Source organism: Streptomyces sp. bgisy100 (assembly GCF_057709105.1).
Window position 1 is genome coordinate 1 of record NZ_JBYITE010000010.1, and the last position, 113,819, is coordinate 113,819.

97 protein-coding genes and 1 riboswitch (1 of these 98 running past the window's edge) are annotated in these 113,819 nt (G+C 72.8%); of the genes, 41 read left to right on the plus strand and 56 right to left on the minus strand.

Annotation, left to right across the window (positions count from 1 at the left end):
- Positions 1-128: 128 nt before the first annotated feature.
- From amaP to AC3EQ1_RS09250, 5 genes are all read right to left on the minus strand, one after another.
- The gene (gene amaP, locus AC3EQ1_RS09230) at positions 129-728 is read right to left on the minus strand and encodes an alkaline shock response membrane anchor protein AmaP (protein ID WP_432093819.1); all 600 of its coding nucleotides are present in this window, start codon (positions 726-728) and stop codon (positions 129-131) included.
- A gap of 8 nt (positions 729-736) precedes the next feature.
- Positions 737-1,510 (minus strand): DUF6286 domain-containing protein, encoded by a 774-nt coding sequence (locus AC3EQ1_RS09235; RefSeq protein ID WP_432093820.1) that lies wholly within the window; start codon positions 1,508-1,510, stop codon positions 737-739.
- Positions 1,507-1,887, minus strand: a complete 381-nt coding sequence (locus tag AC3EQ1_RS09240) for an Asp23/Gls24 family envelope stress response protein (protein WP_432093821.1) — start codon at positions 1,885-1,887, stop codon at positions 1,507-1,509. Before AC3EQ1_RS09240 ends, AC3EQ1_RS09235 begins: the two co-directional genes overlap by 4 nt.
- Positions 1,888-2,337: 450 nt before the next feature.
- On the minus strand, positions 2,338-2,529 hold the full coding sequence (locus tag AC3EQ1_RS09245; RefSeq protein WP_432093822.1) for a hypothetical protein: 192 nt from the start codon (positions 2,527-2,529) through the stop codon (positions 2,338-2,340).
- A gap of 92 nt (positions 2,530-2,621) precedes the next feature.
- Positions 2,622-3,107, minus strand: coding sequence for an Asp23/Gls24 family envelope stress response protein (locus AC3EQ1_RS09250; protein WP_432093823.1), 486 nt, complete (start codon positions 3,105-3,107; stop codon positions 2,622-2,624).
- A gap of 191 nt (positions 3,108-3,298) precedes the next feature.
- Between AC3EQ1_RS09250 and AC3EQ1_RS09255 the strand changes: the two genes are divergently transcribed.
- Positions 3,299-4,213 carry a nucleopolyhedrovirus P10 family protein gene (locus AC3EQ1_RS09255; protein WP_432093824.1) on the plus strand — a complete coding sequence of 305 codons (915 nt, stop codon included), beginning with the start codon at positions 3,299-3,301 and terminating at the stop codon, positions 4,211-4,213.
- A 125-nt stretch (positions 4,214-4,338) separates the two neighbouring features.
- On the opposite strand, the gene AC3EQ1_RS09260 is transcribed toward AC3EQ1_RS09255, so the two are convergent.
- The 4 genes from AC3EQ1_RS09260 to AC3EQ1_RS09275 form a co-directional block, all read right to left on the minus strand.
- Positions 4,339-5,124, minus strand: a complete 786-nt coding sequence (locus AC3EQ1_RS09260) for an enoyl-CoA hydratase/isomerase family protein (RefSeq protein ID WP_432093825.1) — start codon at positions 5,122-5,124, stop codon at positions 4,339-4,341.
- A 145-nt stretch (positions 5,125-5,269) separates the two neighbouring features.
- A complete protein-coding gene (locus tag AC3EQ1_RS09265) occupies positions 5,270-5,491 on the minus strand; it encodes a helix-turn-helix domain-containing protein (RefSeq protein WP_019709629.1) in 222 nt (73 codons plus the stop codon).
- A 401-nt stretch (positions 5,492-5,892) separates the two neighbouring features.
- Positions 5,893-7,491, minus strand: coding sequence for an ABC-F family ATP-binding cassette domain-containing protein (locus AC3EQ1_RS09270; RefSeq protein WP_351515060.1), 1,599 nt, complete (start codon positions 7,489-7,491; stop codon positions 5,893-5,895).
- A gap of 206 nt (positions 7,492-7,697) precedes the next feature.
- Positions 7,698-8,417, minus strand: coding sequence for a hypothetical protein (locus tag AC3EQ1_RS09275; RefSeq protein WP_432093826.1), 720 nt, complete (start codon positions 8,415-8,417; stop codon positions 7,698-7,700).
- A 359-nt stretch (positions 8,418-8,776) separates the two neighbouring features.
- Between AC3EQ1_RS09275 and AC3EQ1_RS09280 the strand changes: the two genes are divergently transcribed.
- Complete coding sequence (locus tag AC3EQ1_RS09280) at positions 8,777-9,184, plus strand: VOC family protein (protein WP_432093827.1); 408 nt, start codon at positions 8,777-8,779, stop codon at positions 9,182-9,184.
- A 195-nt stretch (positions 9,185-9,379) separates the two neighbouring features.
- Here AC3EQ1_RS09280 and AC3EQ1_RS09285 read toward each other — a convergent pair whose 3' ends face one another.
- The 3 genes from AC3EQ1_RS09285 to AC3EQ1_RS09295 form a co-directional block, all read right to left on the minus strand.
- Positions 9,380-10,849: a hypothetical protein gene (locus AC3EQ1_RS09285; protein ID WP_432093828.1), complete on the minus strand. Its 1,470-nt coding sequence runs from the start codon at positions 10,847-10,849 to the stop codon at positions 9,380-9,382.
- 245 nt (positions 10,850-11,094) lie between these two features.
- Positions 11,095-12,222: an alpha/beta hydrolase family protein gene (locus tag AC3EQ1_RS09290; protein ID WP_432093829.1), complete on the minus strand. Its 1,128-nt coding sequence runs from the start codon at positions 12,220-12,222 to the stop codon at positions 11,095-11,097.
- Positions 12,223-12,297: 75 nt separating this feature from the next.
- Complete coding sequence (locus AC3EQ1_RS09295; RefSeq protein WP_432093830.1) at positions 12,298-12,963, minus strand: class II aldolase/adducin family protein; 666 nt, start codon at positions 12,961-12,963, stop codon at positions 12,298-12,300.
- 526 nt (positions 12,964-13,489) lie between these two features.
- Here AC3EQ1_RS09295 and AC3EQ1_RS09300 point away from each other — a divergent pair.
- The 10 genes from AC3EQ1_RS09300 to cobC all read left to right on the plus strand — a co-directional run bounded on the left by AC3EQ1_RS09300 (position 13,490) and on the right by cobC (position 25,710).
- Entirely contained in the window at positions 13,490-14,779 is a 1,290-nt protein-coding gene (locus AC3EQ1_RS09300) for an inorganic phosphate transporter (protein ID WP_432093831.1), read from the plus strand.
- Between the two features lie 17 nt (positions 14,780-14,796).
- Positions 14,797-15,033, plus strand: a complete 237-nt coding sequence (locus AC3EQ1_RS09305; protein ID WP_432093832.1) for a hypothetical protein — start codon at positions 14,797-14,799, stop codon at positions 15,031-15,033.
- 210 nt (positions 15,034-15,243) lie between these two features.
- A riboswitch (cobalamin riboswitch) is annotated at positions 15,244-15,372 on the plus strand.
- A 164-nt stretch (positions 15,373-15,536) separates the two neighbouring features.
- A complete protein-coding gene (locus AC3EQ1_RS09310; RefSeq protein ID WP_432093833.1) occupies positions 15,537-16,520 on the plus strand; it encodes a cobalamin biosynthesis protein in 984 nt (327 codons plus the stop codon).
- Positions 16,517-18,100, plus strand: a complete 1,584-nt coding sequence (locus tag AC3EQ1_RS09315; protein ID WP_432093834.1) for a cobyric acid synthase — start codon at positions 16,517-16,519, stop codon at positions 18,098-18,100. The genes AC3EQ1_RS09310 and AC3EQ1_RS09315 overlap by 4 nt, the downstream gene beginning before the upstream one ends.
- A gap of 304 nt (positions 18,101-18,404) precedes the next feature.
- Complete coding sequence (locus tag AC3EQ1_RS09320) at positions 18,405-20,573, plus strand: putative cobaltochelatase (RefSeq protein ID WP_432093949.1); 2,169 nt, start codon at positions 18,405-18,407, stop codon at positions 20,571-20,573.
- The gene (cobO, locus tag AC3EQ1_RS09325) at positions 20,573-21,169 is read left to right on the plus strand and encodes a cob(I)yrinic acid a,c-diamide adenosyltransferase (protein WP_432093835.1); all 597 of its coding nucleotides are present in this window, start codon (positions 20,573-20,575) and stop codon (positions 21,167-21,169) included. The genes AC3EQ1_RS09320 and cobO overlap by 1 nt, the downstream gene beginning before the upstream one ends.
- Positions 21,169-22,734 carry a cobyrinic acid a,c-diamide synthase CobB gene (locus tag AC3EQ1_RS09330; protein ID WP_432093950.1) on the plus strand — a complete coding sequence of 522 codons (1,566 nt, stop codon included), beginning with the start codon at positions 21,169-21,171 and terminating at the stop codon, positions 22,732-22,734. The genes cobO and AC3EQ1_RS09330 overlap by 1 nt, the downstream gene beginning before the upstream one ends.
- A gap of 122 nt (positions 22,735-22,856) precedes the next feature.
- Entirely contained in the window at positions 22,857-23,582 is a 726-nt protein-coding gene (locus AC3EQ1_RS09335) for a cobalamin biosynthesis protein (RefSeq protein ID WP_432093836.1), read from the plus strand.
- A complete protein-coding gene (locus AC3EQ1_RS09340; protein ID WP_432093837.1) occupies positions 23,579-24,640 on the plus strand; it encodes a sirohydrochlorin chelatase in 1,062 nt (353 codons plus the stop codon). Before AC3EQ1_RS09335 ends, AC3EQ1_RS09340 begins: the two co-directional genes overlap by 4 nt.
- A gap of 2 nt (positions 24,641-24,642) precedes the next feature.
- Positions 24,643-25,710 carry an Rv2231c family histidinol phosphate aminotransferase CobC gene (gene cobC / locus AC3EQ1_RS09345; protein ID WP_432093838.1) on the plus strand — a complete coding sequence of 356 codons (1,068 nt, stop codon included), beginning with the start codon at positions 24,643-24,645 and terminating at the stop codon, positions 25,708-25,710.
- Between the two features lie 116 nt (positions 25,711-25,826).
- Here the strand turns inward: cobC and AC3EQ1_RS09350 are convergent, their stop codons facing one another.
- Together AC3EQ1_RS09350 and AC3EQ1_RS09355 are read right to left on the minus strand one after the other, a co-directional pair.
- Positions 25,827-26,918 (minus strand): SCO1860 family LAETG-anchored protein, encoded by a 1,092-nt coding sequence (locus AC3EQ1_RS09350; RefSeq protein WP_432093951.1) that lies wholly within the window; start codon positions 26,916-26,918, stop codon positions 25,827-25,829.
- Positions 26,919-27,283: 365 nt separating this feature from the next.
- Positions 27,284-28,375 (minus strand): amidohydrolase family protein, encoded by a 1,092-nt coding sequence (locus tag AC3EQ1_RS09355; RefSeq protein ID WP_432093839.1) that lies wholly within the window; start codon positions 28,373-28,375, stop codon positions 27,284-27,286.
- Positions 28,376-28,778: 403 nt separating this feature from the next.
- Here AC3EQ1_RS09355 and ectA point away from each other — a divergent pair, with 403 nt between their 5' ends.
- The 4 genes from ectA (at position 28,779) to thpD (ending at position 32,126) form a co-directional block, all read left to right on the plus strand.
- The gene (ectA, locus tag AC3EQ1_RS09360) at positions 28,779-29,342 is read left to right on the plus strand and encodes a diaminobutyrate acetyltransferase (RefSeq protein ID WP_432093840.1); all 564 of its coding nucleotides are present in this window, start codon (positions 28,779-28,781) and stop codon (positions 29,340-29,342) included.
- Between the two features lie 55 nt (positions 29,343-29,397).
- Positions 29,398-30,666 carry a diaminobutyrate--2-oxoglutarate transaminase gene (gene ectB, locus AC3EQ1_RS09365; RefSeq protein WP_432093841.1) on the plus strand — a complete coding sequence of 423 codons (1,269 nt, stop codon included), beginning with the start codon at positions 29,398-29,400 and terminating at the stop codon, positions 30,664-30,666.
- Positions 30,667-30,763: 97 nt separating this feature from the next.
- Positions 30,764-31,168 (plus strand): ectoine synthase, encoded by a 405-nt coding sequence (locus tag AC3EQ1_RS09370; RefSeq protein ID WP_351507333.1) that lies wholly within the window; start codon positions 30,764-30,766, stop codon positions 31,166-31,168.
- A gap of 58 nt (positions 31,169-31,226) precedes the next feature.
- Complete coding sequence (gene thpD / locus AC3EQ1_RS09375; RefSeq protein ID WP_432093842.1) at positions 31,227-32,126, plus strand: ectoine hydroxylase; 900 nt, start codon at positions 31,227-31,229, stop codon at positions 32,124-32,126.
- Positions 32,127-32,280: 154 nt separating this feature from the next.
- Here thpD and AC3EQ1_RS09380 read toward each other — a convergent pair whose 3' ends face one another.
- The 4 genes from AC3EQ1_RS09380 to AC3EQ1_RS09395 all read right to left on the minus strand — a co-directional run bounded on the left by AC3EQ1_RS09380 (position 32,281) and on the right by AC3EQ1_RS09395 (position 36,480).
- Positions 32,281-33,345 carry an aminotransferase class V-fold PLP-dependent enzyme gene (locus AC3EQ1_RS09380; protein ID WP_432093843.1) on the minus strand — a complete coding sequence of 355 codons (1,065 nt, stop codon included), beginning with the start codon at positions 33,343-33,345 and terminating at the stop codon, positions 32,281-32,283.
- A 216-nt stretch (positions 33,346-33,561) separates the two neighbouring features.
- The gene (locus tag AC3EQ1_RS09385) at positions 33,562-34,245 is read right to left on the minus strand and encodes a GntR family transcriptional regulator (RefSeq protein ID WP_432093844.1); all 684 of its coding nucleotides are present in this window, start codon (positions 34,243-34,245) and stop codon (positions 33,562-33,564) included.
- On the minus strand, positions 34,245-34,772 hold the full coding sequence (locus AC3EQ1_RS09390) for a GNAT family N-acetyltransferase (protein ID WP_432093845.1): 528 nt from the start codon (positions 34,770-34,772) through the stop codon (positions 34,245-34,247). The genes AC3EQ1_RS09385 and AC3EQ1_RS09390 overlap by 1 nt, the downstream gene beginning before the upstream one ends.
- Before the next feature lie 175 nt (positions 34,773-34,947).
- Positions 34,948-36,480 (minus strand): aldehyde dehydrogenase (NADP(+)), encoded by a 1,533-nt coding sequence (locus AC3EQ1_RS09395; protein WP_432093846.1) that lies wholly within the window; start codon positions 36,478-36,480, stop codon positions 34,948-34,950.
- Between the two features lie 107 nt (positions 36,481-36,587).
- Between AC3EQ1_RS09395 and AC3EQ1_RS09400 the strand changes: the two genes are divergently transcribed.
- The 3 genes from AC3EQ1_RS09400 to AC3EQ1_RS09410 all read left to right on the plus strand — a co-directional run bounded on the left by AC3EQ1_RS09400 (position 36,588) and on the right by AC3EQ1_RS09410 (position 39,580).
- The gene (locus tag AC3EQ1_RS09400; RefSeq protein WP_432093847.1) at positions 36,588-37,358 is read left to right on the plus strand and encodes an IclR family transcriptional regulator; all 771 of its coding nucleotides are present in this window, start codon (positions 36,588-36,590) and stop codon (positions 37,356-37,358) included.
- A gap of 294 nt (positions 37,359-37,652) precedes the next feature.
- On the plus strand, positions 37,653-38,921 hold the full coding sequence (locus AC3EQ1_RS09405) for a sensor histidine kinase (protein WP_432093848.1): 1,269 nt from the start codon (positions 37,653-37,655) through the stop codon (positions 38,919-38,921).
- Complete coding sequence (locus tag AC3EQ1_RS09410) at positions 38,918-39,580, plus strand: response regulator transcription factor (RefSeq protein WP_432093849.1); 663 nt, start codon at positions 38,918-38,920, stop codon at positions 39,578-39,580. The genes AC3EQ1_RS09405 and AC3EQ1_RS09410 overlap by 4 nt, the downstream gene beginning before the upstream one ends.
- 133 nt (positions 39,581-39,713) lie before the next feature.
- On the opposite strand, the gene AC3EQ1_RS09415 is transcribed toward AC3EQ1_RS09410, so the two are convergent.
- Positions 39,714-40,502 carry an RlpA-like double-psi beta-barrel domain-containing protein gene (locus tag AC3EQ1_RS09415; protein WP_432093850.1) on the minus strand — a complete coding sequence of 263 codons (789 nt, stop codon included), beginning with the start codon at positions 40,500-40,502 and terminating at the stop codon, positions 39,714-39,716.
- Positions 40,503-41,141: 639 nt separating this feature from the next.
- Here AC3EQ1_RS09415 and AC3EQ1_RS09420 point away from each other — a divergent pair.
- Together AC3EQ1_RS09420 and AC3EQ1_RS09425 are read left to right on the plus strand one after the other, a co-directional pair.
- Positions 41,142-42,329 (plus strand): TerD family protein, encoded by a 1,188-nt coding sequence (locus AC3EQ1_RS09420; RefSeq protein ID WP_432093952.1) that lies wholly within the window; start codon positions 41,142-41,144, stop codon positions 42,327-42,329.
- 296 nt (positions 42,330-42,625) lie between these two features.
- Positions 42,626-43,447 carry a class I SAM-dependent methyltransferase gene (locus AC3EQ1_RS09425; RefSeq protein WP_432093851.1) on the plus strand — a complete coding sequence of 274 codons (822 nt, stop codon included), beginning with the start codon at positions 42,626-42,628 and terminating at the stop codon, positions 43,445-43,447.
- Here the strand turns inward: AC3EQ1_RS09425 and AC3EQ1_RS09430 are convergent.
- Together AC3EQ1_RS09430 and AC3EQ1_RS09435 are read right to left on the minus strand one after the other, a co-directional pair.
- Positions 43,419-44,858, minus strand: coding sequence for an alkaline phosphatase PhoX (locus AC3EQ1_RS09430; protein WP_432093852.1), 1,440 nt, complete (start codon positions 44,856-44,858; stop codon positions 43,419-43,421). The two genes, AC3EQ1_RS09425 and AC3EQ1_RS09430, sit on opposite strands and share 29 nt — an antisense overlap.
- 392 nt (positions 44,859-45,250) lie before the next feature.
- Positions 45,251-46,741, minus strand: coding sequence for a hypothetical protein (locus AC3EQ1_RS09435; protein ID WP_432093853.1), 1,491 nt, complete (start codon positions 46,739-46,741; stop codon positions 45,251-45,253).
- 191 nt (positions 46,742-46,932) lie between these two features.
- On the opposite strand from AC3EQ1_RS09435, the gene AC3EQ1_RS09440 reads away from it, so the two are divergent.
- The gene (locus AC3EQ1_RS09440; protein ID WP_432093854.1) at positions 46,933-48,765 is read left to right on the plus strand and encodes an endonuclease/exonuclease/phosphatase family protein; all 1,833 of its coding nucleotides are present in this window, start codon (positions 46,933-46,935) and stop codon (positions 48,763-48,765) included.
- A 118-nt stretch (positions 48,766-48,883) separates the two neighbouring features.
- Positions 48,884-49,822 carry a 4-hydroxy-tetrahydrodipicolinate synthase gene (gene dapA / locus AC3EQ1_RS09445; RefSeq protein ID WP_432093855.1) on the plus strand — a complete coding sequence of 313 codons (939 nt, stop codon included), beginning with the start codon at positions 48,884-48,886 and terminating at the stop codon, positions 49,820-49,822.
- A 41-nt stretch (positions 49,823-49,863) separates the two neighbouring features.
- Here dapA and dapD read toward each other — a convergent pair whose 3' ends face one another.
- From dapD to AC3EQ1_RS09495, 10 genes are all read right to left on the minus strand, one after another.
- A complete protein-coding gene (gene dapD, locus AC3EQ1_RS09450; RefSeq protein ID WP_432093856.1) occupies positions 49,864-50,856 on the minus strand; it encodes a 2,3,4,5-tetrahydropyridine-2,6-dicarboxylate N-succinyltransferase in 993 nt (330 codons plus the stop codon).
- 207 nt (positions 50,857-51,063) lie between these two features.
- The gene (locus tag AC3EQ1_RS09455; RefSeq protein ID WP_351507304.1) at positions 51,064-51,429 is read right to left on the minus strand and encodes a VOC family protein; all 366 of its coding nucleotides are present in this window, start codon (positions 51,427-51,429) and stop codon (positions 51,064-51,066) included.
- 84 nt (positions 51,430-51,513) lie between these two features.
- Entirely contained in the window at positions 51,514-51,909 is a 396-nt protein-coding gene (locus AC3EQ1_RS09460) for a metal-sulfur cluster assembly factor (RefSeq protein ID WP_432093857.1), read from the minus strand.
- On the minus strand, positions 51,906-52,370 hold the full coding sequence (gene sufU / locus AC3EQ1_RS09465) for a Fe-S cluster assembly sulfur transfer protein SufU (RefSeq protein WP_388855737.1): 465 nt from the start codon (positions 52,368-52,370) through the stop codon (positions 51,906-51,908). The genes AC3EQ1_RS09460 and sufU overlap by 4 nt, the downstream gene beginning before the upstream one ends.
- A 47-nt stretch (positions 52,371-52,417) precedes the next feature.
- Positions 52,418-53,674, minus strand: coding sequence for a cysteine desulfurase (locus tag AC3EQ1_RS09470; protein WP_351507299.1), 1,257 nt, complete (start codon positions 53,672-53,674; stop codon positions 52,418-52,420).
- A 102-nt stretch (positions 53,675-53,776) separates the two neighbouring features.
- Positions 53,777-54,544, minus strand: a complete 768-nt coding sequence (sufC, locus tag AC3EQ1_RS09475; RefSeq protein ID WP_432093858.1) for a Fe-S cluster assembly ATPase SufC — start codon at positions 54,542-54,544, stop codon at positions 53,777-53,779.
- Positions 54,545-54,551: 7 nt separating this feature from the next.
- Positions 54,552-54,875, minus strand: coding sequence for a bifunctional 3-phenylpropionate/cinnamic acid dioxygenase ferredoxin subunit (locus AC3EQ1_RS09480; RefSeq protein ID WP_432093859.1), 324 nt, complete (start codon positions 54,873-54,875; stop codon positions 54,552-54,554).
- Positions 54,872-56,056: a Fe-S cluster assembly protein SufD gene (gene sufD / locus AC3EQ1_RS09485; RefSeq protein ID WP_432093860.1), complete on the minus strand. Its 1,185-nt coding sequence runs from the start codon at positions 56,054-56,056 to the stop codon at positions 54,872-54,874. Before sufD ends, AC3EQ1_RS09480 begins: the two co-directional genes overlap by 4 nt.
- Before the next feature lie 189 nt (positions 56,057-56,245).
- Positions 56,246-57,667 carry a Fe-S cluster assembly protein SufB gene (sufB, locus tag AC3EQ1_RS09490; protein ID WP_432093861.1) on the minus strand — a complete coding sequence of 474 codons (1,422 nt, stop codon included), beginning with the start codon at positions 57,665-57,667 and terminating at the stop codon, positions 56,246-56,248.
- Positions 57,664-58,464 (minus strand): helix-turn-helix transcriptional regulator, encoded by an 801-nt coding sequence (locus AC3EQ1_RS09495; protein ID WP_432093862.1) that lies wholly within the window; start codon positions 58,462-58,464, stop codon positions 57,664-57,666. The genes sufB and AC3EQ1_RS09495 overlap by 4 nt, the downstream gene beginning before the upstream one ends.
- A 194-nt stretch (positions 58,465-58,658) precedes the next feature.
- On the opposite strand from AC3EQ1_RS09495, the gene AC3EQ1_RS09500 reads away from it, so the two are divergent.
- The 3 genes from AC3EQ1_RS09500 (at position 58,659) to AC3EQ1_RS09510 (ending at position 61,735) form a co-directional block, all read left to right on the plus strand.
- Positions 58,659-59,639, plus strand: a complete 981-nt coding sequence (locus tag AC3EQ1_RS09500) for an ABC transporter ATP-binding protein (protein WP_432093863.1) — start codon at positions 58,659-58,661, stop codon at positions 59,637-59,639.
- 88 nt (positions 59,640-59,727) lie between these two features.
- A complete protein-coding gene (locus AC3EQ1_RS09505; RefSeq protein ID WP_432093864.1) occupies positions 59,728-60,498 on the plus strand; it encodes an ABC transporter permease in 771 nt (256 codons plus the stop codon).
- 253 nt (positions 60,499-60,751) lie between these two features.
- Positions 60,752-61,735: a COX15/CtaA family protein gene (locus AC3EQ1_RS09510; protein ID WP_432093865.1), complete on the plus strand. Its 984-nt coding sequence runs from the start codon at positions 60,752-60,754 to the stop codon at positions 61,733-61,735.
- Positions 61,736-62,129: 394 nt separating this feature from the next.
- On the opposite strand, the gene AC3EQ1_RS09515 is transcribed toward AC3EQ1_RS09510, so the two are convergent.
- The gene (locus AC3EQ1_RS09515) at positions 62,130-62,480 is read right to left on the minus strand and encodes a hypothetical protein (RefSeq protein WP_432093866.1); all 351 of its coding nucleotides are present in this window, start codon (positions 62,478-62,480) and stop codon (positions 62,130-62,132) included.
- A gap of 180 nt (positions 62,481-62,660) precedes the next feature.
- The gene (locus AC3EQ1_RS09520; protein WP_432093867.1) at positions 62,661-63,623 is read right to left on the minus strand and encodes a heme o synthase; all 963 of its coding nucleotides are present in this window, start codon (positions 63,621-63,623) and stop codon (positions 62,661-62,663) included.
- Between the two features lie 435 nt (positions 63,624-64,058).
- Here AC3EQ1_RS09520 and tkt point away from each other — a divergent pair, with 435 nt between their 5' ends.
- The 8 genes from tkt (at position 64,059) to AC3EQ1_RS09560 (ending at position 73,303) form a co-directional block, all read left to right on the plus strand.
- Positions 64,059-66,137 (plus strand): transketolase, encoded by a 2,079-nt coding sequence (gene tkt / locus AC3EQ1_RS09525; RefSeq protein WP_432093868.1) that lies wholly within the window; start codon positions 64,059-64,061, stop codon positions 66,135-66,137.
- Positions 66,138-66,171: 34 nt separating this feature from the next.
- Positions 66,172-67,290 (plus strand): transaldolase, encoded by a 1,119-nt coding sequence (tal, locus tag AC3EQ1_RS09530; RefSeq protein WP_351507276.1) that lies wholly within the window; start codon positions 66,172-66,174, stop codon positions 67,288-67,290.
- Between the two features lies 1 nt (position 67,291).
- On the plus strand, positions 67,292-68,830 hold the full coding sequence (gene zwf, locus AC3EQ1_RS09535) for a glucose-6-phosphate dehydrogenase (RefSeq protein WP_432093869.1): 1,539 nt from the start codon (positions 67,292-67,294) through the stop codon (positions 68,828-68,830).
- The gene (gene opcA / locus AC3EQ1_RS09540) at positions 68,827-69,885 is read left to right on the plus strand and encodes a glucose-6-phosphate dehydrogenase assembly protein OpcA (protein ID WP_432093870.1); all 1,059 of its coding nucleotides are present in this window, start codon (positions 68,827-68,829) and stop codon (positions 69,883-69,885) included. Before zwf ends, opcA begins: the two co-directional genes overlap by 4 nt.
- On the plus strand, positions 69,882-70,664 hold the full coding sequence (gene pgl, locus AC3EQ1_RS09545; protein ID WP_432093871.1) for a 6-phosphogluconolactonase: 783 nt from the start codon (positions 69,882-69,884) through the stop codon (positions 70,662-70,664). Before opcA ends, pgl begins: the two co-directional genes overlap by 4 nt.
- A gap of 227 nt (positions 70,665-70,891) precedes the next feature.
- Positions 70,892-71,722: an ABC transporter substrate-binding protein gene (locus tag AC3EQ1_RS09550; RefSeq protein ID WP_432093872.1), complete on the plus strand. Its 831-nt coding sequence runs from the start codon at positions 70,892-70,894 to the stop codon at positions 71,720-71,722.
- The gene (locus AC3EQ1_RS09555; RefSeq protein ID WP_432093873.1) at positions 71,719-72,519 is read left to right on the plus strand and encodes an amino acid ABC transporter permease; all 801 of its coding nucleotides are present in this window, start codon (positions 71,719-71,721) and stop codon (positions 72,517-72,519) included. The genes AC3EQ1_RS09550 and AC3EQ1_RS09555 overlap by 4 nt, the downstream gene beginning before the upstream one ends.
- Before the next feature lie 7 nt (positions 72,520-72,526).
- The gene (locus tag AC3EQ1_RS09560; protein WP_432093874.1) at positions 72,527-73,303 is read left to right on the plus strand and encodes an amino acid ABC transporter ATP-binding protein; all 777 of its coding nucleotides are present in this window, start codon (positions 72,527-72,529) and stop codon (positions 73,301-73,303) included.
- On the opposite strand, the gene pgi is transcribed toward AC3EQ1_RS09560, so the two are convergent.
- From pgi to uvrA, 16 genes are all read right to left on the minus strand, one after another.
- On the minus strand, positions 73,279-74,931 hold the full coding sequence (gene pgi / locus AC3EQ1_RS09565) for a glucose-6-phosphate isomerase (protein ID WP_432093875.1): 1,653 nt from the start codon (positions 74,929-74,931) through the stop codon (positions 73,279-73,281). The two genes, AC3EQ1_RS09560 and pgi, sit on opposite strands and share 25 nt — an antisense overlap.
- Positions 74,932-74,986: 55 nt before the next feature.
- On the minus strand, positions 74,987-76,255 hold the full coding sequence (locus AC3EQ1_RS09570) for an MFS transporter (RefSeq protein WP_432093953.1): 1,269 nt from the start codon (positions 76,253-76,255) through the stop codon (positions 74,987-74,989).
- A 526-nt stretch (positions 76,256-76,781) separates the two neighbouring features.
- Positions 76,782-77,117, minus strand: coding sequence for an RNA polymerase-binding protein RbpA (locus tag AC3EQ1_RS09575; protein WP_351507258.1), 336 nt, complete (start codon positions 77,115-77,117; stop codon positions 76,782-76,784).
- A 163-nt stretch (positions 77,118-77,280) separates the two neighbouring features.
- Positions 77,281-77,511: a preprotein translocase subunit SecG gene (gene secG, locus AC3EQ1_RS09580; protein WP_351507256.1), complete on the minus strand. Its 231-nt coding sequence runs from the start codon at positions 77,509-77,511 to the stop codon at positions 77,281-77,283.
- A 149-nt stretch (positions 77,512-77,660) separates the two neighbouring features.
- A complete protein-coding gene (tpiA, locus tag AC3EQ1_RS09585; RefSeq protein ID WP_432093876.1) occupies positions 77,661-78,437 on the minus strand; it encodes a triose-phosphate isomerase in 777 nt (258 codons plus the stop codon).
- Between the two features lie 98 nt (positions 78,438-78,535).
- A complete protein-coding gene (locus tag AC3EQ1_RS09590; RefSeq protein ID WP_432093877.1) occupies positions 78,536-79,747 on the minus strand; it encodes a phosphoglycerate kinase in 1,212 nt (403 codons plus the stop codon).
- Between the two features lie 107 nt (positions 79,748-79,854).
- On the minus strand, positions 79,855-80,859 hold the full coding sequence (gene gap, locus AC3EQ1_RS09595; RefSeq protein WP_432093878.1) for a type I glyceraldehyde-3-phosphate dehydrogenase: 1,005 nt from the start codon (positions 80,857-80,859) through the stop codon (positions 79,855-79,857).
- Between the two features lie 128 nt (positions 80,860-80,987).
- Positions 80,988-83,936, minus strand: a complete 2,949-nt coding sequence (locus tag AC3EQ1_RS09600) for a M14 family metallopeptidase (protein WP_432093879.1) — start codon at positions 83,934-83,936, stop codon at positions 80,988-80,990.
- 297 nt (positions 83,937-84,233) lie between these two features.
- The gene (gene whiA, locus AC3EQ1_RS09605; protein ID WP_351507247.1) at positions 84,234-85,223 is read right to left on the minus strand and encodes a DNA-binding protein WhiA; all 990 of its coding nucleotides are present in this window, start codon (positions 85,221-85,223) and stop codon (positions 84,234-84,236) included.
- On the minus strand, positions 85,214-86,230 hold the full coding sequence (locus tag AC3EQ1_RS09610; RefSeq protein WP_432093954.1) for a gluconeogenesis factor YvcK family protein: 1,017 nt from the start codon (positions 86,228-86,230) through the stop codon (positions 85,214-85,216). The genes whiA and AC3EQ1_RS09610 overlap by 10 nt, the downstream gene beginning before the upstream one ends.
- 266 nt (positions 86,231-86,496) lie before the next feature.
- A complete protein-coding gene (rapZ, locus tag AC3EQ1_RS09615) occupies positions 86,497-87,426 on the minus strand; it encodes an RNase adapter RapZ (RefSeq protein ID WP_432093880.1) in 930 nt (309 codons plus the stop codon).
- Positions 87,423-89,609, minus strand: a complete 2,187-nt coding sequence (gene uvrC / locus AC3EQ1_RS09620; protein WP_432093881.1) for an excinuclease ABC subunit UvrC — start codon at positions 89,607-89,609, stop codon at positions 87,423-87,425. Before uvrC ends, rapZ begins: the two co-directional genes overlap by 4 nt.
- A 680-nt stretch (positions 89,610-90,289) precedes the next feature.
- Positions 90,290-90,757: a hypothetical protein gene (locus AC3EQ1_RS09625; RefSeq protein ID WP_432093882.1), complete on the minus strand. Its 468-nt coding sequence runs from the start codon at positions 90,755-90,757 to the stop codon at positions 90,290-90,292.
- On the minus strand, positions 90,754-90,927 hold the full coding sequence (locus AC3EQ1_RS09630) for a hypothetical protein (protein ID WP_432093883.1): 174 nt from the start codon (positions 90,925-90,927) through the stop codon (positions 90,754-90,756). Before AC3EQ1_RS09630 ends, AC3EQ1_RS09625 begins: the two co-directional genes overlap by 4 nt.
- A gap of 334 nt (positions 90,928-91,261) precedes the next feature.
- On the minus strand, positions 91,262-92,164 hold the full coding sequence (locus tag AC3EQ1_RS09635) for a GNAT family N-acetyltransferase (RefSeq protein WP_432093884.1): 903 nt from the start codon (positions 92,162-92,164) through the stop codon (positions 91,262-91,264).
- A 460-nt stretch (positions 92,165-92,624) separates the two neighbouring features.
- Positions 92,625-95,798 carry an excinuclease ABC subunit UvrA gene (gene uvrA / locus AC3EQ1_RS09640; protein WP_432093885.1) on the minus strand — a complete coding sequence of 1,058 codons (3,174 nt, stop codon included), beginning with the start codon at positions 95,796-95,798 and terminating at the stop codon, positions 92,625-92,627.
- Positions 95,799-95,977: 179 nt separating this feature from the next.
- On the opposite strand from uvrA, the gene AC3EQ1_RS09645 reads away from it, so the two are divergent.
- The 3 genes from AC3EQ1_RS09645 to AC3EQ1_RS09655 all read left to right on the plus strand — a co-directional run bounded on the left by AC3EQ1_RS09645 (position 95,978) and on the right by AC3EQ1_RS09655 (position 97,973).
- Positions 95,978-96,694 (plus strand): maleylpyruvate isomerase family mycothiol-dependent enzyme, encoded by a 717-nt coding sequence (locus tag AC3EQ1_RS09645; RefSeq protein ID WP_432093886.1) that lies wholly within the window; start codon positions 95,978-95,980, stop codon positions 96,692-96,694.
- A gap of 4 nt (positions 96,695-96,698) precedes the next feature.
- Positions 96,699-97,355: an MBL fold metallo-hydrolase gene (locus tag AC3EQ1_RS09650; RefSeq protein WP_432093887.1), complete on the plus strand. Its 657-nt coding sequence runs from the start codon at positions 96,699-96,701 to the stop codon at positions 97,353-97,355.
- A gap of 363 nt (positions 97,356-97,718) precedes the next feature.
- The gene (locus tag AC3EQ1_RS09655; protein ID WP_432093888.1) at positions 97,719-97,973 is read left to right on the plus strand and encodes a hypothetical protein; all 255 of its coding nucleotides are present in this window, start codon (positions 97,719-97,721) and stop codon (positions 97,971-97,973) included.
- A gap of 246 nt (positions 97,974-98,219) precedes the next feature.
- Here AC3EQ1_RS09655 and AC3EQ1_RS09660 read toward each other — a convergent pair whose 3' ends face one another.
- The gene (locus AC3EQ1_RS09660) at positions 98,220-98,432 is read right to left on the minus strand and encodes a hypothetical protein (protein WP_432093889.1); all 213 of its coding nucleotides are present in this window, start codon (positions 98,430-98,432) and stop codon (positions 98,220-98,222) included.
- Between the two features lie 605 nt (positions 98,433-99,037).
- Between AC3EQ1_RS09660 and AC3EQ1_RS09665 the strand changes: the two genes are divergently transcribed.
- The gene (locus AC3EQ1_RS09665; RefSeq protein WP_432093955.1) at positions 99,038-100,324 is read left to right on the plus strand and encodes an MFS transporter; all 1,287 of its coding nucleotides are present in this window, start codon (positions 99,038-99,040) and stop codon (positions 100,322-100,324) included.
- A gap of 195 nt (positions 100,325-100,519) precedes the next feature.
- Here AC3EQ1_RS09665 and AC3EQ1_RS09670 read toward each other — a convergent pair whose 3' ends face one another.
- From AC3EQ1_RS09670 to uvrB, 4 genes are all read right to left on the minus strand, one after another.
- Positions 100,520-101,503: a TerC family protein gene (locus AC3EQ1_RS09670; protein ID WP_432093890.1), complete on the minus strand. Its 984-nt coding sequence runs from the start codon at positions 101,501-101,503 to the stop codon at positions 100,520-100,522.
- Between the two features lie 220 nt (positions 101,504-101,723).
- Positions 101,724-103,844 (minus strand): TerD family protein, encoded by a 2,121-nt coding sequence (locus tag AC3EQ1_RS09675; RefSeq protein ID WP_432093891.1) that lies wholly within the window; start codon positions 103,842-103,844, stop codon positions 101,724-101,726.
- 888 nt (positions 103,845-104,732) lie between these two features.
- Positions 104,733-105,311 (minus strand): TerD family protein, encoded by a 579-nt coding sequence (locus AC3EQ1_RS09680; RefSeq protein WP_432093892.1) that lies wholly within the window; start codon positions 105,309-105,311, stop codon positions 104,733-104,735.
- A 462-nt stretch (positions 105,312-105,773) separates the two neighbouring features.
- Positions 105,774-107,927, minus strand: coding sequence for an excinuclease ABC subunit UvrB (uvrB, locus tag AC3EQ1_RS09685; protein WP_432093893.1), 2,154 nt, complete (start codon positions 107,925-107,927; stop codon positions 105,774-105,776).
- A gap of 615 nt (positions 107,928-108,542) precedes the next feature.
- Between uvrB and AC3EQ1_RS09690 the strand changes: the two genes are divergently transcribed.
- From AC3EQ1_RS09690 to AC3EQ1_RS09700, 3 genes are all read left to right on the plus strand, one after another.
- Complete coding sequence (locus AC3EQ1_RS09690) at positions 108,543-109,460, plus strand: glycerophosphodiester phosphodiesterase (RefSeq protein WP_432093894.1); 918 nt, start codon at positions 108,543-108,545, stop codon at positions 109,458-109,460.
- 389 nt (positions 109,461-109,849) lie between these two features.
- Positions 109,850-110,383 carry a methylated-DNA--[protein]-cysteine S-methyltransferase gene (locus tag AC3EQ1_RS09695; RefSeq protein WP_432093895.1) on the plus strand — a complete coding sequence of 178 codons (534 nt, stop codon included), beginning with the start codon at positions 109,850-109,852 and terminating at the stop codon, positions 110,381-110,383.
- A 402-nt stretch (positions 110,384-110,785) separates the two neighbouring features.
- Positions 110,786-112,036 (plus strand): MFS transporter, encoded by a 1,251-nt coding sequence (locus tag AC3EQ1_RS09700; RefSeq protein ID WP_432093896.1) that lies wholly within the window; start codon positions 110,786-110,788, stop codon positions 112,034-112,036.
- Between the two features lie 56 nt (positions 112,037-112,092).
- Here AC3EQ1_RS09700 and AC3EQ1_RS09705 read toward each other — a convergent pair whose 3' ends face one another.
- Complete coding sequence (locus AC3EQ1_RS09705) at positions 112,093-112,455, minus strand: cupin domain-containing protein (protein ID WP_432093897.1); 363 nt, start codon at positions 112,453-112,455, stop codon at positions 112,093-112,095.
- 189 nt (positions 112,456-112,644) lie between these two features.
- Positions 112,645-113,819, minus strand: the 3' portion of a protein-coding gene (locus tag AC3EQ1_RS09710) for a glycoside hydrolase domain-containing protein (protein WP_432093898.1). Its footprint extends 157 nt past the window's final position; only the last 1,175 of its 1,332 coding nucleotides appear in the window; its start codon lies beyond the right edge, outside the window; the stop codon is at positions 112,645-112,647.

A 113,819-nucleotide genomic window follows, 5' to 3' on the forward strand; every position in this document is an offset into this window, starting at 1 on the left:
CCCCCCCCCCCCCCCCCCCCCCCCCCCCCCCCCCCCCCCCCCCCCCCCCCCCCCACCCCCGAAACCCACCACACACCCGCACCCAGCCAACCGGCACCCGCACAAACGCCCCCCAGCAGCGCGCAGCGCTAAAGCACCCGCTCCGCCCCATGCCGCACGGCCGTCACCCGCACCTCCGCCGGCAGCACCGCCAACCCCGCCGACTCCCGCGCATGCCCCAACGCATCGCCCGTCAGCCGCCCCACCGCCTCCGCCGGCCCCGCATGGGGCTCCAGCACCATGCCCACCTGCGCCTCCGGCGCGGTGCGATGGCGTCCCGTCAGCCGGACGTCCACCCGGGACACGCCGTCCATGGCCTCCGCCTCGGCCGAAACGGCGGCTTCCAGCGCCCGCCCCCGCAGCAGCGCCCCCTGCCCGTCCCCGCTGTCCACGAGCGTCTCGCCGAGCCGGCGCTTCCGCAGCTGCGCCAGCAGCCACCACAGCGTCAGCACGAGCAGCACACCCAGGACCGCGAAGACGGCCGGCCACCACCAGCCGTCGTCCTTGTAGCGGGTCCGCCCCGCCGCGCTGAGCACCACGTCGTCGGGCCCTCGGAAGGGCCACCAGCCGGGCAGGGTGAAGCCCCAGTGCCGGGGCAGGTCCAGCGCGCCGACGAGCACCGCACCGCCCAGGGCGAACAGCGCGAGTCCGGCGAGCCCCAGCAGCACCCGGTTGACCGTCCTGAGCATGCGTCACATCACCTCTTCGCCGCGCGCCGTACGTGCACGGACAGGGCGGGCCGGCGGGCCAGGCCCAGCTCCCGCAGGCCGTCCGCCGTCGCCGCGTCCACGTCCTTGCGTACCTCGTCCAGCTCCCGGAAGTGCGCGCGGGCCCGGATCGTGATCCGGCGGCGGCCGACGGCGGCCCGCACCGACTGCACTCCGGGCACCTCCGTGACGCGGTCGCGCAGCACGAGCGCGGCGGCGTTCCGGTAGAGCCCGGCCCGGACGTGTTCCGCTCCGGGGACGCCGGCCGGGCGCCTCATCGGCAGCAGGGCGCGCAGCCCGGGGGTGAGCGCCAGCACGAGCAGCCAGAGCCCCACGACCATCGCGACGGCCGCGCCGCCGATCATCCAGGGGTTGTCCAGCGGCCGTTCGGCGAGCTGGTCGGCGAGTTCACGGCGCCAGGCCATCGCGGACCGGCCCGCCCGGACGGCGGCCACGTCGTACAGGGTCAGCGCCACCCCGACGACCGCGAGGAGCGCGACGACACCGGCCGGCACCCGCCGCGCGGACCAGAAGCGGTTCCGCCCCGCGTCGCCGCCACCCTCGTCCGTCGCGGCGGATCCGGACTGCTCGGGGCCCGAATCCCCGGGACCCCGACGCCCGGGACCCGAACGCCCGGGGCCCGAATCCCCGGGACCCGAATCCCCGGGGGCGGCGGCGTGTTCACCGGCCCCCGGGGAGGCCTCGGATCCAACGGTCGGCAGCCGCCGGGTGGTCCGCTCGTCGCGTGCGTCGCCCTCGGTCATTGCACCCGCTCCCCGTCCGCCCGGGCGGTGTGGGCGGAGTGGAGCCGTTCGACGGTCACGGAGACCTCGGGAACGTGCATGCCGGCCAGGGCCCGTACGCGTTGGGCGACCGAGCGGCGCACCGCGCGGCACTGTGCGCCGATGTCGCAGGGGTAGCCGAGTTCCACGGCGAGCCGTACCCGCGCTTCGCCCAGCGGACCGCGTACGTCCTCGTGCTGGGTGGCGGCGCGCACCGAGACGGTGGCATGGGCTCCGCGGCCGGTCGGCACCCGGTTGGCCTCGGGCGCCGTGCGCAGCACCTCCCGCGCGGCCTGCGAGGCGATCTTGGCCACGACCCGGTCGGCGACCCGGGTCGCGCCACGCGCGCCGGGCGGCACCGGCGGCTCGCCCGTGCCCGCAGCCCCCGCACCCGCACCCGCACCCGACCCGGCACCGACATCGGCACCCGCACCCGCACCCGCACCCGCACCCGCAGATCCGGACCGCGCCCCTGCCTCCGCAGGCCCCGCCCCCGCAGAACCGGGCGTCCCCCCGGGACTCTGCCCCCGCCCCGGCCCGTACTTGGGCCCGCGCCCCTGCCCCGACTGTCGCTCCTGCCCAGGCTGCCGCTCCGGCCCCGACTGCGGACCCTGCCCAGGCTCCCGCTCCGGCCCCGACTGCCGCCCGGGTCCCGGCTCCCGCTCCGGCCCCGACTGCCGCCCGGATCCGGGCTCCCGCTCCCGCCCCGCTCCCCGGGCCGGACCGGACTCACCTCCCGGGCCCGCCGCCCGTTCGGTTCTGTCGCGCTCCGGCCCCGGTCCCGCGGCGGCCCCGTTCGCCACCCGCGCTCACCGCCGCCGCTGTTCGCGTTCGCGCGGCCGGAAGAAGTCCCCGGGCTCGAGGTCGCCGTCCAGGAACCGCCCGGCCACGAACCCGACCGCTCCCAGCGCGGCCACCAGCAGGAAGGCACCGAAGCCGCCGAAGTACCCGGCGAAGCCCAGCGCCATCCCGGCGATCAAGCCGACTGCGGCCATGTTCATCGTCCGCTCCTTGCGCTTGCGGTCCGCTCGCGGCCCGCTGCTGTACGGGTGGCCGCCGCTCGGCGGCCACCTCTCACTGAATGCGCGGCCCTTCACTGGATGCGCGGCTGCTCCTCGTCCTCGTCCTCCTCGTCGGGCAGCTTCACATCGCTCACCGCGATGTTCACCTCCACCACGTCCAGGCCGGTCATGCGCTCGACCGCGGAGATCACGTTCTCCCGTACGGCACGGGCCACGTCCGTGATGGAGACGCCGTAGTCGACGACGATCTCCAGGTCCAGCGCCGTCTGCACCTCGCCGACCTCGGCTTTGACGCCGCGGGTGACCGACTTCCCGGCTCCCGGTACGCGTTCCCGGACGGCACCGAAGGTGCGGGAGATGCCGCTGCCCATCGCGTGCACCCCGACGACGTCCCGGGCGGCGAGGCCCGCGATCTTCTCGACCACCCCGTCGGCGATGGTGGTCCTGCCGCGCGACGCCGGGTCTCCCCCGCCGCGCCGGGCCCCCGGGGCACGCCGGGGCTCGACGGTCTCGGTCGTGGTCGTCTCGGGCCGGTTCCGCTGAGGGGCATCGGACATCGCCGGTCACCTTCCGAGGGGGAGGAAGAAGCGGCATCCCGCTCCGCCGCCCACACTATGCATGTTTGTCCAGTTTCGCCCCAGGGTTGTGGCAGGCGTGGGACAGCGACTTTCCGACGAATGGCGCACCCGGCCGTCCCGTCGCGCGTGCGGCAGGCTGTATCGCAGCAGAGGGATGGAGGTGAGCGACGATGACGGCGGACGGCTGGATCCACGCGGTCCGGCAACAGCTCGGCCTGGGCCGACTGCTCCCGCTCGGCGGACCACGGGACGGCGCGTGGATCACGGAGCGCGCCGCGGCGGAGGTGCTGCGGAAGGCGGTCGACCCGGTGGAGGGTGTCCGGCTCGGCCGGCTGCGCATCTCCCTGGTGGACCCGGGGTCGGCGGAAGCCCCGCTGGCCCCTCCCCCGCCCAGCGCACTGCCCCCCGGACCGCTGCGCATCGAGGCGGACTTCGCGGCCGCGATGCGGCTGCCGCTCCACGAGGCGGCGACGCGAGCCCGCGAGGCCCTGCTCACCGCGGCGGAGGACCGGCTGGGGCTGACCGTGGCGGAGGCGGATCTGCGCGCCACCGATCTACTGGACGAACCGTCCACCACCCCCGGCGGCCCTCGGACCGGCCCCGGCACGACGGAAGCGGAACCCTCGGCCCGGCAGCAGGGCGCGAGCACCCCGGACGCCCTGGCACGTCATGAACCGGAATCGACGGAGACGGCGGGAGCACCGAGGCCGACGGACGCTCCGCAGCCGGCCGGACCGCCGGAGGCCACCGAATCCGGGGCGCCGGCCCCCTCGGCGACGACGCCCCGGTCGCCGGAGCGGTGGGGTGACGTCACCGCGGCCGCCTGCGCCGTGCCCGGGGTGATCCGGCTCGCCGCGGCCCTGGCCGGCCCCGCGGTGCGGGTCGAGGACCGGACCAATCCCGAACAGCGCCATGTCCAGGTGCAGTTGGCGGTCTCCGCCGACCACCGGACGCTGGACGTCGCCCGTGCGGTGCGTACGGCGGTGACGATCGCGGCGGCACTGGAGTCGCCGGGGCCGGTCAGGGTGGCGGTCGTCATCACGGCCGTCGAACCGGGACCGGGCCGCCGGCCGCCGCACTTCTGACGGCGGTCCCCCACGCAGGCTGCCGCCGGCCGCTCCCCACGCACGCTCCCGCGCCGTCGGTCGGGCACGGGCGCGCCACGGCGACGCCCCAGCCCTCAGGCCCGGTGACGCCGCCCGCGCCGGGCCTACTCGGCGATGCCCGCCAGGTCGCGGAGCCGCCGCGCCTGCGCCGCCCGCTCGGCTCGGCGCTGCTCCTCGTACGTCCGCTCGCCCGCGCCCCGCAGGAGCGCCTTGGTCTCGATCACCGCGTCGCGCGGCGCTGCCAGCAGCGCGGCCGCCAGGTCCGCGACGGCGCCGTCGAGCTCGCCGGCCGGAACGACCAGGTTGGCCAGGCCCGTCCGTTCGGCCTCGGCGGCCTGGACGAACCGGCCGGTGGCGCAGATCTCCAGCGCGCGGGCGTAGCCGACGAGGGAGACGAGCGGGTGCGTGCCGGTGAGGTCCGGGACGAGCCCGAGGCCGGTCTCGCGCATGGCGAACTGCACGTCCTCCGCGCAGACCCGGAGGTCACAGGCGAGGGCGAGCTGGAAGCCCGCACCGATGGCGTGCCCCTGCACCGCGGCGACGGTGACGACGTCGTTCCGCCGCCACCAGGTGAACGCCTCCTGGTACTCGGCGATGGTGTCGTCGAGCTCCGTGTCGGAGCCGCGCGCCAGGTCGATGAACGAGGGCTCGCCGTCGAAGCCCTCGGGGGTGAACGCCTGGCGGTCGAGCCCGGCCGAGAAGGACTTGCCCTCTCCGCGCAGCACGACCACCCGGACGGTGCCCGGCAGCAGACGCCCGGCCTCGGCGAGGGCCCGCCAGAGAGCGGGCGACTGGGCGTTGCGCTTGTCGGGACGGGCGAGGGTGACCGTGGCGACCTGTGCCGCGTCGTCCACGGTGAGCCGTACGCCGTCCTTGTCCAGCAGGGTCATGAGGTGCCTCCGGGTGGGCGCAGTCAACCAGCCCTCCCGGGTCGATACCGCCCCCGGGAAGCTGCGATTACTGCACAGTAACCACCCGGGCGACCGCGCGATCGACCGGGTGGTCACCGCCACCACTCCTGCCGGGGGTGCCTCGTCAGGCCGAAGTGGCCTTCTTACCTCGTGTGGCTCCGCCGCGACCACGGAGGGTCACGCCGGACTCGCTGAGCATCCGGTGAACGAACCCGTAGGAACGGCCCGTCTCCTCGGCCAGCGCCCGGATGCTCGCACCGGAGTCGTACTTCTTCTTCAGGTCAGCCGCGAGCTTCTCGCGCGCGGAACCGGTCACCCGGCTGCCCTTCTTCAGAGTCTCGGCCACCCGTGCCTCCTCATGGGAAGTGCGCTCTGTGACTCTCATGATCACCCCTTGCGGGCTTCCTGGCCACCCATTCGGCAAGGTCTGTGCCACATCGTTTCCTGCCCGAGCCCGCATCGAGGCGTCCGGAATGCAGGGTTCCGAACGATCGAACGGCCGTCACTGTCCGCAGTCATCGACGAAGGAGCAGGTCAGCGGTGTTATGTATGCCACAGTTCGTGGCGCGCGGCGGTCGGCTGTTGTAGGGACCACGAATTTCCGGCCCCGCGAGGAAGGCGCGCCGGAGTACGAACCGGGCTCACCCAGATGATGGATCACCCGTCGGCCGAATGATCCAGAAGCGCGACGGGCGGGCCGGCAGCCGCCCCGGAAGGCCGGATGGCCGGCCCGGCCGGAGCCGCCGGTCAGGCCAGGGCGACGAGGTCCGCGTAGTCCGGGCCCCACAGGTCCTCGACGCCGTCGGGCAGCAGAATGATGCGCTCCGGCTGGAGGGCGTCGACCGCGCCCTCGTCGTGGGTCACCAGCACCACCGCGCCGGTGAAGGTGCGCAGCGCGCCGAGGATCTCCTCGCGGCTGGCGGGGTCGAGGTTGTTGGTCGGCTCGTCGAGCAGCAGCACATTGGCGGACGAGACCACCAGCGTCGCCAGGGCGAGCCGGGTCTTCTCACCGCCGGAGAGCACTCCCGCCGGCTTGTCGACGTCGTCGCCGGAGAACAGGAAGGACCCGAGGGTCTTGCGGATCTCGACCAGGTCGAGGTCGGGCGCGGACGAGCGCATGTTCTCCAGAACGGTGCGGTCCGGGTCGAGGGTCTCGTGCTCCTGCGCGTAATAGCCGAGCTTGAGGCCGTGGCCCGGGGTGACGGCGCCGGTGTCCGGGGTCTCGACCCCGCCGAGCAGCCGCAGCAGGGTGGTCTTGCCGGCGCCGTTGAGGCCCAGGATGACCACGCGGGAGCCCTTGTCGATGGCGAGGTCGACGTCGGTGAAGATCTCCAGGGAGCCGTAGGACTTCGACAGGCCCTCGGCGGTGAGCGGCGTCTTGCCGCACGGCGCCGGGTCGGGGAAGCGCAGCTTGGCGACCTTGTCGGACTGCCGCACCTCGTCCAGCCCGGCGAGCAGCTTCTCGGCGCGGCGCGCCATGTTCTGCGCGGCCACGGTCTTGGTCGCCTTGGCCCGCATCTTGTCGGCCTGGGTGTTGAGCGCGGCGGCCTTCTTCTCGGCGTTGGCGCGCTCGCGCTTGCGGCGCTTCTCGTCGTCCTCGCGCTGCTGGAGGTACTTCTTCCAGCCCATGTTGTAGACGTCGATCTGCGAGCGGTTGGCGTCCAGATAGAACACCTTGTTCACGACGGTCTCGACCAGGTTGATGTCGTGGGAGATCACCACGAAGCCGCCGCGGTAGGTCTTGAGGAAGTCGCGGAGCCAGAGGATCGAGTCGGCGTCGAGGTGGTTGGTCGGCTCGTCGAGCAGCAGGGTGTCGGCGTCGGAGAAGAGGATCCGGGCGAGCTCGACACGGCGCCGCTGGCCGCCGGAGAGGGTGTGCAGGGGCTGGCCCAGCACCCGGTCGGGCAGGTTGAGGCTGGCGGCGATGGTGGCGGCCTCGGCCTCGGCCGCGTACCCGCCCTTGGTGAGGAACTCGGTCTCCAGCCGCTCGTACTTCTTCATCGCCTTTTCGCGGGTGGCGCCCTGTCCGGTGGACATCCGCTGCTCGTTCTCGCGCATCCTGCGCAGCACGGTGTCCAGGCCGCGGGCGGAGAGGATGCGGTCGCGGGCGAGGACGTCGAGGTCGCCGGTGCGCGGGTCCTGCGGGAGATAGCCGACCTCACCCGAGCGCGAGATGGTGCCGCCGGCCGGGATGCCCTCGCCGGCCAGGCACTTGGTGAGGGTGGTCTTGCCCGCTCCGTTGCGGCCGACGAGGCCGATGCGGTCGCCCTGGGCGATGCGGAAGGAAGCGGACTCGATGAGGATTCGGGCGCCTGCGCGCAGCTCGAGGCCGGAAGCGGTGATCACGGAAAAGACTCCAGGGCAGTTTCGGGCGTCGGGACGGACGGGCGAAGTCGGGCGACGCCGTCTAATGCACAAGGAGAATTGCCATGCGGGCCAGTCTAGCGGGGCGGCGCAATGTCATTTCCGCGGAGCCCCGGTCCCCCTGCTCCGGTCCCCCGCCACGGACGCCGGCCCCGCAGCTCGGACGCCGGCCCCGCTGCTCGCCGCGCTCATGGCGCAAGGCCCCCTCGGGCCCGGGGCGGGCCGCCGGGGAGCGTCGGGGCCGTGTCGGTGCCGTCGACCGCGACCAGCTCGGCCGTCCACGGCGGGTCGGCGCCCCCGCGGGGCCGGGTGCAGGGCTGGGCGATCAGCAGCGCGGCGCCGCGGCGGGCCGTCCGGCGTGGCGCGAAGGAGCAGCCGGGGCGGGCGGGCAGCACCCAGCGGAGATCGCCGTCCGCGCTGCGATAGGCGGTGACGCGCCGCGGGGTCAGCACGGCGAGCAGGCGCCACCCGGGCCCGAGGGGGCGCAGCACGGCCCCGGCGCGCCGGACGACCCGGTCGGTGAGCGGGTTGGTGGCGCCCGGGACGCTCCGGTGCCAGCGGACCGCGGTGGGCCCCGTGTCGGTGACCATGCCGTCGTTCCAGAGGGTGAAGGAGTGGCCGGGCACGGTCCCCACGGTGACCGGGCGACGGCCGGACCGGGCGTACGTCCACCGGCGCGCCCCGCTCACCGGGTCACGGGCCTCCACGGACCTTTCCGTCATGCGCAGCACCGGCTGCGGGGCCGGGCCGGGCTCGGCGGCCGCGGCGGGGTGGAGGGTGAGGCGGTCGCCGTAGGGGGCGGGACGCTCCCACAGCGTGGCGGCAGCGAGCGCCAGCACCAGCAGAACCGCGGCTACGGGGAGGGCCAGGTACTCGGTGCGGGTGCAGTGCGTGGCCCCGGCCGACATGGCGCAGAGCGTAGACCCGCGGTGCGGGGCGGGCCGGGCGGCCGGGGCGACACGGCGGGCGGAGCCTGGCGCATCCGCCCGTTCGGCCGCTGCCCGGAGCCACCGGCGGGCGCCCCGGGCCCGTCCGCGACCGAGCCGCCGGGCCTGTCGGGGGGCGCGCCCCGGAGCCGCCGCACACGGTGAATGTGAGGCACTTCACTCATACTCGGGGGTGGGTGGCCGCCCCCGGCGGGTGGCGGGCGGTGGGCCGGCGTCGGCGTCCGCCGCGCACGGCTGCGGCCGTGCGCGGTGCCCGGCACCTTGACGATGCCGCGCGGCGCCCGCGCGCGGCGGAGCGGGTTCGACGAGGAGTGAGCGCCATGGCAGAGAGCAACCGGCCGACCATCCACCCCACGCTGCTCTACGCGGACGCCCAGGCGGCCATCAAGCTGCTCACGGAGGCGTTCGGCTTCACGGCCGACGCGGTGTACACGGGCGAGGGCGATGTCGTCACCCACGCCGAACTGAGCTGCGGCAGCGGCGTGGTGATGCTGGGCTCCAAGGGGCGGCCTGGGGTCTTCGCCGAGGCGATGCGGGACGCCGGGCCCGCCGGGATCTATGTGGTGGTCGAGGACATCGACGCGCACTACGAGCGGGCCGCCGCGCACGGCGCGGAGATTCTGATGCCGCCGACCGACCAGGACTACGGCTCGCGCGACTACATGGCGCGGGACGCCGAGGGCAATGTGTGGAGCTTCGGCACCTACGCCCCGGCCGGAGCGGCGTAACCGCCTTCCGCGGGCGGCTTCGGAGCCTGGCCGGGGCACGAGGCCCAGGCCGGGCGGGCGTACGGCCTCGGTGTGCCCCGCCCGAACACGATGTCGCGCCAAGGGTGCTGCGAGATCCGTACCGAACGGGCAGGGCGGGCGGTCTCCCGTGCGCGCCCGGGAGACCGAAGGCGAGCTGTGCGCGGCCCGCCTCGCTCAGACCCCGCCGGTGTGCACCTGGAAGGCGGCGCGGCGGACGGCCTTGGCGAGCGCCGGGTCCGGGTGGGCCGCGGCGAGGGCGACGAGCACCTGCACCGTGCGCGGGTGGCCGACGGCCCGTACCTCTTCCAGCAGGGCCGGGACCGTGCCCTGCACCGCGGCGTCGAGATGGCGGACCAGCAGCGGGCTCTCGCCGTGGTCGGCGACGGCCGCCGCGGTGTCGACCCACAGCCAGGTGGCCTCCTCGCGGGTGAGCACCGCGAGGGTGTCCTCCGGGTCGCCGCCTTCCTGTTCGGCCAGCCAGAGCAGGGCGTAGGGGCGGAGGTACGGCTCGTCCACGGCGTCCCGCACGGCGGGCTCGGCCGGGGCGCCGACGACGCGCAGCGCCTCGAAGGCGAGTCCGCGGAGCAGGGCGTCGTGGCCCCGGGCCGCCGCGAGAAGTTCGCTCACGGCGCTGCCCACCGGGCGGGCCGCGAGCCAGGCGCGGTACTCGGCGCGGGCGGGCCCGGGGGTGAGCCGGGCGCAGCCGCGCAGCATGTCCTCGGCGGACTGCTCGATGTTGCCCGCCGGGCTCTGGGCGGCCACACAGATCTGTTCGAGCTTGACCCAGACGGCCCAGTTGCCCAGCGGGGTGAGCGTGGCCTGGTCGCCGTCGAGGGTGAGTGCGCCGACGGAGGCCAGGGCTTCGAGGACCCAGTCCAGCAGGGCGGCGGGCGGCGGGCCGTCCACGGCGGGCGGTTCGGCCTCGGTGACGCGCCGTCCGGTTCCGGTTCCGCCGGCGCCGGCGTCGGTGCCGCCCGCTTCGGTGGCACCGGCCGGGGCGGCGTCGGCGGCGGTGTAGGCGGGGACCTCGCAGCGCTCGGTGCGCAGTTCGGCGACGCGCTGTTCGAGCAGGTCCATCAGCGCGGACAGCAGCACGGGCCCGGCCGAGAGCTGCAGCAGGGAGAGGAGCTGCGGAACGGCCTCCACCACTTCGCCGACGACGGTGGGGGCGAAGGCGGCGGGCACCGGGTGGGCGAGCGACCAGGCGTCGAAGAGCGCGACCCAGCCGCGCAGCACGGCGCTGTCGTCGCCGTCCCACGCCTGGAGCCGCCAGCCGGGGCGGGCGGTGTCGCCGCAGAGTTCGACGAGGCCGGCGAGGCGTGCCCGGTCCCAGTCGGCCCGTGCCTGCGCCGGAGTCAACTGCAGGGCCGCGGCGGCCCGTTCGGCCGCGTCGTCGCCGAGGGCGCCGGCGCCGCCGGGCCGCAGCCCGGTGCCGCCCGCGGCGTCCGCCCAGCGCGCGACCCGCACGGCACCGGCCAGGCCGGCCCGTGCCTGCCGTGCCAGCTCCGCGGGTGCCGGAGTGCCCGCGGGGGGCCGGGGCGCCGGCCGGGCCCGATGGTTCGTCACCGCCTGTCGGGCAGCGGTGGCGATCGGCCGTCGGGGGACGAGGCGGAGCCTGGAGTCGCGCGGAGTACGGGACGTCACGGGAGCAGTCTTCCCGCTGACGGCCCGAAAGCCCAATCGGAATCCGCGGGCGGAGCCTCTCGCGCGCTGAACCGCAGGTCACAGCGGCGTGTGGGGCGGGGGCACGGACCTCTCCGGGCGCCGCCGAAGCCCCGCGCGCGCCGGAATCCGCGCACGCGACGGCCCGGGCGGCGGCTCCTGGTCCAGCAGCGCCTCGTGGCGGGAATCCGCGCATGCGGGCGGGGCCGGGAAGCAGGGCGGGACGGTCACATGAGCGGGGTCAGGAAGCGCCGCAGGGCCTCCTCGTAGCCCTGCGGGCCGGCGTTCCACATCGCCGCGTGGGGGGCGTGCGGCACGGTGTGCAGGGTGACGAGGTCGGGCCGGCGCCCGGCGAGCGCCCGGGAGCTCTCCCAGGGGGCGATCGTGTCGTCCGGGCCGTGCAGCAGGAGGGCCGGTACGGACAGGCGCTCCGGATCGGCGGACCCGCCGAGCAGGTCGCCGTCGAGTCCGAGCCGGCCCTGCGCGGCGCGGACGGCCAGCGGCAGCAGCGGCCGCGGGGCTCCGGCGGCGGACGCGAGCGCGCTCACCGTCGCCCGCCAGTCCAGGACCGGGGAGTCCAGGACGAGCCCGCTCAGGAGGTGCCGCAGCGGGGAGCGCGCGGCGGCGATGAGCGCCATGGTGGCGCCGGTGGACCAGCCGTACAGCACGATGTGCTCCGCGCCGTAGCGGGCCGCGTAGCTCATGCCCGCGTCCAGGTCGCGCCACTCGGTGGCGCCGAGGTGCTGGATGCCGTCCGGGGGACGGGGGGCTCCCAGGTCGCCGCGGTGGCCGAGGTCCAGTACGGGGAAACGGTGCCGGCGGAGGAAGGGCATGACGACCATGGGGTGTTCGCGGCCGGTGCCGAGGCCGTGCACGGTGATCACCCAGGTGTCGCGGGCCCCGGGCACGAACCAGGCTGGGAGCGGCCCGCGGTCACCGGGGACGTCGACGTCGGCGTGGTCGAGGCCGAGCGCGTCGCGCGGGTTGCCGATGTGCACCTGCGGGGTGAGCCACAGCCGGGCGCCGGGGCCGGGACTGCCGTGGGTGACCCGCTCCAGTCGGCGGACGACGACGTCCGGTGCGTGCGGCACGCCCTTCAGGACCGGCCCCACGACGGCATGGGTCCCGCCGCCGGTCAGGCCGTAGGTGCCGGGCCGCAGTGCGGTGAGGCTGCGGGTCAGGGTGATCCGGCCGTCGGCGACGCCGTGGACGGTGAGCGGCGGGTCGGCGGGCAGCGGGCGCAGCCGATGGGGTTCGAGGGCGGCGCCGCTGGCGTGCCGGCCGGCCGCCACGGCGGCCGTACCGGCCCCGAGCACGGTGAGGGCGGCCGCGGCCGCCGCTGTTCGCAGGCCCATCCGCTCAGTGTGAGCGGGGGCGGGGCGGGTGGCCAGTGGGCGTCCGCGGCCGGGTGAGCGCCGGGTGCCGGGGCGTCAGTCCTGCCGCGGCTGCCCGTAGCCGCGCAGCTTCTCGCCGGCCTCGCGGAGTTGGCCGGCGGACAGCAGGCTCGGCGTGTGGCCGGGGACGGACCGGGCGGTCAGCCAGACCCGGCACATCCACTCCAACTGGGCGGTGCGGTCGTAGGCCTGGGCGAGGGTGGCGCCGTGCACGACGGTCCCGTGGTTGCGCAGCAGACAGGCGGTGCGGTCGTGGAGCGCCCGGAGCATGTTCTCGGCCAACTCGTCGCTGCCGTAGAGCGCGTAGGGGGCGACCCGGACCGGGCCGCCGAGGGCCGCGGTCATGTAGTGGACCGGCGGGAGCTCGTCGACCAGCAGGGAGACGGCGGTGGCGTGGACGGCGTGGGTGTGCACCACCGCGGCGGCGTCGGTGCTGCGGTAGACGGCCAGGTGCATCGGCACCTCGCTGGTCGGCTCCAGCTCCCCGAGCACCTGCCGGCCGTCGAGGCCGACGCCGACGGCGTCCCGCGGGGTGAGCCGGTCGTAGGGCACGCCGGTCGGGGTCACCAGGACGGTGTCGCCGACGCGTACGGACACATTGCCCGAGGTACCGACCACGAGTCCGTCGGCGACCGTCCGCCGTGCCGTGGCCACCAGGTCGGCCCATGCCTCTTCGATGCGGGCGTGCTCGGTCTCGGTCAAGGCCCTCACCTCCGCCGCCGATCCTGTCAGGTACGGGACATCGGCTCGCGCACCGGGCGCCGACCCGGCCGGAAGCCGCTCCGGGAAAGCGAACCAAAGGGGACGAACGGCACGCCAAGGTGGGCCCGAGGGAGTGTCATGCACCCTCGGGGTGATGTGCTCCATATGGCACGAGGTGTGCACCCATAGAGGGATTCGCAACCGCCGATTTCGCTCCCTCTCATCCGCCCTCGACGACCGGTCGCGCCCCCTTGGTGCCGCACGCGCCGCTTCAATTTCCGGCCGCGCGCCGGCCATGAGAGATTCCCGAGGGGCGAAGCGCGCTCCGTTCACGGCCTCGCAGCTCACACGGCTCACCCACAGCGGAATCCGACGCTCCGGAGAACTCCCGGCGGACGGAGGGGAACGGCGCCTTCAGGGCGCCCCAAAAGGGTGACACTCCAAACACCCCTTCAGTTCACCTTCCGTTCACTCGCCGTCTCTACGTTCGCCGTGCCACTGACCAACGAGCTGATTGCCTGGGTGAATGGAACACATCACGCTTCTCATCGGGATCGTGATCATCACGGCCTTGGTGTTCGACTTTACGAACGGCTTCCACGACACCGCCAACGCCATGGCCACCACCATCTCCACCGGGGCTCTCAAGCCCAGAACAGCGGTGGCGATGTCGGCGGTCCTCAACCTGATCGGCGCCTTCCTCTCCATCGAGGTCGCCCGGACGATCTCCGGCGGCATCATCGACGAGGGGTCCGGCATCCGGCCCGAAGTGATCTTCGCGGGACTGGTCGGAGCCATCATCTGGAATCTGCTGACCTGGCTGGCGGGGCTCCCCTCCAGCTCGTCGCACGCTCTGTTCGGCGGTCTGATCGGCGCGACCGTGGCGTCCGTCGGCTTCGGCGCCGTCAACGCCGACGCGGTCGTCATGAAGGTCCTGATCCCCGCCGTCGCCGCGCCGCTCGTGGCCGGCGTCGCCGCGATGGCCGCGACCCGGCTCACCTACCGGCTGGCCCGGAACCAGGACGAGCAGGAGACCGCCAAGGGCTACCGCGCCGGGCAGATCGCCTCCGCCGCGCTGGTCTCCCTGGCACACGGCACCAACGACGCGCAGAAGACCATGGGTGTCATCACCCTGGCGCTGATCACCGGCGGCGCGCTCGCCCCGCAGGCCGACCCGCCGATGTGGGTCATCGTCTCGGCCGGTGTCGCCATCGCGCTCGGCACCTACCTGGGCGGCTGGCGGATCATCCGCACCATGGGCAAGGGCCTCACCGACATCCAGCCGCCGCAGGGCTTCGCCGCCCAGACCGGCGCCGCGACCGTCATCCTGGCCTCCTCGCACCTCGGTTTCGCGCTCTCCACCACCCAGGTCTGCTCCGGCTCGGTCATGGGCTCCGGCCTCGGCCGCAAGGGCGGGGTCGTCCGCTGGTCGACCGCGGGCCGCATGGTGGCCGCGTGGGGGCTGACGCTTCCGGCCGCCGGTCTCGTCGCGGCGGCCGCGGCGCTCCTCGCCGGCCAGGGCACCTGGGGCGTCGCCGCCGTCGCCGTCCTCGCGCTCGTCGCCTGCGGCGCGATCTGGGCGCTCTCCCGCCGCAAGCCGGTGGACCACACCAACGTCAACGAGACCGGGGCCACCGAGCCGCCGGGCGTCGTCACCGCCGCCCTCCGCACGGTCTCCCCGCCGCCGGTCGGCTCCGCGGCCTCCGGTGAGGCGTCCGACGCCGCCACCGGCGCCCCGGTCGCCGGCGTCGCCGCGCAGGGCAAGGCCCCGCAGAGCGCGCCGGCCGGCCAGTCCGCCGCCAAGGTCACGGTCTAGGTAAGGAACCCACCGTCATGAACATCGACTGGGCAGCTCTCGGCCAGGTCTTCGGCGTCAGCCTCGTGGCGACCGTCGCGCTCGTGGGCCTGTTCACCCTCGGCATCGTCGGCACCTCCCGCCGGACACGGACCCAGCCGGACGGCACCGCCACGGTGACCGCCCCCGGCTCCCTGGCCCGGACCGGCGCCTACGTCTGCTACGGCCTGTGCCTGGCCGCCGTGGCGTACGGCATCCACCTGATCGTCGCCTGACGGGCCGGGGCGAACGGCCCCGCCCGCAACCGGTCCGCCGGGCCGGACAGCGCACCCCGCGCCGTCCGGCCCGGCGGACCGTCGTTTGCGCCCCGGGCGGGCGCGATCGTCCGCTGTGGGGCGCGGCACACTCTCCCGTCGCAGGTCAAGCGCAAGTTGACGGGCCTTCGCGGCCCGTGGTGGACTGCCGGGGCCCAACGGCGGCAGGAGAGGAAGCCGGTGCAAGTCCGGCGCGGTCCCGCCACTGTCACCGGGGAGCGCACCCCCACCCGAGATGTCACGGCCCGCAGCGACGGGCTGGAAGGCCGGGGGACGCGCCGATCCGGAAGCCAGGAGACTCTCACCGCCGGTACGTCGAGCCAGGGCGCGGACCCTGAGTGAGGACGATCGCGATGCCCGGCTGTTCCCGTACGCCAAGAGCCGTTCCCGGATGTTCCCGCCGAGGCGCGACGGCCGGCTGATCCGATGCGTGCCCATCACGCCCGGAGGGGACGGATCGCACGGTGAGGGGACGACACGGACTCGCCGCCGCGGGCGCGGCCGGCCTCGGCACCGCCCTGGGCTTCGCCGCCGACCTGGTGCTCGGTGACCCGCGGCGCGGTCACCCCGTCGCCGCGTTCGGCCGGACCGCCGCGGCGCTCGAGCGCCGGCTCTGGCGCGACCACCGCGGAGCCGGGGCGCTGCACACCGCCCTGCTCGCCGGAGGCGCCACCGCGGCCTCCGCCGTACTCGCGCGCACGCTGCGCCGCTCCCCCGCCGCCACGGCCGGGCTGACCGCCGCCGCCACCTGGGCGGTGCTGGGCGGGACGTCGCTGGGCCGGGAGGCGCGCGCCGTGGGCGGCGCACTGGCCGCCGGGGACCTGGACGTCGCCCGCGAGCGGCTGCCGCATCTGTGCGGCCGGGATCCGCAGGCCCTGGACGGGCAGCAGATCGCCCGCGCCGTGGTCGAGTCGGTCGCCGAGAACACCTCGGACGCGGTCGTGGGAGCCCTGGTGTGGGGAGCCGTCGCCGGAGTTCCCGGCCTCGTCGGCTTCCGCGCGGTCAACACCCTCGACGCGATGGTGGGCCACCGGTCGCCGCGCCATCTGCGGTTCGGCTGGGCCGCGGCGCGGCTGGACGACGTCGCGGGCTACCCCGGTTCGCGGCTCACCGCCGCGCTGGCGGTGCTCGCCGGGCCGGATCCGCGGGGCGCCTGGCGGGTGCTGCGCCGGGACGCCCGGCAACACCCCAGCCCCAATGCCGGACCGGTCGAGTCCGCTTTCGCGGGGGCGCTCGGCGTCCGCCTGGGCGGCACCCTGGCCTACCGCGGCCGGGTCGAACACCGGCCGGTGCTCGGCGGGGAGAACCGTCCGGTGGCGGTGCCGGACATCGAACGCGCGGTCCGGCTGTCCCGGCGCGTCAACGTCCTGGCCCTCGCGCTCTGTGTCGCGGGCGGCCTGGTGCGGAGCCGCCCGCGGCGCCCGGCCGCCGGAAGGGGGAGCCGATGAACGGGCCGGACACGCACCACAGAGACACACACCACAGAGGCGGCGGGCTGCTCGTCGCCGGCACCACCTCCGACGCCGGGAAGAGCGTGGTCACCGCGGGGATCTGCCGGTGGCTCTCCCGCAAGGGGGTGTCTGTCGCGCCCTTCAAGGCGCAGAACATGTCGCTGAATTCGTTCGTCACCCGGGAGGGCGCGGAGATCGGCCGGGCGCAGGCCATGCAGGCCGCCGCCGCCCGCGTCGAGCCGAGCGCCCTGATGAACCCGGTGCTGCTCAAGCCCGGGAGCGACCGCAGCAGTCAGGTGGTGCTGCTGGGGAAGCCGGTCGGGGAGATGAGCGCCCGGGGCTACTTCGGGGACGCCTCGGGCGCGCCGGGGCGGCAGCGGCGGTACACCGACCGCGGACAGCTCCTGGAGACCGTGGTGGAGTGCCTCGAGGAGCTGCGGGGCACGTATGACGCGGTGATCTGTGAAGGGGCGGGCAGTCCGGCGGAGATCAACCTGCGGCGCACGGACATCGTGAACATGGGTCTGGCCCGGGCGGCCCGGCTGCCCGTGGTCGTGGTCGGGGACATCGACCGCGGCGGGGTGTTCGCCTCGTTCTTCGGTACGACGGCACTGCTGGCCCGGGAGGACCAGGCGCTGGTCTCCGGCTATCTGGTCAACAAGTTCCGCGGGGACGTCTCCCTGCTGGAGCCCGGTCTGGACATGCTGCACGGGCTCACCGGGCGGCGCACGCTCGGCGTCCTGCCGTACGCGCACGGGCTGGGCATCGACGAGGAGGACGGGCTGCGGGTGTCGCTGCGCGGCACGGTCCGCGAGTCGGTCGTCGCGCCGCCGCACGGACAGGACGTCCTGCGGGTCGCGGTCGCCGCGGTGCCGCTGATGTCGAACTTCACCGATGTGGACGCGCTGGCCGCCGAACCCGGCGTGGTGGTGCGCTTCGTGGACCGGCCGGAGGAGCTGGCCGACGCGGACCTGGTGGTCCTGCCGGGCACCCGGGGCACCGTGCGGGCCCTGGCGTGGCTGCGGGAGCGCGGCCTCGCCGACGCGGTGGCGCGGCGGGCCGCGGAGGGCCGTCCGGTGCTGGGCATCTGCGGCGGCTTCCAGATGCTGGGCGAACGCATCGAGGACGAGGTCGAGTCGCGGGCGGGGACGGTGGACGGGCTGGGACTGCTGCCCGTGCGCGTCCGGTTCGCGCCGGAGAAGACACTGGCCCGGCCGGCGGGCGAGGCGCTCGGCGAATGGGTCGAGGGCTACGAGATCCACCATGGCGTGGCCGAGGTCGGGCCGGCGGACGAGGAGTTCCTGGACGGCTGCCGCACCGGATCCGTCTGGGGGACGCACTGGCACGGCTCGCTGGAGAGCGACGGGTTCCGGCGGGCGTTCCTGAGCCGGGTCGCGCGGGCGGCCGGGCGGCGCTTCGTCCCGGCGCCGGACACCTGCTTCGCGGCGCTCCGCGAGGAGCAGCTGGACCGGCTCGGCGACCTGATCGAGGAGCACGCCGACACGGACGCACTGCTGCGGCTGATCGAGTCGGGGCCCCCGCCGGGGCTTCCCTTCGTCGCTCCGGGGGCGCCGTGACGGGCCGGCAGGGGATGACGGGCCGGCGGGAGAGATGCCGGGGAACGGCCGGACGACGGATCAGTGAACGGTGGACCGGGAGCCGGTCCATCAGGGGCCGGTGGACGACGGGCCGGACGACAGCGGCGGAACCGCGGGCCCATGAGCGGCTCCGCGCGACCTGCCCGCAGCTCGAGGGTGACCTGGAGGATGACGTATGACGACCACGACGGCTTCGGCCGCGGAACCGGACGCGGCGACCGGGGGCGGCGGCGCGGCCGGCGCCCCCGCGGTGCCCAGCTATCCGTTCACGGCGATCGTCGGCATGGACGACCTGCGGCTGGGGCTGCTGCTCAACGCGGTCTCCCCGGCGGTCGGCGGGGTGCTGGTGCGCGGTGAGAAGGGCACGGCGAAGTCGACCGCCGTGCGGGCGCTCGCCGCCCTGATGCCGGCGGTGGACGTGGTGCCGGGCTGCCGGTTCTCCTGCGATCCGGCGGCTCCCGACGGGTCCTGCCCGGACGGGCCGCACGGGCCGGCGGCGGGTGTCTCCCGGCCGGCCCGGATGGTCGAACTCCCGGTGGGTGCCTCGGAGGACCGGCTCGTCGGCGCCCTGGACATCGAACGGGCCCTGTCGGAGGGCCGGAAGGCCTTCGAGCCGGGCCTGCTGGCGGACGCGCACCGCGGGGTGCTGTACGTGGACGAGGTCAACCTCCTCCACGACCATCTGGTGGACCTGCTGCTGGACGCGGCGGCGATGGGCGCCTCGTACGTGGAGCGCGAGGGCGTCTCCGTGCGGCACGCGGCCCGGTTCCTGCTGGTCGGCACCATGAACCCGGAAGAGGGCGAGCTGCGGCCGCAGTTGCTCGACCGGTTCGGGCTGACCGTGGAGGTGGCGGCCTCGCGGGAGCCGGACCAGCGGGTGGAGGTCGTCCGTCGGCGGCTGGCGTACGACGAGGACCCGGCGGGCTTCGCGGAGCGCTGGGCGGCCGAGGAACAGCAGCTGCGGGAGCGGATCGCCGCCGCGCGGGCGCTGCTGCCGTCGGTGCGGCTCGGGGACGGCGCGCTGCGCCGGATCGCGGCGGTGTGCGCGGCGTTCGAGGTCGACGGGATGCGCGCGGACATCGTGACGGCGCGGACGGCCACCGCGCTCGCGGCGTGGGCCGGGCGTACGGACGTCCGTAAGGAGGACGTCCGGCAGGCCGCGCTGCTGGCGCTGCCGCACCGGCGGCGGCGCAACCCGTTCGACGCGCCGGGGCTGGACGAGGAGAAGCTGGACCGCACCCTGGACGAGTTCGGGGACGACGATCCCGATCCGGGCCCGGACGGCGGCGGGGGCGGCGAATCGCCCTCGGACGGGCCGGAGTCGAGCGGTCCGCAGGACGCGGAGCCGTCCGGGGAGCGGCCGGAGGACGAGGCGCCCGCTCCGACCGAGGCGGACGCGCCCGCTCCGTCGGCGTCACAGCAGGAGCCGGAGGGGCACCCGGAGCCGTCGTCGGAGGCTTCGCAGGCCGAGCCCGAGACGTCCGGGGAGGAGTCCGGGCCGGACGGCGCCCCGGGCGCGGGGGCCGCGGCTGAACAGCGCGCGGTCGGGGCGGCGGAGCCGTTCCGGACGAGGATGCTGAGCGTGCCCGGGCTGGGCGAGGGCGCGGCCGGGCGGCGCTCGCGGGCGCGTACGGCGCACGGGCGCACGACGGGTGCCGTACGGCCCCGGGGCGCACTCACCAAGCTGCATCTGGCGGCGACCGTGCAGGCGGCGGCCCCGCACCAGCATGCGCGCGGCCGTCGCGGGCCGGGGCTGGTGGTCCGCCGCGACGACCTGCGGCAGTCGGTGCGCGAGGGCCGCGAGGGCAATCTCGTGCTGTTCGTGGTGGACGCCTCCGGGTCGATGGCGGCGCGGCAGCGGATGGGCGCGGTCAAGGGCGCGGTGCTGTCGCTGCTGCTCGACGCCTACCAACGGCGCGACAAGGTGGGTCTGGTGACCTTCCGGGGCAAGGACGCCGAGCTGGCGCTGCCGCCGACCTCGTCGGTGGAGGCGGGCGCGGCCCGGCTGGAGTCCCTGCCGACCGGGGGGCGTACGCCGCTGGCCGCGGGGCTGCTGCGGGCCCGTGAGGTGCTGCGGGTGGAACGGCTGCGGGACCCCTCGCGGCGGCCGCTGCTGGTCGTGGTGACGGACGGCCGGGCCACCGGTCCCGGTGCGGGGCGCCGGAGCGGGTCCGGAGTCGGCGCCGGAGTCGGCGCCGGCGGCCGGGAGGAGCCGCTGGCGCTCGCTTCCCGGGCCGCGCGGCTGCTGGCCGCGGAGGGCACGGCGTCGGTGGTGGTGGACTGCGAGTCCGGGCCGGTGCGGCTGGGACTGGCGGGCGGGCTCGCCCGCGATCTGGGCGGCACCGCCGTGACGCTGGACGAACTGCGGGCGGAGAGCGTGGCGTCGCTGGTCCGCGATGTACAGGGAACGCCGGGATCGCCCGGACTGCCGAGGACAGGGAGGGCTGCGTAATGCCGCAGGGCAAGCCGAGTGTCGTACCCCAGGACGGGCTGACGACCCGCCAGCGCCGGAACCGGCCGCTGGTGATGGTGCACACGGGCGTCGGCAAGGGGAAGTCGACCGCCGCGTTCGGGATGGCGCTGCGGGCGTGGAACCAGAACTGGCCGGTCGGTGTATTCCAGTTCGTGAAGTCCGCGAAGTGGCGGGTCGGCGAGGAGCGGGCGCTGCGGGTGCTCGGTGACTCCGGCGAAGGGGGGACGGTCGCATGGCACAAGATGGGCGAGGGCTGGTCGTGGGTCCAGCGCGACATCGAGTCGAGCGAGGAGGCCGCGAAGGAGGGCTGGGAGCAGGTCAAGCGCGATCTGGCGGCGGAGGCATACCGGCTGTACGTGCTGGACGAGTTCGCGTACCCGATGCACTGGGGCTGGGTGGATCCCGACGAGGTGGTGTCGGTGCTGCGGGACCGCCCGGGCACCCAGCACGTCGTCATCACGGGGCGTAACGCACCGCAGCGGCTGGTCGACTTCGCCGACCTGGTCACCGACATGTCGAAGGTCAAGCACCCGATGGACGCGGGGCAGAAGGGCCAGAGGGGCATCGAGTGGTGATGTCCTCGGCCGGCTCGCCCGTCCCCCGGCTGGTCATAGCGGCGCCGGCCTCCGGCAGCGGCAAGACGACGGTGGCGACGGGCCTGATGGCCGCGTTCGCCGAGCGCGGCCTGACGGTGTCGCCGCACAAGGTCGGCCCGGACTACATCGATCCGGGCTACCACGCGCTGGCGACGGGCCGGCCGGGCCGCAACCTGGACGCGTATCTGTGCGGCCCGGAGCGGATCGCGCCGCTGTTCCTGCACGGCGCGGCAGGGGCCGATCTGGCCCTGGTCGAGGGAGTGATGGGGCTCTACGACGGCGCCGCCCTGCAGGGCGAGCTGGCGTCGACGGCGCATGTGGCCAAGCTGCTGAAGGCGCCGGTGGTGCTGGTGGTGGACGCCTCGTCCCAGTCCCGTTCGGTGGCGGCGCTGGTGCACGGCTTCGCCTCCTGGGACCCGGAGGTACGGGTCGGCGGGGTGATCCTGAACAAGGTCGGCTCGGACCGGCACGAGGAGCTGCTGCGGGAGGCACTGGGCGGTTCGGGTGTGCCGGTGCTGGGCGCCCTGCGGCGTACGGACGGCGTGGGCACCCCGTCCCGGCATCTGGGCCTGGTGCCGGTCGCCGAGCGGCGGGAGGACGCCGTGGAGGCCGTCGCGGCCATGGCGGCGCACATCCGCGCGGGGTGCGACCTGGAGGCGCTGCTCGCGCTGGCCCGCACCGCTCCCGCGCTGCCGGGCGTGGCCTGGGATCCCGCGGAAGCGCTCGCGGAGGACGGGCTGTGGTCCCCCGCGTGGACCGGCGGGGGCACCTCGCCGGAGCCGGGCGCGGAGACCGGCGGGGCGGGCGGCACGGATGCGGCCCCGGACTCCCTCCGCTCCCCCGCGCCGCCGCGTGCGGTGGGCGGCCCTGGGACCGGCAGGCCGGTGGTCGCCGTCGCGGGCGGCTCCGCGTTCACCTTCTCCTATGCGGAGCACACGGAGCTGCTCACGGCGGCCGGGGCGGAGGTGGTGACCTTCGATCCCCTGCGGGACGAAGAGCTCCCGGAGAACGCCTCGGGCCTGGTGATCGGTGGCGGCTTCCCGGAGATGTACGCGCCCGAGCTCTCGGCGAACGAGCCGCTGCGCAGGGCCGTGGCCCGGCTGGCGGCGTCGGGGGCGCCGGTGGCGGCGGAGTGCGCCGGCCTGCTGTATCTGTGCCGGTCGCTGGACGGCAGCCCGATGTGCGGGGTGCTGGACGCGGAGGCACGGATGTCGCAGCGGCTGACCCTCGGCTACCGGGAGGCGGTGGCGGTCTCGGACAACGTGCTGGCTCCCGCGGGAGCCCGGCTGCGCGGGCACGAGTTCCACCGCACGGTGCTGGAGCCGGGGGCCGGGCCGACGGCCGCATGGGGGCTGGTGCACCCGCAGCGCCGGCTGGAGGGATTCGTCCACGGCGGGGTGCACGCCTCGTACGTCCATGTGCACTGGGCCGCCGCGCCGGGGGTGGCCCGGCGGTTCGTCGAGCAGTGCGCGGATGCGCGCGTCCGGAACACCTCGGACGGCCGGACGGCGCCGGCGTCCGCCCCACCGGCCGGGATCCGTTGACCTCCGAGCACACCGGGACGGAGGCGGCCGGGGGACCCGGTGGGGGACGGGACGGCGGGACCGGACGAACCGGCAGGCCCGGCAGGCCCGGCGGGACCGGCAGGCCCGGCGGGACTCGTGCGGTGGCCGGCTCCGAGACCGGCGTCCCGCGCCGGCTCCCGTCCCTCGTCGTCGGGGTCGGGGCGCGCCGGGGCGCGCCGTGCGCCGAAGCCCTCGGGCTGATCCGGGACGTCCTCGCCACCGCCGGGCTCGCGGAGAGCGAGGTCGCCGAACTCGCGACCGTCCGCGCCAAGGCGGACGAGGCCGGGCTCCTCGGTGCCGCCGAACGGCTCGGCGTGCCGCTGCGGGCCTATCCGGCCGACGCGTTGGCCGCCGTGGAGGTGCCGCACCCGTCCGAAGCGTCCCGCGCCTCCGTCGGTGCGCCCGGGGTCGCCGAGGCAGCCGCGCTGCTGGCCGCCGGGCCGGGGGCCGAACTCGTCGTGCCCAAGCGGAAGTCAGTGCCCGAAGGCCGCCCGGCGATGGTCACCGCGGCCGTGGCCCGGCGCCGGGACGGCGGACACGACGCGGCGCCGGGAGCGGCTGCGGCAGGAGAGCCACCCGGAGCGGCGGTACCAGGGGTCCGGGCAGGAGCAGCGACGGCCGGAGCAACCGGGGAAACGCCGGTCGGAACGGACAGTTCGGTGGAGAGAAGGGCTGCCCTGCGCAGACAGCGCGGCACCGGAGTCATTAACTTAGGGGAGAAGAGCGGTCCGGCCGGCGTCGCGGCGGTTCCCCACCCGCTTCTCCTTGCCGGTCCGGCCCCGTCCGGACCGGTCGGCCCCACCCGCACGTCCAAGGAGTCACAGTGACGACCCCGCCCGCGCTGCTCATCGCCGGCCCCGGCACCCGCGACGAAGCGGGAGTTGCCGCCGTCCACGCCCTCGTCCAGGAGCTGGAACGGCGCGCACCCGGACTGCCGGTGGCGGGTGGACTCGTCGAACAGGCTCCACGGCCCGGCGCTCCCCCCACCGGTCCGGAGCGGCCCGCCTCACCGCAGAGCCCTTCTCCGCAAAGCCATTCACCGTGGAACCTTTCACCACGGAACCCCTCGCCGCGGAACCCCTCGCCGCAGAACCCCTCGCCGCAGAACCCGGCGTGCCAACCCGCGTTGCCGCTGGCGGACGCCGTGGCCGGGCTCGCCGAGCGGGGAGTGACCCGGTGCGCGGCCGTGCCCCTCACGCTCGTCGGCTCCGGGCGCGCCGCCGACGGCGTGACCGACGCGCTGGCCGACGAGACGCGGCGGCACCCCGGCATCGCCTACCGGTACGGCCGCGCGCTCGGCCCGCACCCCCTGCTGTTGCGGGCGCTGGACCGCCGGCTCGACGAGGCGCTGGGCGAGGCCGCCCGGTCGCCCTCCGACCGGGCGCGCACCACCGTGCTGCTGGTGGGCGCCGGTTCCACCGACCCGGCCGGCAACGCCGAGGTGCACCTGGCGGCCCGGCTGCTCTGGGAGGGCCGGGGCTTCGCCGGCGTGGAGACGGCCTTCGTCTCGCTCGCGGCGCCCGATGTGCCGTCCGGCCTCGACCGCTGCCTCCGGCTCGGCGCGCAACGGATCGTGGTCCTGCCGTACTTCCTCTTCGCCGGCGCACTCCCGGACCGGGCGTGGCAGCAGTCCGAGGGCTGGGCCTCGGCGCACCCCGAGGTGGAGGTGATCTCCGCCGATGTCATAGGACCGGCCGAGGAGTTGGCCGATCTGGTCCTGGAGCGGTACCGGGAGGCCGTCGGCGACGGCCCGGAGCAGCTCTGCGACTCCTGCGCCCGGCCGGCGGAGCCATGGGCCGGGGCCCCGGGGACCGTTCCGCGACAGCACGACCGGGCCGGCGCGCCCGCCGGCGAGGAACCCCGCGACCACCGCACGGGACGGTGACCGTGCCGACCTCTCCCGAGCCGGCGGAGTCCGCCGTCGATCTGCGCCACCACGGGGACGCGGAGGTGCGCGGCGGCGGCGCCGGTCTGACCGATCTCGCGGTGAACGTCCGGGCGGGCACGCCCCCGGCCTGGCTCAAGGAGCGGATCGCCGCGTCCCTGGACGACCTGGCCGCGTACCCGGACGGGCGGCCGGCCCGCGCCGCCGTGGCCCGGCGTCACGGGCTGGACGAGGACCGGGTGCTGCTGACGGCGGGCGCCGCCGAGGCGTTCGTGCTGCTGGCGCGGGCCTTCCCGGCGCGCCGCCCGGTGGTGGTGCACCCCCAGTTCACCGAGCCGGAGGCCGCGCTGCGGGACGCCGGGCACGAGGTCGAGCGGGTGCTGCTGGCGGCCGGGGCGGGGTTCGGGCTGGCCGCGGAGGCGGTTCCGGACGACGCCGACCTGGTCGTGGTGGGCAACCCGACCAACCCCACCTCCGTGCTGCACCCGGCCGACGCGCTCGCCCGGCTGGCGCGCCCCGGGCGGGTGCTCGTGGTCGACGAGGCCTTCATGGACGCCGTGCCCGGCGAGGGCGAGTCGCTCGCCGGGCGCACCGACCTGCCGGGGCTGGTGGTCCTGCGCAGCCTCACCAAGACCTGGGGCCTGGCGGGGCTGCGCATCGGGTACGTGCTCGCCGCGCCGGAGCTGATCGCCGCGCTGGAGCGCGCCCAGCCGCTCTGGCCGGTCTCCGGACCGGCCCTGGCGGCGGCGGTGGCGTGCAGTGAGCCGCAGGCCCTCGCCGAGGCCGCCCACGCGGCCCACCGCATCGCCTCGGACCGCGCCCATCTGCTGGGCCGGCTGGCCGAGGTCGACGGGGTGGAGGTGGGCGCGCCGCCCGCGGGACCGTTCGTGCTGGTCCGGCTGGCCGGAGCCGCCGCCGTGCGGGACCGGTTGCGGGACCAGGGGTTCGCGGTCCGCCGCGGTGACACCTTCCCGGGCCTGGGGCCGGACTGGCTGCGGATCGCGGTGCGCGACCGGCCGACGACGGACCGCTTCACGGAGGCCCTGGCGAAGGCCCTCGCGGACGGCTGACGAGGGAGGTCACCGGGGGGGCCGGCGCCGCCGGGGCGGATCCCGGCGACGTGGCGCCGCCCCGCCCTACGGGGTCGGTCGGCCCCGGCGGCGGGGTCAGGTCCAGCGGCAGCGGGTCAGCCCCGGCGGCGGCGCCGGGCGAGGACGAGCGCTCCGCCGCCCGCCACGACCAGCAGGGCGGCGCCCCCGGCCAGATACGGGGTGGTGGAGCTGCCACCGGTCTGCGCGAGGTTCCCGCCGGCCGGCCGGTCACCCGCGTCCGCCCGTTCCGTGCCGGACCCCGTCTGCGTGCTGAGCCGCGGGCCATCGGTGCTGCCCTGCGCGGGCTTCCCTCCACCGCCCGGCTTCCCGGCTCCCGGCTCGCCCCCGCCGGGCTTCTCCGCGCCGCCCGGCTGCCCGGCGCCCGGTTCCTCCTGCCCGGGCCGCTCCGCGCCCGGCTTCTCCGCCCCCGGCTTCTCGTGGTCCGGCCGCTCCCCGGGCCTCCCCGGCCCCTGGCTGCCCCCGGCGTGCGGGCTCCGGCAAGTGGCCTCGGCCAGCGTGACCCGGCCCTGGACCTTCGCGACGTTCAGCTTGAGCGGATCGACCGAGACCCGGAGCGCGAGCGCGGTGGCCGCCGCCGTCCGCGAGGTGGTGGCGGTCCGTGACAGATCGAGCCGCACCTCCCCCACCTGCGGCACCCGCACCCGGGTCGTGCCGCCGGAGCTGAGCGTGACCTTCCTGCCGAGCACCCGCACCGTGCCCAGCACGTTCGACACGGCCTCCGGCCGGTGACCGGCCATGCACACCGCCTTCGACGTGACCTGCTCGACCTCGATCAGCGACAGCAGCGGCAGACCGGGGACGTGGACCCGGGCCCGGACGAGGTTGGCGTAGCCCTTGGCCCGGCGGGCGTCGGCCGTGGCGCGAGCGGTGGCCGCGTCGGCGCGCAGCACGCTGACCGGGCGGCCGCGGCCGACGCCGTCCAGCCGCACCGCCAGCGCGGTCCGGTCGGCGTCCGCGGGGGCCTGCACCTCGTTCAGGGCCGCGTTCAGCGGGACGTGCACGGAATCGTTGAGCAGACGGACATCGAGGCCGGTGCGGAGCACGACGGCCCCGGCCTTCCCACCGCCGCCACCGGTGGCGTGGGCGGGCGCCGCGCCCAGGACGGCCGCGGGACCGGCGGCCAGGGCGGTGGCGGTCAGCATGGCGGCGGCGCGGCGCGCGGGCATGCCGAAGGCAGAGCTGTTCACGGTGGAAACCCCCAAGGAGACATGGGGCCGTCGGCGCCGCCCAGGGGACATCGGGGGCGCCGACGACCACGACCCGGACATACTTACGTACTGAGCGTGAACAGTGGTCAACCAGCCGTGAGTTCATCCCAACGGGTGGTTTCCGCCATCACATTCGAATACGCCGCCCGGCTCGCAGTCCGCCGATCACGGCCGTGACCTCGACACCCGGCCCGGTGGTGCGCCCTCGGGTCACGTCACCCCCGCGCCCGCCGCACTCGGCTCCGGGCCCCGGCCGGCGCCCCGGCCCGGTCACCCTCGGTCGCCGCCGGTGGCCACGCGTCGCCGGCGCCCCTCCCCCGGGCTCAGCCGATCACCCGCCCCCGCAGCACCACCCGCCGCGGCGCGGTCAGCACCCGGACGTCCGCCCGGGGATCATCCTCGTAGACCACGAGGTCGGCCGGTGCGCCCTCGGTGAGCCCCGGCCTGCCCAGCCACTCCCGCGCGCCCCAGGTGGTCGCGGAGAGCGCCGCGAGGGGCGGGATGCCCGCACGGACCAGTTCGGCGACCTCCGCCCCGACCAGACCGTGCGCGAGCGAGCCGCCCGCGTCCGTGCCGACGTACACCGGGATGCCCGCGTCGTAGGCGGAGCGCACCGTGTCGTAGCGGCGGGCGTGGAGCCGCCGCATATGGTCCGACCAGCGCGGGAACTTCGCCTGGCCGCCGTCGGCGAGCTTGGGGAAGGTGGCGATGTTGACCAGGGTGGGCACGATGGCGACGCCGCGTTCGGCGAACAGCGGGATGGTCTCCTCGGTGAGCCCCGTCGCGTGCTCGATGCAGTCGATGCCCGCCTCGACCAGCGGCGCCAGCGTCTCCTCGGCGAAGCAGTGGGCGGTGACCCGGGCGCCCAGCCGGTGCGCCTCGGCGATCGCGGCCTCCACGGCGCCGCGCGGCCAGCAGACGCCCAGATCGCCGGTCTCGCGGTCGATCCAGTCCCCGACGAGCTTGACCCAGCCGTCACCGCGCCGGGCCTCCTGCGCGACGTAGGCGACCAGGTCCTCGGGCTCGATCTCATGCGCGTAGTTGCGGATGTAACGCTTGGTGCGCGCGATGTGACGCCCCGCGCGGATGATGCGCGGCAGGTCCTCGCGGTCGTCGATCCAGCGGGTGTCGGAGGGGGAGCCGGCGTCCCTGAGGAGCAGCGCCCCGGCGTCGCGGTCGGTCAGTGCCTGCTTCTCGCTGGTCGACTCGTCGACCGGGCCGTGGGCGTCCAGCCCGACATGGCAGTGGGCGTCCACCAGGCCGGGCAGCGCCCAGCCGGTTACGGTGGTCACATCGTGTGCGGCCGCCGGCCGCCGGTAGGTGACTCTGCCGTCCACCACCCACAGCTCGTCCCGGACCTCTTCCGGCCCGACCAGCACCCGTCCCCTGATGTGCAGCACAGCACTCTCGCTCATGGGACGCACTGTACGAGCCCCCCGGACACAGGGCGCACCGGTCACGCGAATACTGCCCCCGCCTTCCACTATTGCGGGGCCAGCGATTCGACATATCCTTTGCGGGCGAATTCCCAATTACTCATCCGTATAGCTTTCCATCTGCTTCTTCCCTCCATCCCGGCCTTCAAACGCCCCAGTTTCTGTCGGTCGGTGACGCAATTCAGATGGGTCTCATCGGCGTTACGCACATGTGACGGACTCCACAGCAGGTCCGCTTCGCCCCGGAATTACCGGGCAAAACGGCCCTATCCGCAGAGCGTCCGCACGCCCGCGCGTCCACGCGCGATATCACATGGACCCCCACTTCCGTAACCCCTGTCCGAGATGCGATTTCGATTTGCCCTGGGTAAATTTAATTTGCATGACCGCCGCACAAGCAGCCCTTGCAGGTGTCGACACCGAATTCCTCGAAATGCCCGAGGGCCTCGAACTCGACACCCCGCGAGTCGAGGACGGAGCCGCGATATGGCGCATTGCCCGCGACTCCAAGGTGCTCGACCTCAACTCCTCGTACAGCTACCTCCTGTGGTGCCGTGACTTCGCCGCCACCTCCGTGGTGGCGCGCGACGGGGGCGGCGAGCCGGTCGGCTTCATCACCGGCTACATCCGCCCGGAGCGCCCACAGACCCTGGTCGTCTGGCAGGTCGCCGTCGACCACGCGCAGCGCGGACGCGGCCTGGCCGCGGCGCTCCTGGACGGACTGACCCTCCGGGTCGCCGGCGGACTCGGCGTCCGCAGCGTCGAAACCACCATCACCCCCGACAACGCACCCTCGAACCGGCTGTTCAGCTCGTTCGCCGAGCGGCACGGAGCCGCGGTGGAGCGAGAGGTCCTGTTCGACGGCGGCCTGTTCCCCGACGGCGGGCACGAGCCCGAGGTGCTGTACCGGATCGGTCCCCTCGCGGCACCGGCGCCCCCACGCTGAAGCCCGCCCCCAAGACTTTCCTCCCTTCCTCACGCCACTCTCCCTGGAGCTCGCTGTGACCATCACCCCGCCCGCCCTGAGCGTCTTCGAGACCCTGGAGTCGGAGGTGCGCAGTTACTGCCGCAGCTGGCCCGCCGTGTTCGACCGGGCTCAGGGCAGCTACATGTACGACGAGGACGGCCATACGTACCTCGACTTCTTCGCCGGTGCCGGCGCCCTGAACTACGGGCACAACAACCCGGTGCTGAAACGCGCCCTGATCGACTACATCGAGCGCGACGGCGTCACCCACGGTCTCGACATGGGCACCACCGCCAAGCGGGCCTTCCTGGAGTCCTTCCAGAACACGATCCTGCGCCCGCGTGACCTGCCCTACAAGGTCATGTTCCCGGGCCCGACAGGCGCCAACGCCGTCGAGGCGGCGCTGAAGCTCGCCCGTAAGGTCAAGGGCCGCGAGTCGATCGTCAGCTTCACCAACGCCTTCCACGGCATGTCGCTGGGCGCGCTGGCCGTCACCGGCAACTCGATGAAGCGCGCCGGTGCGGGCATCCCGCTCGTCCACGGCACGCCGATGCCCTTCGACAACTACTTCGAGGGCCGGGTTCCGGACTTCCTGTGGTTCGAGCGGCTGCTCGAGGACCAGGGCTCCGGCCTGAACCAGCCCGCCGCCGTGATCGTCGAGACGATCCAGGGCGAGGGCGGCATCAACGTCGCCCGCGCCGAGTGGCTGCGTGCCCTCGCGGACCTCTGCAAGCGCCGCGACATGCTGCTGATCGTCGACGACATCCAGATGGGCTGCGGCCGTACCGGTGCCTTCTTCTCCTTCGAGGAGGCCGGCATCACCCCGGACATCGTCACCCTGTCGAAGTCCATCAGCGGCTACGGCCTGCCGATGTCGCTCACCCTCTTCAAGCCCGAGCTGGACATATGGGAGCCGGGTGAGCACAACGGCACCTTCCGTGGCAACAACCCGGCTTTCGTGACGTCTGCCGCCGCCCTGGATACCTACTGGGCGGACGGGCAGATGGAGAAGCAGACCATCGCCCGCGGCGAGCAGGTCGAGCAGGCCCTCAACGCGATCGTCGAGGAGCACCCGCGGCTGGGCGGCAGCGCCCGCGGCCGTGGCCTCGCCTGGGGCCTGGAGTTCGCCGACAAGGACCGGGCGAACAAGGTCGCCGCCCGCGCCTTCGAGCTGGGTCTGCTGATCGAGACCTCGGGTCCGCAGAGCGAGGTCGTGAAGCTGCTGCCGCCGCTCACCGTGACCCCGGAGGAGCTGGACGAGGGTCTGCGCATTCTCGCCCGGGCGGTGCGCGAGACGGCCTGACGGCTGTTTCCGGGGGCGGCCGTCGGGCCGCCCCCGGCCCCACGGGTTGACCTCATCCCCCGTACCGCCGACCGTAGAACAGAAAGGCACCATCACCGTGATCGTCCGTTCGTTCAAGGACATCGAGGGCACCGACCGCCACGTGAAGGCCGCGTCGGGCACCTGGGAGAGCAAGCGCATCGTCCTGGCCAAGGAGCGTGTGGGCTTCTCGCTGCACGAGACCACGCTCTACGCCGGCACCGAGACGTCGATGTGGTACGCCAACCACATCGAGGCCGTGCTCTGCGTCGAGGGCGAGGCCGAGCTGACCAACGACGAGACCGGTGAGACGCACTGGATCACTCCGGGAACGATGTACCTCCTGGACGGCCACGAGCGTCACACCATGCGCCCGAAGACCGACTTCCGCTGCGTCTGCGTGTTCAACCCGCCGGTCACCGGCCGGGAGGACCACGACGAGAACGGTGTGTACCCGCTGCTCACCGAGCCTGCCGAGAACTGAGCTTCCCCACGCAGGAAAGGAAAGAGCAGGGACGTACGAGAGGAGAGGGAGCACCACCATGACCACCGCACCCGAGCGAACGGCCGATCTCTACCCGACGCGCGGAGCCACCGAGGTGAGCACTCCGCGACTGGACCCGGTCGTATGGTCCGAGCCGGGGGCTCCCGGCCCGGTCCAGCCGTCCGACCTGCGCGACTTCGATCGCGACGGTTTCCTGACGGTGGACCAGCTGATCACTCCGGACGAGGTGGCGAAGTACCGTGCCGAGCTCGACCGGCTGACCACCGACCCGGGCATCCGGGCCGACGAGCGCTCCATCGTCGAGCCGAGGTCGCAGGACGTCCGGACGGTCTTCGAGGTGCACAAGATCAGCGAGGTGTTCGCGGGCCTGGTGCGTGACCCGCGCGTGGTGGAGCGCGCCCGGCAGATCCTCGGCTCGGACGTGTACGTCCACCAGAGCCGGATCAACGTCAAGCCCGGTTTCGGGGCCACGGGGTTCTACTGGCACTCGGACTTCGAGACCTGGCACGCCGAGGACGGCCTGCCGAACATGCGGACGGTGTCCGTCTCGATCGCGCTGACCGAGAACTACGACACCAACGGCGGCTTGATGATCATGCCGGGCTCGCACCGGACCTTCCTCGGCTGCGCGGGGGCAACGCCGAAGGACAACTACAAGAAGTCGCTGCAGATGCAGGACGCGGGCACCCCGTCGGACGAGGCGCTCACGAAGTTCGCCGACCAGCACGGCATCAAGCTGTTCACCGGTGCGGCCGGTTCGGCGACCTGGTTCGACTGCAACTGCATGCACGGCTCGGGCGACAACATCACGCCCTTCGCGCGCAGCAACGTCTTCATCGTCTTCAACAGCGTGGAGAACGAGGCCGTGGAGCCGTTCGCGGCCCCGGTCCGGCGCCCGGACTTCATCGGAGCGCGGGACTTCACGCCGGTGCGGTGACGTCCGCGCCGTAGCGAAATGCGCCGCTTCCACCGGACGCAGCGCTTCCGCAGGATCACGAGAGCCCCGCCCGGCTCGGTGCGTTGCCGGGCGGGGCTCTCGTATGTCCGCTCCCCGTGGGCCTCCGGGCCGGCCCGCCCCCGGGGCCGACGGGTCAGGGACTCCCGGGGAGCCCGGAGAGCACGTCCAGCACCCGGTCCACGTCGGCGGCCGTGTTGTGGAGGTGGAAGGACACCCGCAGGTTCCCCGCCCGGGCGGAGATCTGCACGCCGGCGGCGAGCAGCGCGTCCTCGGCACGGCCGAGCCCGGGGACGGAGACGATGGCCGAGCCCGGGGCCGGCACCGGCTCCCGGCCCAGCCGCGCCAGACCGGCCCGGAACCGCTCCGCGAGGGCCGTGTTGTGCGCGCCGACGGCCGCGGGACCGCCCACCTCCCGGATCACCGGGATCGAGTGCTGGGCCGCCAGGTACGGCAGCAGGCCGTAGCTCTGGTCGTAACGGCTGGCCGAGCGGGCCAGCCGCACCGGTCCGTAGATGCTGCCCCGCGGGTCCTCGGCGGCCGGCCAGGAGGCGTAGAGCGGCGGCAGGGCGTCACAGGCCGCCGGTACGACGAGGAACGACACCCCGCGCGGGCAGAGCAGCCACTTGAACGCCCCGCACACCGTGTAGTCGAAGTCGTCGGCGCGGAACGGCAGCCAGCCCACGGACTGCGTGGCGTCGACCAGGGTCCGGGCCCCGTGGGCGGCGGCGGCCTCGCGTACCGCCGTCAGGTCGGCGATCCGGCCGTCGGCGGACTGGACCGAGCTGACGGCGACCAGGGCGGTGCCGGGGCGGACCGCGTCGGCCAGGCTCTCCAGCGGCACACTCCGAAGCTTCAGGTCCGCCCGCGCGGCGAACGGGGCGACCAGCGAGCTGAAGTCGCCGTCCGCGACGAGGACTTCGGCCCCGGCGGGCAGCGACGCGGCGATCAGCCCGGTGTGCACCGAGACCGAGGCCGCCGCCGACACCCGGTCGGCGGGCACCCCGGCCAGGTCGGCGAAGGCCTCCCGGGTCCGCTCCACGGGCTCGGTCCCGAGACTCGAGGTGGGCCTGCCGGTGACGGCGTCGTCGACCGCCTGCCGCAGCACGGCGGCCGACCGCGCGGGGAGCAGACCGCTGGACGCGGTGTTGAGATAGGTCGTCTCGGGCGCGAACCGGGCGCCTCCCAGGCTGTTCTCCATGGCCTCAAGCCTCTCCCGGGGGCCGGAGGACGTCCACGTAGTGATCGAGCGGGGCACCCTTCAGCGTTCCTTCGCACCGGGGCGACGGCACCCGACGGGACGGCTCTTCCTGCTGGTCGGAGCGGTGGCGGCGGCCGTCCGGGACGGGCGACGGGGGCACGGCGGAAAGCGAGGCCGGGTGGCCGAAAGTCGCCTGGCGCACCGCGCCTGCGGCCGCTATCCGCCGAGGTCGGCGGGGCGGGGCAGTGCGAACTCCTCGACGACGCCGATGCGGTGCAGGGTCGCGGAGACATGCCGGTGCAGCAGGCCGCGGGCGTCGCCGCCGCGGCCGATCGCCATGGCCTCGGCGATGGCGGCGTGCTCGGCGGCGTCGTTCTCCGGGTTGCCCGGACCGACGGTGGAGGAGGCGGCGATGTGCCAGGTCCGGTCCCAGAGGGCGACGTGCATGTCGGCCACCACCGGGTTGCCGGCCGCGCGGACCAGCCGGGTGTGGAACGCCCGGCCGACCGCCATCGCCTCGTCGGGCGTGCCCACCTCGTGGATCTCGCTCAGCAGCTCCCGGCCGAGTTCGCGCAGCTCGGTGCGGCTCCGGGCGGCGACGGAGTCCAGGGCGAAGATCTCCAGCAGCAGCCGGGCCTCCATGACGTCCCGGGCCTCCTGCAGGGTGGCGGGCAGGACCAGTGCTCCGCGGGTGGGGTAGAGCCGCAGGGCGCCCTCCTCCCGGAGCCGGGTGAAGGCGTCGTGCACGGCCTCGCCCGGCAGCCCGAGCTCGGTGGCCACGGTGTCCTCGTGCAGCAGCTCCCCCGGCCGGTAGGAGCCGTCGAGCAGCCGGGCCCTGACCTCGGCGTACGCTCGGTCCGTCGTCCGGGGTCCCGGGCTCTCGGGGCTCGTCTCCGGCATCACTCCATTGTCTCTGCTCCCGGCCCATCGGGCAGTTCCAGCCGCATCCGCAGATGGGTGCCGCCGGGGGCGGGGGGCGGCTCGGGCTGCCAGCCGTGGCGCTCGTAGAAGGCGCGGGCGCGCAGGTTGTGCCGGTAGACCTCCAGGCGCGCGGCGCCGGCCCCCGCCTCCCGCCAGGCCGCGGTGCAGGCGTCGTGGAGTGCGCCGCCGATGCCCTGCCGCCAGTGGCCGGGGTCAGTGTGGAACTGGTACAGCAGGACGGTGCCCGGCTCCTCGGCGCCGGGATTCCCAAAGGATGCCACCGCGGTCACCCGGCCGTCCCGTACGGCGCAGAGCACGGTGCGTTCGCCGCCCGCGATGGCCCGCCCCCAGGCGGTGTGCCACCGCAGCACCTCCGCCGGGCCGTCCAGCTCCGCGTCGGGGACGTGGCCCCGGTAGTACGTCGCGCGGGCGCGCCGGTGCAGGCCGGCGACGGCGTCGGCATCGCCCGGAGTCGCGGGCCGGATCCGCAGGGGTGTTCCCGTCATGATCGTCAGGACGGCGGGAGGGCACCGGGGGTTCCCGGCGCGGTGTGCGCTCCCGGGCGGGCCGTGCGGGCTGGCCGGGAGGGGCGCAGGGCACAGCCTCCCGACCCGCTCGGCGTTCCGGGCCGACCGGTCTCCCGGCTGGCTCGGCTTCCGTCGCGCCCGTGTTCCCGGCCGCTCAGCTCTCCGGCCGGCCGTCCACCCGGCGGGGCAGTCCGAGGGGGTTTCCGTCTCGGAGCTCCGGCGGCAGCAGCGCGTCGGGGGTGTTCTGGTGGACGACCGGCCGCAGCCAGCGTTCGACTGCGGTGCCGCCGACCGAGGTGGAGACCGAGGTGGTGGCCGGGTAGGGGCCCCCGTGGTGCTGCGCCGGGGCGACGGCCACCCCGGTGGGCCACCCGTTGACCAGCAGCCGGCCCGCGAGCGGGGTGAGTTCGGCCAGCAGCCGCGCGGCCGGCCCGTCGTTCGTCTTGGCTTCCTCCGCGCCGAGGTGGACGGTGGCGGTGAGGTTTCCGGCGAGCCGGGCGAGGACCGCGGACACCTCCGCCTCGTCCGCGTACCGGACGACGACGGTGACCGGGCCGAAGCACTCCTCCAGCAGCAGATCGTGGCCGTCGTCCGCGGCGAGCCGGGCGGCCGGGACGGTGAGGAAGCCGGCGCTGACGGCGTTCTCGCCGCTCTCCCCCGGGGTCACCGGGCTCTCGACGCCGGGCAGCGCGCTCCGTTCCCGCACGCCGGTGACGAAGGCCTCGTGCATCCGGGCGTCGAGCAGGACCCCCTCCGCGGTGTCGCTGACGGCCTCGGTGAGGGAGCGCACCAGGCGGTCGCCCGCCGCCCCGGCGGGGGCCAGGACGAGGCCCGGCTTGACGCAGAACTGCCCGACGCCCAGGGTCATCGACCCGGCCAGGCCGGTGCCGATCTCCTCGGCCCGCTCCGCCGCCGCGGCCTCGGTGACGACGACGGGGTTGAGGCTGCCCAGCTCGCCGTGGAAGGGAATGGGCACCGGGCGTGCGGCGGCGGCGTCGAAGAGAGCCCGGCCGCCCCGTACGGAGCCGGTGAACCCGGCGGCGGCCACCCGGGGGTGCCGTACCAGCTCCACCCCGGCGTCGAAGCCGTGGACCAGGCCGACCAGCGCCTCCGGCAGCCCGTGCCGCGCCGCCGCGCGGCGCAGCACGGAGGCGCACAGCTCGGAGGTGGCGGGGTGGTCGGGGTGCGCCTTGACGACGACGGGGCAGCCCGCGGCGAGCGCGCTGGCCGTGTCCCCGCCCGGCACGGAGAACGCCAGCGGGAAGTTGCTGGCCGCGTAGACGGCGACGACCCCGAGGGGCACCTTGTAGCGGCGCAGGTCGGGGCGGGGCACGGGGACCGCGTGCGGGTCGGCGCGGTCGATGAGGATGTCCAGGAACGCGCCCTCCGTCACGGCCTCGGCGAAGGCACGCAGCTGGTGGGTGGTCCGCGCCAGTTCCCCGGTGAGCCGGCCGGGCCCCAGCGCCGTCTCGGCGTCCGCGGCCTCGACGACGAAGTCGCCGGCCGCGTCGAGGAGGTCGGCGGCGGTGCGCAGGAACGCGGCCCGGACGGCCCGGTCGGCGAGGGCCGGGCGCGCGGCGTCGGCGGCGCGGACCGTCCGGTCGACCTCCTCCGGCGTGGCCTCGACGGCGACCTGCTCCCGCTGCTTCCCGGTCCTGGGGTCGACACTCCAGACTGCTGCTGTCACCGCGCATCCTTCCGCGTGCCCACAGGTTCGTTCGATAGGCTGAACGTTGTTCCTGATGATGAATGCTTCGGGGACAGTATTCCTGGCCAACGAGGGGGTCAAGGCCGATGCCGGCTGCGGAGACGGGCGGGGCTCCGGTGAAGTCCGCGGTGCGCACCGTGGAGTTGCTGGAGTTCTTCGCGAGCCGCCCCGGTCTGCACCCGCTGGCCGCCGTCCAGGAGGCCGTGGGCTACCCCAAGTCCAGCCTCTACATGCTGCTGCGCACGCTGGTGGAGCTGGACTGGGTGGAGACGGACGCGACGGGCAACCGGTACGGCATCGGGGTCCGCGCGCTGCTGGTCGGCACCGCGTACCTGGACGGCGACGACGTGGTGGCCGCCGCCCGCCCGGCCCTGGACCGACTGGCGGAGGACACCGGCGAAACGGTCCATCTCGCCCGGCTGGACGGCACCGACGTCGTCCATCTCGCGACCCGGCAGTCCCGGCACCATCTGCGGCCTTCCCCCCGGGTGGGGCGCCGGCTGCCCGCGCACTCGACGTCCCTGGGCCGCGCCCTGCTGGCGACGTGCTCCGACGAGCAGGTGCGGGCGATGCTCCCGCCGGTGCTCACCCCGCTGACCGAGCACACGGTCACCGACCGGGAGCAGCTGATCGAGGAGCTGCACCGCGTCCGCGAGCGGGGGTACGCCGTGGACCGCGAGGAGAACACACTGGGGCTGTGCTGCTTCGGCGCCGCGCTGCCGTACCGCACCCCGGCCAGGGACGCGATCAGCTGCTCGGTGCCGGCGGCCCGGCTGACCGCTGAGCACGAACGGACGGTCAGGGAGGCCCTGTTCGCCGCCCGGGACCGGCTGCTCGTCGCCACCCGCCGGCGCTGACCCGGCCTCCCCCATGCGGCGGAGCGGGATCCTCACCGGGGCCGAGGCGCGGCCGGGGGGCGCCCCGCGAGAGTTACGGGCATAAGAGAAACCCCCCTCGGCTCCGCCCGGCCGCCGGCAGCGGCCCGGAGCGGAACGGCCGGTGGCGTCCCGGCCGTCGGGCCGGACCGGCCTCGGAGCGGCCGAGCGGCTCATCCCGTCGCGGAGGCTGGCCTACGCTGTCCGGATGACCGCCGGGATGTCCGTCGTCGCCGTCCGTTCCCCCGCCGGGCGCGCGGCGCGCCGCCGTACGACGTGAACGCCCTGCTCCGGAGTGCCGACGCGCTCCTGGGGCCGCGGGCGCGGACGCGCTGGGCCCATCTGGTGTTCGGCGGCGCCATGCTGATGCCGTACTACCTGGCGTCCTCGGTGCTGGTGGGTCCGCTGCTGGGCGAGGACGAGCTCTTCGGTTCCCTCACCGTTGTGCTGACGACCTTCGCCGTGGCCCTGCCCATCGTGGCCGCGAGCGCGCTCCTCCCGCTCTCCCGGCCGCTCTCGCTGGGGCTGCTGCACGCCCTGCACGGAATCCCGGACACCGAGTTGGCGAGCGGGCCGGCCCGGAGTACCGGGGCGCGGCTGCGCACCGCGGCCTGGTGCACCCTGCACTTTGGGGTGGGCGGAGTCATCAGCGGGATGAGCCTCGCCGTGCCGCCGTTCGCGTTCGGCCTCATGCTGCTGCCGTTCTCGGAGCGACTGCGCAACCAGAGCCTGGTCCGCTTCGCGGCGTTCGACGGCCCCGCGCAGGGGGTCCTGTCCCCGCTCTCGGGCGTGGCGCTGCTGATCGGGCTGGCGGGGGTCGCCGTCTCGACCGCCGAGCTCCTCGGCCGCGCCGCCCGCGTGCTGCTGGGGCCCACGCCCTCCGACCGGCTCGCCGCCGCCGAGCAGCGGGCCACGGTGCTGGCGCAGCGCAACCGGGTGGCCCGGGAACTGCACGACTCGGTGGGGCACGCGCTGAGCGCGGTGAGCCTGCAGGCGAGCGCGGCGCGCCGGGTGCTGGACGCCGATCCCGCGTTCGCCCGGCAGGCGCTGGCGGCCATCGAGGAGACCGCCCGGCGGACCGTCGGGGAACTGGACGCCGTCCTGGGTCTGTTGCGGCAGGACGACGACGAGGACCGGGCGGCCGCACTGCCGTTGGGGCCGACGCTGGCGGAGCTGGACGAGCTGCTGCTCCGCACCCGGGCGGCGGGCGTGACCATCGACCCCGCGGTCTCGGGAGAGCTCGGCGCGCTGCCGGACGCGGTCTCCCGGGAGGCGTACCGGATCGTGCAGGAGGGGCTGAGCAACGCGCTGCGGCACGCCGGGCAGGTGCCCGTGCGGCTGCGGATCGCGGTGGAGAAAGAGGAGTTGGCGATCATCATGGAGAATCCGGTGCCCGCGCGGGACCGCGCTCCGGACGAGGGCGGCGGCCGCGGGCTGCAGGGCATCGCCGAGCGCGCCACCCTGCTGCACGGCAACGCGCGGGCCGGGGAGGACGACGGGGTGTGGCGGCTCGCGGTGCGGCTGCCGGCGGGAGGGGCCCGGTGACGCCCCTGCGGATCGTGCTCGCCGACGACGAGCAGCTGGTGCGGACGGCCCTGCGGGCGATTCTGGAGGCCGAGCCGGACATGACGGTCGTCGGGGAGGCCGCGACCGGCGCGGAGGCGGTGCCGCTGATCCGTGAACTCCGCCCGGATCTGGTGCTGATGGACGTGCGGATGCCGGAGATCGACGGCATCCGGGCCACCGAACAGCTGCTCCGCACCATGCCGGAACCGCCGCGCGTGGTGGTGGTGACGACCTTCGAGAACGACTCCTACGTCTACGACGCCCTGCGGGCCGGGGCCAGCGGCTTCCTGCTCAAACGCTCGGGGGCGGAGGAACTCGTGCAGGCGGTCCGGCTGGTCGCCCGCTGCGACTCGCTGCTGTTCCCGGCCGCGGTACGGGCGCTGGCCGCCGAGCACGCGCCCGCGCCCCGGGTGGGCGGTCCCGGCGCGCCCTGGCTGGACCGGCTCACCGACCGGGAGGCGGAGGTGCTGCGGCTGATGGCGTCGGGGCTGTCCAACGCCGAGATCACCGAACGGCTCCGGGTGGGCCCCGCGACGACCAAGACCCATGTGGCGGGGGTGCTCACCAAGCTCGGGGTACGGGACCGCACCCAGGCGGTGATCGCCGCCTACGAGTCCGGCTTCCTCCGGCCCGGGTGAGGCGGTCGCGGGGGCATGCGGGGCTCGTGCCGGGGTGGGCGCCCGGGGCGTACGGGGTGCACGGGCGGTCACCTGCGGAGTGAGTACCTGTGCACCCCGGTGGCACGCGTGGGTGCGCCGGGCGGAAGGGTACTCAGCCCACGCGCTCGATCCGGGCGTTGCGGATCAGGTTCTTCCCCGGCTCCCGGACCTCCTCGAACGCCGCGTTGTTCAGCAGCGCGCAACTCCCGGACGGCCCCGTCACCGACACCGTCGTCGACTTGTCGTTGTCCAGGTTCGTCACCTTCAGCTTCGTCCCCACCGGGAACTCACCACTCGTCGCACCCGGAGCCCCGCCCTCACCGGACAACGTCACCGTCGAACCCGGGCAGACGACCTCACCCTTCGCCTCCGCACCGCCCGCACCGGCTTCCGCACCCGCGTCGTCCGCGGCGCCGCCCTCGCCCGCGCCGTCCGCCGGGGGCTGTTCCGCGGACTGGCCCGCGTCTCCGCCGCCTGCGCCTCCTTCTCCGCCTTCTCCGCCTTCACCCACGCGCTCGATCCGGGCGTTGCGGATCAGGTTCTTCCCCGGCTCCCGGACCTCCTCGAACGCCGCGTTGTTCAGCAGCGCGCAACTCCCGGACGGCCCCGTCACCGACACCGTCGTCGACTTGTCGTTGTCCAGGTTCGTCACCTTCAGCTTCGTCCCCACCGGGAACTCACCACTCGTCGCACCCGGAGCCCCGCCCTCACCCGACAACGTCACCGTCGAACCCGCGCAGACGACCTCACCCTTCGCCTCCGCACCGCCCGCACCGGAGGCCATGCCGGTGCTGGCGTTACTGGTCGCCGCCATGACCCCGGCCCCGGTGCCGGCGAGGGCGAAGGCGCCGACTGCCAGAGCGAGCTTCTTCTTGCGGCTGACGGTCCTCTTGTGTGCCATGTCTGACTCCTTTTCTGGGCGTTCCGCGTTCTCATACGGCGGGAGGCGCGCTTCGTTTCAAGGCGTCCGGAAAATAGTCGAGCGAATCTGCCGGATAATTGCTCCCGAGGGCACTCCGCCACCCCCTTCCATAAAGCAGCCTTAAGGCTTAATGAAGCTTTAAGGCAGGAGAGGCTTTCCCCCTGCCGCAGCCGTCGGCCCGGGAAGTGAGCGGACGATCGCGCAGGTCAGCGCTGCCAACCCGAGCATGTGAGGGGTGTCGCGGGTCGGCAGGGAAAGCGTGGCAGCCAGCCCGGGCGGGAAAGTCCGGTCCGCACCGAAGCGCCGCGAAAAGCCTTCACGCACGCCCTCCACGGATCCGCCGAAGGGCACTTTCCGACTCGCTGGAGGACCTTGAATTCCGGCCTTCCGCCCCGAAACCGGGCACTCCTCCTGACGGGACCCGCGGAAGAATCCCGGATTCCGGATCGTCGAGGGGCAGGCCCGTACACCCTGTCGGCGGACGGCGGGTCCTGCCCGTCGCGGAAGGTGCCGGACGGCCAGGAGCGGCCGGGGAGGGCTGAGGAAGCCGGCAGGAAGGCAGCAGGAAGGTAATGGAACCGTAAACCCGTCTCGCTCGTTACCCCGGACATGACCGCAATGACCCCTGGCTCGAACATTCCGCTGTCCGTCCCCCGCGTGGTGGTGGACGTCAGCGCCCCGGTCCGTCTCGATGTGTCGGGCCTGCTCCTCACCGCGGACGGAAAGGTGCGCTCGGACGACGACTTCGTCTTCTACAACCAGCCCGACGGCCCGGGGGTGACCCACCGGGCGGGCGGCGGTTCCGGGCCGGACTCGGTCACCGTGGACACCGCCTCCGTCCCCGCGGACATCGAGAAGATCGTCGTGACGGCGAGCCTCGACGCCCCCGGGACGACCTTCTCCGGCACCGAACCCACCGCGACCCTCCGGAGCGCCGACGACGGCAGCGTGCTGGCCACGTTCACCCCGCCCCGGCTGAGCGAGGAGACCGCCCTGGTGGTCATGGAGGTCTACCGCCGGGCCGGAGCGTGGAAGGCCCGGGCCGTCGGCCAGGGCTATGCGAACGGGCTGGCGGGCATCGCGACGGACTTCGGCGTGAGCGTCGAGGAGCCGGCCGCTCCCCCCGCTCCGGCGGCCGCCCCCCAGCCTCCGGCGCAGCCCTCGGCGGCACCCGCCGCACCGGCCGCGCCCGCCGCGGCTCCGCCCGCCCCGCCGGCGGCAGGCACCGGGAAGATCAACCTCGACAAGGGGCGGGTGAACCTCCAGAAGAACCAGACCGTCTCCCTGGTGAAGGGCGGCGCCCCGCTGCTGAGCTCGGTCCGGATGGGGCTCGGCTGGGAGCCGGCCTACCGCGGCAAGGACATCGACCTGGACGCCTCGGTCATCGCCTACGGCCCCGACCGCAAGAAGGTCGACGCCTGCTACTTCGGCAAGCTCGCCATCCTGAACGGCGTCATCCAGCACTCCGGGGACAACCTCACCGGCGAGGGCGGCGGTGACGACGAGGCGATCACCGTGCACCTCGGCGGCCTGCCGCCGAACGTCACCGGGCTGGTCTTCACCGTGAACTCCTTCTCCGGCCAGCGGTTCTCCGAGGTGGCCAAGGCGTACTGCCGGCTGCTCGACGCGGGCACCGGCGAGGAGCTGGTGCGCTTCGACCTGACGGGTGCGGAGCCGCGGACGGGCGTGATGATGTGCAAGCTGATCCGCCAGTTCTCCGGCGAATGGGAGATGACGGCGATGGGTGAGTACGTCGACTCCCGCACGGTGCGGGGCATGGTCAAGCCGGGCGGGCAGGCGCTGTAGCTCCCCGGGAGGCGCCGGGCGCCGCGGAGCACGAACCGGGTGGGCCGGGTCACGGCAAGCGTTCCGCCGTGACCCGGCCCACCCGGCTCCGTACGGCCCCGAGGCCGCATCGGCTCTGTGGCCCTCGCCTCCCCCGCGCCTCCGTACGGCACGGTGCCCCCCGTACGACGGCGGTCGGCGCCCGTTCGGGATCCGTAGGAAGCCCGGGCTCCGGGTCGTGAACTCCTCGCGTCGCGTGGCAAGGTGAGACCACGTGGGCAGGCTCTCCGACGCCCCGACGAAGCGAGGAAAGCCCCATGGCGCAGCGACAGCCGCTACCGGAACAGGTCGACAAGATCTACGGCCCGTTCGACCTCAGTACCGTGCCCGCCTTCACGGGTGGCTTCATCAACTTCGGCTACTGGCGGGACATCCCGGTCGAGCGCCCCCTCACCGGGGAGGACCGGCTCCGCACCGAGCAGGAGCTCTACCGGGTCGTGCTGCGCGAGTTCGACCGCACCGTGGGGCTGGACGCCGTCGACGTCGGCTGCGGCATAGGGCTCGGGGCCGCCCTCGCGCTGCGCGAGTTCGGCTTCGGCGAGGTGTGCGGTCTGGACGTGCACCCCGAGCAGCTGGACCGGGCCCGGTACGCGAACGCGGCCCTGCTGACCGAACTGCCCTCACGGCTGCGCTATGTGTGCGGCGCCGCCGAGAGCATGCCGCTGCCCGACCTCTCCGTCGACTGCCTCTACTCCGTGGAGTCCGCCCAGCACTTCCCGGACATGCCCGGCTTCGCCGACGAGGCCGCCCGGGTGCTGCGCCCCGGCGGCCGGCTGGCGGTGGCGACGTTCTTCGCCACGAGCCGGCACGCGGCCCGGGCGCTTCCCGGGCTGCTGCCCAGCTACGCGGACCGGCTGGACCACCCGCACGTCATCGGCCTGTTCGTGGAGGACCTGGCCGCGGCCGGGCTGCGGAACGTCACGGCGCGCTCGATCGGTGAGGACGTCTGGGCGGCCTACGACCGCTGGCTCGCCCAGACGCCCCTGGAGTACCTCTGGCCCCGCCGCTTCCTGGAGGCGTACGAGACCGGGCTGCTCGACTACTACGTGGTCACCGCTGACGCCGCCACGGCCCGGTGATCGCCAGCATGATCCCCGGCTCCTGGATGTTGGCGAACAGCGTCCGCCCGTCCGGGGAGAACACCACACCGGTGAACTCGCTGAACTCCGGCTCCCCGGCGGTGCCGATGTTGAGGTCGTTGCGCGCGATGGGGTAGGTCTTCCCGCTGTCCGTGGCTCCGAAGAGGTGCTGGACACCCTCGCCGTCCTCGGCGATGACCAGGCCGCCGTACGGGGAGACGGTGATGTTGTCCGGGCCGTCGAACGCCCCGTCCTCGCCGGGGTTCCGGTTGACGCCCAGCAGCACCTTCAGGGTCAGGGTCCGGCGGCGCGGATCGTAGAACCAGACCTGGCCGTCGTGCGCGACCGGACTCTCCTCCCGGGCGTAGGAGCACACGAAGTACGCGCCGCCGTCCGCCCACCACATGCCCTCCAGCTTGCGGCCCCGGGTGACCTCGCCGTCGGCGAACTGCTTGCGCACCGGCTTCGTCCGGGCGTCCCGGTCGGGCACGTCGACCCAGTCCACGCCGTAGACCGTGCCGGTGCGCGTGGCCCGGGACAGATCGTCGACGAACCGGCCGCCCGAGTCGAAGCACTTCGGCGCCTGGAGCACCCCGGCGTCGTCGGCCAGCGTCCGCAGCCGTCCGCGGCCGTGCCGGAAGCCGTGCGGCGGCACCCAGCGGTAGAACAGACCGTTCGGACCGGAGGCGTCCTCGGTCAGATACAGATGGCCGCGCCGCTGGTCGACGACCACGGCCTCGTGCGCGTACCGGCCGAGGGCCTTGACCGGCCGGGGCGCACGGTTGGCGCGCCGGTCCTGCGGGTCGACCTCGAAGACGTAGCCGTGGTCCTTGGTCATCCCGTGCTCGCCGGCCCGGTCCTCGCTCTCCTCACAGGTGAGCCAGGTGCCCCACGGGGTGCTGCCGCCGGCGCAGTTGGTGGACGTACCGGCGATGCCGACCCACTCGGCGACCTGTCCGTCCCGGTGCACCTCGACCACCGTGCAGCCACCCGCGGCGGCCGGGTCGTAGACGAGACCGTCGGTGAGCGGGACCGGGTGGTCCCAGTCGGCCCGCGGACCCTTGAGCTCGTGGTTGTTGACCAGCAGCGTCACCCCGCGCGGGCCCTCGAAGGCTGCCGTGCCGTCGTGGTTGGAGGGGGTGTACTCCCCGGACTCCAGCCGGGTCTCCCCGCTGCGGGTGATGATCCGGTACGAGAACCCGGCGGGGAGGGCGAGGATGCCGTCCGGGTCGGCCACGAGCGGCCCGTAGCCGGCCTTCCCTCCGGCGCCGGCCTCACCGGTTCCGGTGTCCCCGGGCTCGGATCCGAGGGCGCCGGGGGCGGTGCCCAGTACGCCGATACTGCCGGCGAGGGCGACCCCCGCCCCGGTGGCGGCCGAGCGCTTCGCGAAGTCTCTGCGGGTGAGCGGCATCGTGAACTCCTGAGTGGCCGGATCTGTCCCCTTGGTCTGCCGCTCCCACGCTGCCGCGCTCGCTCGAACGGCGGCTGAACTCGACACGACATCCCCGGACCGATAGGGGATCCGTTCCCCTCTCCGCGTTCCTGCCGCTGTCACCCCCCATCCGCACAGAACAGGAGGAAGTGGCCGATATTGCACTACGGCCCGGCGGGCGCTCCGGCCGGCGGCCCGCGGAAACCCGCACCGAGGGACCACGCCCGCGCCCCGGCCGAGCGGCCCCGGCCGGAGCACGGGCGTCGGCGCGCGATGCCGGGCCACCTCCACGGAATCCGGGCGCCCCGGGCCCACGGCCCCCGTGGACACCCGGGACGACCACGGGTCGGGCACCCGAAAGGATCAGGCGATCAGCGCCCCGACTTCGACCGGGCCTTGAAGGCCGCCTTCCGCGCCTCCTTGGCCAGCTTCTTGTCCGGGTGCAGCCGGCCCATCGCCTCCAGGACCTCCGCCGCCGCCGGGTGGTCCACCCGCCAGGCGGCCTCGAAGAACCCGCTGTGCTGCCCGACGACGCCCTCGACCAGCTCCCGCAGCTCCGCGGTGTCCTCCACCCGGTCGAGCTGGGCCGCGATGGTGTCGATCGTCAGCCAGAAGACCATGTCCTGGGGCGGCGGCGGCACATCGGTGATGCCGCGCTCGGCGAGCCCCACCCGGGCGAGACCGCCCAGCCGCGGGTCGTCGAGCACCTCGCGGAGCGCGGGTGCGGCCTCCGGGCCGACCATCAGCAGCGCCTGCTGGCAGGCGAGCCGCCGCAGCGGGGCCTGCGGATCGTCCCCGCGGGCCGCCGCGAGCAGCTCACGGGTGGCGTCCGTGCCGTCACGCCGGGCGAGCCACGCCTCGAGCTCCCCCTGGGCGACCATCTCCGGGTAGCCGGGCAGCCGGTCCAGCAGGACGTCGGCCCCCTTGTCGGCGAGGTCGCCGACGGCCGGGGCGTCCACTCCGGCCTCCAGCATCCGGGCCCGTACGCCGTAGACGCCGAGCGGCGTGAGCCGGACCATGCCGTAGCGCGAGACGTCCGCGTCGTCCGCGGCCGCGCCGTCCGGCGCCGCGCCGCCCTCCGCTCCCAGCTCCGCGATCAGCGTCTCGTCCACCGGCCGGTACTCGACGAGGCCGATGGGGGCGAGCAGCCGGAACTGGTCGTCGAGCCGCATCATCGCCTCGGACACGTCCTCCAGCAACTCGTCCGTGGGCTCGTCCATGTCCTCGGGGACGATCACGGAGGCGGCCAGCGCGGGCAGCGGCACGGCGGAGTCCCCCGAGCCGTCGTCGAGCACGGTGAGCAGGTAGAGGTTGCCGAGCACGCTGTCCAGGAAGTCGGCCTCCTCCTCCGGATCCCAGTCCAGGGCGTCGAGATCCAGCTCGCCGCCCTCGCCGATGTGCTCCACGAGGTCGGCGATGTCGGGCGCGGCGGCGTCGTCGAGGACGGTGTCGAGCCCGTCCAGCCAGAGGTCGAGGATGTCGCGGGGTCTGCCGGAGGTGACGAGCGCCGCGGCCTCCCCGGGGGTGGCGGTTCCGGCCGCCCCCTCCTCGGCGCCGGCCGCTTCCCCGGCACCGTCCGGCGCGTCCTCCTCGACGTCCACCAGCCCGGTGTCGACGGCCAGCCGCCAGGCCTCCCCGGCGTGTGCGGGGCCGTCCTCGTCCCCGGTGAGCCCCAGGTGCGCGACCGCCTCCCGCAGCCCCTCCTCCAGGAGTTCGCCGCCGGCCCCCACCGGCGTACCCGGACCGGCCCAGCGCGCGAGACGCACGGCGCGGGCGAGGAGCGGGGCCGCGAGGGCGTCGCGGGCCAGCTCGGCCTCGGAGGGCAGGCGCACCGGCGGCATGATGGGGCGGTCTCCGGACATCGGGGGATTCTCCTCGGGACGCGGGTCTGGCACCGCCCAAGCCTAGACGGATATCGCCCCATCCCACCCGGTTCATGTCCCTGACAGGAGCAATACATCGGAGATCCCTTGACAACTCCGTTGACAACACAGGACATTGACGCGCGTAGAGCATCTTTCTACTCCACCCCTCACCCTTTCCGGAGACGTTGATGTCCGCTCACCCCATCCGCAGACCGGCGACGTTCGCCGCGCTGATCGCCACCGCCGTGGCGACCGGTCTGCTGGCAGCGCCGCACTCGGCGAGCGCCGCCGATGTGCGTATCCACGACATCCAGGGCAACACCCGGATATCCCCGCTGGCGGGGAAGACGGTGACCGATGTGCCGGGCACCGTCACCGCCGTCCGCTCCTTCGGCTCCGCCCGCGGCTTCTGGGTCCAGGACCCGGACCCCGACCGCGACCAGGCCACCAGTGAAGGCGTGTTCGTCTACACCGGCTCCAAGACCCCCGAAGTGGCGGTGGGCGACTCCGTGCGGGTGTCCGGCACCGTCACCGAGTACTACCCCGGCGGTGCGGCGTCGGGCGTCCAGTCGGTCACCGAGATCAGCAAGCCCACCTGGACCGTGGCCTCCTCGGGGAACCCGCTGCCCGAGACCTTCCGGCTCAATGCGGCCTCCCTGCCGAACCGTTACTCCCCCGCGGCCGACGGCGGGGACGGCAACGTCGAGTCGCTGCCGCTGGCCCCGCGCAGCTACGCCCTCGACCGGTACGAGTCCCTGGAGGGCATGCTCACCCAGGTCAAGGACGCCCGGGTGGTCGGCGCCGCGAGCGAGCACAACGAGCTCTGGGTGACGGCCGAGCCGAAGCAGAACGGCACGGTCCGCGGCGGCAGCCTGTACGGCTCCTACGGCCAGCAGAACGGCGGCCGGGTGAAGGTCGCCTCGCTGCTCCCGCTCGCGGAGCGGCCGTTCCCGCAGGCGAACGTCGGCGACCGGCTCACCGGGGTCACCTCCGGCCCGCTGGACTACGACCAGTTCGGCGGCTACGAGGTCCAGGCCACCGCGCTCGGCGCGCTGGAGGACAACAAGCTCCAGCGCGAGAAGACCCGCAAGCAGTCGGAGTCCGAACTCTCCGTGGCCACCTACAACGTGGAGAACCTCTCCCCGAAGGACGCGCAGGCGAAGTTCGACCGGCTCGCCGGGGCCGTCGTGGAGAACCTCTCCTCCCCCGACGTCATCGCGCTCGAGGAGGTCCAGGACGACAACGGCCCCACTAACGACAAGGTGGTGTCCGCCGACGCCACCCTGAAGAAGCTCACCGAGGCGATCGCCGCCGCGGGCGGCCCGTCCTACGCCTGGCGCCAGATCGACCCGGCCGACGACCAGGACGGCGGCCAGCCGGGCGGCAACATCCGGGTGGCCTTCCTCTACAACCCGCAGCGGGTCTCGTTCACCGATGTGGCCGGCGGCGACGCCACCACCGCGGTGACCCCGGTGAAGTCCTCCGGCGGCGCGGCGCTGTCCGCCAACCCCGGCCGGATCGACCCGGGCAACGAGGCCTGGAAGAACAGCCGGAAGCCGCTGGCCGCCCGGTTCACCTTCCGCGGCAAGCCGGTCTTCGTCATCGCCAACCACTTCAACAGCAAGGGCGGCGACCAGGGCCTGGACAGCCGGTTCCAGCCTCCGGCACGGCCGTCCGAGACCCAGCGGACGGCGCAGGCGAAGGTGGTCAACACCTGGCTGAAGTCGCTGCTCGCCATCGACGCGAAGGCCCGGGTCGTCGTGGCGGGCGACCTGAACGACTACGACTTCTCCCCCGCCCTCGACGCCCTCACCGCCGGCCGGGCGCTCACCGACCAGGTGACCCGCCTGCCGCGCGCCGAGCGGTACGGCTACGTCTTCAACGGCAACTCGCAGGTGCTGGACCACATGCTGACGAGCCGGGGCATCCGCAAGCCGGACTACGACATCGTCCACGTCAACGCGGAGTTCGCCGACCAGGTGAGCGACCACGACCCGCAGGTGCTGCGCTTCCGGCCGTGAGCCGGAAGCACCTCGTAGATCTGCTGACACGTTGAGTGAGCAGATTTAAGTGGATCATCCCGGACGGGAGGGGCGAGACTCGGCAGAGTCCCGCCCCTCCTCTCCGGAAGGTCTCTCCATGTCCGCAGTCCGCCCCTTCGGCCGCACCCTGTGCGCCATGGTCACCCCGTTCACCGACGACGGTTCGCTCGACCTCGACGGCGCCCAGCGGCTCGCCACCCATCTGGTGGACCGCGGAGGCTGCGACGGTCTGGTGCTGAACGGCACCACGGGCGAATCGCCGACCACCACCGACACCGAGAAGACCCGCCTGGTCGAGGCCGTGGCCGAGGCCGTCGGGGACCGGGCACGGATCACGGCCGGGGTGGGGAGCAGCGACACCCGGCACACCATCGGGCTGGCCCGGGCCGCCCAACGGGCAGGCGCCCACGGGCTGTTGGTGGTCACGCCGTACTACAGCCGCCCGCCGCAGGAAGCGGTCGAGGCGCACTTCCGCGGCGTCGCGGACGCGGTGGAGCTCCCGGTGATGCTCTACGACATCCCGGGCCGTACCGCCACGCGGATCGAACCGGTGACCATGACCCGGCTGGCCGGGCATCCGCGCATCGCCGGGGTGAAGGACTGCGCCTACGACGTCCTGGGCACCTCGAAGGTCCTCAGCGACACCGGGCTCGCCGTTCACTCCGGCTGCGACGAGATGAACCTGCCGCTCTACGCCATCGGCGCGGCCGGGGTCGTCAGCACCGTGGCGAACGTCGCCGGGCCGGAGATCCGGGCGGTGCTCGACGCCCATGACCGCGGCGACAACGCCGAGGCCGCCCGCCTGCACCGGCGGCTGGTCCCGCTGACCGAGCTGATGATGGCCGGCGGCCTCCCCGGCGCCGTCACCGCGAAGGCGCTGCTGAACGCCCTGGGGCTGCCGGGCGGACCGGTGCGCGGACCACTGCAGCCCGCCGGTCCGGAACGGACCGACGGGCTGCTGGACGCCCTCGCGCGGCTGCGCCGCGCAGCCCCCGGCCCGGTGCCGAGGCCGGGTTCCGTCGAGGTCACGAGCTGACCTCGCGGAGCCGGCCTGCGCACACCGGGCGGGGCGGATGATCAGTTGTGGCTGTGCAGCGCCTCGTTGAGGCCGCCCCAGGAGCCGCTGCGCTGGAGCACCTCGACCCGCCCGGTGGTGGAGTTCCGCCGGAACAGCAGGTTGTTGGCGCCGGAGAGCTCCAGAGCCTTGACCACGGTGCCGTCCGGCAGGGTGACCCGGGTGCCGGCGGTCACGTAGAGGCCGGCCTCCACGATGCAGTCGTCGCCGAGGGCGATGCCGATGCCGGCCTCGGCGCCGAGCAGGCAGCGCTCACCGATCGAGACGATCTGCTTGCCGCCGCCCGACAGGGTGCCCATGATCGACGCGCCGCCGCCGATGTCGGAGCCGTCGCCCACCACGACACCGGCGCTGATCCGGCCCTCGACCATGGAGGTGCCCAGGGTGCCGGCGTTGAAGTTGACGAAGCCCTCGTGCATGACCGTGGTGCCGGAGGCCAGGTGGGCGCCGAGCCGGACCCGGTCGGCGTCCGCGATGCGCACCCCGGACGGCGCGACGTAGTCGGTCATCCGCGGGAACTTGTCGACGCTGGTCACCGCGAGGTGCAGGCCCTCGGCGCGGGCGGCGAGCCGCACGGCCTCCAGCCGGTCGACGGCCACCGGCCCGAGGCTCGTCCAGGCGACATTGGCGAGCAGCCCGAAGATGCCGTCCAGGTTCTGCCCGTGCGGCCGCACCAGACGGTGGCTGAGCAGGTGGAGCCGGAGGTACGCGTCGTGCGCGTCCAGCGGCTTGTCGTCCAGGGAGGCGATGACCGTGCGGACGGCGACGATCTCGACCCCGCGCCGGTGGTCCGGGCCGAGCGCGGCCGGCGCCTTCTCGCCGAGCAGCTCGGCGGCGCGCTCGGCGCTCAGCCGCTCGGTGCCCGCGGGGCCGGGCTCGGCGACGAGCTCGGGAGCGGGGAACCAGGTGTCGAGCACGGTGCCGTCGGCGGTGACGGTGGCGAGGCCGGCGGCGACGGCGCCGGTGGTACGGGAAGCGGTAGCAGCATCGGTCATGGTCGAACGCTAACCGGCCCGGGCCCCCGGACGCTAACCGGTCTCAGTGCGCAGACCTCCTGCACAGCGGCGCCGTCACCCCGCCGGAGACCGGCCGCGGGCGGGAACGGGCCGTCGGGCGGGCCCCCGCCGGAAGCGGCCCTCCGGCGCGGGCCGCGGACCCGCCCGACCGACAGCCGCCCCTCCGGGCCCCGGCGGGCACGGGGCTCAGTCGAGCAGGGTCTCCTTGGGGCGCAGCACGCAGAACTCGTTGCCCTCCGGGTCCGCCAGTACCACCCAGGTCACGTCCGCGCCCTGGCCGACGTCGGCCCGCCGCGCACCGAGCGCCAGCAGCCGCGCCACCTCGGCCTCCTGGTCGTCCGGGCTGAGGTCGAGGTGCAGCCGGTTCTTCACCGTCTTGCCCTCGGGCACGGGCAGGAAGACGATCCCGGGCCAGGTGTCCGGTCCGGCACCGATGACGACCTCCTCGGGGTGGTCGAACAGCACCGCCCAGTCGAGCACCTGGCACCAGAAGCGGGCGAGTCCCCGGACGTCATGCGCGTCCACGGCGATCTGGAACAGCGAAACGGCCATGCCCGCCAGTCTTCCCGGCGGGCATGGCCGTGTCAGCACGACAGGCGGTCCCGGACGCGCGGTCCGGGACGTTCGGTCACGCTCTCAGACGTTGAAGCCGAGCGCGCGCAGCTGCTCGCGCCCGTCGTCGGTGATCTTGTCCGGGCCCCACGGCGGCATCCAGACCCAGTTGATCCGGAGCTCGTTGACCAGTCCCTCGGTCGCGGACTTCGCCTGGTCCTCGATGACGTCGGTCAGCGGACACGCCGCAGACGTCAGCGTCATGTCGATCGTGGCGATGTTGGCGTCGTCGATGTGGACCCCGTAGATCAGGCCCAGGTTGACGACGTCGATGCCCAGCTCGGGGTCGACCACGTCCATCAGGGCCTCGGTGACCTCGTCGACGGTCGCCGCACCGGCCCCGGGGGTCGCGGTCCCGGGGGTCGCGGTCGCCGGGGTCTCGGGGGTCTCGGTCGCGTTCTCGGTGGCGTTCTCGGTCATGCCGTCTTCCTCGCAGCCTCGTCGCCCAGTGCCTGGGCAGTGGCGTCCTTCCAGGCCATCCAGCTCAGCAGAGCACACTTGACCCGGGCCGGGTACTTGGAGACGCCGGCGAACGCCACGGCGTCCTCCAGCACCTCCTCCATCGCGTCGTCCGGCTCGATGCGGCCCTTGGACTGCATCAGCTCCAGAAACGTTTCCTGAATGCGCTGCGCCTCGGCGAGGTCCTTGCCCACCAGCAGCTCGTTCAGCACCGAGGCACTGGCCTGGCTGATCGAGCAGCCCTGGCCCTCGTACGAGACGTCCTCGACGGTGCCGCCGTTCAGCCGGACGCGCAGCGTGATCTCGTCACCGCACGTGGGGTTGACGTGATGCACTTCGGCGTCGCCGTCGCGCAGCCCGCGCCCGTGCGGGTGCTTGTAGTGGTCCAGGATCACTTCCTGGTACATCGAATCAAGCTTCACGAGTCAGCCTGTCCCTCAATGCTCTGCCGGTCGGAATGGTCTGCCGGTCAACCGAAAAAGTTCCGTACGTACTCCAGCCCCTCGACCAGGGCGTCCACCTCGGCGGGAGTGGAGTACAGATAGAACGACGCTCGCGTGGTCGCGGGAATTCCGTACCGCAGGCAGACCGGCCGTGCGCAGTGGTGGCCCACCCGGACCGCGATGCCCTGCTCGTCGAGCACCTGCCCCACGTCGTGGGGGTGGATGTCCCCCAGCGTGAAGGAGATCGCCGCTCCGCGGTCCTCGGCCGTGGTCGGACCGATGATCCGCAGGTCGGGGACCTCCTGGAGCCGCTTCACCGCGTACTCGGTGATCGCGTGCTCATGGGCCTGGATGTTGTCCATGCCGATCGAGGTCAGATAGTCCACGGCCGCGCCGAGGCCCACGGCCTGCGCGATCGGGGGCGTTCCGGCCTCGAACTTGTGGGGTGCGGGAGCGTAGGTCGACGAGTGCATCGACACGGTCTCGATCATCTCGCCGCCGCCGAGGAACGGCGGCAGGTCCTCGAGGAGCTCCTGCCGGCCCCACAGCACACCGATGCCCGTCGGACCGCACATCTTGTGGCCGGTGAAGGCCACGAAGTCCGCCTGGAGCGCCTGCACGTCCAGCGTCATGTGCGGCGCGGCCTGCGAGGCGTCGATCAGCACCAGGGCGCCGACCTCCTGCGCCCGGCGCACGATGGCCTCGACCGGGTTGAGCGTGCCCAGGATGTTGCTGACCAGCACGAACGAGACGATCTTCGTCTTCTCGGTGATGATCTGGTCGATGTTGGAGAGGTCGAGCCGGCCGTCGTCGGTCAGGCCGAACCACTTCAGCTTCGCACCGGTGCGCTGCGCCAGCAGCTGCCACGGCACGATGTTGGAGTGGTGCTCCATCTCCGTGATGACGATCTCGGTCTCGCGGTCCACGCGGTAGGGCTCCTCGGCCCAGCCCAGCATGTTGGCCACGAGATTGAGCGACTCGGAGGCGTTCTTGGTGAAGATCACCTCGTCGCGGCTGGGCGCGTTGATGAACGCCGCGACCTTGTCGCGCGCGCCCTCGTACAGCGCCGTGGCCTCCTCGGCGAGGACATGCACGCCGCGGTGGACGTTGGCGTTGTACCTCTCGTAGTACCCGCTCAGGGCATCGAGCACCTGCCGCGGCTTCTGCGAGGTCGCCGCGTTGTCCAGGTACACGATCTTCTTCCCGTCGTGGACCGTACGGTCCAGGATGGGAAAGTCCTTGCGGATCGCCTCGGTGTCGAGGAGGCCCGGCAGTGTCGTCACGCCCCTTGCCCTCCGTTCGTCCCCGGAGCCTTCGCCCGGGTGGTGTCCCCGTCCCCGCCGGTGCGGCGGGGACGGGGCGTGTCAGTCTCCTGACGGGGAGCGTCACTCACCCGTCGTGCCGGCCTTCACATAGGCCTCGTAGCCCTCGTTCTCCAGCTTGTCCGCGAGCTCCGGGCCGCCGGACTCGGCGATCCGGCCGTTCGCGAAGACGTGGACGCGGTCGGGCTTGATGTAGCGCAGGATGCGCGTGTAGTGGGTGATCAGCATGGTGCCGACCTCGCCGCCCTCGCGGACCCGGTTGACGCCCTCGGAGACGATGCGCAGCGCGTCGACGTCCAAGCCGGAGTCGGTCTCGTCGAGGATCGCGATCCGCGGCTTGAGCAGCTCCAGCTGGAGGATCTCGTGGCGCTTCTTCTCACCGCCGGAGAAGCCCTCGTTCACGTTCCGCTCGGCGAAGGACGGGTCGATGTTGAGGCGCTCCATGGCCTCCTTGACCTCCTTCACCCAGGTGCGCAGCTTGGGGGCCTCGCCCCGGACCGCAGTCGCGGAGGTGCGGAGGAAGTTGGAGACGGAGACGCCGGGCACCTCGACGGGGTACTGCATCGCGAGGAAGACGCCGGCGCGGGCGCGCTCGTCGACGGACATCGCCAGGACGTCCTCCCCGTCCAGGGTCACGGTGCCGCTGGTGATCGTGTACTTGGGGTGACCCGCCAGGGAGTACGCCAGGGTGGACTTGCCGGAGCCGTTCGGGCCCATGATGGCGTGGGTCTCGCCCTGCTTCACGGTCAGGTCGACGCCGCGCAGGATCTCGCGGGGCCCGTTCTCGGCCTCGACGGAGACGTGCAGGTCGTGGATCTCAAGCGTTGCCATGGGTGTCTCAGGACTCCTGGGTGACGGAGACGAGCACGTCGTCCCCTTCGATCTTTACGGGGTATACGGGCACGGGGCGCGTCGCGGGGAGACCGGACGGCTTGCCGGTGCGCAGGTCGAAGCTCGAACCGTGCAGCCAGCACTCGATCTGGCAGTCCTCCACCTCGCCCTCGGACAGCGAGACGTTCGCGTGCGAGCAGATGTCGTTGATCGCGAACACCTCGCCCTCGGCGCGGACGACGGCGACCGGGGTGCCGTCGAGCTCCACCCGCTTGGGCGTGTCCTCCTCGAGGTCACCCAGCGCGCAGACGCGTACGAAGGACTCGCTCATGCCACGGACGCTTCCAGCTCGGCGTCGATCTTGGCGATCAGCCGCTCCTCGACGTCCGGCAGACCGATCTGCTGAACCAGCTCGGCGAAGAAGCCGCGGACGACCAGCCGGCGGGCCTCGTCGGCCGGGATGCCGCGGGCCATCAGGTAGAAGAGCTGCTCGTCGTCGAAGCGGCCGGTCGCCGAGGCGTGGCCGGCGCCGACGATCTCGCCGGTCTCGATCTCCAGGTTGGGGACCGAGTCGACGCGGGCACCGTCGGTGAGCACCAGGTTGCGGTTGAGCTCGTAGGTGTCGGTGCCCTCGGCGGCGGCCCGGATGAGGACGTCGCCGATCCACACCGCGTGGGCGTCCTGGCCCTGCAGCGCGCCCTTGTAGGTGGCGTTGCTGCGGCAGTGCGGGGTGTTGTGGTCGACGAAGAGCCGGTGCTCCTGGTGCTGACCGTTGTCGGTGAAGTACAGGCCCAGCAGCTCGGCCTCGCCGCCGGTGCCCGCGTAGTTCACCCGCGGGTGGAGGCGGACGACGTCGCCGCCGAAGGTCACCACGATCGACTTGAACGAGGCGTCCCGGCCCACGAGCGCGTTGTGCTGCGCGGTGTGGACGGCGGTGTCTTCCCAGTCCTGCACGGAGACGACGGTGAGCTTGGCACCGTCCCCGAGCAGGTAGTCGACGTTGGCGGCCAGCACCGCGTCGCCGGTGTGGTCGATCACGACGACCGCCTCGGCGAAGGCGCCGAGCTCGATCACCTGGTGGCCGAAGGCGGTGCCGCCCTCGCCGTGCACGGCGATCCGGATCGGCTCGGTCAGCACGGCGTCCTTGGGCACCGAGACGACCGAGGCCTTCTCGAAGGAGGAGTAGGCCTGGGCCGCGACGCGGTCCACCGGGACACCGGCCCTGCCGACCCGGGCGTCGTCCCGGCCGACGGTCTCGACGCTCACCCCGTCGGGCGCGCTGACCTCGACCTTGACGCCGCCGCCGTTCGCCACGGCGGTGCCGTCGTGCAGGCCCTTGAGCCGCTCGAGGGGAGTGAACCGCCACTCCTCCTCACGGCCGTGCGGGACCGGGAAGTCCGCCACGTCGTAGGACGGCGGCGCACTCATCCGGGTGGCGACGGTGGACTCCGCGGCCACCGCGATGGACCCGGTGGTGGTGGCACCCGCCGGAATGTTCTGAGCCTCAGCCATGGCTGTCGTCGTGCTCTCTCTCTGCCTGATTGGGTTCGCTCGCCTCCGGTCGGTCCCACCGGATCCCGGGGTTCGGCGGTCCGTGCCGCGCACGGTCCTCCTCGCCCCGGGAAGCGGCGCGTCCTTCGGTCCGCTCACGCTTCACGGGTCGGCCCCGCGCAGCGGGGCCCGGGTACGGACGGCCGGACGTCAGCCGACCGCGCCCTCCATCTGCAGCTCGATCAGCCGGTTGAGCTCGAGCGCGTACTCCATGGGGAGCTCGCGGGCGATCGGCTCGACGAAGCCGCGCACGATCATCGCCATCGCCTCGACCTCGGTCAGACCGCGGCTCATCAGGTAGAAGAGCTGGTCGTCACTGACCTTGGACACGGTCGCCTCGTGGCCCATGGACACGTCGTCCTCGCGGACGTCCACGTACGGGTAGGTGTCCGAGCGCGAGACCGTGTCGACGAGCAGGGCGTCGCAGAGCACGTTGGACTTGGAGCCCTCGGCGCCCTCGCCGATCTCGATCAGACCGCGGTAGGAGGTCCGGCCGCCGGCCCGGGCCACCGACTTCGAGACGATGTTGGAGGAGGTGTGCGGCGCCATGTGCACCATCTTGGCGCCGGCGTCCTGGTGCTGGCCCTCGCCCGCGAAGGCGATGGACAGGGTCTCGCCCTTGGCGTGCTCGCCCATCAGGTAGACGGCCGGGTACTTCATGGTGACCTTGGAGCCGATGTTGCCGTCGACCCACTCCATGGTCGCGCCCTCGTACGCCACGGCACGCTTGGTGACCAGGTTGTAGACGTTGTTCGACCAGTTCTGGATGGTCGTGTAGCGGCAGCGGGCGCCCTTCTTCACGACGATCTCGACGACCGCGGAGTGCAGCGAGTCCGACTGGTAGATCGGCGCGGTGCAGCCCTCGACGTAGTGGACGTAGGCGTCCTCGTCGACGATGATCAGCGTCCGCTCGAACTGGCCCATGTTCTCGGTGTTGATCCGGAAGTAGGCCTGGAGCGGGATCTCCACGTGCACGCCCTTCGGCACGTAGATGAAGGAGCCGCCGGACCACACCGCCGAGTTCAGCGAGGCGAACTTGTTGTCACCGACCGGGATGACGGTGCCGAAGTACTCCTTGAAGAGCTCCGGGTGCTCCTTCAGCGCCGTGTCGGTGTCCAGGAAGATGACGCCCTGCTCCTCCAGGTCCTCACGGATCTGGTGGTAGACGACCTCGGACTCGTACTGGGCGGCGACACCGGCGACGAGGCGCTGCTTCTCGGCCTCCGGGATGCCCAGCTTGTCGTAGGTGTTCTTGATGTCCTCGGGCAGGTCCTCCCAGGAAGCGGCCTGCTTCTCGGTGGAGCGCACGAAGTACTTGATGTTGTCGAAGTCGATGCCCGACAGGTCGGAGCCCCAGGTCGGCATGGGCTTCTTGCCGAACAGCTTGAGGCCCTTGAGGCGCAGCTTCAGCATCCAGTCCGGCTCGGACTTCTTCGCGGAGATGTCGCGGACGACCTCCTCCGACAGACCACGCTTCGCGGAAGCGCCGGCCACGTCGGAGTCGGCCCAGCCGTACTCGTACTTACCCAGGCCCTCCAGCTCGGGGTGGGCAGTCTCCGTGGGGAGCGTCATGCGGGGTTCCTCCCGGACGTGCTTGCAGATGCTGTGGACGTGTTCGCGGTGCGCGGTGTGCTGCGGTTCTTCGGAACGAAGGTCGTGCACACCCCGTCGCCATGAGCGATCGTGGCCAGTCGCTGGACATGTGTACCGAGCAGGCGGGAGAAGACCTCGGTCTCCGCCTCGCACAGCTGCGGGAACTGCTCGGCGACATGGGCGACCGGGCAGTGGTGCTGGCAGAGCTGCTCGCCGACCGGTGCGCTGCGCGCCGTAGCAGCGTACCCGTCGGCGGTCAACGCCCTGGCCAGGGCCTCGGTCCGGTGTTCGGGGTCGGCGCCTTCCACGGCCTCGCGGTAGGCGACGGCCTGGGCGGCGAGGCGGGCGCGGGCGAACGCGGCGACCGCGGCGTCGCCCAGCTCTCCGCCACCGGCGGTCTGCGCGATCCAGCGCAGGGCGTCGGCGGCGAGGCCGTCGTACGCCTGGTCGAAGGCGTCCCGCCCGCAGTCGGTGAGGGCGAAGGCCTTGGCGGGGCGGCCGCGGCCGCGCGAGCCGTAGACCCGCTGCTCGCGGGGCTCGACGACATTGTCGGCGACCAGCGAGTCGAGGTGGCGGCGGACCGCGGCCTGGGTCAGCCGGAGCCGCTGAGCGAGCTCGGCCGCCGTGGACGGGCCGTGGTCGAGGATCGACCGGGCGACGCGGTTGCGGGTGCTGCGCTGGCCGTCGTCGTCGAAGGATGCGGTGTGAGCAGGCGTGACGGACCCGGCGGTCTCCTGGACCGCCGCAGCCTTCGCAGCCTCACTCGCGTATTTCACAACGTCATTGTTGCGTAATTCTCGGCGCGGCGACAACCCACGATCCGGCCGCATCCGGGTGGGCTCAATCACTTAGGGTTACCTAATGCGCCGGTGACCAGGGCGGAGACGGGCCCGGTGGGCGGACCGTGGGCACAGGCTTCTTTGCGGACCTGGCAGTCGGGCCCCGGGCCGCGGTTCGTAGACTCTCCGGCATGCGAAGCGAGCCCTCCCCCAGCCGAATTCCCCGGCCCACGCCGGCCGAGGCACCCGGGGAGGTCCCCGCCGTCGAGGTCCGCGGGCTGGTGAAGCGGTACGGGACGAAGACCGCGGTGGACGGCCTCGACCTGACCGTCCGGCCCGGCACCGTCACCGCGGTCCTCGGCCCCAACGGCGCCGGGAAGACCACCACCGTCGAGAGCTGCGAGGGCTACCGCCGCCCCGACGCCGGCACGGTGCGGGTCCTCGGCCTCGACCCGGTCGCGGACGCCGCGGCGCTGCGTCCCCGCATCGGGGTGATGCTCCAGTCCGGCGGCGTCTACCCGGGGGCCCGCGCGGAGGAGATGCTGCGCCACACCGCCCGGCTGCACGCCCATCCGCTCGCCGTGGACCCGCTGATCGAACGCCTGGGGCTGGGCGGCTGCGGCCGCACCGCCTACCGGCGGCTCTCGGGCGGCCAGCAGCAGCGCCTCGCCCTCGCCATGGCCGTCGTCGGCCGACCGGAGCTCGTCTTCCTCGACGAGCCGACCGCCGGACTCGACCCGCAGGCCCGGCGGGCCACCTGGGAGCTGGTCCGCGAGCTGCGGGCCGACGGCGTCACGGTGGTCCTGACCACGCACTTCATGGACGAGGCCGAGCAGCTCTCGGACGATGTCGCGATCATCGACGGCGGCCGGGTCGCCGCCCAGGGCAGCCCCGAGGAGCTGTGCCGGGGCGGCGCGGAGAACACCCTCCGGTTCACCGGCCGGCCCGGGCTGGATCTCGCCGCACTGCTCAAGGCCCTCCCGGCCGACACCGCCGCCGCCGAGCTGACGCCCGGCACGTACCGCGTCACCGGCAGGATCGACCCGCAGCTGCTGGCCACCGTCACCTCCTGGTGCGCCCAGCACGGCGTGATGCCCGACCGGATCTCGGTCGAGCGCCACACCCTGGAGGACGTCTTCCTGGAACTGACCGGCAAGGAGCTGCGCGTATGAACCACGGCCGCACCGGCACCCGCCGGGGGTCCGGGGGTTGCTCCCCGGGCGGACACAGCCTGGAGCCGACCGGCAAGGAGCCGCGCGTATGACCGCCACCGGCACGTTCACCCCGCGGCCCGGCGCCGCGCCGCTCGGCCGGATGATCGCCGCGCAGACGGCGCTGGAGACCCGGATGCTGCTGCGCAACGGCGAGCAGCTGCTGCTGACCGTGGTGATCCCGACCCTGCTGCTCACCCTGTTCAGCGCGGTCGACATCGTCGACACCGGGTCCGGCGAGCGGGTCGACTTCCTGGCCCCGGGCGTCCTGGCGCTCGCGGTGATGTCCACCGCCTTCACCGGGCAGGCCATCGCCACGGGCTTCGAACGCCGCTACGGCGTGCTGAAGCGGCTCGGCGCGTCCCCGTTGCCGCGCTGGGCACTGATGACCGCGAAGACCGGTTCGGTACTGGTCACCGAGACACTGCAGATCGCGCTGCTGACCGCCGTCGCGTTCGCGCTGGGCTGGTCGCCGCACGGCAGTCCGGTCTCCGTCCTGTTGCTGCTCCTGCTGGGAACGGCGGCCTTCTCCGGCCTCGGTCTGCTCATGGCGGGCACGCTGAAGGCCGAGGCGACCCTGGCGGCGGCGAACCTCGTCTTCATCCTGCTGCTCGTCGCGGGCGGGGTGATCGTGCCGCTGAGCAAGTTCCCGGAGGCGGCGCAGAGCGCGCTCCAGCTGCTGCCGATCTCCGCGCTCTCGGACGGCCTGCGGGACGTGCTCCAGCACGGCGCCGGGGTGCCCTGGGGCGATCTCGGGATTCTCGCGGTCTGGGGCGTGCTGGGGCTCGGCGCCGCGGCCCGCTACTTCCGCTGGGAGTGAGCCCGCGCCGGAGCGGCCCGGATCGGAGCGGCCCGCACCGCCCGGTCGTCGGCGGCTCCGCGGACCGAGGCGGCCACCACCCTGCGTCAGGGCGACCGCACGCCCGCTTCTCCGCCGGCCACGGTGCCCGTCCGGCGGGCGGCTGGGGAGGGAACCCGCCGCCGGGCATCCCGCGCCGCCCCGGATCCCGTACCGAAGCTCCGGACGGGACCCCTCGTGAAAACGTGCACAAGCCCCCGCCTACGATGACTCCGTGCCGAATTCGTTGAATCCTCTCGAGCAGATCGCCCGCCGCTGGCAGCCCTCAGCGCGCCTGGTGGAGCGGGCCGCGCTGGCCACCGTGGTGATGGCCGTCGTCATCGTCGTCACCGGCGGCGCGGTGCGGCTGACCCAGTCCGGGCTGGGCTGCCCGACCTGGCCGACCTGCACCAAGGACAGCCTGACGCCCACCCATGAGATGGGCATCAACGGCATCATCGAGTTCGGCAACCGCATGCTGACCTATGTGCTCTGCGTCTTCATCGGCTTCGCGATCATCGCCGCGCGGGCCCGGGCGCCCCGTCGGCGCTCCCTGACCCGGCTGGGCTGGGCGCAGTTCTGGCTGGTGATGGTGAACGGCGTGGTCGGCGGGATCACCGTGCTGACCGGCCTCAACCCGTACATCGTGGCCTCCCACTTCCTGGCCGCCTCCGCGCTGCTCACGGTCGCCGTCGTGATGTGGCTGCGGGCGCGCGAGGGCGACGCGCCGGCCCGTCCGCTGGCGCCGCGGCCGGTGACCGTCCTCTCCTGGCTGACCGTCGGGGTGGCGGCGGCGCTGATCGTCGTCGGTACGGTCGTCACCGGCTCCGGGCCGCACGCGGGCGACGCGAAGCGGGTGCACCGCATCCCGCTGAACTGGGAGCAGGTCACCCAGCTCCATGTCGATCTGGTCTTCCTGCTGCTGGGCCTGACGGTCGCGCTGCTGTTCACCCTGCGCGCGGTGGACGCCGCCGCGCCGGTGCGCCGCCGGGCGCTGGAGCTGCTGATCGTGCTGCTGGCCCAGGGCGGCGTCGGCTTCGTGCAGTACTTCACGCATCTGCCCGAGCTGATCGTCGGCATCCACATGCTCGGCTCGTGCCTGGTGTGGATCGCCGTCCTGCGGGTGCCGCTCGCGCTGCGGGAGCGGCCGTGGACCGAGGAGGAGGCCGGCGTACCGGGCCCGGCCACCGAGGACGCGGCGGTCCCGGCCGGGGTCTGAACCGCCGCCCCGCGGTCCGGGCAAACCGCCCCGTGGTCTGAACCGGCAGCCCCGCGGTCCGGGCAAGCCGCCCCGTGGCGGGCGATCCACTTCCCGGGGCCCTCACCGCCCGCTCTGTATGCAGCTGCCCCCTGTCACCGCCGAGGTGACAGGGGGCAGGTCGTTCTCCGGGCGCATGGAGCTCCGGGCCCATGGGGCGGGTGGCCGGGCCCGAGGCCGCGACGCCGGCACCGGTCGGCGCGCGGTCCCGGTGCGGCGTTCGATCCTGGTGCGGCGCTCGATCCCGTTGCGGAACGCGCTCCCGCTGGAGAACCCGCTCCCCATGGGGGCCGGCTCTTGGTGGGGCGCGCGACAGGAGCCGTCGGGCACCCGTCACCCGTCCCGTCGGCCGGGGTCAGCCGTTGCGGGGGCCGCCGAGCTGGAGGCCCGCCATCCGGCTCCACTCGTACGGGCCGGTGCGGACCTTCGCCGCGAAGTCGCCGTCGAAGGACTCGTGCAGGGTGATGCCCGCGCGCTCGGCCGCCTGCTGCGCGACGGCGTGGGTGGGGGCAACCAGGTCGCCCCACGTGCCGTCCTCGGCGACGAGCACGATGCGGGTGCCCTTCTGGCCGAGGTAGGCGAGCTGGCCCTCGACGCTTCCGCCGTGGCCCTTGGCGAAGGCCTTGATCTGCTTCGCGAGTCGTGCCGCGCGGCGCTCCCCCCGTGCGTCGGGGGTGCTGTCGTCGGCCTGCTTGGTGTCTGCCATGAAATAGATGCTACCGACGGGTAGATCACCTGGCGACGTCCCGTGCGGGTGGCCTTGACCACGCGCCCGGATCACCCGGCCGAGTGAGGGCGCGCGCCCTGCCGGGAGACGGCGGGAAAGACCGCGGCGCCCCGGCCAACGACGAGGCCGGGGCGCGGAAAGCAGGGGCGCGGAGCGGGCTCAGCGCAGGAACGGGTCCACGGCGATGGCCACGAACAGCAGGGACACATAGGTGATGGACCAGTGGAAGAGGCGCATCTCCTTGAGCTTCGCGCCCGTCACGCCCGCCTTGGCGCGCGCCTGGAGGCCGTGCGCCTCCTTGAGCCACCAGCCGCCTGCCACGGCCGCCACGAGCGGGTAGAACCAGCCGACGTACCCCAGCGGCCACAGGGTCAGCGAGACGGCGACCATGACCCAGCTGTAGAGCACGATCTGGCGGGCGACCACGGTGTTGGCGGCGATCACCGGGAGCATCGGGACGCCCGCACGCGCGTAGTCGTCCTTCACCTTCATCGACAGCGGCCAGTAGTGCGGCGGCGTCCAGAAGAAGATGACGAGGAAGAGGACGACCGCGGCCCAGGAGACCGAGTTCGTCACGGCCGACCAGCCGATGAAGACCGGCATGCAGCCGGCGATGCCGCCCCAGACGATGTTCTGCGCGGTCCGGCGCTTGAGGAGCATCGTGTAGACGACGACGTAGAACAGCAGTGCGGCGAGTGACAGCGCCGCGGACAGCCAGTTGACCAGGACGCCGAACCACACGGTGGAGATCACGGCGAGCGAGAGGCCGAACACCAGGCACTCACGGGGCGACACCATGCCGGTGACCAGCGGACGCTGCGACGTGCGGTCCATCAGCGCGTCGATGTCCCGGTCGATGTACATGTTGAGGGCGTTCGCACCGCCGGCGGAGAGGTACCCGCCGACGCAGGTGGCGAGCACCAGCCACAGGTCGGGCACGCCCTGCTCGGCGAGGAACATCACCGGAACGGTGGTGATCAGCAGCAGCTCGATGATCCGTGGCTTCGTCAGCGCCACGAAACCCATGACCCTGGCCCCGAGCGGCCGGTGGCCGGGGCTCTGCTCGCGCTCCCCCACAGTCCTTCGGACGTGGCCCGCAGGACGGGATTCGACGGCCGTCACGCACACCCCTGTATAGCGGCTCCAGCGGCTCCGGCCGCGGGGCACAGACCAGCAAGCACCGGTCAGTGAGGCCGGTTATGACTTGCGCGTACCACGCCACTCTAGACGTAGGGGGTACGTCGCCCGTCCCGGGGGTGGGTCGTGTCCGCTCCGGGCCGTCCGGGCCCGCTCCGGGCTCCCACGGCCGGGCCGTTCGCCGCCCCGCACGGCGCGCCACGTTCCCGACAGGCGGTGCGGAGCCCGGCCCGGCAGTCTGTAACAGTGACCGCCCGGCTGAGTCGGGGCAGCCGCTCGGCACGTATCCGGTAGCGCCGGGCCGCCGGTCCGCGGGCGACGACCAGTCGAAATATGGCGCGTCCCCGCGAGGATAGGCTTGGCAACGCCCGGTGCAGAACGTCACCGGCTTCGACATGTGGAGAGGAGCCCTGACTCAGGGTGAGCACCAAGCCGACCACCACAGACCTCGAGTGGACCGAACTGGACCAGCGGGCTGTCGATACCGTCCGCGTCCTGGCCATGGACGCCGTGCAGAAGGTCGGTAACGGCCACCCGGGCACGGCCATGAGCCTGGCTCCCGCCGCGTACCTGCTCTTCCAGAAGCTGATGCGGCACGACCCGGCGGACGCCGAGTGGACGGGCCGCGACCGCTTCGTCCTCTCCCCCGGCCACACCAGCCTGACGCTCTACATCCAGCTCTTCATGGCCGGGTACGGCCTGGAGCTGGACGACCTGAAGGCGTTCCGCACCTGGGACAGCCGCACCCCGGGCCACCCGGAGTACGGTCACACCACCGGCGTCGAGACCACCACCGGCCCGCTGGGCCAGGGCATCGCCAACGCGGTGGGCATGGCCATGGCCGCCCGCTACGAGCGCGGCCTCTTCGACCCGGACGCCGCCCCGCAGGCCTCTCCGTTCGACCACACCATCTGGACGATCGTCTCCGACGGCGACCTGGAGGAGGGCGTCTCCGCGGAGGCGAGCTCGCTGGCGGGCCACCAGAAGCTGGGCAACATCGTCGCGCTCTACGACGACAATCACATCTCGATCGAGGGCGACACCGCGACCGCCCTCTCCGAGGACGTGCTGCGGCGCTACGAGGCGTACGGCTGGCACGTGCAGCGCATCGAGCAGGCCGCCAACGGCGACTTCGACGTCCAGGAGCTGTACCGGGCGCTCAGGGCGGCGCAGGCCGAGACCGAGCGCCCCTCGATCATCGCGGCCCGCACGATCATCGCCTGGCCGGCCCCGAACGCGCAGAACACCGAGGCCTCCCACGGCTCGGCGCTGGGCGCCGCGGAGGTCGCCGCGACCAAGGAGGTGCTCGGCTTCGACCCGGAGCGCGACTTCCAGGTCGACGACGCCGTCTTCGCCCACGTCCGGCAGGCGCAGGACCGCGGCCGTGAGGCGCGTGCCGCCTGGGACAAGAGGTTCCAGGAGTGGCGCACCGCCAACGCGCAGCGCGCCGCCGACTTCGACCGCATCGCGTCGGGCGAGCTGCCCGAGGGCTGGGAGCAGAAGCTGCCGGTCTTCGAGGCCGGCAAGGACGTCGCCACCCGCAAGGCCTCGGGCGAGGTCCTCAAGGCGCTGGGCGGCGTGCTCCCCGAGCTGTGGGGCGGCTCCGCCGACCTCGCCGGGTCGAACAACACCACGATCGACGCGTCGTCCTCGTTCCTGCCCGCGGACAACCCGCTGCCCGAGGCGAGCCCGTACGGCCGCACGGTCCACTTCGGCATCCGCGAGCACGCCATGGGTTCGGCCATGAACGGCATCGCGCTGCACGGCAACACCCGCATCTACGGCGGCACCTTCCTGGTGTTCTCCGACTACATGCGCCCGGCGGTGCGGCTGGCCGCGCTGATGCGGCTGCCGGTCACCTACGTCTGGACGCACGACTCGATCGGCCTCGGCGAGGACGGCCCGACCCACCAGCCGGTCGAGCACCTGGCCGCGCTGCGCGCCATCCCGGGCCTGAACATGGTCCGGCCCGCGGACGCCAACGAGACCTCGATCGCCTGGCGCGAGATCACGCGGCGGCACACGGCGAAGCCGGCCCCGCACGGCCTGGCCCTCACCCGGCAGAACGTGCCGACGTACGAGGCCGACGAGGACGCCGCGAAGGGCGGTTACGTCCTGTTCGAGGCCGAGGGCGGACAGCCGCAGGTCATCCTGATCGGCACCGGTTCCGAGGTGCAGCTGGCGGTCGAGGCGCGGGAGCGGCTGCAGGCCGACGGGGTTCCCACCCGGGTCGTCTCGATGCCGTCCGTCGAGTGGTTCGAGGAGCAGGACCGCGGGTACCGCGAGAGCGTGCTCCCGCCGTCCGTGACGGCCCGGGTCGCGGTGGAGGCCGGCATCGGCCTCACCTGGCACCGGTACGTCGGCGAGGCCGGCCGGATCGTCTCGCTGGAGCACTTCGGTGCGAGCGCCGACTACAAGGTGCTGTTCCGCGAGTTCGGCATCACCGCCGACGCCGTCGAGACCGCCGCGCGGGAATCTCTCGCCGCCGCCGGTCGCTGACGCCCCCAGACGACTAGTAGGAGATGCAACTCTCATGGCAGACGCACTCAAGCGCCTCTCCGACGAAGGCGTGGCGATCTGGCTGGACGACCTGTCCCGCCGGCGCATCACGTCCGGCAACCTCGCCGAGCTGATCGACCAGCAGCACGTGGTGGGGGTCACCACCAACCCGTCGATCTTCCAGAAGGCGATCTCCGGCGGCGACGGCTACGAGCAGCAGCTCGCCGACCTCGCCGCCCGCCGGGTGACCGTCGAGGAGGCCGTCCGCATGATCACGACGGCGGACGTCCGGGACGCCGCCGACGTGCTGCGCCCGGTCTTCGACGCGACCGACGGCCGGGACGGCCGGGTCTCCATCGAGGTGGACCCGCGCCTGGCGCACAACACCCGGGCCACGGTCGCCGAGGCCAAGCAGCTCGCCTGGCTGGTCGACCGCCCGAACACCTTCATCAAGATCCCGGCCACCCGGGCGGGGCTCCCGGCGATCACCGAGGTCATCGGCAAGGGCATCAGCGTCAACGTCACGCTGATCTTCTCGCTGGAGCGCTACCGCGCGGTCATGGACGCCTACCTCTCCGGTCTGGAGAAGGCCAAGGCGGCCGGCCTGGACCTGTCGGAGATCGAGTCGGTGGCGTCGTTCTTCGTGTCCCGGGTGGACACCGAGATCGACAAGCGGCTGGATGCCCTGGGCACCCCCGAGGCCAAGGCGCTGCGCGGCAAGGCCGCCCTCGCCAACGCCCGGCTCGCGTACCAGGCGTACGAGGAGGTCTTCGGCTCGGACCGCTGGGCGGCCCTGGAGAAGGCCGGCGCCAACCGGCAGCGCCCGCTCTGGGCCTCCACCGGCGTCAAGGACCCCGCGTACAAGGACACCCTGTACGTCGACGAGCTGGTCGCCCCGGGCACGGTGAACACCATGCCGGAGGCCACCCTCGAGGCGTCCGCCGAGCACGGCGAGATCCGTGGCGACACGGTGCGCGGCGGCTACGAGCAGGCCCGCGCCGACCTCGACGCGCTGGCGGGCGTCGGCATCTCCTACGACGAGGTCGTGCAGCTCCTCGAGGACGAGGGCGTCGACAAGTTCGAGGTGTCCTGGAACGACCTGCTCAAGTCCACCGAGGCGGAGCTGAAGCGCCTCGCCCCTCCGGAGGCGTGAGTTGACCTCTTCGTCCGCAGGCGGCGTCAATCCGCTGCGTGACCCTCGGGACCGACGGCTGCCGCGCATCGCGGGGCCGTCGGGCCTGGTCATCTTCGGCGTCACGGGCGACCTGTCCCGCAAGAAGCTGATGCCGGCCGTCTACGACCTGGCCAACCGGGGGCTGCTGCCGCCGGGCTTCTCGCTGGTCGGGTTCGCCCGCCGCGACTGGGCGCACGAGGACTTCGCGCAGGTCGTGCACGACGCGGTGAAGGAGCACGCGCGGACGCCGTTCCGCGAGGAGGTCTGGCAGCAGCTGGCCGAGGGCTTCCGTTTCGTACCCGGCGAATTCTCCGACGACGAAGCGTTCGCCACGCTGAAGACGACCATAGAGGACCTGGACAAGGCACGCGGTACCGGCGGCAACTTCGCCTTCTACCTGTCGGTCCCGCCGAAGTTCTTCCCCACCGTGGTCGAGCAGCTGAAGAAGCACGGGCTGTCGGAGGGTGCGGGTGACTCGTGGCGGCGCGCCGTCATCGAGAAGCCGTTCGGGCACGACCTGCACAGTGCGCAGGAGCTCAACAACATCGTCCACCAGGTGTTCCGGCCGTCCGACGTCTTCCGGATCGACCACTACCTGGGCAAGGAGACGGTCCAGAACATCATGGCGCTGCGCTTCGCCAACACGATGTTCGAGCCGCTCTGGAACCGCAGCTACGTGGACCATGTGCAGATCACGATGGCGGAGGACATCGGGATCGGCGGCCGGGCCGGCTATTACGACGGCATCGGCGCCGCCCGCGACGTCATCCAGAACCACCTGCTGCAACTGCTCGCGCTGACCGCGATGGAGGAGCCCTCCTCCTTCGACGCCAAGGCGCTGGTGACCGAGAAGCTGAAGGTCCTGCGCGGCGTCAAGCTGCCCCGGGAGCTGGGCAAGCACACCGTGCGCGGCCAGTACGCCCGCGGCTGGCAGGGCGGTGTGGAGGTGCCCGGCTACCTCGAGGAGGACGGCATTCCGCCGGACTCGCGCACCGACACCTATGCCGCGATCAAGCTGGAGATCGACAACCGCCGCTGGGCGGGCGTCCCCTTCTACCTGCGCACCGGCAAGCGGCTCGGACGGCGGGTCACCGAGATCGCGGTGGTCTTCCAGCGCGCCCCGCACTCCCCGTTCGACACCACCGACACCCAGGAGCTGGGCCAGAACGCCCTGGTCATCCGGGTGCAGCCGGACGAGGGCGTGACCATCCGGTTCGGGTCGAAGGTGCCCGGCACCCAGATGGAGATCCGGGACGTGACGATGGACTTCGCGTACGGCGAGTCCTTCACCGAGTCCAGCCCCGAGGCGTACGAGCGGCTGCTGCTCGACGTGCTGCTGGGCGACGCCAACCTCTTCCCCCGCCACCAGGAGGTGGAGGAGTCCTGGCGCATCCTCGACCCGATCGAGGCGCACTGGGACAAGCACGGGAAGCCCGAGCAGTACACCTCGGGCACCTGGGGACCGAAGGCCGCGGACGAGATGCTCGCACGAGACGGACGGAGCTGGCGCCGGCCATGAGGACCGAACTCACCGACACCACGTCCAGCCAGATCAACAACGCGCTGGTCACGGCCCGCCGGGCGACCGGCACCCCGGCCGTCGGCATGGTGCTCACCCTGGTGATCGTCACCGACGAGGGCAACCACTACGACGCGCTGCGGGCGGCGAGCACGGCCTCCAAGGAGCACCCGTCCCGGATCCTGGTGGTCATCAAGCGCCCGGGGCGCTCGCCCCGGGACCGCAAGATGGCCCGGCTGGACGCCGAGGTCCGGGTCGGCGGCGAGACCGGCATCGGGGAGACCGTGCTGCTGCGGCTGCACGGTGAACTCGCCAACCACGCCCACTCCGTGGTCCTGCCGCTGCTGCTGCCGGACGCCCCGGTGGTCGTGTGGTGGCCGGAGGACGGTCCGGAGGACCCTGGCGGGGACCCGATCGGGCAGCTCGCGGCGCGCCGGGTCACCGACGCCGCGGCCACCGAGGACCCGGTCGCGACGCTCGAGCAGCGCGCCAAGGCGTACGCCCCCGGCGACACCGACCTGGCGTGGACCCGGATCACCGGCTGGCGCAGTGTGCTCGCGGCCGCGCTGGACCAGCGGCACTCGGCGATCAAGTCCGCCGTGGTCGAGGGCGAGGCGTACAACCCGAGCAGTGAACTGCTCGCGCTGTGGCTCGCCGACCGGCTCGGCGTTCCGGTGGACCGCAAGATCTCCGACGGGCCCGGGCTGACCGCGGTGCGCCTGGAGACGGCCGACGGCACGATCTGCCTGGACCGGGCCAACGGTTCGCTGGCCGAGCTGGCCATGCCCGGTCAGCCGGACCGGCATGTGGCGCTGAAGCGGCGGGAGGTCAGCGAGCTGATCGCTGAGGAGCTGCGCCGGCTCGACCCGGACGAGAGCTATGCGGCCACCGTCAAGTTCGGGGCGACCAAGCAGGGCAAGAGTGTCATCGCCGCCGGTCAGACCGGTGCCGCTCCCGCCGGGCCCGGATCGGACGACGGTACCGGGGCGCACGCGGAGCAGAAGGCGCCGGCCGCCCCGGCGAAGCGGACCGCGGCGAGGAAGGCCGGCAAGTGAACGCTCCGCAGATCGTCGTCCACCGGGACAAGGAGCTGATGGCGCAGGCCGCGGCGGCCCGGCTGCTCACCCGGATCGTGGACGCCCAGGCCGCCCGCGGCTCGGCGTCGGTGGTGCTCACCGGCGGGCGCAACGGCAACGGCCTGCTGGCCGCGCTCGCCGCGTCCCCGGCCCGGGACGCGGTGGACTGGTCGCGGCTGGACCTGTGGTGGGGCGACGAGCGCTTCCTGCCCGCGGGGCACCCGGACCGGAACGACACCCAGGCCCGGGAGGCGCTGCTGGACGCGGTGCCGGTGGCTCCGGAGCGGGTGCACTCGATGCCCGCCTCGGACGGCCCGCACGGCGACCACGTGGAGGCGGCGGCGGAGGCGTACGCGGCCGAACTCGCGGGCGCGGCGCGGCCGGAGAACCACGCGTCGGTGCCGTCGTTCGACGTGCTGCTGCTGGGGGTCGGCCCGGACACCCATGTGGCGTCGCTCTTCCCGGAGATGCCGGGCGTCCGGGAGACCGAGCGCACGGTCGTCGGGGTGCGGGGCGCGCCCAAGCCGCCGCCGACCCGGATCTCGCTGACGCTGCCCGCCATCCGCGCGGCGCGTGAGGTGTGGCTGCTCGCCGCCGGTGAGGACAAGGCGAGGGCCGCGGCCATCGCCTTGTCGGGCGCCGGTGAGGTACAGGCTCCCGCCGCGGGGGCGCGCGGACGGAGCCGCACCTTGTGGCTGCTCGACGCGGCCGCGGCGGCGAACCTGCCGCGCGGGCTGTATCCGCCGGCCTCACCCTGACGGTCCTGCATCCGGGCCCCGGTGCCGTGTTCTCGACACGGCACCGGGGCCCTGCCCTTTCCGGATCCGGACTGTCCTGCTCCGGTTGTGTTGCGGCAGCGTTGCAGCACTGTGAAGCCCCGTGAATCCCGAGGTCACGGGGCTTTTTCGACCCACGGACCCTGGACACTGGCGTTCCCCGTACGACAGGCTGTGCGACCACTGCCCGCCGTAACCCTGGGGTGCCGATGACTCTGCCCGCCCGTTCGATACGCCGCCGCTCCGTCCTGTTGCCGATGGCCGCCTGCAGCGCTCTGCTCCTGACCGGATGCGGCTCCGGGGGCTCCGGCGGCACCACGGTGAAGGGGGTGCATCTGGCCAAGGCCGGGCAGCTGACGACCTGTACCCACCTGCCGTACCCGCCGTTCCAGTTCGAGAAGGGCGGCAAGGTCGTCGGCTTCGATGTGGCCATGATCGACCTGGTCGCCGAGGAACTCGGCGTGAAGCAGGTCGTGGTGGACAAGTCGTTCGAGACCATCAAGACCGGCGCCGATCTCAACGCGAACACCTGCGATGTCGCCGCCGCGGGCATGACGATCACGGACGAGCGGAAGCAGAACCTCGACTTCTCCGCCCCCTACTTCGACGCCACGCAGGCGCTGCTGGCCCGCAAGGGTCTCGAGGTGAACTCGCTGAAGGACGTGAAGGCGAAGAAGCTGAAGCTGGGGTCGCAGTCCTCGACGACCGGAGAGGACTTCGCCCGCAAGGCGGGGGTCGACTCGCGGTCCTTCGAGTCCTCCGACGCCGAGCTGAACGGGCTGCGCACCGGCCAGGTCGATGTGATCGTCCAGGACTTCCCGGTGGTGCAGAGCTGGCTGAAGGACTCCCGTACCGCGGCGAAGTTCGAGCTCGTGGGCAATCTGGACACCGGTGAGCAGTACGGCTTCGCGGTGAAGAAGGGCGGCAATCCGCAGCTGAAGAAGAAGATCGACGCCGCGATCGCGAAGGCACGGAAGGACGGCACGTACCGGAAGCTCCACGAGAAGTGGATCGGCCCGCTGCCGGAGGACGCCCGGTGAGCACCGCCCTGACACCTCGCCGCAGGCAGCGGCTGGCCCGCGGCGCGCAGTACGCGGTGTTCGCCGTCGCGGTGCTGCTGCTCGCGGCGTTCGCGGACTGGGAGCGGCTGCGGGAGCAGTTCCTCGATGTGTCCGTGGCGCAGCAGCTGTTCCCCGATCTGATCACGGTCGCGCTGTTCAACACCATCGTCTACACCCTCTCCGGCTTCGCCGTGGGGCTGGTGCTGGGGCTGGTCGTCGCGCTGATGCGGCTGTCCTCGGTGGGCCCGTACCGCTGGCTGGCGATGGCGTACATCGAGTTCTTCCGCGGGCTGCCCGCCCTGTTGATCTTCATCTTCGTCGGGGTCGGGGTGCCGTTGGCCTTCCCCGGTCTGGTCTTCCCCGGCGGCACCTACGGGCAGGTGGCGTGCGCCCTGGGGCTGGTGTCGGCCGCGTACATGGCGGAGACCATCCGGGCCGGGATCCAGGCCGTGCCGCGCGGCCAGCTCGAAGCTGCGCGGACGCTCGGCATGTCGCATGCGACGGCGATGCGGTCGATCGTGATCCCGCAGGCGTTCCGCATCATCGTGCCGCCGCTGACCAATGAGCTGGTGCTGCTCTTCAAGGACTCCTCGCTGGTGCTGTTCCTCGGGGTCACCCTGGAGCAGCGCGAACTCACCAAGTTCGGGCGGGACCTGGCCAGCCAGGAGGCCAACACCACCCCCATCTTCGTCGCGGGGCTGTGCTACCTGCTCGTGACGATCCCCCTCGGCCTGCTGGTGCGGCGGCTGGAGTCCCGGCATGCGAAGGCGCGGTGAGAACGGTATGAGCACGGAAACGACGCGGCCGGCGGCGATCGAGATCCAGGGGCTGCACAAGTCCTTCGGCGAGCTGGAGGTGCTGCGCGGCATCGACTTCCGGATCGGGTACGGCGAGGTGGTGTGCGTCATCGGGCCGTCGGGGTCCGGGAAGTCCACGCTGCTGCGCTGCGCGAATCTGCTGGAGCAGCCGACCGCCGGGAAGGTGCTGGTCGGCGGGGTCGACATCACCGATCCGGAGGTGGACATCGACCGGGTGCGCCGCCGGGTCGGGATGGTCTTCCAGTCGTTCAACCTCTTCCCGCACCTGTCCGTCCTGGAGAACCTCACCATCGCGCAGCGGCGGGTGCTGGGCCGGGGCAAGGAGGAGGCCGCGGAGGTCGCGCGGGAGAACCTCGCGAAGGTCGGCCTGACCGACAAGGAGGACAGCTACCCGGGGCGGCTGTCGGGCGGCCAGCAGCAGCGGGTGGCCATCGCCCGGGCGCTGTCGATGGGCCCGGAGCTGATGCTCTTCGACGAGCCGACCAGCGCGCTCGACCCCGAACTGGTGGGCGATGTGCTGGCGGTGATGCGCACCCTGGCCGACGAGGGCATGACGATGATGGTCGTCACGCACGAGATGGGCTTCGCCCGCGAGGTCGCCGACCGGGTCGTCTTCATGGACGACGGGAACGTGGTGGAGGAAGGCGGCCCGGACGAGGTTCTGACCCGTCCGGGCCACCAGCGGACCCGGGCCTTCCTGGCCCGGGTCACCGAGCCTCAGCGGCCGCGCAGCGAACGGTAGCGGGCGGCCAGGGCGGCGGTGGAGCTGTCCAGGCCCGCGCCGCCGGTGCCCTCGGTGAGGACCGGCTCGATCCGCTTGGCCAGGGCCTTGCCCAGCTCCACGCCCCACTGGTCGAAGGAGTTGATGTTCCAGACCGCGCCCTGGACGAACACCTTGTGCTCGTAGAGCGCGATGAGCTGGCCCAGCACCGAGGGGCTGAGCTCGGTGGCGAGGATCGTGGTGCTCGGGCGGTTGCCGTGGAAGGTGCGGTGCGGCACCTGCTCCGGCGCCACGCCCTCCGCCACGACCTCCTCGGCCGTCTTCCCGAAGGCCAGCGCCTGCCCCTGGGCGAACAGGTTGGCCATCAGCAGATCGTGCTGGGCGGCCAGTTCCGGGCCCAGCTCCTCGACGGGCCGCGCGAAGCCGATGAAGTCGGCCGGGACGAGCTTGGTGCCCTGGTGCAGCAGCTGGTAGTAGGCGTGCTGGCCGTTGGTGCCGGGGGTGCCCCAGACGATCGGCCCGGTCTGCACCCGCACCGGGTGGCCCTCGCGGTCCACCGACTTGCCGTTGGACTCCATGTCCAGCTGCTGGAGGTAGGCGGTGAACTTGGCGAGGTAGTGGCTGTACGGCAGCACGGCGTGCGACTGGGCGTCGTGGAAGTCGTCGTACCAGATGCCCAGCAGGCCGAGCAGCAGCGGGGCGTTGGCCTCCGGCGGCGCGGTGCGGAAGTGCTCGTCGACGAGGTGGAAGCCGTCCAGCATCTCGCGGAAGCGGGCCGGGCCGATGGCGATCATCAGGGAGAGGCCGATGGCCGAGTCGAAGGAGTAGCGGCCGCCGACCCAGTCCCAGAACTCGAACATGTTCTCGGTGTCGATGCCGAACTTCGCCACCTCCTCCCCGTTCGTGGAGAGCGCCACGAAGTGGAACGGCACCGCGGCCTCGTCCCCGCCGAGCCCGTCCAGCAGCCAGCTCCGGGCGGACCGGGCGTTGGTGACCGTCTCGATGGTGGTGAACGTCTTCGAGGCGACGATGAACAGCGTCTCGGCCGGGTCCAGGTCCCGGATCGCCTCGTGCAGGTCGGCGCCGTCCACATTGGAGACGAAACGGAACGTCAGCGAGCGGTCGGTGTACGCGCGCAGCGCCTCGTACGCCATGGCCGGGCCCAGGTCCGAGCCGCCGATGCCGATGTTGACGACGTTCCGGATCCGCCGGCCGGTGGAGCCGACCCACTTGCCCGAGCGGACCGATTCGGCGAAGCCCGCCATCTTGTCGAGCACGGCGTGCACCCGGGGAACGACGTTCTCGCCGTCCACCGTGATCACCGCGTCCCGCGGGGCACGCAGCGCGGTGTGCAGCACGGCGCGGTCCTCGGTGACATTGATCTTCTCGCCGCGGAACATCGCGTCCCGCAGCTCCGCCACGCCGGTCGCCGCCGCCAGTTCCCGCAGCAGCCGGAGGGTCTGGTCGGTGACCAGGTGCTTGGAGTAGTCCAGGTGCAGATCACCCACCTGAAGGGAGTACCGCTCGCCGCGGTCGGGGTCACCCGCGAACAGCTCGCGCAGCTGCACCTCCCCGAGCTGCTCCCGGTGCTTGCCCAACGCGACCCACTCCGGCAACCGGTCGAGCCCGGTACGGCCTTCTGCGTTCATCTGCGCCTTCACCACTTCTCTCGTACCTGCCCCGCTGCGGGTCCAACTTAATTGATCAGGCCCGGGTACGAGGTGTCCCCCGGCTGTCCTCGCGGCCAAGCGCGGGTATCAGCGCGGCGACACCGGCCAGGAACAGGCCGGCGGCCAGCAGCATGGGCGTGTTGAGCCCCCAGGCACCGGCCACCGCTCCGCCGAGGACCGCGCCGGCCGGGGCGCCCGCGACCGACGCGGTACGGAACGCCGCGCCGACCCGGCCGAGCAGCTCGGGCGGTGTGCTCTGCTGCATCATCGTCACCTCGGTGACATTCCAGACCATCCCCACGAAGCCGAAGATCCCCAGGGCGACAGCGGCGGCGGGAAGGCCGGGCAGGGTGCCCAGCGCCAGCAGACAGCCGGTCTGCACGAGTCCGCCGGCCAGCAGGACCCGGGTCCGCCCCAGCCGGTCGGTGATCCGGGACGCCAGCAGCCCGCCGACGACGGTCCCGACGCCGTACACCGTGATCACCAGGGCGTATCCGGTGTCCCCGGCGCCCAGCCGGCCCTTCACCAGCAGCACCAGGGTGCCGATGAGCGCGCCGATGGCGATGTTGCACACGGCGGTGGACAGGCACAGGGACCGCAGCACCGGATGCCGCCACAGGGCCCGCAGTCCCTCGGCGATGTCCCGCCGGAGCGTCGCCCCCGGCGGCCGCGGGTCCCGCTCCGGCGCCGCGGTCCGCACCGACGCCACCAGCGCGGCGGCGAGCAGATAGCTGGCCGCGTCCACGGCGTAGGGCGCGGCCAGGCCCAGCCCCAGCAGCACCGGCACCAGCGGAGCGCCCACGAACCGGTGCGCCGCCTCCTGCCCGGTCATCAGCCGGGCGTTCGCCCTGCCCAGCGCCGCCCGCGGCACCACGGACGGCAGCAGGGCGGTCGCCGCGTTGTCGAAGAGGGTCTGGAGTGCGGTGAGGGCGAAGGCCAGGACGATCAGCAGGGCGATACTCGCGTGGCCGGTCGCGACCAGGACGGCGAAGGCCGCCATGAGCAGGGCGCGCACCGTGTCCACCGCCCACATGGCCCGGCGCTGGTCCACCCGGTCCGCGACGGCGCCGCCGAGCAGCCCGAAGAGCAGCCAGGGCGCGAGTCCGGCGGCGGTGACCAGGGAGATGAGCAGCGGCGAGTCGGTGAGGCCGTAGGCGAGCAGGGGCAGCGCCGCACCGCGCAGGGCGTCCCCGAACCGGGAGACCACCGCCGCGGTCCACAGCCGCCCGAACCCGCCCCGCCAGGCGGGCACCACGGATTCCGGTACGGACTGCGCTCCTTCACCCGGCGCGGCGACCGGCACCTGCCCAGGTCCGGCCACCACCCTCGTCTCACCCGCCACCTGTGTGGCGCCTGCCTCTTGCGCCTCGTGTGCCCCTTCGTACTCGGGGGCCACTGTCGGCTCAGCCACTGTCGGCTCAGCCGCTGCCCGCTCGGTCGACGCCCCTGGACGGGCCCCCGTCCCCGGTAAGGGCTCCACCCGCGGCGCTGCTCGCCGCTGCGGTTCCGCCGGGTGCGGTTGCGCGGTTTGTGGATGCGCGGGTTGTGGTTGCGCGGATTGTGGTTCCGCCGGGTGCTCTTCCCGCGCCTCGCCTCCACCCGTGCCACCGGCACCGACACCCGCCACCGCCATGACTCACCCCTCCGCACCGTTCCCTGGTGTTCGTCACCCTAGGGACAGCCACTGACAACGCCCCCGGGCCAACTTGCCCCGGCCCGGAACGCCAACGGCCCGGTGCACCGGGGATGTACCGGTGAACCGGGCCGCTGGAACGGCTGACGGGGCGCGGGAGGCGCCCGGGTGAGCTCGGGGACGACGTCCGGAGGGCCTAGATCTCGCCGCGGAGCTTGGCGAGCGCCTCGGCGAGAATCGCCTCGCCGTCGGCGTCGCTGCGCCGCTCCCGGACGTACGCGAGGTGTGTCTTGTACGGCTCGGTGCGCGGCGGGTCCGGCGGGCTCTCCCGGTCCTTCCCGGCGGGGAAGCCACAGCGGGGGCAGTCCCAGGTCTCGGGAACCTGCGCGTCGCTGGCGAAGCTCGGCTGTGTCTCGTGCCCGTTGGAGCACCAGAAGGAGATGCGGAGGCGCGGTGCGGATTCGCCCCGCTCGGCCTCCCCCATCGGCCCCGCTCCGACCCGACTTCCACGGATCGCGTTGCCACTTGCCACGGTCGTAACTCCCTGCGTCATGGTGCCGCGAAGCATTGATAGGCAGCTCCGCTGCCGGGGCGCTCCAGTCTACGTAAGGCCCAACGCGCGTCCAGTGGCAGGAGTTACATACCACTCCTCGAGGACGCAAGCCCTCATGATATGCCGCAGGGACGACGGTGTGTCAGGAGTCGAACTTCATCAGCACGCCGAGGGCCACAATGCACGCGAACCACAGCAGACCGACCACGACCGTGATCCGGTCCAGGTTCCGCTCGGCGACCGACGAGCCACCGACGGAGGACTGCATGCCGCCGCCGAACATGTCGGACAGACCGCCGCCCTTCCCCTTGTGCATCAGCACCAGCAGCATCATCAGCGCGCTGAAGACGATCAGGGCGATCGAGAACCCCATAACCACGGCTGGACCAACTCTCTCGGACGGTGACGGACGCTGCTCTTGATCGAACAATCGGGTCTTGATCGAGCAATCGGGGGCCGGGCAGCTGCAGCGCGCTGCCTCGACCCCCGACAGGGTACTTCGGAGTACCGCCTTCGGCCTACTTACTGGTCGCGGAAGCGGACGATCTTGACGAACTCGTCGACATCCAGTGCCGCCCCGCCGATCAGGGCGCCGTCCACGTCGGGCTGCGCCATGATCGCGGCGACGTTGCCGGACTTCACGGAGCCGCCGTACTGGATGCGGACCTTGTCGGCCAGCTCCTGGGTGTACAGCTCGGCCAGCCGGCCGCGGATCGCCCCGCAGACCTCCTGGGCGTCCTCGGGCGTGGCCACCTCGCCGGTGCCGATGGCCCAGACCGGCTCGTAGGCGATCACGATGGTCTCGGCCTGCTCCGCCGGTACGCCCTCCAGGGCCCCGTCGACCTGGGCGAGGGTGTGCGCGACCTGGTTGCCCGCCTTGCGGACGTCCAGGCCCTCACCGACGCAGAGGATCGGGGTGAGGTCGTGCCGGAACGCGGCCTTGACCTTGGCGTTCACCAGGGGCTCGTCCTCCTGGTGGTACTGCCGTCGCTCGGAGTGGCCGATCGCCACGTAGCTGCACTTGAGCTTGGCCAGCATGCCGCCGGAGATCTCGCCGGTGTAGGCGCCCTCGTCGTGCGCCGAGAGGTCCTGGGCGCCGTACTTGATCTTGAGCTTGTCGCCGTCGACCAGGGTCTGCACCGAACGCAGGTCGGTGAAGGGCGGCAGGACGGCGACCTCGACGTCCTCGTAGTCCTTGTCGCTCAGGGCGAAGGCGAGCTTCTGGACATGGGCGATGGCCTCGAGGTGGTTGAGCTTCATCTTCCAGTTGCCCGCCATGAGCGGGGTGCGGCTGGTCATGTCCGTCCTTTCTGGTTCTCGTCCCCGCCCGCGCGGCGCGCGGACGGGACTCGTGTCGGTGCGCGGCCCGCAGGCCGCGGGGGCGTGCGCCCCGGCGGTCAGTCCTCGAGCGCCGCGAGGCCGGGGAGCGTCTTGCCTTCGAGGTACTCCAGGCTCGCTCCGCCGCCGGTCGAGATGTGACCGAAGGCCTTCTCGTCGAAGCCCAGGGTGCGCACGGCCGCGGCCGAGTCGCCACCGCCGACGACGGTGAAGGCAGAGCTGTCGACCAGGGCCTGGGCGACCGCGGCGGTGCCCCCGGCGAAGTCGGGGTGCTCGAAGACACCCATCGGGCCGTTCCAGAAGACGGTGGCCGCGTCGGCGAGCTTCGCGGCGTACAGCTCGCGGGTGCGCGGCCCGATGTCCAGGCCCTCCTGGTCGGCCGGGATGGCGTCGGCGGCGACGACCGTGGGGTTGGCCGGGGCCTTGGTCTTCAGGTCCGGGAACTCGGGCGAGACCAGGACGTCGACCGGGAGCACGAACTCCACTCCCTTGGCCGCGGCGCGCTCCAGGTACTCCCGGACCGTCGGGATCTGGTCCTCCTGGAGGAGCGAGATGCCGACCTCGTGGCCCTGGGCCTTGAGGAAGGTGTACGCCATGCCGCCGCCGATGAGGATGCGGTCGGCCCTCTCCAGCAGGTGGTCGATGACGCCGAGCTTGTCCGAGACCTTGGCACCGCCGAGCACCACGGCGTACGGGCGTTCGACGTCCTCGGTGAGGCGCTTGAGCACGTCCACCTCGGCGGCGATCAGGTAACCCGCGGCGTGCGGGAGCCGGGCCGGGAGGTCGTAGACCGAGGCGTGCTTGCGGTGCACCGCACCGAAGCCGTCGCCGACGTAAACGTCGGCCAGCTCGGCGAGGCTGTCGGCGAACGCGCCGCGCTCGGCGTCGTCCTTGCTGGTCTCTCCCGCGTTGAAGCGCAGGTTCTCCAGCAGCGCGACCTGGCCGTCGGCCAGCGCGGCGACGGTGGTGCGGGCGGACTCACCGACGGTGTCGGTCGCGAACGCCACGCCCCTGCCGAGGAGTTCGGCCAGCCGCTTGGCGGCCGGGGCGAGGGAGAACTGCGGGTCCGGGGCGCCCTTGGGACGTCCCAGGTGCGAGGCGACCACCACCTTGGCGCCGGCCTCGGCGAGCTTGGCGACGGTCGGCACGACGGCACGGATCCGGCCGTCGTCGGTGATGGTGGTGCCGTCGAGCGGCACATTCAGGTCGGCGCGGACGAATACGCGCCGGCCCGCCACACCGCCGTCGATGAGGTCGTCGATCGTCTTCATGTTTCCTGGACTCCTTGGGTGCCGAGACAAGCGGCAGGGCCCGTGCGGCGCGCTGTGCGCTGCGCGAGCCCTGCCACTCACATCGAGGTGTCGTAAGGCCGCTGGGGTCAGAGCCGCCCGCCGACGAAGGTGGTCAGGTCCACCAGGCGGTTGGAGTAGCCCCACTCGTTGTCATACCAGCCGACGACCTTGACCTGCTTGCCCTGGGCCATGGTGAGGCCGGCGTCGAAGGTGCAGGAGGCCGGCCAGTTCACGATGTCCGAGGAGACGATCGGGTCCTCGGTGTACTCCAGGATGCCCTTGAGCTGACCCTCGGCGGCCTTCTGGAAGGCCGAGTTGATCTCGTCCTTGGTGACCTCGCGGTCGAGCTCGATGACGAGGTCGGTCACCGAGCCGGTGGGGACCGGGACACGCATGGCGATGCCGTCCAGCTTGCCCTTGAGCTGCGGGAGCACCAGAGCGGTGGCCTTCGCGGCGCCGGTGGAGGTGGGGATGATGTTCTCCGCGGCGGCCCGGGCGCGGCGCAGGTCCGAGTGCGGGAAGTCGAGGATGCGCTGGTCGTTGGTGTACGCGTGGACGGTCGTCATCATGCCCTTGACGATGCCGAAGCTCTCGTCGAGCACCTTGGCCATCGGCGCCACACAGTTGGTGGTGCAGGAGGCGTTGGAGATGACGTGGTGGTTGGCCGCGTCGTACTTGTCCTGGTTGACGCCCATCACGATGGTGATGTCCTCGTTCTTGGCCGGGGCCGAGATGAGGACCTTCTTCGCGCCGGCGGCCAGGTGCTTGGCCGCGTCGTCACGCTTGGTGAAGATGCCGGTGGACTCGACGACGATGTCGGCGCCCAGCTCACCCCAGGGGAGCTGCGCCGGGTCGCGCTCGGCCATCGTCCGGAAGGTCTGGTTGCCGACCGTGATGGTGTCCTCGGTGTGGCTGACGTCCTGCTTCAGCCGGCCGAGGATCGAGTCGTACTTGAGCAGGTGCACCAGGGTGGCGTTGTCGGTCAGGTCGTTGACACCGACGATCTCGATGTCCGCACCCTGCTCCAGGAGAGCCCGGAAGTAGTTGCGGCCGATGCGGCCGAAGCCATTGATTCCTACGCGGATCGTCACGAACCGATCTCCTCGTTGGTACGCCGGTCTGGAACCCGGCGAGCTGTATGGGATGTCCCCGACCACCCCCGACCCTACCCCCTTCGACGGGGGGACCGGCGACATCGGGCGGCCGGGGACACGCACGGTCAGCGGCACAGGGCGCGCAGTGCTGTCCGTACCACCTGTGCCCGCTCCTGGGCGCCGTTCACATGCTCCAGACCGAAGCCGAGCAGCACCGTGTCGCGCGTGGTCACGGCCGACGAGGCGTGGAACAGCTCCCGGGAACGAGCCCAGTCGGTGGTGCTCGCGGGGCTGCCGGCCGGCGCGCCGGGAACCGCCCAGGGACCGAGCGCCTGCTCGAATCCCTCGGTCTGCCCGGGGGTGCCGCTGGTGAGCAGACGGGTGTTGTCGACGAACACGCCGCGCCCGCCGGTGCCCGGGTCGGTGACGTAGGAGACCGACAGCTCGACCTTCTTGCCGGCGTAGCCGCTCAGGTCGAACGCGACGGACCGCCAGCCGTCGGAGGAGCCGGTGAACCGGTTCCAGCTGCCGCTGCTGCCGGTGGCCCGGCAGGCGTCCTCGCCCTGGGTGAGGTAGTGCGACAGGAAGGGGTGGCCGCGGAGGTAGAAGCCCTCGGTGCAGTCGGCGGGCACCTCCGTGCCGGTGCCGCCGCGCTTGTCGGGCAGGGTCGTCCAGTCGTCCTGGCCCACGGTGTGCGCCTCGACGATCACGTTGTCGTAGTCCCGCTCGGTGTCGTAGCTGAGCCGGAAGTCCAGCGTCGGCTCCGCGGCGGCGTCCGTGCCGGTCAGATCGACGGTGCGGGACAGCCGCATCCAGGAGTTGTCCTGGTGCCGGGCGGCGGCGAACCAGTCGCCCTCGTACGGCTGGAACGGGGTCCGCACGCCGGGGTAGTCGCCCGCGGCGGCGCTGCGGAACTGCGGGAAGTCCGCGGGCGGCAGTTCGTCGGAGGTGACGGTGTAGGCGCCCGCGCCGTCCAGCGGATTGCCCTCGGCGTCGCCGAGGCGGGCCGTGGTCCCGCCGAGCCGTCCGGTTCCGGCGAACCGGTCCGGGGACTTCACCGAGATGCGGCCGGAGGCACCGAGGTAGTACTGGCTGAAGTCGTCGGTGGCGGCCCGTCCGACCGTGGACGCGCCGCCCGCCTTCTCGCCGGTGGTGATGAGCTTTCCGCCCTCGTTGAGGAAGTCCCGCACGGCGAGCAGCGTCGAGCCGCCGGGCCGCTCGGCGCCGGTGTACCAGAGCACGGTGCGGAAGTGGTCGAGGATGCCGAGGTGATGCGGGGTTCCCTGGGTGGCGACGTCCCAGACGACGGCCTTGCGCCCGTTGTCGGCGAGCGCCCGGGTGTACGCGGCCGTGTGCCGGGCCGCGCCGGTGCCGCCCTCCTCGGCGATGACCAGGGTGTCCGCCGCGGGGCGCTTCGCGACGGCGTAGGTGAAGGGGGTGCTCTCGGTCCGCTTGCCCGCGCGGGTGCGGCCGGTGAACCAGACGGTCACCTTGTCGCCGGTGCGCGCTCCGGTGACCTTCGCCCGGTACTGGTCGAAGCGGATGTTGTCGTCGCCGCCATAGGTCTCGCCGCCCTTCCAGGCCTTGAGGCGAGCGGTGTGCGTACGGCCGCCGTCGATGCGGTAGTTGAGCTGCTTGGCCCGGACGCTCTTGCGTGCGGTGACGGAGACCTGCTGGGCGGCGCCGCGGGCGTAGGAGGTGGTGAAGGCGTCCGGGGTGAAGTCCGGGGCCTCCATGCCGACGGGCGAGCTGGGCCGGTCCGGGTGCGCGGCGGTCTCGGCGACGGCCAGCGCGAAGGGCACGTTTTTGCGGAACTCCTGCTCGATCAGCTTGCGGTCGTCGGGGAAGTTGAAGCCCGACGGGCAGTCGGCGGCGTTCCAGGCGTCGTTCGGGTCGACCCGCGACGCCGTGGCACAGGTGGACATCTCCGGGGTGAACATCATCATCCCGTTGGCGTTGCCCGCGTGGCCGTCCGCTTCACCGTTGGTGGTGTAGAGCTCGGACGAGACCTGGGGGCGGTAGCCGGGGACCGCGGGCTTCTCCGGGGTGCCGGCCAGCGCCTTGTAGAGGACGTCGTCCGGGGTCTCGGTCGCGACCTGCCAGCCGACGCCGTAGAGGATCAGTTCCGCGGCCGAGTGGTAGTTGATGCCGTACTCGAAGCCGATGCGCTTCTGGAGACGGTCGATCGCCTTGGTCTCCGGCTCGGACATGGCGCCGCTGCCGCGGAAGGTCTCATCGGCCGGGTCGGGCGAGGAACCCTCGTTGTCGTAGCCCCACTTGTAGGCGAAATTGCGGTTGAGGTCGACGCCGTCGCCGGGGGCGATCTTCCCGTCACCGTTGTTGTCGTGGAGGTTCTTGCGCCACAGCCGGTTGCCCGGAGTGAAGCTGAAGTCGTATCCGTCGGGGTTGGCGGAGAGCACGAACCACAGCTCGGTGGAGTCCACGATCCCGGTGATCCGGCGGTCCCGGCCGTACCCGTCCAGGTAGTGGTGCATCAGCCGGCGGGTCATCTCCGGGGTGATCCACTCGCGGGCGTGCTGGTTGGACATGTACAGCACCGCGGGCCTGGCGCCGTCCCGGACCTTCCGCGCGCCCTTGCCGACCTTGAGGGCGAGGATGTCCTTGCCGCCGACGGTCTTTCCGATGCTGACGGCCTTGGTGATGTCCGGGTGCGCCCGCGCGGTGGCGAGGATCTCCTGCTGCAGACCGTTCTCGCCGCTGTACGGGCGGAACACCCCGTCCCCGGCGGCCGCGAGGCGGTGCTCGGCCGTGCTGGAGAGGGTGCGCCGTTCGAGGTCGACGCCCTGGTGGCGCAGCTCTGCGGCCTGCCGGCCGGTGAGCACCAGTTCGACCTTCGTGGTGCCCGTCGCCGGTGCCCGCTCGCCCAGTTCGTGGCCGTCGGCGCCGGCCCGGAGCAGCAGCGGGATCTGTTCCCTGGTCACGTCCGCGTTCCACACGGAGACTTCGTCGCCGTCCGGGCCGTTGCCCGGCCGGGCCTGGGCGGCAGGTGCGGCCACCACTAATCCCAGCAGCAGTGAAGCCGCTGCGAGGATCGATCTCGCCTTGCGTCTCATGAGCCCCCCTTGCTGTAGTCCGTCACGGTTGTGCGCTGACGACAGGCTTGTGACGCTGCATGATCATGTCAATAGGGCCGGTCGCGCCGCGCGGGCACGGCCGACGGGGGGTTCCGGCGGCCTGCCGGGGTCCGATGATCAGGTCAGCACGAGGGCGGGCACCACGGGCGGAGCCGCGCCGGGCAGTGCCCGGAAAGGACGGCGGCCCCGCACCCTCCAGGGGTCACGGGGCCGCCGACCGACGGGCTTCCGGCTTCCGGCTTCCGGCTTCCGGCTTCCGGCTTCCGGCTTCCGGCTTCAGCCGACCATGCCGTCGGCCATCTCCTCCGTCAGATTGGACTCCGTCCCCGGAATGCCGAGGTCCTGGGCCCGCTTGTCGGCCATCGCCAGCAGCCGGCGGATACGGCCCGCGACGGCGTCCTTCGTCAGCGGCGGATCGGCGAGCGCGCCCAGCTCCTCCAGCGAAGCCTGCTTGTGCTCCATGCGCAGCCGTCCGGCGGCGGCGAGGTGCTCGGGCACCTCCTCGCCGAGGATCTCCAGGGCCCGCTGGACCCGCGCCCCGGCGGCGACGGCGGCCCGCGCCGAGCGGCGCAGGTTCGCGTCGTCGAAGTTGGCGAGCCGGTTGGCCGTCGCCCGGACCTCACGGCGCATCCGCCGCTCCTCCCAGGCCAGCACCGACTCATGGGCGCCGAGCCGGGTCAGCAGCGCGCCGATCGCGTCGCCGTCCCGTACGACGACCCGGTCCACACCGCGCACCTCACGGGCCTTGGCCCCGATGCCGAGCCGGCGGGCGGCGCCGACCAGGGCGAGCGCGGCCTCCGGCCCGGGGCAGGTGACCTCCAGGGACGAGGAACGGCCGGGCTCGGTGAGCGAGCCGTGGGCCAGGAACGCGCCGCGCCAGGCGGCCTCGGCGTCACAGGTCGCACCGGAGACCACCTGGGGCGGCAGCCCGCGGATCGGGCGGCCGCGGCCGTCGACCAGCCCGGTCTGCCGTGCCAGCTGGTCACCGCCCGCCACCACCCGAACGACGTAACGGCTGCCGCGCCGCAGCCCGCCCGGGGCCATCACCACCAGGTCGGACGCGTGCCCGAAGATCTCCAGGATGTCCTTGCGCAGGCGGCGGGCGGCGATGCCGGTGTCCAGCTCCGCCTCGATCACGATCCGGCCGCTGACCAGGTGCAACCCGCCCGCGAACCGCAGGATCGACGAAACCTCCGACTTCCGGCAGCAGGTCCGGGTGACGGGTAGTCGGGAGATCTCGTCCTTCACCGCTGCCGTCATCGCCATGGGCCGATCCTTCCATGCATCCGAAAAATACGGTCGTACGCGGCGGCCAGCAGCTCCGGGTCGTGCTTGGAGGAACTGTCCGGCGCGGCCACCGGCGCCAGCTCGACCGTGCCGCCCAGGCGCTGGGCGGCCTCGGTCAGGCTCTTCCGGTCGGGCACGGCGGCCTCGTCGGCCAGCACCACGTCGAAGGCGAGTTTAGGGGCGTGTCGGGCCAAAACCTCCAAATGACGCTGCGGGGAGAACCCCTCGGTTTCACCGGGCTGCGGCGCGAGGTTCAGCGAGAGCACCCGGCGGGCCTTGGTCTCGGTGAGCGCGGTGAGCAGCTCCGGGACGAGCAGATGCGGGATCACCGACGAGAACCACGAGCCGGGGCCGAGCACCACCCAGTCGGCGTCGAGAACCGACTCCACGGCCTCGGGCACGGCCGGCGGGTCGTTGGGCACCAGATGAACGGACTGGACCTCGCCGGGCGTGAGCGCGACGGTGGCCTGGCCCCGGACGGTGCTGATCGCCTCGGCATCGGCGGGGTCGTGGCCGCGTACCAGTGCCTGGAGCTCCAGCGGCACCGCCGACATCGGCAGCACCCGGCCGTGCGCACCGAGCAGCCGGCCCACCCACTCCAGTGCCTTGACGTGGTCGCCGAGCTGTTCCCACAGCGCGACGATCAGCAGGTTGCCGACGGCGTGGCCGTGCAGGTCGCCCTCGCTCGCGAAGCGGTGCTGGATCACCCGGGCCCAGGTCTGGCCCCAGTCGTCGTCCCCGCACAGCGCCGCCAGCGCCTTGCGGAGGTCGCCGGGCGGCAGCACGCCCAGCTCGTCACGGAGCCGCCCGCTCGATCCCCCGTCGTCGGCGACCGTGACCACGGCCGTGAGATCACCGGTGATGCGGCGCAGCGCGGCCAGCGAGGCCGACAGGCCCTGGCCGCCGCCGAGCGCGACGACCTTGGGCTGGGCAGCGCTGCGCCGGCGGTTCGCCCGCCGCGTGGGCAGGCCCGCCCGGTCCGGCACGAGCGCCCGGACCCGACGGAGCCGCGAGCTGCGCCCGCCGCCCGGCCGCGGCGGGACGGCCGGGGCGGGGGCCGGGGCTTGAGGGGTGCCCGGAGCCCGGGGGGTGTCCGGGACCCGGGGGGTGTCCGCGGCCCGGCCGGCGTCCGGGAGCCGGTCGGCGCACTCCTCGGCGCCGGCCGGCCCCTCGGCGGCGCGGCCGCTCGTGTCCGGGGCAGGCCCGCCCGGTGCGGGGGCGGCGCTGTCGTCCCGGCCCTCGTCGCGGCGTTTCACTCGCGCCCCATGTCCCGGTGGACGACCACGGTCTCGACCCCTTCGGCCGCGAGCCGCGCGGCGAGCTTCTCGGACATGGCGACACTGCGGTGCTTGCCACCGGTGCAGCCGATCGCGATCGTCACGTAGCGCTTGCCCTCACGGCGGTATCCGGCCGCGATGAGCTGCAGCAGTTCGGCGTAGCGGTCCAGGAACTCCTTGGCACCGGGCTGGTGGAAGACGTAGTTGGAGACCTCTTCGTTGGTCCCGGTGAAGGGGCGCAGCTCGGGCACCCAGTGCGGGTTGGGCAGGAAGCGGCAGTCCGCGACCAGGTCGGCGTCGACCGGCAGGCCGTACTTGTAGCCGAAGGACATCACCGTGGCACGCAGCTCCGGCTCCTCCTCGCCGGCGAACTGGGCGTCCATCTTGGCCCGCAGTTCGTGGACGTTGAGGCTGGAGGTGTCGATCACCAGATCGGCGTCGCCGCGCAGCTCGCGCAGCAGGTCGCGCTCGGCGACGATGCCGTCCACGATGCGGCCGGAGCCCTGGAGGGGGTGCGGGCGGCGCACCGACTCGAAGCGGCGGACCAGTGCCTCGTCGGACGCCTCCAGGAAGATCACCCGGCGCTTGACGTTCTTGGCGGCCAGGTCGGCCAGGGACTCCCGCAGGTTGTCGAAGAACCGCCGGCCGCGGACGTCGACGACGACCGCGATCCGGGCCACGTTGCCCTGCGAGCGGGCGCCGAGGTCCACCATCGTGGGAATCAGGGCGGGCGGCAGGTTGTCGACCACGAACCAGCCGAGGTCCTCCAGGCACTTGGCCGCGGTGCTGCGGCCCGCGCCCGACATACCCGAGATGATCACCAGCTCGGGGATGGCTCCGGAGTCGGCGCCGTCCGCCGTCGTGCCCGTACTCACCTGTGCTCCGTCTCCGTCGTTGTCATTCATCCGTCCTGCCCCCGTTCCGACGAGGACGCCGCGGCTGCGGCCTCGTCCTCCATGATCTCTCCCGTCGCGGTGTTCACCGCGGGCCCGGCCGGAGCCGCACCGGCGAGCGCCACCACGACCGTCTCGGCCGTCTTGCGGCCGATGCCGGGCACCTCGCAGATCTGGTCGATCGTGGCGGCCCGCAACCGCTTGACCGACCCGAAGTGCTTGAGCAGGGCCTGGCGACGGGTCTCGCCGAGGCCGGGGACCGTTTCGAGGGGCCCGGACCGCATGCTCCTGCTGCGCTTCTTCCGCTGGTAGGCGATGGCGAAACGGTGCGCCTCGTCGCGGATGCGCTGGAGGAGGTAGAGCCCCTCGCTGGTGCGCGGCAGCACCACCGGATCCTCGTCGTCCGGGAGCCAGACCTCCTCCAGACGCTTGGCGAGGCCGCAGACGGCGACATCGTCGATGCCCAGCTCGTCGAGGGCCCGCCGGGCGGCGGCCACCTGCGGCCGGCCGCCGTCGACGACGACGAGCTGCGGGGGGTAGGCGAAGCGCCGCGGCCGGCCGGTCTCGGGGTCGACGGGGCCCCCGGCCATGGGGTCGGCGTCGGGATCGACCGGGCCCGAGGACGGTACGGGGGCGGGGACGGCGCCGGGCTCCACGAGGGCCGGGCCGACGGCTTCGGGACCGGTGGGCGACACAGTAACGGCGGCTTCGCCGCCGGTCCCCTCGGGAGCGGTGGGCGACGCAGTGCCGACGACGGCTTCGCCGCCGGTCTCCTCGTCCCACTCCCCCGTCCGCTGCTTCTCCTGGAGGTAGCGGCGGAAGCGGCGCCCGATGACCTCGTGCATGGCCCGGACGTCGTCCTGTCCGGCGAAGCTCTTGATCTGGAAACGCCGGTACTCGCTCTTCCGGGCGAGGCCGTCCTCGAAGACGACCATGGACGCCACCACGTCGTCGCCCTGCAGATGCGAGACGTCGAAGCACTCGATCCGCAGCGGCGCCGAGTCCAGGTCCAGGGCTTCGGCGATCTCCTCCAGCGCCCGGGAGCGGGTGGTCAGATCGGAGGCACGCTTGGTCTTGTGCAGCGCCAGGGCCTGCTGGGCGTTCCGCTGCACGGTCGCCATCAGGTTCTTCTTGTCGCCGCGCTGCGGTATCCGGAGGCTGACGTTGGAACCGCGGCGGGCGGTGAGCCACTGCACGACCGGATCGGCCGGCTCGGGCACCGCGGGGACGAGGACCTCGCGGGGCACGCCCTCGCCGGTCTCCTCGCCGTACAGCTGCTGGAGGGCGTGCTCGACGAGTCCGGCGGTGTCCACGGCCTCCACCTTGTCGGTGACCCAGCCGCGCTGACCGCGCACCCGGCCGCCGCGGACGTGGAAGATCTGGACGGCGGCCTCCAGTTCGTCCTCGGCCACGGCGATCAGATCGGCGTCCGTGGCGTCGGCGAGGACGACCGCGTTCTTCTCCATGGCGCGGCGGAGCGCCTCGATGTCGTCGCGCAGCCGGGCGGCCTTCTCGAACTCCAGCTCGTCCGAGGCGTCCTGCATCTGCTTCTCCAGGCGCCGCAGATACGCCCCGGTGCTGCCGGCCATGAAGTCGCAGAACTGGTCGGCCAGTTCGCGGTGCTCCTCCGGAGTGACCCGGCCGACGCAGGGTGCGGAGCACTTGCCGATGTAGCCGAGCAGACAGGGGCGGCCGATCTGCGCGGAGCGCTTGAAGACCCCGGCGGAGCAGGTGCGTACGGGGAAGACCCGCAGCAGCAGGTCGACGGTCTCCCGGATGGCCCAGGCGTGGGCATAGGGGCCGAAGTAGCGAACACCCTTCCTCTTCGGTCCGCGCATCACCTGAACGCGTGGAAATTCCTCGTTCAGGGTGACGGCGAGGGAGGGGTAACTCTTGTCGTCCCGGTATTTGACGTTGAACCGCGGGTCGAACTCCTTGATCCAGGAGTATTCGAGCTGCAGCGCCTCGACCTCGGTGGCGACGACCGTCCACTCGACGGAGGCCGCGGTGGTGACCATCGTGCGGGTCCGCGGGTGCAGCCCGGCGAGGTCCTGGAAGTACGAGGAGAGCCGCTGACGCAGGCTCTTCGCCTTCCCGACGTAGATCACCCGGCCGTGCTCGTCCCGGAACCTGTAGACCCCCGGCGAGTCGGGGATCTGTCCCGGCTTGGGTCGGTAGCTGCTGGGGTCTGCCATGCCCTCACCCTACTGGCGGGAGGGGACAGTCCGGCGGCCGGAGACCGTCGGCCGAGGGGACTCGGGTGTGACGTGTCCCATGCAACGGAGCAGCGGTGGCGCCCCGGGGCGGGGCTCGGGCGGGCGAGGGGCCGGGAGTGACGCCGGAGCGCGTGCAAGGGGCACCGGAGGGGGCGCGGGGGCGGGGCTTCGACCGGTTCCGCCGGCATCGGCCTGAGCGGCCACGACAGCCCGGACCAGGCACGTCGGGAGGACGGAGGGGCGCAGCCCCGTGGGACGGCGGAGAGGTGCGGAGCGCGGGAGCGCGGGAGGAGCCGAGGCATCCGTGGAGGTACGGGAGGACCGCGGTGCGGGAGGACCGCGGTGCGGGAGGACCGCGGTGCGGGAGGACCGCGGTGCGGGAGGACCGCGGTGCGGGAGGACCGCGAAGGAGTGGGCCTCGGAGGGCTGGGCCTCAGAGGGCGGGCCCCAGAAGAGTGGGCAGGGTGGGTGCCGGGCGCGGTGGTCACGGGACAGCGGCCGTGGCCCCGGCGCGGTACGTGTGGGCGGGCCGGGCGGACGCGACCGCCGTGGCGAGCGGGCAGCTCTGCAGCGCAGTCGGCGGCGGGCAGCCGTCGAACAAACGGGACGCCGCGGCGACGGAGTGCGGGCCGGTCGGCGCGGACGGTCAGCGCGGACGGTCAGCGGCACCTGCGACGACGAGCGGCGACAGCGCTCAGTCCGAGTGCCAGCACCGCGGCCACGGCGGTGGCGGCGGACGCCGCCGTCACCAGGCTCTCGTCAACGGCCCGGCCGGGGGGCGAGGCGGGCCCGCCCGGGGTTCCGTAGCCGCCGACCTTGCCGTCCCGGTCGTGCGCGGAGCTGGGCAGCCCACTGCCGTACGCCGGGTGACGGAGAGCCGGGCGGGCCTCGACCGTCCTGCTCCCGCCCGGGGACCGGTCCTGTGCCCGTCCCGGAGCGTGCGCCGGTGCCGCGTACCGCGTGCGGGCCTGCGCGTCCGCCTGAGCCCAGTGCGCGGCCACCGAGGTCACCGCACGCGCCGGGGAGGCGGCCCGCGCCGATGCCTGGAGCGGTGGCGCGAACAGCAGCAGTACGGCGGCAAGTGCCCCGGTCACGGCCGCACGGGCGGCGGTCCTGTGGGCGGTCACAACTTCACGCTCCGATCCGGTCGGGCGCGCGGCCCTGGGTGCAGGGCCGGCCCGGAGATGACGGCTGTTGTCGGCGCACCGGCGCGGATCGCCCCCTGCTGACGGTCGTTCTGGGCCATCTCGTCCCCGGTCCTGTCGTTGACATTGTCATAACCGTAGATCACATGCATGTCGCCTCTCGTCCGAGTTGATCCCGGTCTGCACAGTGGAGTAATGCAGTCATCCGGCACATGCGGCCCGGGTTTGACGGCTGCTCCGGTCGGATCGCTTCGTGCATGACCGAAGGTTGCACGGGAGTTGGGGCCGGCTGTACCGCTAATGGGGTCGAGCACGCGCGGAAGTACGGATTTCTCCGCGCCGGCCGGCGCTGCCCCGATGCGGAACTCCCCCGGGTGCGGGGCGAATCGGAGCAGCGGTCCGGGCGGCGGGGCTCTGCCCTGGTCCGATGTTGCTGCCCGGACGGCAGCTCGGGGCACGCCGTCGGCGGCCCTGCGCCGCCTGCGGTCAGACGAAGTCGATGCGCTCCTCGCTGACCGGGTAGCCCGCCGTCGCGAAATGTGCGGCCATCGGGAAGTTCCCCTGGTCGGTCGCGGCCACGATGCGCGTCGCGCCCCGTGCCACCAGGTCCTGTGTGCACTCGACCAGCAGGTCGTAGGCATAGCCGTGGCCGCGCCGCTCGGGGAGGACGCCGATGAAACCGATGCAGGAGCCCGACGGGTTGCGGGCGGGGACGTGGAAGCCCACCATCTCGCCGGCCGGGTCGTAGGCCACGCGCCACCAGTCCCGTGGGGAAGGCATCCAGCTGAGGACGGTCAGGAGTTCCTCGACCGCGCCGGCCCTGCCGTGCGTCGCGATGTCGTTCAGGTCGTGGGCGTCCAACGAGCCTTCCTGGATCCGGCGCACCAGGCCCCGGATGACGTCGTCGTCCGGCTCGGGCCGGTACTCCAGGCGCCCGGTGCGCTCGGGGAGCGGGCAGTCGGAGGTCCAGGTGTAGCGGTAGCGCTCGACCAGCTTCCGGAGGCCGGCCGCCTCGGCCGCGGCCGTCCGGGCCTCGGCTGCGGCCCGCACCTCCGGCTCGTCGCGCCAGCCGGGCGGCAGCAGCAGGCTGTACTCGGCGTGCAGAGGTGCGGCGCGCAGCAACTGGACAGCGGCTTCGTGGTCGGTGAAGTCGAACCAGTCGAGGGCGATGGGTTCGTCGTCCCCGGGCTTGGCCCACCAGGCCGCGCGAGCGACCACGACGCCGTCGCGCAGAGCGACCCAGGTCCATTCCGGCCGGTACTGGCCGCCGTCGGCGACCATTCCGTAGCTGTCGCCGAGAACGGCGCGGCCGACCAGGCCCGGGTCGGGCAGGGAGGTGAAGAGGGGAGTCTCGCCCGCGGTGAGCGGACGGATGACCAGTTCAGTCATGGGTGAAGTGATCCTTCGGGGAGAGTGACGCGCTCCCGAATCAGACCTGGGACGCCCGGTGGACGGGGCGGGAGCGCAGGGTTGCTGTGGTGGACATCGCTCTCGCCTCCTCATCTGTGATCACGGGCGTGCGCTCACCTTAACGGCGGCCGCTCGCAGAGGTCCAGGCATTTCCGTGCCGTGCCTCTCGGCGTCGGCCGACGGCAGTCACGGCCCGCGTGGACCGGACGCGGTCACGGTCCGCGTGCACGGCGGCGCGGGCGTTCCGCTCCGCCGTGCACGCGGGCCCCGCGCGGGTCTTGCTCTGCCCGGACCGTCGGTACAAGCGCGCCGGGCCCAGACGCACCGGGCATGGGCGCCCGCCGGGCATGGGCACGCCTTGGTCCAGGCACGCCCTGGCCCAGGCACGCCCGGACATAGGCCCGGGTCCAGGCACGCCCTGGCGCCGGCCCGCCCGGGCTCAGGCGCGCCGGGTCCTCGTCTGCTTCCCCTCCGCGGACTTCTTCGCGGTGGTGCTCTTCTTCGCGGCCGTGGTCTGCCCGGCCACGGTCTTCTTGGCAGCGGCCTTCTTGGTGGTGGTCTTCTTCGCCGCCGTCCTCCCGGCCGCATCGGCCTTCGGCGTCGAGTTCACCGTGGTGGACTTGGCCGCCGCCCGCTTGCCGGTCGACGTCTTCGCGTCCACCGTCCGCTTGGCGGGCGCGGACCGGGCCGCGACCGTCCTGGCGGACTTCCGGGCGGCCGGGGCCTTCTTCGCCGTCCGCTGTGCTCCCACGCGCGGGGTGGCGTCGCTGACCCGCTCGCCCAGGAGATCCCGAAGGAACTTGCCGGTGTGGCTCGCCGGGACGGCCGCCACCTCCTCGGGCGTGCCCTCGGCGACCACCAGACCGCCGCCGCTGCCGCCCTCCGGACCCATGTCGACGACCCAGTCGGCCGTCTTGATCACATCGAGGTTGTGCTCGATGACGATCACCGTGTTTCCCTTGTCGACCAGTCCGGACAGCACATTGATCAGCTTGCTGATGTCCTCGAAGTGCAGCCCCGTGGTGGGCTCGTCCAGGACGTAGACGGTCCGGCCGGTCGAGCGCTTCTGCAGCTCGCTCGCCAGCTTGACGCGCTGCGCCTCACCGCCGGAGAGCGTCGGGGCCGACTGCCCGAGGCGGACGTATCCCAGGCCGACCTCGTTGAGCGTGCGCAGATGGCGCGAGATCGTCGGCACGGCGTCGAAGAAGTCCAGCGCCTCCTCGATGGGCATGTCCAGCACCTCGGCGATGGACTTGCCCTTGTAGTGCACCTCCAGGGTCTCCCGGTTGTAGCGCGCACCGTGGCAGACCTCGCACGGCACATACACGTCCGGCAGGAAGTTCATCTCGATCTTGATGGTGCCGTCACCGGAGCAGTTCTCGCACCGGCCGCCCTTGACGTTGAAGGAGAACCGGCCCGGCAGATAGCCGCGCACCTTCGCCTCCATCGTCTCGGCGAAGAGCTTGCGCACATGGTCGAAGACCCCGGTGTACGTGGCGGGGTTGGACCGCGGGGTCCGGCCGATGGGCGACTGGTCGACATGCACCACCTTGTCGACCAGGTCGTCGCCGTCGACCCGGGTGTGGCGCCCGGGGACGGTCCGGGCGGCATTGAGCTCCCGCGCCAGGTGCGTGTAGAGGATGTCGTTGACCAGCGTGGACTTGCCGGAGCCGGAGACACCGGTCACCGCCGTGAACACCCCGAGCGGGAAGGACACATCGATGTCCTGGAGGTTGTTCTCCCGTGCGCCGCGGACCGTCAGCCGGCGCTCGGTGTCCACCGGCCGCCGGATGTCCGGCGTCGGGATCTCCTTCTTCCCGGCGAGGTACTGGCCGGTCATCGACTCGCTGTTGGTCAGCAGCTCCTTCAACGGGCCGCTGTGCACGACCTTGCCGCCGTGCTCGCCCGCGCCCGGGCCGATGTCCACCACCCAGTCCGAGGTCTTGATGGTGTCCTCGTCGTGCTCCACGACGATCAGCGTGTTGCCCAGGTCCCGGAGCCGGACCAGGGTCTCGATCAGCCGGTGGTTGTCGCGCTGGTGCAGGCCGATGGAGGGCTCGTCCAGCACGTAGAGCACGCCGACCAGGCCGGAGCCGATCTGGGTGGCGAGCCGGATGCGCTGTGCCTCGCCGCCCGAGAGCGTCCCGGCGGCCCGGTTCAGGGACAGGTAGTCCAGGCCGACGTCGACCAGGAAGCGCAGCCGCTCGTTGACCTCCTTGAGCACCCGCTCCGCGATCTTCTTCTCCCGGGCGCTGAGCTTCATCTCCCGCAGGAAGTCCGCACAGTCGCTGATCGACATCGCGGACACCTCGGCGATCGACCGGCCCTGCACCGTGACCGCGAGGACGATCGGCTTCAGCCGGGTGCCCTCGCACGTCGGGCAGGGCACCTCGCGCATGTAGCCCTCGAAACGCTCCCGGCTGCTGTCGCTCTCGGCCTCCGAATGCCGCCGCTTGACGAACGGCACCGCGCCCTCGAACGAGGTGGTGTACGCGCGCTCGCGCCCGTAGCGGTTGCGGTAGCGCACCTCGATCTGCGTCCGGTGCCCGTTCAGCAGGGCCTTCTTCGCCCGCTGCGGCAGCCCCGCCCACGGGATGTCCGTACGGAAGCCCAGCTCCTCGGCGAGGGCCCCGACCAGCCGGCCGAAGTAGTCCTTGGTGTGGCCGTGCGACCACGGGTTGATGGCGCCCTCGTCGAGCGACTTGTCCTCGTCCGGGACGATCAGCTCCGGGTCCACCTCCATGCGGGTACCGATGCCGGTGCAGTCGGGGCAGGCACCGAACGGCGAGTTGAACGAGAAGGAGCGCGGCTCCAGCTCCTCGAAGGACAGGTCGTCGTACGGGCAGTAGAGGTGCTCGGAGTACATCCGCTCGCGCTGCGGATCGTCGGCGTCGAGGTCGACGAAGTCGAGGATGACCATGCCGCCGGAGAGCCCCAGCGCGGTCTCCACGGAGTCCGTGAGCCGGCGCTTCGCGCCCTCCTTCACCGTGAGGCGGTCGACGACCACCTCGATGGTGTGCTTCTCCTGCTTCTTCAGCTTGGGCGGGTCGGACAGCTGGATCGTCGTGCCGTCCACCCGCGCGCGGCTGTAGCCCTTGGTCTGGAGGTCGGAGAAGAGATCGACGAACTCGCCCTTGCGCTCGCGCACCAGCGGGGAGAGCACCTGGAAGCGGCTGCCCTCCTCCAGGCTCAGCACCTTGTCGACGATCGCCTGCGGCGACTGCCGGGAGATCGGCCGGGCGCACTCGGGACAGTGCGGCTTGCCGATCCGGGCGAAGAGCAGCCGGAGGTAGTCGTAGACCTCCGTGATCGTGCCGACCGTCGAGCGCGGGTTGCGCGAGGTCGACTTCTGATCGATGGAGACCGCCGGTGAGAGACCCTCGATGAAGTCCACATCGGGCTTGTCCATCTGGCCCAGGAACTGGCGGGCGTAGGAGGAGAGCGACTCGACGTAGCGGCGCTGCCCCTCCGCGAAGATCGTGTCGAACGCGAGGGAGGACTTGCCCGACCCCGACAGCCCGGTGAAGACGATGAGGGAGTCGCGAGGGAGGTCGAGCGAGACGTTCTTGAGGTTGTGCTCGCGAGCGCCACGGACGATGAGACGGTCGGCCACGCCGGTCGGCACCTTTCGTGAGAAGAGGCGGGGGTACGCCGGCACCCCCGGTCCAGGGTATGGGCGGCGCCACTGCGGTGTCGTACTTGATGCCGGACCGAGCCTATAGCACGCACATTCGATTTACGGGGTCGTGTCGCCACCTTCACCCGAACGTGTGGCGGCGATAGCGTCGAGTCATGACTGATCACGTGCAGGACACGGCGGCGGTCCGGGAGGCCACCGCACGGCTGCTCACCGCCCTGGGGAAGCTGGACGACACGGCCGTCCGCGAGCCCTCCCGGCTTCCGGGCTGGTCACGCGGGCATGTGCTCACCCATCTCGCGCGCAACGCCGATGCCCTCGTGAACGTCCTCGAGGCCGCGCGTACCGGCACCCACATTCCCATGTATGCCGGCAGTGAGATCCGCGACCGGGACATCGAGCGGGGCGCCGGCCGTCCGCTCGCCGTCCAGATCGAGGACCTCACCGCTGCCGCCGACCGTTTCAACAACGCCACGGCCGCTCTTCATCCCGAGGCGTGGGAGACCACCGTCACCTTGCGCAACGGCGTCACCGACCGTGCCTCGCGGGTGCCCTTCCGGCGGCTGATCGAGATCGAACTCCACCACGTGGACCTGGGCATCGGCTGCACGGTCGGCGATCTTCCGGCCGCCTTCGTCGAGCGCGACCTGGACTATGTCGTGGGTGAGCGGTTCGCGGGCCGGCCCGACGTCCCGCCGCTGCTGCTGACCACCGACGACGGCCGCAGCCGGCGCACCGGGCGGACGGACGGCGACCCGGTGGCGGTCTCCGGGTCCGCGGCGGCGCTGCTCGGCTGGCTCACCGGCCGGGCCGAGGGCGCGGATCTCGACGCCGGGGGCGCCCCGCTGCCCGTCGTGCCGCCGCTAGGCTGACGCCATGACGTACAGCGGAGTGGTGACGGTCGGCGGACCCGCGGACGTGCACGAACTGACGGACCTGATGATCTCGAAGGTCGCCGTCGGCCCCATGGAGAACAACGCCTATCTTCTGCGCTGCCGCGCGACCGACGTCCAGCTGCTGATCGACGCGGCGAACGAGCCGCGCACCCTGCTCAACCTGATCGGCGACGGCGGGATCGCCTCGGTGGTCACCACGCACCGGCACGCGGACCACTGGCAGGCGCTCGCGCAGGTGGTGACGGAGACCGGTGCCCGCACCTACGCCGGGCGGCACGACGCGGTCGGCATCCCCGTTCCCACCGACGTCCTGGTGGACGACGGCGACACCATCCGGGTCGGCCGGGTGGAGCTGACCGCGCGCCATCTGGTGGGCCACACCCCGGGCAGCATCGCCCTGGTCTACGACGACCCGCACGGCCATGCGCACGTGTTCACCGGCGACTGTCTCTTCCCCGGCGGCGTCGGCAACACCAACAAGGATCCCGAGGCGTTCGCCTCGCTGATCCACGACGTGGAGACGAAGCTCTTCGACCGGCTGCCGGACGAGACCTGGGTCTACCCCGGCCACGGCAACGACACGACCCTGGGAGCGGAGCGGCCGCAGCTGCCGGAGTGGAAGGCCCGCGGCTGGTAGCCCGTGCCGGAGCGCGCACCGACGTCCGCGCCGGTGCGCGCTCCGGTGTGCTGCTCGGAGCGAGGGACCGGTCCGAGCAGCATGCACACGAGACCGCGTCAGGAGGGCAGTCGGCCCGAAGGGACGAGCGGCTCGGAGGGCGGCGAATCGGAGGACGTGCGGCCGGCCGCACGTCGGAGGGCGCGGTGCGACGCGTGCGGGGCGCGGTGGGTGTCGGCAACTCCCGTGCGGGAGGACGCCCGCTGTCGGCGGGCGGCGCCCGGAGGGGTTCGCCCCGCCGTCGGCCGGGTACCCGCAGGGGCGAGGAACCGCCATCCGGAGCCGGGTCCCCCAGCCTGTGCCGTGAGCCAGCTCAGGAGTCTTATGGACAACGACGTGCAGGACCTCATCACCAGGGCGCGTGAACTCGCCGAGCGGGCCGCCGAATCCGGGGATCCCGGGACCGCCGGCGCGGCGCAGGCCTATGCGACGCTGGCGCTCGTCGCCGGAATCGGTGACGTCAACGCCCAGTTGCGCACCCTCACCCACCGGGTGGACACGGAGAGCGGCGTGATCGGCACGGTGCTCTCCGATCTCGGCCAGAAACTCGACACCCTCACCTACCGCGTCCAGAGCTGATCCGGCGGGACATCGATCCCCGCCTCCCGGAGAGGGGCGTCCGCCCGGAAGGATTGCGGAACCCCGTTCGGAGGGTTTGTGGGGTCACGCTCGGGGAGTTGCAGGGTGTCCACTGTGCGGTGACCGCCGGTGGGTGCACCGAGCGGGTCCCCTCGGCGGCCGTGCCGATGGTCCGCCCGGTCTTCGGGGGCACGCCCCGTGCCGAGTCGGGCGGACCTCACCTCCCGTACGGCTGACGGACGGTCCTCAGGCGGCGCTGGGCGGCCCGTCGCCGTTGCCCCGGTACCGCCTGCTGTCCCACAGAGCCATGGGCACGATGCCGGCCACCGCGCGCGGACCGCTCCGCTCCGCGCTGCCGGGCCATTCGCTCACCAGTCCCTGGGGCTCGACTCCGTGCGGCTCGACCCCACGCATCCTGGCGGCCAGTCGCTCCGCTGCACTGAGCTTGCCTTGACTCATGCACTCCTCCAAGGTTCGGGACCTGACCTGTACGGGTCGTCAGCGATACGGGCCTCGCCCGCCGGTGGAAAGGCAGCGGTGGTGCCGAGGTCGCCGATGGCGTCAGTGATCTGTACGGAGCCGGAGCCGGGTTCGTTCATCCGTGATTGCCCTGAGCACGCGAACCGGAGCCGCGGCCGGTACCGCGCACGGCCTCGGCAGGTCGCCGCCACGCGTCGGCACCGGTGGGCATCCGCCCCGAGCCCGGCGCCCTGCCATCCCTCGGAGCCGGGTCGGCAAAGGCCGCGGGCTGCCGGCTGCCGGCTGCCGACGGCAGGCTGTGCAGGACAGCCGACGGGGACTGCGCGGGACAGCGGGCGGATGGTGTGCGGGACACGGAGCGGAGGCTGCTGGGCGGTGGGCCCCGCTCGTACCGCGCCGGGGAGCGACGGCGCACGACCGGTACCTGCCGGAATCCTCACGCACCGCTCGTCGGCACCGTCCGTGCCCGCGCACCCGCCGGCGCCGCGGATGCCACCGGGCGCCTCCGCGGGACCGGTGACCCGGGGCCGCTCCCCTTCGTTGAGCGCGGCGTGAACGATCACGTCGCCACCGCCCGCCCCTCGATGACGCGCCTGGCCGCGGCATCGCTGGCCGGCACCGCCATCGAGTTCTACGACTTCTTCTTGTACGGCACGGCGGCGGCCCTGGTCCTGGGGCCGCTCTTCTTCCCGACGTTCTCCCCGCTCGCGGGGACCCTCGCGGCCTTCGGCACCTTCGCGGTCGGCTTCCTCTCCCGGCCCCTGGGCGCCGTGCTCTTCGGACACATCGGCGACCGGCACGGCCGCCGTCCGGTGCTGGTCGCCTCGCTGTTGCTGACGGGGACCGCGACCGTCGCCGTGGGCTGTCTGCCCACCTACGCCTCGCTGGGCGCCGGCGCTCCGCTGCTGCTGTTGGCGCTGCGCTTCCTGCAGGGGCTCGGACTGGGCGGGGAGTGGGGCGGGGCCGTGCTGCTGACCGCCGAACACGCCCCCGAGCGGCGCCGGGCCCTGTGGGCGAGCTTCCCGCAGATGGGTCCGCCGGTGGGCTTCGTGCTGGCGAACGGCGTGATGCTCGCGCTGTCGGCCTCGCTGACGGAGGCGGAGTTCCGCGCCTGGGGCTGGCGGGTGCCGTTCTGGGCGGCCGGGGTACTGGCGCTGGCGGGGCTGCTGCTGCGGGCCTCGCTCACCGAGAGCCCGCAGTTCCGGGAGCTGGCCGAACAGGGCAGCCGGGCCCGGGTGCCGCTGGCCGAGGTCGTCCGGGGGCACTGGCGGCTGGTCCTGCTGACCGCCGGGGCGCTGGCCGTCGGCTACGCCGTCTTCTACGCGGTGACGACGTGGTCCCTCGCGTACGGCACCGAGGAACTCGGCGTGAGCCGCACGGTGATGCTGGGCTGCATCATGGCCGCGGTGGTGATCAAGGGTGCCTGCACACCGCTGGTCGGAATGCTCGCCGACCGCTACGGCCGACGGTCGCTGTGCCTGGTGGGGTGCGCGGCCGCGGCGGTGTGGATGTTCCCGTTGATCGCGCTGCTGCGGACCGGGCAGCCCCTGCCGATGTTCCTGGGATTCCTCGTCGCCCTGCTGGCCTTCATCATGATGTTCGCCGTGGTCGCGGCCTACCTGCCGGAGCTGTACGAGCCTCGGGTGCGCTGCACCGGGGCGGCCGTGGGCTACAACCTGGGCGGGGTGCTCGGCGGGGCGCTGACTCCGGTCGTGGCGACCGCGGTGGCCGCCGGGGACGGGCCGCCCTGGGGCGTGGCCGCGTATCTGACCGGGATCGCGGTGGTCAGCCTGGTGTGCTTCGCGCTGCTGCCCGAGACCCGGCCCATGGAGGCGGTGGAGGTGGCCTCCGCGGCGAGCGCGCCCGCCTGATCCCGGCCGGCCCGGCGAGCGCACGGCCCGGCCGCCATCGGCCGGTCGTCGAAGGCGGCCGTCCAGGGGTGGCCGTGGGCGTGGCCGCGTCCTGACCCGGTTCCGGAGATCCCGGCCGGGTTCCGGAGGTCCGCCCGGAACAGGCCGGACGTGCGGGCGGGGGCGCCCCCGCGAGGGCGCCCCTGCCGGGGTGGGTCAGGTGGTGACGTCGTCCTTCTCGGCGGCCTTCGCCTCCGCTTCCTTCTTCGACGCGTACAGACTGGTGATCGTGGTGACGACGAGCACCGCGCAGATCACGCCGAGCGAGACGGGGATGCTGATCTCGGGCACATGGACCCCGGACTCGTGGAGCGCGTGGAGCAGCAGCTTCACGCCGATGAAGCCGAGGATGACCGACAGCCCGTACGAGAGGTGGACGAGCTTCTTCAGCAGTCCGCCGATGAGGAAGTACAGCTGGCGCAGTCCCATCAGCGCGAAGGCGTTGGCGGTGAAGACGATGTACGGATCCTGGGTGAGGCCGAAGATCGCCGGGATGGAGTCCAGCGCGAAGAGGATGTCCGTGGTGCCGATCGCCAGAACGACGACGAGCATCGGGGTCATCAGGCGCCGGCCCTGCTCCCGGACGAACAGCTTGGGGCCGTGGTACTCGCCGGTGGACGGGAAGCGCTTCTCGACCGCCTTGAGGAAGCGGTTCTCGTTGTACTCCTCGTCGTCGTCCTCGGAACGGGCGTCCTGGATCAGCTTCCAGGCGGTCCAGATGAGGAACGCGCCGAAGATGTAGAACACCCAGGAGAAGTTGGCGATGATCGCGGCGCCGGCGGCGATGAAGATCGCTCGCAGCACCAGGGCTATCAGCACGCCGATCATGAGGACGCGCTGCTGGAGCACCGGTGGTACGGCGAACTTCGCCATGATCAGCACGAAGACGAAGAGGTTGTCGACGCTCAGCGACTTCTCGGTGATGTAGCCCGCGAAGAATTCGCCCGCGGGCTGCCCGCCACCGAAGAGATAGAGGCCGAGCCCGAAGAGCCCGGCGAGCACGACCCAGACGATCGTCCAGATACCGGCCTCCTTCATGGAGACCTCGTGCACCTTGCGTCCACCGATGAAGAAGTCGGCCGCGATGAGGGCGCACAGACCGACGATGGTCAACGCCCAGACGGCGGGGGTTACATCCACTGTTCCTCCGGCATGGGTACGGCAACTGCCAGCGTCGTCGCTGCCGGAGGTCTCTTCCACCCGGGAAACGCGTGCCGCTCTCGGGCCGGCGCCCCGGGATCTCACCGATCCGTACTGACGGGAACGCCGCAGCAGGGAGTACTCCCCTCCGCGTAAAGAACAGTACAGGAAATGCCAAGGAAAGGTAAAGCGCTCGGCAAAGTCAGCTCAAAGTCGCTGGTCACCGGCCGTATCGGCGTCGGGCCGCGGCCACCTGCGCGAGCACCTGCTCCAGCACCGCGCTGCCGGGCGGGGCGAGCGGCGGCTCGTAGGTCCAGGCGTGGCCGACCCACGGGTCGGCGAGGTGGTCGTCGGGGATCGGAGTGATCCGCATCAGGGAGCGCCAGAGGGGGTCGAGCAGCGGTCCGTACTCCTGGGCGTCCTCCCGGTCGGCGACCATCATCAGGTGCACGCCGACGGCCGGGCCCTCGTCCGCCAGATAGCGGAGCCGGGTGACGTCACGGTCGTCGAAGCCGTGCGGGAAGTCGTTGACGATCAGCAGGTGCTGGGAGGTGTCCACGTCCGGGGGCAGCGCATCGGAGGCTCCCCCGCGCAGGGCCATCTGCACCAGGTCCACCCGCTGGGTCAGCCCGGCCAGGACCGCGGCCACCCCCGCCGCACCGGCCGCGGGCGGCTCACGGAAGACTCCGGAGCGCACGAGCGGGGCGAGCGAGGAGGCTGCCGCGCCCGCCGGGTCGATCACCTGGACGGTGAACTCGCCCGCCGGATACACGGCGAGCAGGCGGGCGGCGTGCGCGACCGCGGTGTCCATGGCCAGACGGCGCAGCTCACCGGGGTCCAGGAACGCGCTGTCGGGGGTGCTCGCGCGCCCGCGGTCCACCCACAGCCCGCGCTCCAGCGGCAGCCGGACCAGCATGGGGATACGGAGGTCCGGGCGCTCGGGCAGGTGCAGATCGCCGAGGCGCAGCGCCATGGGGATCTCCATCGGTACCCGGTAGGCCTGCCAGACGGGGTTGTCCCAGCGGGCGAACGCGGGTGGCAGCGCCGGTTCCACGACCTCGGTCTCGGCGACGAGCTGGGCGAGGTCGCGGTCGAGGGCGGCCTGGGCCTGCTCGACGAGCCGGGTGTGCTTGGCGTGGGCTTCCGCGTGGTGGGAGTCGCCGGTGGCGGCGAGCCGCAGGCGGGGATCGGCGAGCAGCCGGTCGAGCTCCTGCTCCCGGCGGGAGTCGGCGAAGTCGACGGCGCTGCGGTAGGCGGCGACGGTGCGGGCCAGGTCCTCGAACATGCCCCACACCTGGTTGTAGAGCCGCTCGTCCAGGGTCCAGCCGGTGGCGTCGCCCGCGACGGGCGAGGACGGCGAGGCGGGCCCTCCGGGCCCGTCGGCCGGGCGCGGAGCAGCGGCGGACGGCGCCGCGGCACGGCGGGGATGCCGGTAGTCGACCGCGCCTCCGCCACCGGCCGACGGGTCCGGCCCCGGGGCACCGGACAGCGGAATGGAGGGGTCCGGCGGGGAGGCGGCAGGTGCGGGTGCCGGATCGGGGGCTGACGGAGAGGCGGCGGGTACGGGTGCCGGATCGGGCACGGACGGGGAGGCGAGCGGAGCGGAATCGGTGCCCAGCGATATGGAGCTGTCCCCTCCCCTGGTCACACCGCCGCCCCGGCCGTCGGCCGAGCCGTTGGGTGTTCGGTCGGCTGCGGTGCCGGGCACGGCGCCGGTCCCGCCGCCGGACGAGGCGGTACGGACCCGGTCGCCCTCGGCGGTGCGGGACGGTGCCGGAACGGAGCGGGCCGTGCCCTGGGCCACCGCGTCCCGGATCGTGGCGGCGAGTTCCACGGCCTCGGGCAGCCCCTGGTCCCGGAACAGCGCGGCGAGACCGCCCGCGTACCCCTGCCCGACGGCGCGCACCTTCCAGGCGCCCTGCCGGCGGTACAGCTCCAGGGCGACGACTGCGGATTCGCTGTCCAGGTCCGTGACCGTGTAGCCGGCGATCTCGCTGCCGTCGAGACCGGTGACGGCCACGAACGGCGCCGCGACGGCCCCGAAGCACGCCGGCCCGCCACCACCGCCCGGCAGGGCGAGGAGTACGTGGACCCGGTGGACCTCGCCGGGCAGCACGTCGAGGTCCACGGCGAGCCGGTGAACGGCCGCGGCCTGCCGGGAGACCTCCAGACCGGGCAGGGCCGGGGCGGCCGGGTGAGCGACCCAAGCGGCACCCCGCACCGTGCCCTGTTCGTCGCCCAGGGTGGCTCCGGCCACGACCGGGCTGCCCGCCGAGACCCGGATCTCCACACGGTTCCCGGGCAGCGGGTGGTTCTGCCCGCGCACCAGCTCGGCCGTCATCGTGCGTCCCCTGTCCTGTGTCCTGCATCCTGTGGTGCGTGGTGTGCTTCGTGGTCGCGCGAGCCTGCGGGTGTGGCGGACTGTCGGGCCTCACCGCCGTCGCCGGCCCCGCTCTCGTGGTGCCGGCCGCGGGCTCCGTCGTCCGCCCGACCCGGTGACGGGGCGGACCGCGCCCGGGGCCGTTGGCATCCGCCGTACGCGCCGCCGCCCGAGCCCCGGTGGACGAAGGCTGCCTGCGGTCGGCCGCGGCGCGTTCGGGATCCGCCACACGCTCCTCCCGGTGCCACGTGCTCACGGCCCCTCACGACCTCACGGCGTCGGGGCCTCAGGGCCTCCATGCTCACGGCGTCCCGTCTCCAGGGCCGGAACGCCGTGCGGCTCCCGGAGCCGTAGCACCGCCGGGAGCCGCCCGTTCCGCTCTGCCTGGTCCCGTCCTGCCGGAACGGCTCCGCAGACCCGTGGGCCCAGGTCCGCAGCCCGCAGCCCGCAGCCCGCAGCCCGCAGCCCGCAGCCCGCAGCCGGGCAACGACGGGGTGCAGGCCCGACCCCAGGAATGCGTCGGTCGCCGGTGTGCGTCAGCTGTGGGCCCCGCAGAGGCTCGCCCCGGGGGCAACTACCGCACAACGGGCCCGTGCCCGAGTCTGCCCGAGTCCCGAATTCCGAACTCCCGCCCCACTGCTGCGCAGACGGGCCTGCCTCCGGCAAACGGCCCTAGGCCCTGTCGTCAAACTCCCGCCTGCTCCGCGACGTCATGCACGCACTCTCGCCGCACCGGGCCCTGACCCGAGTACGTCCAGTACGAGGCCCAGGGCCCGGCACGCCGAGAGCACGCACCTGACGCCGCGGAGCCCGCCCTCCGGGCGGACGACGGGAGTTTGACGACAGGGCCTAGAGGTGCGGCAGCATCGCCGGCATGAGGTCCTGGAAGGTGCGGCCGTCGGCGGCGGAGCCGAGGGCGGTCATCTGCCAGCCGCCGCCGGCACGGTGCACCTTCGCCATGATCTGCGCGGTGTACTTGCCTCCGCCGGTCAGCGTGTAGCGCGCCAGCTCCTGGCCGTTGGTCTCGTCGACGATGCGACAGAAGGCGTTCTGCACCTCGGCGAACGTCTGGCCGGTGAAGGAGTTCACGGTGAAGACGATCTGGTCGATGTGGACCGGGACCCGCTGCAGGTCGACCAGGATCGCCTCGTCGTCCCCGCCCTGGCCGGCACCGCCGACCAGGTTGTCGCCGGTGTGCCGGACCGAGCCGTCGTCACTGACGAGGTGCCGGAAGAACACGACGTCCACCGGCTGCTTCTCGGCGAAGAGCACGGCCGACGCATCGAGATCGATCTCCTTGGTGCGGGTCCCGAAGAGCCCGCGGCGAGGGGCGGCCTGCCAGCCCAGCCCCATGCGCACCGCGGTCAGGGCGCCCCCGTCGGACTTCTGCAGGCTGATGCCCTGTCCCTTGGACAAGTTGACGCTCACGCGGTGTCCCCTCTCGAACCGTTCCCCATCACCATCAACCACCTGTTCGGGCAGCTGACGGAAACCCTACGCAGTGCGACCGACGCGGGTCATGGCCCGCCCTGTTTTGTGGCGTTCCTGCAACACGCGGCGGCCGGCCCACGCCCGGTCTCCGGGGACACGGGTGGGGGCGCGGGCCCTGGGACGCCGGAGTGCTCGGCTGCGGTTGTGCGGAGGTGCGGAGGAGCTGGTCCCCGGCCCGGCCGGTGGGCCGCCCGGGCATACGCCGACGCCGGCTGCCGCGCCGCGCCCCGGCGCTGAACGGCGGCCCCGGAGCAGTGGTCCGGAGCAGTGGTCACCGGAAGCAGCATCCCGGGTCATGACAACGGCAGAGAGCAACGCCCTGGACCTGGCCCGCGGCCTCCCGGCCTCCCGGCCAACCGGCCAACCGGCCAACCGGCCAACCGGCCAACCGGCCAACCGTCAGGAGAGTCCGGCCTCCCGCATCTGCCGGAGCTCCTTCTTCAACTCCTTCACCTCGTCGCGCAGGCGCGCCGCGACCTCGAACTGCAGCTCCGCGGCAGCCGCACGCATGCGCTCCGTCATGTCCTCGATCTGCTGGGCGAGCTCGGCGGCAGGACGGTCGGTCGGAACGGCGCCGCTCTTCGCGCTCTTCGCGCCCTTTCCGCCCTTCCCCGCCTTGGCGGGCTCGGCCTTGCCCCCCTTGCCGCCCAGGTCCGGAACGGGGGCCTTCCCTTCCTTGGCGCTGCGGTATCCGGAGCCCAGCAGCTCCTCGGTGTCCACCTCTTCGCGGGCGATCGCCGCCACAATGTCGTTGATCTTCTTCCGCAGGGGCTGCGGATCGATGCCTTTCTCCTTGTTGTACGCGATCTGCTTCTCACGGCGCCGGTTGGTCTCGTCGATGGCCTTCTCCATCGCCGGCGTCATCTTGTCCGCGTACATATGGACCTGGCCCGAGACGTTCCGCGCCGCGCGCCCGATGGTCTGGATGAGCGAGGTGCCGGAGCGGAGGAAGCCTTCCTTGTCCGCGTCGAGGATGGCGACCAGGGACACCTCCGGCAGGTCGAGTCCCTCGCGCAGCAGGTTGATGCCGACCAGCACGTCGTACTCACCGGCACGGAGTTCCCGCAGCAGTTCCACGCGGCGGAGCGTGTCGACATCGCTGTGCAGGTAGCGGACCTGAATGCCGAGCTCAAGGAAGTATTCGGTCAGGTCCTCCGCCATCTTCTTGGTGAGGGTGGTGACCAGGACGCGCTCGTCCTTCTCCGCACGGGTCCGGATCTCGTGCACCAGGTCGTCGATCTGGCCCTCGGTCGGCTTGACGATCACCTCCGGGTCGACCAGACCGGTCGGCCGGATGATCTGCTCCACATGGCCGTCGGAGCGGGAGAGTTCGTACTGCCCGGGGGTCGCCGAGAGGTAGACCGTCTGCCCGATCCGTCCCAGGAACTCCTCCCACTTCAACGGCCGGTTGTCCATGGCCGACGGCAGCCGGAAGCCGTGCTCCACCAGGGTCCGCTTGCGCGAGGCGTCGCCCTCGTACATCGCGCCGATCTGCGGAACCGTGACGTGCGACTCGTCGATGACCAGCACGAAGTCGTCGGGGAAGTAGTCCAGCAGGGTGTTGGGGGCCGAGCCGGCCTCACGGCCGTCGATGTGCAGCGAGTAGTTCTCGATACCGGAGCAGCTGCCGATCTGCCGCATCATCTCGATGTCGTAGGTGGTGCGCATGCGCAGCCGCTGGGCCTCCAGCAGCTTGCCCTGCTTCTCCATCCGGGCGAGCTGTTCCTCGAGCTCCGCCTCGATCCCGGTGATGGCCTTCTCCATCCGTTCCGGGCCGGCCACGTAGTGGCTCGCGGGGAAGACGTAGAGTTCCCGGTCCTCGCTGATGACCTCGCCCGTGACCGGGTGCAGGGTGGAGAGGGCCTCGATCTCGTCGCCGAACATCTCGATGCGGACGGCCAGTTCCTCGTAGACCGGGAAGATCTCGACGGTGTCGCCCCGCACCCGGAACGTGCCCCGGGTGAAGGAGAGGTCGTTCCGCGTGTACTGGATGTCGACGAAGCGGCGCAGCATCCGGTCCCGGTCGATCTCCTCGCCGACCTTGAGCGGAACCATCCGGTCCACGTACTCCTGCGGGGTGCCCAGGCCGTAGATGCAGGAGACCGACGCCACCACGACCACGTCGCGACGGGTGAGCAGCGAGTTCGTCGCCGAGTGGCGCAGCCGCTCGACCTCCTCGTTGATCGAGGAGTCCTTCTCGATGTAGGTGTCCGACTGCGGGACGTACGCCTCGGGCTGGTAGTAGTCGTAGTACGAGACGAAGTACTCGACGGCGTTGTTGGGCAGGAGCTCGCGGAATTCGTTGGCGAGCTGGGCCGCGAGGGTCTTGTTGGGCGCCATGACGAGGGTCGGCCGCTGGAGCTTCTCGATCATCCAGGCCGTGGTGGCCGACTTGCCGGTGCCGGTGGCGCCGAGCAGGACGACGTCCTTCTCGCCCGCCGTGATGCGGCGCTCCAGGTCGGCGATGGCCGTGGGCTGGTCGCCACTGGGCTGGTAGGGGCTGACGACCTCGAAGGGCGCCACGGTGCGTTCGATCTTGGAAACGGGCCGCATGCATCCACGGTACGACCAGCCACTGACAACCGGGCCCAGCGAGTACTCCGTCCCCGGCCCGTGCGTCATGCGAACCGCGCTGACCAGGGACGAAGCGCTGTGTGGGCCGCCGGGCAGCGGCGGAGCAGCGCGCACGGCCCCGGCTGCGGGTGCCCTCGCCCCAGGCCGGGCCGAGGGCACGGACGTCTCCTCCGGCAGCCTCTCCGGGGCAGCACCGACCGAGCGGAAACGTGCCGGCCCGGGGCGGGGGCACCCGGCGGTCCGGTGCTGCCCGTGGGCGCACGACGCATGCCGAGGCAGCGGCCGGCAGAGGCGGACCGGGGCGCGGACGCGGGCACGTGCCGGGGCATCACGAGCCGTTGCGGTACGGCCGGCGCCAGGTGCGGCCGGAGCGGGCCGGGCACGAGGCACGCGTTCCCGATACCGCGGTCACCCCCGCCCGTTCGCTCGAGCGGGTGAACTCGCACAGCGTCGAACACAGGGCCGTCGCGGCATGGCACCGTGAAGTTCTCCGGGGGGCGTCCCGTTCAACTTCTGTCCATTCCACGCCTGTCCACTGTTGCACCACGCCTGGGACCCTCGGCCCGTCCGCGAAAGACGACGCGAGGAGTCCACGTGCGCATACGCCCTCTCGCAGCCACAGTCGGAACGCTTCTGGGAGTCTCGACACTCTTCTTCCCCGCCACGGTGGCGCAGGCCATCGACCACCCGCACCGACCCGTGGTCGTCGCCCATCGCGGCGCGTCCGCCTACGCCCCCGAGAACACCCTCGCGGCCGTCGACAAGGCCGACGACCTCGGCATCACCTGGGTGGAGAACGACGTCCAGCGCACCAAGGACGGTGAGTTGGCCGTCATTCACGACACCGATCTGAAGCGCACCACCAACGTGGAACAGGTCTTCCCCGACCGGGCGCCCTGGAAGGTCGCCGACTTCACCATGGCGGAGATCAAGCGGCTGGACGCGGGCAGCTGGTTCTCCCCCGCCTACGCGGGCGAACGCGTGCCCACCCTGGAGGAGTACCTCGAACGGGTCGGCGACCACCGGCAGAAGCTGCTGCTGGAGATCAAGGCCCCGGAGCTGTACCCCGGTCTGGAGCTCCAGACCCTCCGTGAACTGCGCCGTGAGGGCTGGCTCGACCGCTCGCACGTCCGGCGCAAGCTGATCATCCAGTCCTTCAGCGCGGACAGCGTGGGCATGGTCCACAAGCTGCGTCCCGACATCAAGACCGGCTTCCTCGGCGCTCCGGAGGTCGCGGACCTGAAGACGTATGCGCGGTTCGTCGACCAGATCAACCCGAGTCACCGGACGCTGACTCCCGAGTACGTGGCCGCCGTGCACCAGCTGCGCGGGGCCCACGGCCGCCGGCTGGAGGTCTTCACCTGGACGGTCAACGACGGCCCGCGGGCCGCCCTGCTCAAGAGCTACGGCGTGGACGGCATCATCACCAACACCCCTGACATCGTCCGCGACGCGACGGCCAGGAGCAGCACCTCGGACCACAGCGCCTTCGCCGGCGCCTCCGCGTCGTAGCTCCGACTCCCGGGAGCACGACGCACGGCGGCCGCGTCCCCCGAGGGGGCGCGGCCGCGGTGCGTGCGGCGGCTTCCCCTCTCCCGGCGGCTCTGCTTCCAGGCCTCCAGGGCGACTGCTCGTCCGCCGCGCCTGGGGCTCTGCTCTCCCCGGGACCGGTGCGGGCCCGCAGCCCCCGGCGACCCGTACTCGCGGAGGGAGGCGCCGTCGGCGGCGCTGCCCGGCGTGCCAGGTGTTCCCCTCGCAGGAGGCCGGCCGCGGGGTTCCGGCGCAGGTTTCCGGCGCAGGTTTCCGGCGCAGGGGGCCGCTCGCCGCCCAGCGCCCGCCGCCTGTGCACAAGGCCCGCGCTCGCGGCGCACGGCGCTCCGGAGCGCACTACCCTGCGGGGAATGAGCGCAGTGAGCTGGACCGTGACCGGCACCCCCATCGGGCCCTTGCTGCTCGCGGCGACCGGCCGGGGACTGGTCAACGTCGTCTTCCACGCGGACGAGCGGACGGCCCGCGCGGCGGTCGACCGGCTGGCGTCCCGGCTCGGCGGCGAGCCGGTGGAGGCGTCCGAGGACCCGCTGCTCGCCGAGACGGTCCGGCAGTTGCGCGCCTACTTCGCGGGAACACTGCGCGAGTTCACCGTGGACCTGGACTGGTCGCTGTCGGCCGGCTTCAACCGGCGGGTGCTGCGGGAGCTCGCGGCCGGCGTCCCGTACGGCACGGTCGTCGGCTACCAGGACCTGGCCGACCGGGTCGGCGAACCGGGGGCCGCACGGGCCGTGGGGACTGCCATGGGCTCCAATCCGCTGCCCGTCGTGGTCCCCTGCCACCGGGTGGTGGAGAGCGGCGGCGGGATCGGCGGCTTCGGCGGAGGGCTGGAGACGAAGCGCACCCTGCTCGCGCTGGAGGGCGTGCTCCCGCAGCCGCTGTTCTGAGCGGTCGGCAGGCCGTTCCCCGACCCGCTCCGGACGGCTCCGCGGCCCTTGCTCCGGAGGGCCCCACGGCTTGCCCAGCGCTCTCGGCCCGGGCAGGCGGGGCGCCCGCGACCTCGCAGGTCCGCCGCGCAGGAGGGACGCCCCGCGACCTCGCAGGCCCCGCACAGGAGGCCCGCACAGGAAGCCCTCGCAGGAAGCCCTCGCAGCGGCCGTCGCGGGAGGTGCCCGCACAGAAGCGCCCTCCGGTCACGTTTCCGAAAGCTTCCTTGCCGGCCCATGGCCTGCCGGCAGCGGTGCTGCCAGACTGCCGCCGTGCCCGACTCCTCCGATTCGCCCTCCTCCACTCCCCCGCCCGTCCCCCCTTCCGCTCCCTCACCCGTATCCGGCTCCGGCGCCCCGGCCGTGCCCACGGAGGCGGAGGCCGTACCCGGTCTGCACGCCGTGCGGCGGCGCACCACGGCCGTACTGATCGCCTCGCAGATCCTCGGCAGCCTGGGCACGGCGATGGGGGTCGCCCTCTCGTCGGTGCTGGCGCAGGAGATCGGCGGCTCGGAGGCGGTGGCCGGGCTGGCCGGGACCGCGGCCGTGGCGGGGACGGCCCTGCTGTCGGTTCCGGTCGCCGCCCTGATGAGCGCCCGCGGCCGGCGGCCGGGGCTGGCGCTGGCGTATGCGGTCGGTGCGGTGGGCGCGGGTCTGTCCGTACTGGCCGCCGCGGTGGGGAGCTTCCCCTTGCTGCTGCTCGGCATGGTGGCGTTCGGCGCCAGTACGACGGCGAACCTCCAGGCCCGGTTCGCGGCGGCGGATCTGGCGCCCGCGGGGAATCTCGGCCGAGCGATCTCCACGGTGGTCTGGGCGGCGACGATCGGTGCGGTCCTGGGGCCGAACATCGCGGCCCCGGCCGGGGACAGCGTCGCGGCCCTGGGGATTCCGCCCACGGCAGGACCGTTCCTGTGGGCCGCGGTGGTCTTCCTGGCCGCGTCCGTCCTGGTGCTGGTCCTGCTGCGCCCCGACCCGCTGCTGACGGCCCGGTCGCTGGATCCGGCCGGGTCGCAGACACGGGAGAGCCGGTCGCTGCGCGCGGGCGTGCGTGTGGTCGCCGGATCCGCGCGGGCCCGGCTGGCGTTCGTCACCATCAGCGCCGCGCACACCGCAATGGTGGCGATCATGGTGATGACCCCGGTGGACCTGGGACACCACGGCGCGGACATCGAGCTGATCGGGCTGGTGATCAGTGCCCATATCGCGGGGATGTACGCGTTCGCCCCGGTGATGGGCCGGCTCTGCGACCGGGTGGGACCGTTCACCGTGATCGCCCTGACGGTGGCCCTGATGGCTTCGGCCGCCCTGCTCGCGGGCACGGCCGACGGACACCACGGGCGGACCACGGCCGGCCTGTTCCTGCTCGGCCTGGGCTGGTCGGCGGGGCTCGTGGCGGGCTCCGCGCTGCTCACCGAGGCCGTGCCGCAAGCCGCCCGGGCCGCTGTCCAAGGGCTCTCGGACCTGACGATGAACACCTCGGCCGGGGCCGGTGGCGCCCTGGCCGGGCTGATCGTCGCGCGGGCGGGTTACGGCTGGCTGAACCTGGCGGCGGCACTCCTGCTGCTGCCCGTGGCCGCCCTGGCCCTGTTCACCGCACGCCCGGCCCGCGCCTGAACTCACGCCCGGCCCGCGCCTGAACTCACGCCGGAGGCCCCGGAGGCCGAAGGGCGTCAGAGGCTGATGTGGTACGCCTTCCGGAGCGTCTCGTGAACGGTCCAGGTGGTCCGGTCGCCCTCGCGCAGCACGCACGCGTCGCCCGGGCCCACCTCGATGACGGAACCGCCCTCGGCCTCGATCGTCGCCCGCCCGCTCACGACGACGAACAGTTCGTTGGCCTCGGTGTCGGTCACCACGCCCGGAGTGATCTGCCAGATACCGCGGAGCTGTTTGCCGTCCGGGGACTCCCAGAGCACCTTTCCGGTGACGACGGGATCGCCGGAGACGATCTGCTCGGGAGCGAGCGGCTCCACCTCGAGCTCCACATCCGGAATGTGCACTGCGAACGACGCGACGGGGTTGTCCATGCCAGTCATAGCCGGTCACAGTAGCGGCGCCGGTTCCGCCGCCGGACGGCAGGTACCGCAGCGCGTCGATCCGGAGCCCGCCCGGTACCCCTCGGAGGGCACGGGCGCCCCCGGACGACGGCCCCGTGGCGACAACATCGCCGCCGCCCTCCCGGTGGAGGGCGGCGGTGATCTCTCCCGCGGCGGCGGGCCGCCGGCTCAACAGCGGGGCACGGGCTTGCTGTACGTCGTGTTGCTCGCGTTGGCCACGTAGTAGTCCGAGACCCAGCGCCCATTGTCCAGCTTGTTCCAGACCGAGGTACCGCTGACCGCCGTGCCGGGGGCCTGACAGGTCGTCCAGGCGAGACTTCCGCTGGACAGCGCGCCGGCCGTGGCGTACGAGGTGCCGGGGCCGGTCCGCTGGTTGACCCCGCCGGCCGGGGTGATCTGGTACGGGTGCGCGCAGCGGGGCAGCGGGGCGCTGTAGCCGGTCTTGGAGGGCGTGCTCACATAGTGGTCGGAGACGAAGCTGCCGTCGGAGAGCTGGTCCCACACCGAGGTCCCTCCCACGGTGGCACCCGGCTTCTGGCAGACCACCGCGACCGAGGATCCGGGGGCGACGGACCGCACGACGGTGCCGGAGGTCGACGGCGTCCGGCGGGCCTTGAGGACGGCGTCGCTGGTCACGGTGTAGGTGTGGGCGACGGTGGCCACCGGCGCGTCGAGCTGGTTGCTGTCGATGTTGATCTTCACGCCGCCGTGCGTCTCGTCGTGGCTGTTGCTGTACTGCTTGGCGCGCTGGTGCGCCGCCCACTGGGAGTCCGGGATCCCCGACCAGCCGCTGAGCGAGGTACTGCCGTCGTACCGGGCGATCCAGAGGGCGTCGGGGCGGGCGTGGCTGGTGGAGCCGTAGGCGGCGGAGAGGTCCGCGGCGCCGTGGTTGAGGTTCATGTAGACACCGGAGAGGTAGCCGCGGGCGTGGAGTTCCTTCGTCCACGCCGACAGGTACGTCAGGACCGAGTTCCGGCAGGTGCTGTCGGGGCTGGTGTACTGCTCGATGTCGTTGTAGACGGCGCTGCCGGGCAGCATGCCGCGCGCGGTGGCCGCGGCGATGGCGTCGGCCGCCGCCGCCTTGCCCTCCTCCGCCGCCGAGCCGGGGGTGATCTTCTCGTCCTGGGCCCGTGCGCCGCAGGCCGGCTGCAGTCCCTTGTAGATGGGCAGCAGCCGCCAGCCGAGTTTCGACACCTCGGTGACCCAGCTCGCGGTCAGCCGGGGCTGGGTGCAGGTGCGGTTGACACCCCCGATGTACACGCCGACGGCACGGTACGACGACTCCTTCCACGCCTTCATCGCGTCGAGGCTCGGCGCGCTGCACGCGTCGAAGGCCGGACCGG

What these genes read in the sequence shown, in the direction of transcription:
- thpD (WP_432093842.1), top strand. Translation starts at nt 31,227, where the DNA reads ATGACCACCGCACCCGAGCGAACGGCCGATCTCTACCCGACGCGCGGA.
- AC3EQ1_RS09695 (WP_432093895.1), top strand. Translation starts at nt 109,850, where the DNA reads ATGAGCGCAGTGAGCTGGACCGTGACCGGCACCCCCATCGGGCCCTTG.
- AC3EQ1_RS09460 (WP_432093857.1), bottom strand. Translation starts at nt 51,909, where the DNA reads ATGACCGAGAACGCCACCGAGAACGCGACCGAGACCCCCGAGACCCCG.
- ectA (WP_432093840.1), top strand. Translation starts at nt 28,779, where the DNA reads ATGACCGCCGCACAAGCAGCCCTTGCAGGTGTCGACACCGAATTCCTC.
- AC3EQ1_RS09590 (WP_432093877.1), bottom strand. Translation starts at nt 79,747, where the DNA reads ATGAAGACGATCGACGACCTCATCGACGGCGGTGTGGCGGGCCGGCGC.
- AC3EQ1_RS09315 (WP_432093834.1), top strand. Translation starts at nt 16,517, where the DNA reads ATGAACGGGCCGGACACGCACCACAGAGACACACACCACAGAGGCGGC.
- AC3EQ1_RS09455 (WP_351507304.1), bottom strand. Translation starts at nt 51,429, where the DNA reads ATGGCCGTTTCGCTGTTCCAGATCGCCGTGGACGCGCATGACGTCCGG.
- AC3EQ1_RS09660 (WP_432093889.1), bottom strand. Translation starts at nt 98,432, where the DNA reads ATGAGTCAAGGCAAGCTCAGTGCAGCGGAGCGACTGGCCGCCAGGATG.
- AC3EQ1_RS09250 (WP_432093823.1), bottom strand. Translation starts at nt 3,107, where the DNA reads ATGTCCGATGCCCCTCAGCGGAACCGGCCCGAGACGACCACGACCGAG.
- AC3EQ1_RS09320 (WP_432093949.1), top strand. Translation starts at nt 18,405, where the DNA reads ATGGACGACCTGCGGCTGGGGCTGCTGCTCAACGCGGTCTCCCCGGCG.
- AC3EQ1_RS09245 (WP_432093822.1), bottom strand. Translation starts at nt 2,529, where the DNA reads ATGAACATGGCCGCAGTCGGCTTGATCGCCGGGATGGCGCTGGGCTTC.
- AC3EQ1_RS09500 (WP_432093863.1), top strand. Translation starts at nt 58,659, where the DNA reads ATGCGAAGCGAGCCCTCCCCCAGCCGAATTCCCCGGCCCACGCCGGCC.
- sufD (WP_432093860.1), bottom strand. Translation starts at nt 56,056, where the DNA reads ATGGCTGAGGCTCAGAACATTCCGGCGGGTGCCACCACCACCGGGTCC.
- whiA (WP_351507247.1), bottom strand. Translation starts at nt 85,223, where the DNA reads ATGGCGATGACGGCAGCGGTGAAGGACGAGATCTCCCGACTACCCGTC.
- AC3EQ1_RS09385 (WP_432093844.1), bottom strand. Translation starts at nt 34,245, where the DNA reads ATGCCGGAGACGAGCCCCGAGAGCCCGGGACCCCGGACGACGGACCGA.
- AC3EQ1_RS09665 (WP_432093955.1), top strand. Translation starts at nt 99,038, where the DNA reads ATGACGCGCCTGGCCGCGGCATCGCTGGCCGGCACCGCCATCGAGTTC.
- AC3EQ1_RS09480 (WP_432093859.1), bottom strand. Translation starts at nt 54,875, where the DNA reads ATGAGCGAGTCCTTCGTACGCGTCTGCGCGCTGGGTGACCTCGAGGAG.
- AC3EQ1_RS09255 (WP_432093824.1), top strand. Translation starts at nt 3,299, where the DNA reads ATGACGGCGGACGGCTGGATCCACGCGGTCCGGCAACAGCTCGGCCTG.
- pgi (WP_432093875.1), bottom strand. Translation starts at nt 74,931, where the DNA reads ATGAACGCAGAAGGCCGTACCGGGCTCGACCGGTTGCCGGAGTGGGTC.
- AC3EQ1_RS09390 (WP_432093845.1), bottom strand. Translation starts at nt 34,772, where the DNA reads ATGACGGGAACACCCCTGCGGATCCGGCCCGCGACTCCGGGCGATGCC.
- AC3EQ1_RS09650 (WP_432093887.1), top strand. Translation starts at nt 96,699, where the DNA reads ATGACGTACAGCGGAGTGGTGACGGTCGGCGGACCCGCGGACGTGCAC.
- AC3EQ1_RS09425 (WP_432093851.1), top strand. Translation starts at nt 42,626, where the DNA reads ATGGCGCAGCGACAGCCGCTACCGGAACAGGTCGACAAGATCTACGGC.
- AC3EQ1_RS09400 (WP_432093847.1), top strand. Translation starts at nt 36,588, where the DNA reads ATGCCGGCTGCGGAGACGGGCGGGGCTCCGGTGAAGTCCGCGGTGCGC.
- AC3EQ1_RS09415 (WP_432093850.1), bottom strand. Translation starts at nt 40,502, where the DNA reads ATGGCACACAAGAGGACCGTCAGCCGCAAGAAGAAGCTCGCTCTGGCA.
- AC3EQ1_RS09705 (WP_432093897.1), bottom strand. Translation starts at nt 112,455, where the DNA reads ATGACTGGCATGGACAACCCCGTCGCGTCGTTCGCAGTGCACATTCCG.
- secG (WP_351507256.1), bottom strand. Translation starts at nt 77,511, where the DNA reads ATGGGGTTCTCGATCGCCCTGATCGTCTTCAGCGCGCTGATGATGCTG.
- amaP (WP_432093819.1), bottom strand. Translation starts at nt 728, where the DNA reads ATGCTCAGGACGGTCAACCGGGTGCTGCTGGGGCTCGCCGGACTCGCG.
- AC3EQ1_RS09275 (WP_432093826.1), bottom strand. Translation starts at nt 8,417, where the DNA reads ATGTCGGCCGGGGCCACGCACTGCACCCGCACCGAGTACCTGGCCCTC.
- AC3EQ1_RS09600 (WP_432093879.1), bottom strand. Translation starts at nt 83,936, where the DNA reads ATGAGACGCAAGGCGAGATCGATCCTCGCAGCGGCTTCACTGCTGCTG.
- AC3EQ1_RS09635 (WP_432093884.1), bottom strand. Translation starts at nt 92,164, where the DNA reads ATGACTGAACTGGTCATCCGTCCGCTCACCGCGGGCGAGACTCCCCTC.
- sufC (WP_432093858.1), bottom strand. Translation starts at nt 54,544, where the DNA reads ATGGCAACGCTTGAGATCCACGACCTGCACGTCTCCGTCGAGGCCGAG.
- AC3EQ1_RS09235 (WP_432093820.1), bottom strand. Translation starts at nt 1,510, where the DNA reads ATGACCGAGGGCGACGCACGCGACGAGCGGACCACCCGGCGGCTGCCG.
- tal (WP_351507276.1), top strand. Translation starts at nt 66,172, where the DNA reads ATGGCAGACGCACTCAAGCGCCTCTCCGACGAAGGCGTGGCGATCTGG.
- uvrB (WP_432093893.1), bottom strand. Translation starts at nt 107,927, where the DNA reads ATGCGGCCCGTTTCCAAGATCGAACGCACCGTGGCGCCCTTCGAGGTC.
- AC3EQ1_RS09300 (WP_432093831.1), top strand. Translation starts at nt 13,490, where the DNA reads ATGGAACACATCACGCTTCTCATCGGGATCGTGATCATCACGGCCTTG.
- AC3EQ1_RS09330 (WP_432093950.1), top strand. Translation starts at nt 21,169, where the DNA reads ATGTCCTCGGCCGGCTCGCCCGTCCCCCGGCTGGTCATAGCGGCGCCG.
- AC3EQ1_RS09655 (WP_432093888.1), top strand. Translation starts at nt 97,719, where the DNA reads ATGGACAACGACGTGCAGGACCTCATCACCAGGGCGCGTGAACTCGCC.
- sufB (WP_432093861.1), bottom strand. Translation starts at nt 57,667, where the DNA reads ATGACGCTCCCCACGGAGACTGCCCACCCCGAGCTGGAGGGCCTGGGT.
- dapD (WP_432093856.1), bottom strand. Translation starts at nt 50,856, where the DNA reads ATGACCGATGCTGCTACCGCTTCCCGTACCACCGGCGCCGTCGCCGCC.
- AC3EQ1_RS09260 (WP_432093825.1), bottom strand. Translation starts at nt 5,124, where the DNA reads ATGACCCTGCTGGACAAGGACGGCGTACGGCTCACCGTGGACGACGCG.
- AC3EQ1_RS09550 (WP_432093872.1), top strand. Translation starts at nt 70,892, where the DNA reads ATGACTCTGCCCGCCCGTTCGATACGCCGCCGCTCCGTCCTGTTGCCG.
- AC3EQ1_RS09505 (WP_432093864.1), top strand. Translation starts at nt 59,728, where the DNA reads ATGACCGCCACCGGCACGTTCACCCCGCGGCCCGGCGCCGCGCCGCTC.
- AC3EQ1_RS09560 (WP_432093874.1), top strand. Translation starts at nt 72,527, where the DNA reads ATGAGCACGGAAACGACGCGGCCGGCGGCGATCGAGATCCAGGGGCTG.
- opcA (WP_432093870.1), top strand. Translation starts at nt 68,827, where the DNA reads ATGAGGACCGAACTCACCGACACCACGTCCAGCCAGATCAACAACGCG.
- AC3EQ1_RS09440 (WP_432093854.1), top strand. Translation starts at nt 46,933, where the DNA reads ATGTCCGCTCACCCCATCCGCAGACCGGCGACGTTCGCCGCGCTGATC.
- AC3EQ1_RS09420 (WP_432093952.1), top strand. Translation starts at nt 41,142, where the DNA reads ATGACCCCTGGCTCGAACATTCCGCTGTCCGTCCCCCGCGTGGTGGTG.
- AC3EQ1_RS09515 (WP_432093866.1), bottom strand. Translation starts at nt 62,480, where the DNA reads ATGGCAGACACCAAGCAGGCCGACGACAGCACCCCCGACGCACGGGGG.
- AC3EQ1_RS09430 (WP_432093852.1), bottom strand. Translation starts at nt 44,858, where the DNA reads ATGCCGCTCACCCGCAGAGACTTCGCGAAGCGCTCGGCCGCCACCGGG.
- dapA (WP_432093855.1), top strand. Translation starts at nt 48,884, where the DNA reads ATGTCCGCAGTCCGCCCCTTCGGCCGCACCCTGTGCGCCATGGTCACC.
- AC3EQ1_RS09630 (WP_432093883.1), bottom strand. Translation starts at nt 90,927, where the DNA reads ATGCATGTGATCTACGGTTATGACAATGTCAACGACAGGACCGGGGAC.
- AC3EQ1_RS09355 (WP_432093839.1), bottom strand. Translation starts at nt 28,375, where the DNA reads ATGAGCGAGAGTGCTGTGCTGCACATCAGGGGACGGGTGCTGGTCGGG.
- AC3EQ1_RS09675 (WP_432093891.1), bottom strand. Translation starts at nt 103,844, where the DNA reads ATGACGGCCGAGCTGGTGCGCGGGCAGAACCACCCGCTGCCCGGGAAC.
- AC3EQ1_RS09435 (WP_432093853.1), bottom strand. Translation starts at nt 46,741, where the DNA reads ATGTCCGGAGACCGCCCCATCATGCCGCCGGTGCGCCTGCCCTCCGAG.
- rapZ (WP_432093880.1), bottom strand. Translation starts at nt 87,426, where the DNA reads ATGAATGACAACGACGGAGACGGAGCACAGGTGAGTACGGGCACGACG.
- tpiA (WP_432093876.1), bottom strand. Translation starts at nt 78,437, where the DNA reads ATGACCAGCCGCACCCCGCTCATGGCGGGCAACTGGAAGATGAAGCTC.
- AC3EQ1_RS09380 (WP_432093843.1), bottom strand. Translation starts at nt 33,345, where the DNA reads ATGGAGAACAGCCTGGGAGGCGCCCGGTTCGCGCCCGAGACGACCTAT.
- AC3EQ1_RS09350 (WP_432093951.1), bottom strand. Translation starts at nt 26,918, where the DNA reads ATGCCCGCGCGCCGCGCCGCCGCCATGCTGACCGCCACCGCCCTGGCC.
- AC3EQ1_RS09645 (WP_432093886.1), top strand. Translation starts at nt 95,978, where the DNA reads ATGACTGATCACGTGCAGGACACGGCGGCGGTCCGGGAGGCCACCGCA.
- AC3EQ1_RS09305 (WP_432093832.1), top strand. Translation starts at nt 14,797, where the DNA reads ATGAACATCGACTGGGCAGCTCTCGGCCAGGTCTTCGGCGTCAGCCTC.
- cobO (WP_432093835.1), top strand. Translation starts at nt 20,573, where the DNA reads ATGCCGCAGGGCAAGCCGAGTGTCGTACCCCAGGACGGGCTGACGACC.
- AC3EQ1_RS09290 (WP_432093829.1), bottom strand. Translation starts at nt 12,222, where the DNA reads ATGGGCCTGCGAACAGCGGCGGCCGCGGCCGCCCTCACCGTGCTCGGG.
- AC3EQ1_RS09280 (WP_432093827.1), top strand. Translation starts at nt 8,777, where the DNA reads ATGGCAGAGAGCAACCGGCCGACCATCCACCCCACGCTGCTCTACGCG.
- uvrC (WP_432093881.1), bottom strand. Translation starts at nt 89,609, where the DNA reads ATGGCAGACCCCAGCAGCTACCGACCCAAGCCGGGACAGATCCCCGAC.